Consider the following 81,787-nt stretch of genomic DNA (forward strand, 5'->3'; position numbering starts at 1 on the left):
ATGACAAAATTAATTCAATATCGTACAGTATACGTTATACAAAATAAGCCGCTGGTCTTTCCTTCCTCTACAATGCTAGTATGTAAATAGCGATTTTATTTCAATTAAGGGAGAATCATTTGAATGAATGACAATGCGAAAGCCTGGGATTTCTTTTCCGAAAAATATGAGATTGAAATAGACGATGGAGAAAAACAACTAGGTAGTGAAGTTTTAAATATTTTCAGAACTCTCAAATTAGGCAACCATGCAAAAAGTATTGAACTGGGTTGCGGGAGCGGTCATCTTTCTGCTTACCTAGCTCAACATAACTTTGAAACGTCGCTTTTCGATTTTAGTTCTGTAGCTCTTGAGAAAGCTAAGGCTTGCTATGCTAATCTGAATTTAAACGGAACTTTTATAGAAGGCGATCTATTCAGCTTAAAACCTGATTCGCAAGAATACGATATTGTTTGGAATAGCAACGTGATGGAGCATTTTAACGACGAAGAACTTCTCAGCATTCTCCAAGATCTGTTAATGTTCAATTCAAGATACTATGTATTCATTGTGCCTAACGCGTACTCTCTTCCCTACCTGTTATTCCGCTACAATAGAATGAGCAAAAAAGAATGGATCTGGGGTAACGAATACTTGAGAGATGATTATGATAAGTTCTTTAAAGCATGCGGGTATGCGATTCATTCCACGCACTATTTAGGAATGAATGTGAGCAGTTTCCAAGTTTCAGACGTGCTAAAGGATATGGCTTTCGAGTTTCCGTTTGACCATCTCTCAACTTTCGAAATGATTTCTGTCAAAGACAGCTACTTAATCGCGTATGTGCTTACAAAAGAAAACAGTTCGGTTGTTCCTGCGTTAAATCAAGCCGCCCCTGATGATACATTCTCGCATCGTTCTGTCGAATATAAAACAAGAATCTTTGATCTTTACGCAGAAAGAGAACATTTGCACTTAGCCATTCAGGATCTTGCGATGAAGCTGGATCATTTGCAACATGAGCATGCCGCGTCATTAGAGGCTTCGCAAAAATCTTATCATGCCTTACAGGAAGCGTTCGAAAAAGAAAAAAAACAACTCCATGAAGCTTTAGACGAATCAAAGCAAGCTAGCGTTAGTTTAACATCGAAATTAAATCAAAAACCGGATTTTAATAGCGAACAGGTGAATTCTCTGCAAAAACAGTTAGATGAACTACATATCAAATTCGCTAAAGCGGAAGAAGAGAAAAACAGGGCATATCAGGAAGTTTCCAATATCAAAAACTCCAATCTATGGAAATTTGCGCTTCGTTATTATAGAGTTCGCGATAAAGTCGTGCCAAAACGCTTTTTGATTAAAAAGTCCGTTTCCGCTCAAACTGCTGCGCCCGCTGCAAATCATCCGATTCAGGCAGCGACAAACGCGGTTACGAAAGCTGCTCCGCTCGTAGAGAAAAAACCTAAAGTGGATTTGAAAATCAATTCTTTTGACTATAGAAAACAAGATATTATTTTCTTATCAGTTATTGATTGGGATTTCAGATTTCAAAGACCTCAACATCTTTCTCAAAACTTAGCCAAGCTAGGGCATCGCGTATTTTACTTCAATGCAAATTTTCACTCTTCCAATGTGCATGTCAAACATCGTCAGGCCAATTTGGAAGAAGTTACACTATCCAATCATTTTGGTACGCGCATTTATGATATTGACTACAATACAAACATCAAAAAAATGGCTGAAGACTTAAATGCTATTTTAAATCCTTACCATATCCGAGATTGTACGGTAATCGTAGAATATCCAAATTGGGTTCCCGCTGCCTATTATTTAAAAGAACATTTCGGATTCAAAGTCGTCTTTGATTATATCGACGATTATAACGATTTCAAAGATACAGCCAGCGCTAGTCTTATTAGTTATACGAAAGAATTATTCGCGCTCAGCGATCTGGTTATTGCCACTTCTCAAGACCTGTATGAAAAAGCCAAACCTTTTGCCAACAAAATCGAAATCATTCGAAACGGAACTGAATTCGCCTTTTTCAACCAAGCTTCAAAACCCTCCAACAAAAAAGAGAAAAAGATCGGATATTACGGCGCTATCGCAGAATGGTTTGATACAGAAAAAATTTCGATTTTGGCAGAGAAATTACCGGATGTAGCCATTGAATTGATCGGTCACGTTAGTCATGAAGAATGTATGGAATTAAACAGGTATAAAAACGTGAAATTTTTAGGCGAAAAGAAATACACCGACTTGCCGAAGTATTTAGAAGACTATGATGTTTGTTTGATCCCGTTCAAATCAGACATTGAATTGATCAAAGCAACTAACCCTGTCAAATTTTATGAATACCTCAGTGCCGGCAAAAAAATCGTGGCAACTGAAATCCCTGAACTTGAAATATATCGAGATGAATACGTGTACTTAGCCAACTCTAATGAACAATTTTATGAGTACGTGGCAGCATGCCTAGATCAAACGGATATTCTGAAAGATTCCGACGAACTGATGCAATTGGCCGAAAAGAACGATTGGAATCAACGTTGTATCGAACTGGATCAGCATTTGCAAAATATAGCACTAAAAGTAAGCGTTGTGCTGATTACCTATAACAATTTGGATTACACCAAAAAGTGCATAGATAGCATTTTCCAAAAAACGGCCTATCCTAATTATGAACTCGTCATTGTGGATAATGATTCACAAGACGACACGCCCGCTTACCTGTTGGATCTTCAGAAAAATATGCCTAATGTCAAAGTAATCTTGAATGACCAGAATCTCGGTTTTGCTGCAGGTAACAACGTAGGGATTCGTGCTTCGGAAGGCGATTACATCATCTTACTCAATAACGACACGATTGTTACTCGCGGATGGATTAGCGGTTTGATCAAACATTTGAACAAAGATCATGTAGGCATGGTCGGCCCTGTAACGAATTCGATCGGGAATGAAGCCCAAATCTATGTAGACTACACTTCGATCGACCACATGGATCGTTTTGCGATTGATTACACAACCCAATATCAGAACCAAACCTATAGCCAAATCCCGGTACTTGCTATGTTCTGTGTAGCCTTTAAAGCAGAAATTATCAAAGAAGTCGGATATTTAGACGAAGACTACGAAGTCGGCATGTTTGAAGACGATGATTACTCGATGGCACTCAAAAAAGCGGGATATACCGTTGCATGTGCGGAAGACGTCTTTATCCATCATTTTGGCAGTGTTTCTTTTAAGAAACTGCAAGATAAAAAATACAGAGAAATTTTCGAAAGAAATAAAATGTACTTTGAAAAGAAATGGGATACGGTATGGATGCCTCACAACTATCGTAAAGATTTGGTAAAGTAACGTACAGATCACTCAATCCTTTATGTTTTTATAAAAATAAGGTTCAAGTCTTACTCAAATGAGCGAGACTTAAACCTTATTTTTGTCGAGCATAAAATAAAACGATTACGAGAAAGTCTTACTTATTTGTTTTTGCATAACGAGCGCTCTTTCTGCCCAAGTGTTTTCCGACACGAACGAAATCCGTTTTTCGGTTAGTCGCGAACAGTCCTCTTCCAAAGCTTTGATAAGCTGTGCGGAAAATTCCGCAAAGTTGCTCGCTGTATAAATATAGTCAGAGAATCGCTCCAGTCCTTCGTAATACACACTTACAACAGGCTTACCTCCGGCCAAATACTCATAAATTTTGACTGGATCTACAGCTTCGATTAAATCATTTTTTTTGAAAGGCATAATACATACGTCGAATTCTTTTAAATATATAGGTAACACTTTAAAACTAACTTCCCCTAAAAATTTCACGTTTGGAAAACGGCTGAATCGCTTAACTATGCCGGCCACTTCTATCGGACCAATCATTTGAAATTCCAAATCAGGAAACTGCTCAGCAAGTTTTTCTAAGAGATCAAAATCGAACCAATATGAAATAGCACCAAAATAACCTACAGTAGTTCTAGAGCCTGACTTTTGCGATCTAGCTTGCATAAAATGTGCACTATCTGCAGCGTTTGGAACGAAGTATACATTTTCTTTTGCTGAATATGATAGGATTCGTTGATATAACAACGGGCTGCTTGTAAAAACAACGTCAGCTGCTTGCGTCAAACGTTTTTCTTGGGATTCAATCTCTGATCTTTTTTTTGGTTCTTCGTAAAATCCTGCATGATAGTCCATACAGTCATACACAATCTTTCCTTTGTATGCTGCAGGAATTGTGTCTATATATTTAGGATGTGTGGCCCATATCATTTCGTATTCTTTTCGAGCAAGCAAGTCAGTAACAAGACTTTTAACAATACGAATATTAAGGTGGTCAATCTTTTTAAAACGGCCAAATGGTTGTACCAACACCCTTTTTAAATGTAAGTGATCATGCTTATGATTTTCAGCTTTATTTTTATTTTTTTGTTCAAGCAACCATTTCAATACACTTTTCTCATAGATATAATCTACTTCATAGCTTTTACTCAGCTCATTTGCGATATGTTGAGGACGCTGCATGATATAGTTCCAATCAATTAAGGAAAGATACAATATAGATTTCATTATGACTCCTCGTTTTCTCTAGCAACCTTCGCTTTTGAGAATACTCAATCAAACCATATAACGGTCACATATCTCATGAACATCACCATATCCTAACATACGGCCTTTTTCAATATATACCGCTTTATTACAAATTTCTTTAATTTGCTCTATGCTATGTGAGACAAATAGAACGGTAGTGCCCGCTTGCATCATCTCATGTATTCGAATCTCACATTTTTCTTGAAATTTATAATCGCCTACCGATAAGATCTCATCAATAATCAAGATATCCGGCTGTGTGACTGTAGCAATAGAAAAGCCAAGTCGAGCCAACATTCCAGATGAAAAATTTTTTATAGGCACATCAACAAAATCATGAAGTTCCGAGAAATCAATAATGCTATCAAAATGACTCTCCATATCCGCTCTGGAATATCCTAACACGGCTCCATTCAGAAAGATGTTTTCACGTGCTGTCAAATCAACATCAAATCCAGCTCCAAGTTCGATCATGGGAGCAATCGCTCCTACTGTTTTGATAGAACCGGTAGTTGGTTTCAGAACCCCGGCAATCAGTTTGAGCAACGTGCTTTTCCCGGACCCGTTCATGCCCAATAATGCCAGAGAATCGCCTTTTTCGACTTTGAACGAAACATCTTTCAATGCGACAAAAGGTTCGACAACCATCTGTTTTTTGAACATTTTAATCATGTACTCTTTGATACTGTCTACTCTCTCTTTATAGAGATTAAACTGCATGGACACATGATCAACTTCCACAATCACTTCGACCACAATGACGTTCCTTTCTATATGTGTAATATGAATTTATCTTGATTTTTGTAAAAGACGTAAGCTCCAACTGCCAGCATAACCAAGCTATAAGCTAAGCAAACTAGATTGAGACTTAATGTAGGAACCTGATTGTACATAACTACTTCTCTAAATAAATTGATAAAAGAAGTTAGCGGATTGAATTCAACGATATTTCTTATTCCTGCAGGAAGTATATCCAGAGGATAGAATACAGGAGTGAAATACATCCAAGCAGTAAGAAGAACCCCGTACAAGTGCATAATATCACGGAAGAAAACACTCAATGCCGACAGGAGTAACGAGACACCCAGTGTAAATAAAAAAATATATAATAGAGGTAATGGAACAAACAAAATTGTCCAAGTGATTTGACTTTGTGTAAAAATCATTACCAAGAGTAAAGCAACGAAAGATGCAAGTAAATTCACAAGACTAGAAAACACTTTGGATAGCGGAAACAGATATTTGGGTACATACACTTTTTTGATTAAACTTCCGTTACTCAAAATTGAGGGTAATGCCATATTAGAAGCCTCGCTGAAAAAATTGAAAATTAATTGTCCACAGAGTAAATAAACAGGAAAGTTATCAATAGAAAATCTAAAGATGTTCGAAAATACCAAGGTTAGTACAATCATCATGAGTAATGGATTAAGCAATGTCCATAAAAGACCTAATACCGAACGACGGTATTTAATTTTAATATCCCGCATCACTAATTCATTAAGCAAAAACTTGTATTTTAATACTAATTTGAACTGATCCAATTATGAGTCTCCTTTAAAAAAATCTTCTTTGTTTGATGATTCTTGCTGTAAACTTTCAAACTTACTTTTGTAGTAGTATACTGTTTCGTCTCTTTTCGAAATTTCTTCTTTACTTTTGTTGACCCAATCTAATAAAGTAGAGTTTTCCGCTTTATAGTTTTGTATTTGTGATTTTAAAGCGATTACCGACTCGTCTCTTTTCGAAATTTCTTCTTTACTTTTGTTGACCCAATCTAATAAAGTAGAGTTTTCCGCTTTATAGTTTTGTATTTGCGATTTTAAAGCGATTACCGACTCGTCTCTTTTAGATACTTCTTGTTTGGATGCTTCAAGCCAAGCAAGGTACGTTTCTTTTTCTTTAGAAAACGCCCCAATTATTTCATCTCTATGTTTGATTTCATCTTTCAATTTCCGAATCAAATGTGTTGCAGATTCAGAAGAATCAATGCCACTGCTGTCTATTTGCTTTAGATTAACTTCTTTTAACAGCTTAGATTTTGAGTTTCCATACACTATTAAAATTTGTTTTCCTGGCCAATAGGTTGGATCAGACTCAATTATTTTGAAATAAACTACTACAAAACCATTATTCTCAACAGGGAAACTTTCATAGTCAAAAGTGAAAAAATGTTCTTCTATTCTATCTTGTTCCATAAAAGGAACCATAATAATTAAAAAGTCTTTTGTATGTTCGATGATTTGATCAATCCATTTGTAAGGATTCTCAAAGTGCTCCAAGGTATTAGAGGTAAATATGATATTGTATTTTAAATTATAATCAAGCAAAGAACCTTTATAAAAGTCATATTGCGGATAATTGGATTTAGCTTTCTCGATAGCGGTTGCGGAATAATCCAATCCTTTTAAAGTTACTTCTGGTAAAAGATGGGACAAAATGTTTACTCCGTCTCCCTCAGCGCAACCCCAATCAAGTACAGAAAAATCTTTCTGCTTTCTAAGAAAATCCAGAAACTCATGAGGTAAATTTTCCAAAGCTAAGTTTGTAAAATAACTCGTTTGATTTCTCCCCCCCTTACTATCCCAATCTTTTTCAAATCGCTCATTCCAATAGTCCAGACTATTAATTCGCATCTAGTAACCTCCGTATTTACATTTTCGAATCTGAAAAGGGGCTTATAATATTCCAACGTTTCTTGTACTCTGCTAAATATCTATTTTTTCAAATTCTATGATAAAATACTTTCGTACCCTCAAGTAAAGGAGCTAAGACTTTGACTAACCAAGTATACGGCAATATGTACAACGAGTCGAGCAAAAAGGAACGAATATCCATTGAGCAAATGAATAGCGGGAGCGCCTTGATCTGGACGCTGGTATCAGCCCTCATTATATTCTTAATCTGGGCGCCTTTCCAGCAGGGATTGTTTAACGGGCAAAGCATTGATTTTGAAAAGCCGATCTATTGGGCGGGCGTTTGGGCGGCGGCGCTGTTGCTGCTTGCGGTAGTCGCGTTTTTCAAACATATGCGGATCGCGAACAAACGCGAAATCACGGCTGTAGGAGTATGGCTGCTACCTCTTACGTATATACTCTCTTCGTTCGTGGCAGTTTCGCATTATCTGGCTATGGATATGATTTTGGTGATGGGCATCAGCGCTATCTTTTTCACCATCGGCGTATTCCTGCTGCAACATCGTAGCGCCAACCGCGTCATGCGGGCGGCACTGCTCTGGACGACGTACCTGATCGTGATTTACGGCTTTATCAACTGGTTCGGCCAGCGTATGTTTGCGGGCAGTCTTGTCGGCTGGTTCTCGCATGTGGTCAGTAACGGCGTCTATACGGATGCCGTGATGACCGACTCCAACGGTTTGCGTCTGACTTCGGTCTTCCAGTACGCGAATACATACGCAGCTTTCTTGATGGCGATGCTGTTCGCGGTACTGTTCACGGCCAGCCGTTCGCTGAAACTTTACGATCGGCTGATCCACGGTTTCATGCTGGTTCCGATCATACTCTCGATCGCATTGACGTTGTCTCGCGGCGGTCTCGTGATGCTGCCGATCGTCTTCATCGTCTTGCTGCTTCTGCTCAAACCGACGCAACAATTGGTCTGGATCGTCAATTTGGCGGTTTCCGCCGCGATCTCGTTTATCGTGCTTCAGCCGATTACCGATATGGGGCTTAGCCTCAACCAGGTGTACAACGGGGCCGAAGCGTTCAAAGGTTGGGCACTGTTAATCGGAGCCTCGGCTGTCAATGCGGCGCTTATCTGGCTCAGCGGCCGATACTTACAGCCTTTGTTCGAACGCAAATTCGAAAAGTGGTCCGCGCGTCGCACGGCAAGCCTCTGGCTGCCGTTGGGCGGTCTCGTCGTCATAGCCGTATTGGCTTTCCTGTTGATTGGAACGGGACTGAAAAACGTATTGCCGGACAACGTTCGCACACGCGTCGAGAATATCAACTTCCAACAACATAGCGTGCTCGAACGGATCACTTTTTACAAAGACTCCATGAAGATGGTAGCCGATTATCCGATCTTGGGCGGCGGCGGAGGCGCTTGGGCCGTCATGTACGAAAAGTATCAAAACAACCCGTATATCAGTAACCAAACGCACAATTATTTCTTGCAGTATTTGGACGAAACCGGAATCGTAGGCATCTTGGTGCTGCTCGCTTTTCTGGTCTACGTATTTTATCAGTATCTTCGCAGTTATTACAGAGAGCAGGACGAAGAAAAAAAGCACGGTTATTTCTTCTATTTCCTGATCGCGTTCTCGATTCTGGCGCATAGTTTGCTGGATTTCAACATGAGTTACGTATACGTGAGCATCCTTGTTTTCTTCTCGCTCGGAGGAATGGCCGCCGCGATCGAAGCCGTGCCGTTGTCTCGCGTCAAAAAAACGCCTGAATCTGCAAATACCGATACGGATCTCGCGAAGCGTACCGGCATACCGACGCTGTACGCGACATGCGCGGGCGTCGTCGCCGTCGTTCTTTTGATCTTTTCCGGAAGATACGTTGCGGCGGCGGGCGATGCCCAAGAGGCTTACGCTTTGCTGCAAGGCACGGAGCAACGAAGTTACGAAGAAGTCAGGGAGCCTCTGGATCGCGCACTCAAGATACGCCCGACCGACCCGACTACGGTGTCGCAACTGGCAGCGGTGCTCCAAAGCGTCTACAGCAGTACGCAGGACGCGAATTACTTGAACGAAGCGGAAGCGTTGCTTTTGAAAGCTTACGAGCGCGAATCGCATAGCAAAGCGATACTTAATCAACTCGGCGCTATCTACGTATCGAAAAACGAACCCGAAAAAAGCTTCCGGTTGCTTGCCGATAATCTGGACAAGTTCAATTGGGATATGAGTTGGTACGAACAGGTAATCGGACAAGCCGTGACGGCAAGTTATCTTTCGCTGAATGCGGGCGATACGGAAGCTCAAAAAGCCGCCGCTCAAATAGGCATCCATACGTACAACCGCATGCTTGCCGGCGTCGAACACTTAAAGACTTTGCCCGAAGGACAACTTCAAGGCCGGGACTTCACGGTGACTTCCATGACTACGCTGAATGCCGGTAAAGCTATGTTCTTGAACGGTCAAACCGAAGAAGCGGCTGCTACGCTAAAAAACATACTGACCGACGACTTTGCGAATACCGAAAATGCGGACACCGCTCTTTGGTATTTGATCGCGCTCAAAAAGCTGGGTCAAGAAGACCCGGCCGTTTATAACAAACTTATGGACGTCAACTCTTCCGTCAAAAAGCAGATCGACGAGTTGGGTTCCAGTACCTTCTAAAAACAAGTCCAAAAAAGGCGCTTCGCATTTTCTGCGAAGCGCCTTTCCCATATCCAAACGTCTTACTTCACCAACTGCCCTCGAGTAACGCCCAACTGATTCGTCGCTTTCAGCTTGCGCCAAACTTCCGAACCGCTGATTTTGCCGCTCAAAGCGCGCGTATACAGATCAATAACTTCAAGCACCTGCTCCGGCGACTCTTCCAGGAACTCGACGCGGTAGCTCGGTACGCCCGAGTCCAGAAACTCGTTCAGGTATTCCGCGCCGGATTGCTCGATGGCGTTATACACCGTATTCCGGCAGCCTTCGTCGACGCGGACCGGGTGGGACATGCCGATGCGGTCGCGCAGCGACGCACGCTGCTCTTCGCACGGACGGCCGCAGTTCGTGAAGTCTGTACCTTCGCTCATGAATGTGCAGTACACGCAGTGCTCCGTATGGAACATTGGCAGATGCTGATGGATGACGATCTCCATCTTATCCGTCTGCGAACGTCCGAGCAGATCGACCATCTGTTGGATGTTCAGATCGTACGACGGCGTGACACGGTCGAGGCCGGCTTCCAGGAACAGGTCGACGGCTTTGTGGTTCGCCACGTTGAGCGAGAAGTCGCCGATCAGCTCGGGATGCTTCTTGTCCGGATTCTCCATCCGATGGCGCAAATAGTAGTACAGGGCGCCTGTATTGCGCACCAGCACCGCATCCGGCTCCAAACGTAGAATGTTCGCATGGTAGCCGTTTTCGTTCGGCATATGGATACGCGGCGTCGCCAATGCGATCTTTTTACCCGCAGCCCGTACAGCGGCGACAGCCGCCGGGAATTGCTTGATAAACTCAAAGTCCGCGTAGATCATCTCGACGCCGGCCTGAAGCGCGGCTTCAACCTGCGGCAGGCTACGGCACAGCGCCGTAATGCGGGCTTCCGAACGTTCGATCGGTTTTGCTGTATGCGACGAGTCGCCATACACTTCGATATCGCGATGCACGTACACCGGAGGCTTCGGACGCTCGCCGGCCAACTCGTCCACTGCGCGGCGACGCATAGCGTTCAGCTCGCGCATCGGTACGATGACGTCTCCATGCAATTGCACGTCCAGTTCTTCCAGCTGATACACGGTGCCGCCCAGACGGCCAAACTGTTCTTCCAGAATCTCATAGCCGAGCGGACGCTTTTTGGCGATTTCCAACTCCATCTCCGACTCGACGCGAACCGTAGTGCCTTTATCCATGTCCGTCCAGATCGACACCAGCGGTTGACTCGGATTCCCCATTACTTTGACGCCGAGCGGGAACACGCGGTACGGCTTCTCCGTCTCGAACGTCTGGCGCAGTCTGCGGTCCAGTGCCGGATCGTTCGTTTTCCAAATGCGATCTCCGACGTGCAGACGGCGCAGATCGACGTCGTTACGTCCCGGCACGATATCGATGACCCAGCCTTGACCGGCTTCGCCTTCGAGCTTTACGCCTTTACGGCGCACGTCGTAGACGCGACCGCCTTCTTCTTTTTTCGTCGGATCTCCCGCGTCGAACACGATGCCGTCGCCGCGCTTGAGCGGAGCTTCGATCCGGCACACGACGCCGTCGCGCAGAATCTGCTCGACCCGTCCCAGATACACGCCGCGGCTTTTCGGGAATGTGCCTTCGACCAGCTGTTTGTTATTCGTGCCGTCCAGGAAGCCGTGCGTCAGGCCGCGCGAAAAGCTTTGTTGCAGCTCGCGGATTTCTTCTTCCGAAGGCTTCGAATCATCGCCGTCGAAATAACGGTTGATCGCCGCGTTATACTTGCTGACCACGTTCGCGACGTACTCCGGCGTTTTCAGACGACCTTCGATTTTAAAAGAAGTCACGCCCGCTTGGATCAGCTCCGGCATGATGTCGATCGCGGCCAAGTCTTTCGGGGACAAGAGGTAGGCGATATCGCCCATCGGCTTATGCTCGCCATCCACCATCAGGTCGTACGGAAGACGGCACGCCTGCGCGCATTCGCCTCGGTTGGCCGAACGTCCGCCCCACATTTCCGACGTCAGGCATTGGCCCGAGTACGATACGCACAGCGCGCCATGCACGAAGACTTCCATCGGCAGCTTGGCTTGCTCGCCGATCTTTTGAATTTGCTTAAGGTTGTTTTCCCGCCCCAGTACGACCCGTTCCATGTTAAAAGGCTTCGTAAACTCGACCGCTTCCGGCGACGTGATCGTCATCTGCGTCGAACCGTGAATCGGGAAATCTGGCGAGATTTCGCGGATCATTTTGACCAGACCCAAATCTTGCACGATGACCGCATCCACGCCCGCCACGACGCAAGCATCGATCAGTTCATGCGCGTCTTCCAATTCGTTTTCGAATACGAGAATGTTGAACGTCAGAAATCCTTTTACCCCATAACTATGCAAAAAGCCCATGATCTCCGGCAGCTCGTCCATCCGGAAATTGTTCGCACGCGCACGCGCATTGAACTTTTCAACGCCAAAAAAGACCGCGTCCGCACCGTTGGCTACGGCGGCGCGCATGCAATCCCAGTCCCCGGCCGGTGCCAGAAGCTCGACGTCTCGTCTTGTGATTTGTTGTGTACTCATTTATCGTTATCCTCCCGCGCACCGCTTCGAGAAAATCTTTCTCCAGCGGGCCGCATGTACTGAATCTTATTTATTATCGTCACGACCTACACTACATTTTAATTTTTAACTTATCTATTGTAGCAGAGTCGCGGGGGTATTGACAGGGTTTAAGGGGAACGAGTGAACAAAAAAAGAGACGCAAACGGGTGTAACCGCGCGTCCTTGCGTGAAAGCGTTTATTCGCCGAGCATGATTCATGCCGGATTCAAAACGCCAATTCCCGATCATACCGGAAATCGTAACCCCAGCCGCTTCCGTCTTTTAACGACAGGCTGAACATGTACGAATTACCGTCGTTTCCTCTACCCGCGAACATCATGCGATCGTCGGAAGGAGTATAGCTTTCGATGTCCTTCAGATGTGTATCGGCTGTCCAAAGCACTGTGGCACCTTCAAGGTCTACGGCACTAATCAGAAGGTTAGCGTCGACTGCGAGACTGGAATAGTGAGCGACCAGGAACACTTCGTGTCCGCCTGACGTCTCCGTGTAATGAAAAGGCGGCACCGGCGTCCCTCCGTTTTGAATCAACAGGGAGCGGGCGACATTGTCGTACACCGTTTCCTTTTCCCGATAGCTCTCGCGGGCGGCGTCATAGGCGTCACGCTTGGCATAATACTCGTCGATCCGTCGATTTTCTTCCGCCTTGTAGCTCTCGTACTGCTCGATCGTCATCCGCGAAGGCCAATCGATGCTCTCCGGCGAGTCGGGCATGGCAGGTTCTTTTTTTATCGATGAATAGTCCGGAAAGCCGGTCAGCGTATACGGATCGTTCGAGTCTGCGGCGTCTCGTCGCAAATCGCTGAGGAACGCCCCTCGCAGAAAGACTTGATCGATAAGCGGCTCCAAATCCTTCACCGCGACTTCTCCTCCTGCCAGCAGCGAGCCGGTGTAGATGCGTCTGCGCATATCCTGAGTGTCGGACGACGCATTGGGCGATTCTTCTTGCGCGAACGTCCCTTCGTCAAGCTGTTGCGCCGTTTCTTCATTCGCGAAAAATCGATACTTGCCGTCTTTTTGTCCCGACGGAACGATCGATAAACGATCCGAGGCGTATACGTTGTCCGACTCGTCGCTTTTAAAATAATCGGAAAGCTTGGCACTGGAGGCACCGCCCTCAAGCGTATCGGGACGGATGAAGTACAACCCGCCGTCCAGTCCCCGGAATACGACCATTTGATGCTTTTCGTCCCATGCGTAGCTGTTCGACTCTTCCGGGAACTGCCCTTGCAGCTCCGCGTTGGACGACTCCATCTTACCGATGTCGGCCGCTTCGCTTCCGTCCGACTTGTTCAATATAAGCGGACCCGAGCCGTCGAACACCACGATACGTTCTTCCGTTTGTCCCATAAGATAAGGGGCGTAAGCGCGACCGATACCTTTTTTCCAGATCGGTTCGCCCGTTTCCTCGTTCAGGGCATAGACATACGATTTGCTGGAACCTGTCGTGATCCCCCTCTCGGACGAATTGGCGATAAACTTGTCGATCAGCACTACCGAGGTCTGCATGCCTTCGTATTCATAAGACAGCGTACTAGAGGAGATGGTCGCGCTGTCCGAACTGCCGAGCGCCAACGTCAAGACCAGGAACAGAATGACCGGAAAAGCAAGACCCGCCAAGCTTCCCAAAAACCATCCGGACAACTTTTTCGAAAACTTGGGACGTGGCGCTTCATCCCGAATATCCCGCGGCTGCGCAATCGTACGCATAATCCCTCGAATCAGGGCAAGAAGCGAAAGGGCAATGAGTATATAGATAATCGTAAGAAACACATTATGCCAGATCGAATCGTTGTACCGGAACGCCAGAAAAATCTTTTCCCAAAATGAAGGGGCCATGCCGAAAAATCTCCTTTCCGTATTGCGGGTTTTCGTTACCTTGTTTATTACGACAAGTAAATACGAACCGTTTCGCCGCTATGTTAACCGTTAACGGCATGAGGCTGCATCCGAACCGGACGCGTTCACTGTTCCCATCGCGTGGAGACCAAGGATACGAAAGTCGAATTTCACATACAAAAAAACGACTGACCGCGGAAATTCCGGGCCAGTCGTTCAACTTATACGGATTCTCTCCTATCCCGAAACCTTTGATAGATCCGGCATACGTCATCGGGATTCGATGGAGAGCACGTACTTGCCCGTCAGCGGGCCGGCTTGCTTGCAAATAAACGCCGACACGTGCCGAAGCTTGCCTATTTCATTGTTTATTTGACAGGGAGGAACTTGAACGATTGAAGCGTACGCTCGATGCCGTTCAATTGCTCCGGCGTTGCGGTTCCCCGATCCAACTGATGATGAATCCAATAGGTCTTGTCTTGATGGCGGAAGTAGATATCCTCGGCCTGATACGGATTGCCGTTCGTTCCTGTGCCTGTGTACGTGATACGAATAGCCGGAACACCTGCGATTGTCGTGCGTTTCGGCGCTTCGTAGGTCAGCGTCGGATCATCCAGCTTCAGCTCGGCATAATTGCGTACGGCTTGAGCCGCCGAAGCCTCCAATCCCGTCTCGACATTGCTCACGCGCAGAGACCCGCCCGGAATGAAGTAACGCATGTCCAGCTGCGCGCTGTCGGAAGCCTGCGTGCTCCAATACGCGGGAACGGTAAACAGGAAATCCGGCGTGCTTTGCGTGACGTCCAGCTTTTTGTTTTTGAGATACGAGATTTGTCCGAGCTTTCCGAAGCCCGAAGGGACAACGTCGAAATCAATCTCCAGCGATTGGACGATCTTAAGGAACGTCTGCTTGTTATAAGCGCCTTCCGGAGCCGAATAGCGCAGCACGTAGAAGTAGCCTTCGTTTTCAAGCACAAGCCAGTTCCAGTAGTAATTCCCGCCGCCCAGATCGTAAACCAAACTCTCGATCAGAGCATCCTGTCCCGAGGCTTTCACCGGTTCGGTCGTCATCGGCTTTGCCGCTTCCGGCAAAAAGACTTCGTTCGTTTGCTTTTGCATGAAGTCATGCCAGTTCGCCAGGCTGTCCGCTCCCGATCCTTCTACACTAACGGCATGCAAGGATAAAAACGAACCGTCTTTGGCCGAATACTCCAATTGTCCGCTGCCCGTAGGCGTCCATGTTGCGGGCACCTTAAGGTTCACGCCGTAATCGTACGAAGCCGCGTCAGCAAATCCGTTTTTGGCTTTCGACAAATCTTCTGTTTTGATCCCCTGCGTGTCGAACGACGGACGGAACGAATTCAGTAAATCTGTCCATTGGTCAAACTCGCGATAGTCTTCGATCAAGGAATCGCCCATATACAACGAAAAGACTTTCCCTTTGTCGTAATAACGGCGGGACTCCCAATAGATGCCGTCCGCGTCGCGTGCGATCACTTGTGCATAAGGCATCACCGCATTCGGGAAGGTTTGCCGGTCGATAAGCGTTTCTCCCGAGCTGAGCGATTCCTGTTCCAATTGCTCCAGCATGTCGGTTACGGACACGTTCTGATCTTCTTCCCACACATAAATTTGCAGCACATAGGAACCATCCAGATCGCCGATCATGGCGGAAAACTCGTCGTCTCCCGGCTGTGCGACCGTGTCTGCCGGATAGTCGATCGACCAGTTCGCATAGCTGCTGCCGACCCGAGCCGTTGCCGGCGCTTCAGCTTCGTTTTCCGAAGAGTTCTGTCCAGGAACGCCGGTATCCGATATCAGCGTTACGGTCAGGGTTCCCGAAGAAAACTTCACGGTGGCTTTCAGCATATCGGTGACCGGACGCATAGGTACCATCAACGTTCCGTTCTTCATTACAGGCGCAGCCGCAAGGGTTGTCTTCTTGCCGTTCACCCAGGCCGTTTTGCTTCCGATTTTAAAAGTAACCGTGTGCGCGCCTTGCGATAAACGAACGGTGTCGTCCCCTTCCAGGCGGCTTGTTGTACCAAATGCCCGTTGGAATACGCCAAGCGGCACCATAGTCATTCCATTTTGCACATAAGGCTTTTCGATCGTCTGCTTCTCGCCGTTGATAAGTGCCGACGTGCTTCCGATCCGTACTTGCAGCGCCAGCGTCGTTTGTTCGGCTGCGAGTGCAGGTACAGCCATTCCGATCGCAAGCAGCAGCGCGAACAGAAGCACCATGCCTTTTTTCGCCAATTTCAATCGTTCTCCTCCTTTTTCGCTCTGCCTTGCCGGCTTGCTTCGCTTGAGTCTATTCGCTGGTCAAAACGACTTTGCGCTCTACGATGTCTCCCCCGGATTGCATGAGCACACGTACCGTCTGCCCTGGAGAGTATGTTTTCATCAGCTCGTTCAGATCCACAAGCGCCGTAATGCGATGCCCGGCCACGCTGTACAAAACGTCGCCTTCCTTGACTCCGGCCGCAGCCGCTTCGTCGGATAACACTTCAGTTACGGTTAACGGATCGTCCGAAGGCAGGCCAACCGTGGCGGAGAAGCTTTCTTCGAGCCCAAGCCCCAGACTTGCACGAATCACTTCTCCTTGTTTGAACAGTTGGTCGACGATGTATTGTACCGTGCCAGCAGGAATGGTGAAGCCTGTATTATCAATATCTACGGCTGCGAATTTCATGGAGTTGATGCCGACGATTTCGCCGCGCATATTGACCAGAGGACCGCCGCTATTGCCTGGATTGATGGTCGCATCGGTCTGAATCAGTCGATACTCCGCACCAGCCGCGCGATTGAGACCGCTGATGATGCCCAGCGTGGCCGAATTTCGCAGCGACAACGATACAGGCGTTCCGATCGCGATCACCTGCTCGCCCACCAATGTTTTTTCGTTGGAGGAAACGAATTTTACGGGTTTGAAGCCTGTTACATTGATACGGATCAAAGCAATATCGCTCACCGGATCGCTGTAAACTTCACGTACCTTATACGATTTCCCTTCCGATGTAACGACCTGAATATTCTCCATCTCGTCCACCACATGGGCATTCGTCACGATCCAGCCGTTCGAGCGGATGATAACGCCCGAACCGTGCGCCAATTCGTATCCGTCTTCGCTGCCCCCGTAATCACTCCATTCGTCCACGTACTCCGAAGAGACTTCGCCGATGATCCCGACGACCGAAGGAGATACCTGTGCAATAATTTGAGGTACAGTCTTCGAGGAGGTCGTTCCCGACGATTTTGCCGCCGCGCTCGCTTCTGCTTGCGGCAAAAAGCCAACACCGCCGATTCCGATTGCTCCTGACAGCAGCAGACAAGCCACTTTCGTTCTCCTTTTTCTCATCCCGTCGACAACCCTCTTTCTTCGCATGTCCGGAAATCCGGCACAATCCATCCAACCTTAACACATTTAGTCAGCTAGCCGCCAGGGAACAACGGCTTGCAGTCGCTTGGCCTATATGCAATCCATTTTATTCCATTCCAATCAAAAAAAGAAGGCCTTCTTAATCCTTCATGTAAGAGGCGCTTCTAATCCCGCTGGAGCATATATTCAAATCTCGACGAAAGTGGATTTGGGGGTACGTTCATTTTTTAAAAATTTCCTTATTAACCTTTTACACCGTTCACTAAGCCCGATAAACGTTCTATGTATAACTTCCGAAAAAATGTCGAACCTATCGTCTTATATGTAGAAAGCGGCCGCCAGTACTCTGTACTAGGCCAAGCAGCCGCTTTTTTGTTTGAATGACTTCGTATTGCTATTAATCGCCCGAAGGCAGAGGGTTGGATTGCAGCTCCCGGCGGGTGCGTTCCGTATCCCGTTCCAGAACCGGAGCCAGATAATGACCGGTATACGATCCTTTTACCTTGGCTACTTCTTCCGGCGTACCTGTTGCCACGACGTCGCCGCCGCCGCTTCCGCCTTCCGGTCCCATATCGATCAAATAATCGGCCGTCTTGATCACGTCCAGATTATGCTCGATTACGAGTACCGTATCGCCGGACTCGACCAGACGATGCAGCACGCTTAGCAGGCGGTCGATATCGTCGACGTGCAGGCCGGTTGTCGGTTCGTCGAGAATGTAGATCGTTTTGCCCGTGCTGCGACGGTGCAGCTCGGAAGCCAGCTTCACGCGCTGCGCTTCGCCGCCCGAAAGCGTCGTAGCCGGTTGCCCCATTTTCACATAGCCGAGACCCACGTCCAGCAGCGTTTGCAGCTTGCGGCTGATCTTCGGTACGTTTTGGAAAAATTCGACCGCGTCTTCGATCGTCATTTCCAGCACGTCCGCGATGTTTTTGTTTTTATATTTCACTTCCAGCGTTTCGCGGTTGTACCGTTTGCCTTTGCAGACTTCGCACGGGACGTAGATGTCCGGCAGGAAGTGCATCTCGATTTTGATAATGCCGTCGCCTTTGCACGCTTCGCAGCGGCCGCCTTTCGTATTGAAGCTGAAGCGGCCCTTCTGGTATCCGCGTACTTTCGCTTCGTTCGTCGTAGCGAACAGATCGCGAATATTATCGAATACGCCGGTATACGTCGCCGGATTCGAACGCGGAGTCCGGCCGATCGGCGATTGGTCGACGTCGACGACTTTATCGATATGCTCCAGGCCGCGGATTTCTTTGTGCTTGCCCGGTTTCACGCGAGCACGATTGAGATCGCGCGCCAGCGCTTTGTGCAGGACGCCGTTGACGAGCGACGATTTGCCGGAACCGGAAACGCCCGTGACCGCGGAGAACAATCCGATCGGAATTTTGACATTGACATTGTTCAGGTTGTTTTCTTTCGCGCCGCGAATCTCCAACCAACGCTCGCCCGGCTGGCGGCGCTCAAGCGGAACCTCGATAAATCGGCGCCCGCTCAAGTATTGTCCGGTCAACGAGTCCGGATTGTCCATGACTTCCTGCGGCGTACCTTCGGCGATAACCTGACCGCCGTGTACGCCAGCGCCCGGACCGATATCGATGATATAGTCGCAAGCCATCATTGTATCTTCGTCATGCTCGACCACGATCAGCGTGTTGCCCAGATCGCGCATATGCAGCAGCGTCTTGATCAATCGGTCGTTGTCGCGCTGGTGCAGACCGATACTCGGCTCGTCCAGGATATACAAGACCCCCATCAGGCTGGAGCCGATTTGCGTCGCCAGACGAATGCGCTGCGCTTCGCCGCCCGAGAGCGTTCCGGCCGCACGGCTAAGCGTCAGATACGTCAGGCCGACGTTTTCTAGGAATCCGAGGCGGCTGCATACTTCTTTCAGAATCAGGTTCGCGATCGAACGTTCTTTTTCCGTCAGTTCCAGCGCGTTGAAGAATTCGGTTGCTTTCGAGATCGACAGATCCGTAACGTGCGAGATATTGACTCCACCTACGGTAACGGCCAGAATCTCGCGCTTCAGACGCTGACCTTTGCAAGTACCGCAAGGCTTGGTGCCCATAAAGCCTTCGATATATTCGCGCATACTGTCCGAAGAAGTGTCGCGGTAGCGGCGCTCCAGGTTCGGAATGATGCCCTCGAACGCAACCGTAACTTCCTTGCTGCGACCGAAATCGCCTTCGTAACGGAATTTGATCTTCTGACCGTCGGTTCCGTACAGGATTTTGTTTTTCTGATCATTCGTCAGCTCCGATACCGGAACGTTCGTCGGAATTCCGTAATGCTCGCACATCGAGGCCAAGAACTGCGGATAGTAATTGGACAAACCGCCGCTCCATGCCGTAAATGCGCCTTCTTCGATCGACTTGCGTTCGTCCGGCACCAGCAGTTCGGGATCGACGACCATTTTGACGCCGAGGCCGTCGCAGTCCGGGCAAGCGCCGAACGGGCTGTTGAACGAGAACATGCGCGGCGCAAGCTCTTCCATGCTGAATCCGCAGATTGGGCAAGCGAAGTTGGAACTGAAGCGAAGTTCTTCCTGACCGATAATATCGACCAGAAGCTGGCCGCCCGACAGCTTCAATGCCGTTTCGATCGAGTCCGCCAACCGGGTCTGCACGTCGTCCTTGATCACGATCCGGTCGACGACGACCTCGATCGTATGCTTTTTGTTTTTTTCCAGCTCGATGCTTTCCGCCAGATCGCGCAACTCGCCGTCGACGCGGACGCGGACGAAGCCCTGCTTGGATACTTCGGTAAACAAGCTTTTATGCTCGCCTTTTTTGCCGGAAATGACCGGAGCCAGAATTTGCAGCCGCGTCTTCTCCGGGAACTGCATAATCCGGTCCACCATCTGCTCGACCGTTTGCGACGTGATCTCTACGCCATGATCCGGGCAATGCGGCTTGCCGATCCGGGCAAACAGCAAACGCAGATAGTCGTAAATCTCCGTAACCGTACCTACCGTCGAACGCGGGTTGCGGCTTGTTGTTTTCTGGTCAATCGAGATTGCCGGCGATAACCCGTCGATCGAATCGACATCCGGCTTTTCCATCTGACCCAGGAACTGACGCGCGTACGCCGATAAAGACTCGACATAACGGCGCTGCCCCTCGGCGTAGATGGTATCAAACGCAAGCGAGGACTTACCCGAGCCGCTAAGGCCCGTCAGGACGACGAAACGATCTCGCGGGATCGTGACGTCGATGTTTTTCAAGTTGTGTGCTCTGGCACCTTTGATTACGATATTTTCGCTTGCCACCGGCCTCAACCTCCACATCTATTAACTTGTCAACTCTTAATCATCTGTTTTATTGGCATGACTTTCTATTAGGAAAAGACTTCTGCGACGGGGATCGGTGGGGTTCGTGCGTTGGAGACGCTACGGGTCCGGTGGGTTCCTTACGATCGCGTGTCGAATTCGGATTTTTTCATTTGACTTTATAAGGTGAAAATCCGAATTCAAAGGCGAGCGCTTCGCTTCTTCAGGAACCCACCTCCCCCTCCGCTCCTACCCGCCGTACGCCCAAGGTCGCCGCAGGTCTTTTTTTGTAGGAAGTCGTTTTGGGTCTTTCTTTTTGTAGGGATTTCGTTTTTTATTTAAAAGCACTTGATAGAGTAGTTTGACCAACCTTAATCATAGGTTTACGTTCGGCTGAAACGCACACGCTTTAGGTGCGTTTCAGGTGGGCGTAACCTTATATTTAACTTGGTCAAGCTACTAGCGTCAGCGTTGGTCCAGCTGTTTCAGAAGATCCTTTTCGTCGCGGAGCGGCGGGCGGAGGGAGGGATTGAGTGAAAGACGCCTTTGAACTCGGAAAGCTTCCTCTAAAGTTCCAATCAGGCTTTCCGGGTGAGACAGCGGCTTGAACCAATTCCTCCCGCAGCCTGCCCCTTCCAAAAACTTCGCCCTCAACCGGCGCTCCGGACCGCTACTCTGCGCGAAGCTCGAGTAGCGCGTCGCGTAGTTCGGCCGCCCGCTCGAAGTTGAGATTTTTGGCCGCTTCTTTCATTTCTTTCTCGATCCGCATCGCCATCTTCTCGCGTTCTTTCTTCGTCATCTTGCCTTCCGCGCCTGTCAGGAAGTCGGAACTTGCGTCGGCGGCCTTCGTGGCTTCGATCACGTCGCGGACCTTTTTCTTGATCGTTTGCGGCGTGATGCCGTGCTGCTCGTTGTACGCGATCTGAATCTCGCGGCGGCGCTCGGTTTCTTTCATCGCCTTGTCCATCGAATCGGTGATCTTGTCAGCATATAGGATGACGCGACCGTCAGAGTTCCGCGCGGCGCGGCCGATGGTCTGGATCAGCGAGCGCTCGGAGCGCAGGAAGCCTTCTTTGTCCGCATCCAGAATGGTCACGAGCGACACTTCCGGCAAGTCGAGACCTTCCCGCAGCAAGTTGATGCCGACGAGAACATGGAAGACGCCAAGACGCAGGTCACGCAAAATGGCGATACGTTCCAGCGTTTTGATATCCGAGTGCAGATAGCGAACCTTGATGCCGACTTCCTTGAGATAATCGGTCAGGTCTTCGGACATCTTCTTGGTCAGCGTGGTCACCAGTACGCGCTCGTCCTTCTCGATCCGGTCTCGGATCTCGCCGATCAGGTCGTCGATCTGTCCTTCCGTCTTGCGGACATCGATGATCGGATCAAGCAGACCTGTCGGCCGGATGATCTGTTCGACCATCGTGTTGCAATGCTCCATCTCGTAAGGCCCCGGCGTTGCGGAGACATAGATGAGCTGGTTCGCTTTGTCTTCGAACTCCTCGAACTTCAGCGGACGGTTGTCCAAAGCCGAAGGGAGACGGAAGCCGTAATCGACGAGCACGTTTTTACGCGCCTGGTCGCCGTTGTACATCGCCCGGATTTGCGGAAGCGTCACGTGCGACTCGTCGATCACGATCAGCAGATCGTCCGGGAAGTAATCCATGAGCGTGTACGGCGTGGCTCCGCGCTCGCGGAAGGTCAACGGTCCCGAATAGTTCTCGATACCGGAGCAGAAGCCGACTTCCTTCATCATCTCGATATCGTAGCGCGTACGCTGCTCCAAGCGCTGCGCTTCCAGCAACTTGCCTTGTTCCTTGAACACTGCGAGACGTTCTTCCAACTCCCGCTCGATGTTCGTAATGGCCACGCGCATTTTTTCCTCGCGGGTGACAAAGTGAGAAGCCGGGAAGATCGCGATATGGTCGCGCTCGCCCGTAATCTCGCCGGTCAGCACATTGATCTCGCTGATCCGCTCGATCTCGTCGCCGAACAACTCAATGCGTACCGCATGCTCTTCGCGCGAAGCCGGGAAAATCTCGACCACATCGCCGCGCACGCGGAACGTACCCCGAACGAAGTTGATATCGTTGCGTTGGTATTGAATATCGACCAGACGCGATAAAATATCCTGACGCGACTTTTCCATCCCTACGCGCAACGAAAGCAGCAGGTTGCCGTATTCTTCCGGGGAACCGAGACCGTAAATGCAGGATACGCTCGCCACGATCACCACGTCGCGACGTTCAAATAACGAACTCGTCGCGGAGTGGCGCAGCCGGTCGATTTCTTCGTTGATACTGGAATCCTTTTCGATGTACGTGTCCGAAGAAGGGACGTACGCTTCCGGTTGGAAATAATCATAGTAGCTGACAAAGTAGTCGACAGAGTTGTTCGGCAGGAATTCTTTGAACTCGCTCGCAAGCTGCGCTGCCAGTGTTTTGTTATGGGCAATGACGAGCGTCGGACGATTGAGCTTGGAAATGGTTTGCGCAATCGTAAACGTCTTGCCGGTACCGGTCGCGCCAAGCAGCGTCTGATGCTTTTTGCCTGCTTGTACGCCTTCAACCAACTGCTCGATCGCTTTTGGCTGGTCACCCTGAGGCGAAAATTCCGAGACAATCTCGAACGCCTTATTACTGATTACAATATCGCTCATTGGCCCTATTTCACCCTCATCATTTGAAGTGATAGTATTTGTAGCAGAGAATACGAAAAAAACCGACGTATCGCTTTCGTTTGACACGCCGTCGGGATGCTTTATATTGTACATAACCACTTTTTCGCGCGGAGAACGAAGCATCAAAGCCTTCACCGTACTCCAAAGTCGCGAAAATGCCTATTCCACGGGCTTTTTGCACCCTTTTTCGGGATTCGCAAAAAAAACGGCAATGCTTTTACGAGGTGGATCGCACCCGGGAAGAAAGCCTGCCGACACGCAAAACCGAGGCGGGTTATCGTTGACAAAGTACTCTGAACTTTAAGGAAAAAGACGCCTTAAATCGACGAAAAGGATTCGCTCTTCGCCCGTTCAAACCTTCCGCAATAAGAATGCGTGTTCCCGTTAAGTATACTCTTTTTCTCTAACCGATGCAATTATTTATGAAAATGAACTAGACCCTTGCAACACTTATTTCAAGCTTTTGCCGCAGAGAGGAACGAACGCATGGATATCACTACGATTATCGGAATCATTGTCGGTTTTGCCGCGCTGATCGGAGGTTTTTTATTGGAAGGCGGACAAGCCGGCGGCCTGCTGCAAGGCGCTGCCGCATTGATCGTGTTCGGCGGAACGGCAGCGGCTGTCGCGATCAGCTTTCCGTGGAAAAGACTCCGCACCTTGCCCGAAGCGCTGAAGTTGGCCTTTTTCCCGCAATCCATGAACGCCGAGCAATTGATCGACGATCTGGCGGATATGGCCTATACCGCGCGCCGTACGGGCATGCTTGCGTTGGAGAAAACGGCGGAAAGCCATGAGAATCCGTTTATGCGCGAAGGTCTCGGTCTGATCGTGGACGGAGGCGATCAACCGCTTATCCGGCGCATTCTCGAACTGGAGATCGACAAAAGGCAGGAACGGTTCGACGGGTACGCCAAAATTTTCGAATCCGCAGGCGGTTACGCTCCTACGATGGGGATCATCGGAACCGTAATGGGTCTGATCCGCGTACTCGGCAGCCTGGCGGAACCCGCTAATCTCGGTTCTTCCATCGCGGTCGCTTTTATCGCAACCCTGTATGGAGTAGCCAGCGCCAACCTGATTTTCCTGCCGATCGCATCCAAGATCCGCGCACGCGGAGAAGAGGAGGTCCAAGTGATGGAGATGATGCTGGAAGGCCTGCTTGCTGTTCAGAACGCCGAAAATCCGAATTTGGTCCGCAAAAAGTTGGCGACGTATCTGGACGATTATAAGGATGAAAAACCGGTCGGGGCGGATCAGCGATGAGCAGACGCCGCCGCGCGAAAAAGGAAGGACCTTCCCACCAGCAGGAACGTTGGCTGATTACGTACGCCGACTTGCTGACGCTGCTGCTGATCTTTTTTGTCATCATGTATGGGGTGAGTTCCGTGGATGCGGAGAAATACGCCGCCGTCTCTTCCTCTTTGCAAACGACATTCCAAGCCGGAACCAACATTCTGGATGGAGGTCCGAAGATTACAGGCGAGAGCGGTCAACAGCTTCCCGGTAGCGAGGGAGACGATGAAGGGCAAGCCGGAGACGATCAAGGAGCGGAGATTGTACCGGATGAACCTGATGAGGAACAACCCACCGAGCGCGAGCTGCAATTCCGGGAACAGGAACGGCAACTCGCAGGCTTTCTTCAGACGATCAACTCGTATATTGCGGAAAACGGCCTGGAGGATCAGATTTTCGTCGCCGACAAACCTCAGGGGATCTCGATCACGCTCAGTGACCGCTTCTTGTTCGACGTAGGCCGGGCCAATCTGAAAAGCGGCGCATCGGGCGTCTTGGATCGGTTGTCCAGTCTGTTCGGCACGGTCGACGCGACGATCAGCATCGAAGGCCATACGGACAATCAACCGATCACGGGCGGACGGTATGTCGATAACTGGGAACTGTCCGGCGACCGGGCTTTGTCCGTGCTTCGTTACTTCATTGACGCGCGAGGCTTGAAGCCGTCGCAATTCCAGTACGCCGGATACGCGGATACGCGGCCCGTAGGCAACAACGCCACCGCTCAAGGCCGCCAGCAAAATCGCCGCGTTGAAATCACCGTGCTGCGACAATTGCAGTCGGATGAAGCGGCCACGCCTTAAGATGAACGGAACATTCGTCGCCGAACGCCAAACGCACTCAACCTGCATCAAAAAGGACTGTTTTCAAGCCGATTCCCGGCGAGAAAACAGTCCTTTTCGATATGCGACCCGGCAACGAAAGTTGTATAGGCGATCGAATCGTTCAAACCGCTTTTGCGATCCGTTAGATCGATCCGCTCCTCCCACTCACATCTAAGCGACTGGATTCAGGTCTTTTCCGTCAAGTTCAGGCTTCTGTTCCGCATGCTCGACCTGGGCGGAAGCTTCCGTATTTTCCGAAACGACGGAATCGTCACCGGCATCGGAAATCGCTTGATCACGATTCTCCAACGTGAAACGCGACAATGTTTGTTGAAGTTCTTCCGCCAACTGCGACAAAAATTGCGCGGAACTTTGCACTTCTTCCATCGTCGACAACTGCTCTTCGCCTGCCGCGCTGACTTCCTCGATCCCCGCCGCCCCTTGCTGGGCGATGGAACTGACTTCGCGCATCGCGTCGGCGATTCTCGCCGTTTGGCTTGTCAGCACGGCGATCAGTTCGCCTGCTTCCCCCGTCTCCTGACGCACTCCGGCGACCGACCTGCGAATCCGGCCGAACACTTCCGAGATTTCCCGGCCGCTTTCCACGCCGAGTTTCGCGCGGTCCGCGCCTTCGTTCAGCGAGACGACGGCCGCTTCCGACTCTTCCCGGATCGCTGCGATAATATCGCTGATCGTGCGCGTGGAATTCGCCGAGCTTTCGGCCAGATTGCGGATTTCCTGCGCCACGACCGCGAACCCGCGTCCGGCTTCTCCGGCACGCGCCGCTTCGATCGAAGCGTTAAGCGACAGCAGGTTCGTTTGACGCGCAACCTGATCGATCAACACCGCCGCGGCTCCGATCTCTTCGGAGCGCTGGCGCAAACCGGTCACGACGTCGAGCGCATGCGCGACACTGGTGTCGATCTCGTTTATGCGGCTGAGCGTTTTTTGCACTTCTTCGCTACCCAACTCGGCGGCCGTATTGGCGGCCTGCACCGAGCCTGCGATCTCTTCCCCGCTCCGGCCCAGACGCTGCATATTGATCTCCATCTCGTCCACGAATCCGCTGACGCTGCTTACCGTTTTGGCCTGTGTCTCGAATCCGGCGGACAATTCCGAAGAGGACGTCGCGATATGTCCCGCCGCGCCTGTCGTTTGTTCCGCGCTTGCCGCAAGCTGCTGCGAAGAAGCCGACAACGTCACGGCACTCTCGTCCACGCGACGAATCATGTCGCGCAGCCCGTCGATCATACGGTTGAAGGATTGAGTCACCTGCCCGATCTCGTCGCGCGACAGATACGTTCCTTGCACGCTGAGATCGCCGCTTTCCGCGCGCTGCATCATACGCTGCATATCGCTCAACGGCTTGGATACGAGGCGCGAAATAAGCAGCCCGAACCCGGCAATCAGAAGAATGCCTATTCCGATGCAGATGATGATCAGGATCGTGGAGCTTTGCGCCAAGTCGAGAGAGGAAGCGTTATTGCTTTGCGCTTCGCGCAGCAACTGCGAATTGAGTTTGTTCACGACCAGATTGACCTGCTCGCGAATCGGTTGAAGCTCGGATTGGAACATCGCGTACGCTTCCTGGCTTTGGCTTCTCGTCGCCAGATCCACAATACGCGAACGCACGTTGAAATAGTCCGGCATTAATGTATTGTATTCCTCGTACAACGCTCTCGAAGCGCTGCTGAGCGAAATTTTTTCCAGTTCGGAATAAGCCATCGCGTTGCGTGCCGTTCGGTCGCTGATACTCAACGACAGATTTTGGTTCGCCGTGTAATCGGAGTTCAGCATCATCTCCATCACATAAGCTTCGATCGCACTGTTGTTCGAACTGACCTGCCCGATCGCATTGAGCGACCTCAAGTTGTTCTGGTACATATTTTCCGACGCTTCGGCCATCTGCTTCATCGTTGAAAATCCGGCGTAACCGATCACCAGCAGCATCACTCCCGACAGCAGAGTCAGCAATAAAATCTTGGTTTTGACTTTGAGATTCCTCATGTGGTCCATCGCCTCCTCGGCTAGTCTGAAAGTCCTTATCCCGCTAGGGTTTCTTTATTTTATCAGCTTCCCGTAAAATCTGTGCAAGAATTTTATGAAGAAAGCACCTATTTTTCAAACATTTTTGACGTAAGCGCCTTCATAACGGGAAGTCGAACATAGGCCGAAAGGATGATGTCAGATTCCTCTTTTTTCAGCGTATCAAAAAGGGTTGTCGCAGTGCCGAACTCTCGGCAAAACGACAACCCTTTCCTTTTCCCAGGCTACCTTGCGATAAAACAGATCTACTCGGTTTTGGCTATATCGGATGCTTGGGCATGGCCGACTGTTTCTTGCGATTCAACGGCTTTCGATACCTCGATCAACGGCGGCTCGGACTCGGGTTCGGGCAAAAAACGTCCTGGTTCAATCCGAGTATTCCATAAGCCGGGCAAAGACAACGGATGGGCAGGCTTTTCCGATACCGAAACATCATCCGGCGCAAAAATGAATCCAAGCTGATGATGGTCGCCATCATAGATCGGGCGTTGTAAAAATTTGCTTTCCCCGCTGCGATTCTGTACTTCCAGCTTACAGAATGCCGAGTTCACTCTTAGCGACTCGTGCATCTGTTGAGCGGTGGCAACCAGACTGCCATTTACTTTCAGTAACGTCTCACCTGGCAAAATCCCCATATCCTCGGCAGGACTTCCCGGTTGAACAGCCAGAATGCGAAGTCCGCGGCCGGAATGGGCATACATCGCGGATTGTCCGTCCTCTTCACGCAGGCTGTCGCGAATCAAGGCTTCACGCAAAGCGATACCCGCAATCCCCACCAGCACGGTCATCGGCGACCAGAATACGGCCCCCAGCGCCAATACCAACAGTGCCGCTCCGAACATCAGCCCACGGCGTGCAGCACGCGCAGCCTTACGCTCCGGCAGCAACGTCCATGTCACTTCCGGCATTCCGATCATGACCGGCAGCGCCAACAGCATATATCCCGTGGCTTCCGGTAGTCCCAGACCTGCAAGTAAAGGAGGCGCCCATGGCAGGGAGATCGGACCGTTTTCGGCGGGCACAAGCAGTAAGGTCGGAACCAACCAGAGCATACGCAAAACGTAGGCTCCGACCGGACGTCCCCTTTTCCCCGGTATGTACGTTGGCAAAGCAAAGTCTTTCCCCTGCCAGGCGATCAGACCGCTTTCCGCCAAATGCAGCAATGCCGCGAGAACCAATAACGCCGCGATATTCAAATCCGCAATCGCTCCGAATATCGTACCGGCAACGCCTTCATCGGGCAGCCCGGGAATGAAGCTCAGCACAAATTGCAAGACGCCAAGTACGCCTACCGCATAAATGAAGTTGGCAAAGCGAATACGGAAGATCAGTAGAACCAGCGCAGTCACCCATACTACGGCGGCTCCAACAGGAGTCAGCGTAAAGCCGATGCCTGCCATCACTAACGAAACGGCTACACCTGCACATAATCCACCAAGCAGCGCCCGCATGGCAGGAACACCGTACCCATGCAGCCGGATATGAAAAAGCTTCCGCTCCAAAATGCCCTGACGACGATAATACAACAGCAGGATCAACAGTCCCGCCCAATAAAAAGGCTGAATGACAAGTTCCAGCAGTGCCGACAGGATGATTTCCACATATTCGTTCATCGGTGTCTCCTTTTCGTCCCGCTAAATAAAAAGAGAAGGCTTGCGCCTTCTCCCGTTCAAAACGCTATGTCAGGAGTTCGACGCCGGAGCGAGCGTTTCCTGCTTGAGTTCCTGAATCGCTTTATTCAACTGAGTATCGTTGGCCGGATCGGCAATTTTTTCAAGAATGGCCGTTTCCAGCGCAAGAGCGGTCTTTTCATCTACAAATCCGCTCACCGTCAGCTTTTTCGCTGTTTGGAAAGCTTGAACCTGTTTCTTGGTCTCCGCATCGAAGTAACCGTCTTTGCGCTTCGTGTCATAGCCCAGTCCGCTCAACATGATCTGCGCGCTTTTCACGCTGTCATTATTCATGTTGTACTTCAAGGTCTGGTCTTTGTCGATCGGCGCTACCGTGAAGTAATCCGGCTGGCTAACTTTTTCGTCTGGCTTGATGCCTTTTTCGTGAATCCATTCGGCATCCGGCGTTAGCCATTTGGCGATCGTGATCTTGAGCAGCGTACCGTCGCCAAGACGATCCGGAATACTCGTTTGCACGGTGCCTTTACCGAAGGAATTTTCGCCAAGAAGCTTCGCTCCTGCCGATTCTTTCAGTGCCCCCGCCATGATCTCGGAAGCGCTGGCGCTGCCGCCGTTGATTAACACCGTTACGGGATAAGCTTTCTCCGAAGCCACGCCTGACGAACGGACGGTCTGACGGGCCCCGCCGCGCTGTTCTTCCTGCACGATGATACTGCCTTTCGGCACAAACTCTTCCGCCATATCCACGACGACGTTAAGCAGGCCGCCCGGATTGCTGCGCAGGTCGATAACCAGACCCTTCATCTTCTGTTTCTCCAGTTTGGTCAATTCTTCCTTGAAACGGTCACCTGTATTCGCCGAGAATTGAGTCACTTCGATGACACCGATTCCGCCTTCTTCCATATGGGCGTTGACGGTCTCCAGCTTGATGTCGTCACGTGTCAGCTCGAATTTGATCGGATCGGTCGTGCCTTCGCGTTTGACCATGATGGTGACTTTGCTGCCTTTCGGCCCGCGAATCTTGGATACGGCTGTTTGCAGGTCAAGACCCGCCAGCGATTCGTCGTCTACGGAAAGCAGAACGTCTTTCGCTTGAATGCCTGCTTTCTCCGCTGGCGAACCCTTGATCGGAGAAACGACGGTTACCTGTTCGTTCTTTAGCTCGACTTCCGCGCCGATTCCCGTAAACGAGCCTTCGATCGATTCATTGAACTCGCTCGCCTGCTCAGCTGCCATATACGAGGAGTAAGGGTCATCCAACGAACCTACGATGCCGTTGATGGCGCCCGTCACCAACGTCTCGTGATCGACTTCCTTATAATAACCGTCTTCGATCAGCTTGACCGCCGTATTCAGCTTATTCATATCATCCTGGCTCAGCCCTGTACTGGCACTGGCCCCGCTGCTCGCGAAGATCGGATAATTCGTCAAGGCCAGCACCGCTCCCCCTCCGATGATCATGGCCAAGATGACCAACAGAATCGCTGTCCGTTTTTTTACCATGGTGCAAGCCTCCTTGGAAGTCTCCTCAAACTATCTTCAAATGGTAATATCGTTTTCCCTATTGTGGCCGAAGCTTCCGTCAAACGCAAGACCCGCCCGTAAACGTACCGGGCGGGAAGCAAATGAGGTCGATCCTGGCCTTGTATGACCGGGTTTACCAGCCCAGATAAGGAACCGGGTTGACTGGCTCGCCATTGATGCGCACTTCGAAGTGCAAGTGAGGTCCGGTCGAGTTCCCTGTTGAGCCGACTTCGGCGATTTTTTGTCCGCGCGATACCGTTTGTCCGGACGACACCGCAATGCCTCCGTCGCGGATATGACCGTACAGCGTCCACACTCCGTTGCCGTGGTCGATGACTACCGTGTTTCCGTAACCGTTCCACCATTGGGCAACCGTTACAACGCCGCCTTCCGCGGCATGAATGTCCGTGCCTTGCGGCGCTGCCATATCGACGCCGGTATGCTTTTTGACTTTACCGGTGATAGGATGCACGCGAGTGCCGAAGCCCGACGACATACGGAAACTATCCACCGGCGTCAGCATCGAACCGCTGTTGGAAGACGTTGAACCGGAGTCGGAAGACGAATCCGGCGAAGACGAATCGCCGCTGCTGTACGAGTAGTCGCTGGTCGCGGGAGCTTGAATCGCCGCTGCGGCACGGGCCGCTTCTTCTTCCGCGATCCGTTGTTCCTCGGCTTTTTTCGCGGCGGCCGCTTGACGGGCTTTCTCTTGCGCGACGCGCAAAGCTTCTTCGGCCGCTGCCCGGCGCTGAGCTTCTTCGATTTCGCGCTTCTCGCGCTCCAGATCGGAACGTTTCGTCGCGAATTCGATCAGCATGGCATCTTGTTCTTCGCTAATCTCGCCCGCTTCTTCGATATCCACTTCGTATTGGGCGATCAGCTCGCGCTTTTCCTGCTCTTTGGCGTCGAGATCTTTTTTGTGGGCTTCGACTTGGGCTAGCAGCGTCTTCTGCTTGGCATGCTGCGTTTCCAGATCGGCCTGCTTTTCGATGACGATCTCCTGATCGCGCTTTTGCTCTTCCAGCACGTTGTTGTCCTGCCCGATAATACGCTTGATCGAATCTGCGCGGCTCAGGAAGTCGCTAAAATCGGCCGAAGCCATCAATACATCCAGATAAGAAACCGCACCGTCGGTATACATCAGGCGAACCCGCGTATCGAGAAACCCTTCGCGTTCGGCGATGCGCTTTTTGGCTTGTTCGAGTTCTTGCTCCGTTTTCTCCAGCGCAGCTTCCGTATCTGCCAGCTCTACGGTCACCTGGGTCAGCTTGTTGCCGACGGCTTCGATATTCGCGAGAACCTGCTCCAGATATTCTGTCGTTTTGTTTTTGCCGTGCTCGGCTTTTTGCTTATCGGCATCCGCCGCGTCCTTCTGGGCCTGCGCGTCCTGCTCTTTTTGCTGCAACTCTTCAAGCTGGCGATCGATTTTTTCAGTTGCGCCCGAAGCGTAGAGATTGGCAGGCTGGACGATCAATGCGGCCAACAAAACACCGGCCAATACCGAAGCTGTTTTTTTCAAAGCGGATTCCCCATCCTTTATTTCGGATTGTTGTTGAGCCTCTATTCCGACGTCAGACCTTCAAGAATTTACGGATCGAAATGGTACTTCCCCAAGCTCCGATCAGGAACCCGAGTCCAAGAATCAAAATGCTAAACCAGAGCGAAACCTCGCTTAGCGGAATCAGTGTAAACAGCGCCGAAGTCCAACCGGATGCGGCCAGTTCAATTCTAAAGTAACCGTAGAGCAGAATGCCCAGCGTGATCGCAGAGCCCGTCATGCCGATCAGTACCCCTTCAATGAAGAAAGGCCAGCGGATAAAGCGGTTCGTTGCACCCACCAGCTTCATGATCGCAATCTCTCTGCGGCGGGCGATAATCGTAATCTTGATCGTATTGGCAATCAGGAACATGGCCATGACACCCAAAGCCAGTACCAGCACCACGCCCACTACGCGAATGGTCTGCGTCCACTGGAACAGCCGTTCAGCCGTGCCTTTTCCGTAATCGACTTCATAAATGGGACCATTGGGATCAGCGCCGTTCAGCGCCGATATCTTGTCCGCTACGAACGGCACGGTTGTCGCTTCGATCACCTGCACTTTGAACATATCGGGCAGAGGATTCGTACCGGTCTCCTCGTATCCTTTGACCATGGCATCGCCCAGTGTCTCGCGCATCGTTTCAAGACCTTCTTCTTTTGAAACGAAGCTGACCTCCTCGACTTCCGGCATGCTGCGAATTTCTTGCTCAACCGTGTCGCGACCTGCCTGGTCGATCTCCAGATTCAGGTATACGCTGATCTCGATTTGCTTGTCGACCTCGTCCGCCGCGCGATCCAGGTTCAGCACCAGCAGCAAAGCGACTCCGAGCAGCGAGAGCGACACGACAATGGACATGATCGAAGCGATCGACATCCAGCCGTTGCGGAATACGTTTTTCGTGCCTTCGCGAAAGTGCCGCAGAAGGGTGTTAAAATTCATAACCGTATTCTCCCCTCAGCTGGTCGCGAACGACTTGTCCGTCTTCGATCGCGAGCACGCGCTTGCGCATCGTGTTCACGATCTCTTTGTTGTGCGTAGCCATGACGATGGTCGTTCCCCGGAAGTTAATCTCGTCCAGCAACTGCATGATGCCCCAGGACGTCTCCGGATCAAGATTCCCGGTCGGCTCGTCCGCCACGATTACCGATGGATTGTTCACGATCGCCCGCGCGATCGCGACCCGCTGCTGCTCGCCGCCCGACAGATGCTGCGGCTCGCGGTTCGCTTTATTCTTCAACCCGACCAGGTCGAGCACTTCCATGACGCGCTTCTTCATCAGCTTTCTCGGCGCTTCGATAACTTCCATGGCGAAAGCCACGTTCTCGTAAGCGGTGAGTTTCGGCAACAGCCGGTAATCCTGGAAAATGACCCCGATATTGCGGCGAAGCAGCGGAATGTTGCGCTGCTTGAGCTTGCCAAGGTTAAATCCGTTAACGGAAATCTGCCCCTTCGTCGGAACCTCTTCTCTATACATCAGCTTCATAAACGTCGACTTGCCCGCACCCGACGGGCCAACGACGTATACGAACTCGCTACGGTCGATCTGGACCGTAACCCCTTTGAGTGCATGGGTTCCGTTCGGATATGTCTTCCACACATCCTGCATATCGATCACAGTATCACTTCCCGGTTTTTGATTTTGCAGCCAGGTGTTTTTGCGTCCCCCGCACACCTGTCGTTCTCCAGTACCGCCTGCATGTCGCGGTTATCTATATTCACGTCCGGCCTTCGTTGGTCAATCGGCCTAATACCTTGTCAATTCTTAATCAGAGGATTATGTTCGCCTGAAACGTACACGCTTTAGGTACGTTTCAGGTGGGCATAACCTTACCTTTAGCGTTGACAAGGTACCGGACGCCTAAGCTCTTCTCTATGTATTCATTGTAACAAATTTGTTACTCCGTGAGTAGAGACCCGGATTTCTCATCATGCGTAGGGCCAAGGGGGAGGTTTTTCTCATTCCGCCCTCTTGCAAAAAAGCTCCGGGCACGCTAGCAAGCGGCTCCGAAGCTTACGGGGTGCTACCCCGGCCTATACTCTATTCGGTTCATAACCGTTAGAAACATGAATATCCGATACGAATAATACGTCTTCCCAGTATAACCGATGTCCGGCAAGTGCGTCCAGCGGACCTTGCCGCCGAATGCGCGTGAACGATTCCCGCTTGTTTAAGGCGTCGTATCGCTTGCCGGATCGGTCGCTTCGCTTGTCGCCCCGTTGTCCGAAGGCGTTGCGGCATCGCCGCCTGCCGTCGTGTCCGCGGTCACGGCATCCGAAGCGTCACGAGGTAGATAGCTTGCCGTGAACGTCACGGTCGCGTCGAGCAGCGAACTTCCGAACACGTACGGTTTGTTCAACGTGAACTGCTCGATCGAAGTAAAGCGCGGCAAATTTTGCATCGCCGTCATCCAATTTTTGATACTGGCATAATCGCCTTGAATATTCGCCGTCACATAGACCGAATTAACCTGTCCGGTCGTCGTCTCGGTCGTTTGCGCGGTAGCCGAACCGGAGGTCGGATTTTCGCTGGCGAATGTGGCATCGGAAAGGATAACGTTGGTCGCCAGACCCACTTTGTACAAATCCGTCACGATTTGCTCCTGATTCGGAGTGGCCGGAAGCTTTTGCGCGATTTCTTCGTCGCTCAGTTCTCCTACTCCTTCGCCTTTAAGCTCGTCGATTTTGCGCTGAAAAATTTCGTTTTCCTGCTGCAAACGCGCCACTTCGCTTTTTTGGGTCTCGATGTCTTCCGTTTGCGGACGAATCATCAGCATGTACGGAACCAGCAGCAACAAAAACAGCACGGCCACGCCCAGAATGAGCGCCTGACGATTATTATGGATTCGTTCCATCATTGACGCTCTCCTCCTGTGTCGAAAGATCCGAAGACGCCGCGCCCGGCGCGATCGCTTCGCCTACGGACTGTACCGATTGAGCCGCCGCGTCCGTCGATGCCGCCCCCGTTCCTTGCATCGAAACGCTGTAAACGACGGCGTATAATCCCGTTGCTCCTTGAGAACCGTTGCCTGTATCCGTTTCTTCGGCCAGGCTCGCAATCGAAGCGTCCGTCACGAACGACATGCGTTTGAGACGGGCCAAATAAGAAGCCGCGTCGTCGATTTTCGCCACATCCACGGTCAGGTCGATCGTGCTGTTGCGCGAATACGAAATATCGCGGATCACCGCGCGCTGCGTCAGCCCTTTGTCCAACTCTTCGACGATCGCCGTAGCGTCCGTACGGCCGGCTTCCAATTGGGCGATCAGCACGGCCGGCGAACCTCCGCTTCCTTGCAACCCGGCGAGTTCGAGCTGTTTGACGTCGCTGTCAGCCTGAAGGCTTTGCGTTTGCTGCGTCAAGCTGTCGAGTTCGCTTTTTTGCGCGATGTACAACGTGGTCACGCCCGCAGCAGCCAGAACCCAGACTACAATCAGCGAGACAAGCACATAGGGCAGCACTTTCGCTTCACGATCCGTACGCGGCAGAAGGTCGATCAGGCTGTTTTTGTCATCGCGAAGCGCCGCTCCGATCGCTACGCGATACAGATTGACAGAAGAATCTTCGGTTTTGCCCGGAACGGACTCCAACTGCAATTCCTCGATCTCGATCTCCGCCAGCGCTTGCCGCAATTCGCCGACCAACTGACGACGGCTGCTTTCCGGGCCGGTTACGACAAGTTCCGTAATGCGCGCGACTCCGTCATGCAGACTGTATTGATAAAAGTTGAGCATCCGCGAAATTTCAGCCGTGATCTCCAGCATTTGCTCCGACGACAGGCTGTCTTCGCCCAACGACGCTTTTTGCGCCAAGTACGATTCCGATTGGAACAAAGGCGTTTCCTCGGCCAAATCCAGCAGGTTGATCGTGCGCATGAATACCGGATGTCCTTCGCGGAACATATACACGTCAAGCTGCGAATGTTCCAGATGAACAAGCATCGTATCGGCAAACGGCTTGCCTTGCGCGATTTCCGCGATACGTCCGAGCGCGGTCGCGGAAACTTCCACGCTATCCGTTTTTACGCCCGCTTCGTCCAGGATTTCGATATACTCGTTGATCAGTTTACGCGGCGCGGCAAAAACCAGCACCTTCGTCACTTCTTCTTCGAGACCGTCTTCCTGGTACACGGTATCGCGGCCGATCGGAATAAAGTCGTATACCGGTTCTTCGAACGGCAAATGAAGCCCGGTCTCGACTTCGAGCGCGACCAACTGCTGCACCTGCTTCGGCTGGATCGTCGAAATGTTCATTTTGCGGATAATAACCTGCGAAGGCGGAACCGACAGCGCGACGCGACTGCCTTTCAATCCTTCCTGCTCGACCCATTGACGCACCTGCGTACGCAATTTTTCTTCGTTGGCGATCTGGTTTTCGATAATCGTTCCGGGTTCAAGCGGCAAAAAGGCCTGCTTTTCGATCTCCCAGGTTTTGTTGTTTTTGAGTTGGATGAAGCGGACGCCGGTCTGTTCGATCGTCAATCCCGCTTTTTTGCTTCCGAGTCCCAGCATGCCTGGTCGTGCCTCCTAACCGATCAGCGAGAGATATCCACTGATAATTTGTGTGCCGTATAGATAAGCGATACAAGTACCGAGCGCAAGCCACGGACCGAACGGAATCGGCTGTTTGCGCTGGACCACTTTCAAAGCGATAAGTACGATGCCGAAAACCGTGCCGAACGCGCAAGCCAACATGAAGGCAAGTACCGCAGGCCCGATCCCGAGCACCAGTCCGCACAAAGCGAACAGCTTGACGTCCCCCATGCCCATGCCGCCTTTGGTGAGCAGCACGATAAGCAGGATCACCCCGCCCCCGAACACGCCGCCCAGCACATAATGCCACCACGGCGCTTCCATAAAAACGAATCGAAGCACGAGCAAAATGGGTGTAAAAAAGAGCAGCACTTTGTTGGGAATGACCATATATTTCAAATCCGCGACCGTGACGATAATGCACAAGCTGGACAGTACGATGCCGATCGCAGCTCCTCCCGTCAGGCCGAAGCGGAGATACATCCATAAGAAGAGTAGCCCGGTTGCCGCTTCGAACAACGGATAGACCGGTGAAAATTTGACACCGCAATGCTGGCATTTGCCTTTTGAAAAGAGATAGCTGAGTACGGGAACCATATCTTTCGCGCCCAGTCTCGTGTTACAGCTTCCGCAGCGCGACGGCGGGTGCACGACCGATTCGCCTACAGGGACCCGGAGTCCGACGACGTTGAAAAAGGAACCGAAAAGAAGGCCGATCATGGTGATGTAAATGGCGATAAAAATAGTCATAGAATGTGGAGGATCGGAATAGACCGCTTCATACTGAAAGGTCGTTCCAATCGCTGTTACCCTCCAATTTCTTGATTAGATTAGGCTAAAGGGGAAGTTGGATAGTAAAGGCGACCGCTTCGCTTTTCCACAATTCTTTTAGCCTTCTGCTGAGATTACGATCTGAGGTTTGGGAAAAGAAAAAGATAAAATGTGAAGATTAAGGGATAAAGAGAAACCGGAAAAACGTGGGTTTTTCCGGTTTCTCTATTGTAAAATAAAATTATTTCTGGCTTAAGACTTTTTCAGCAGTAAACGTATTAGCCGTACCTGTAGTCGCAGGAGTACTACCACTAGCAGCAGTTCCGCCAGTATTCAGTACCACTTGCGAAAGTGAACCTGTATTGGTGTAGGTTACAGTTCCCGATGTGATAGTAGCTTTTGTGCTAGGTAGTACGAGAGGAGAATCCAAGTATCCTTTATTTTGCATGTCTGAAATGCTTACTGATGCGCCTACAGCAGAAGTACCACTGCCGGTAGTAAATTGTCCGTTTTGTTCACCAGTAATATACAATCTGGAAGCATCATATACCTGTCTTGCTGTAGCCAAGTCGGCATTAGTACGGGAGTTACTGATGATATTACCAATCAACGGAATCGCGATAACCGCGATGATCGCGATGATAACCAGTACCGCCAAAAGCTCGATCAGGGTAAAGCCTTTTTCGTCTTTGCCCATTTTGGACCATACGCGCTGCATGAACGTCGATTTGCGGGATTCTTTCACTTCTACTTCGTTGATTACTTCTGCTGCTTGATTCATGTGGGTTTCACTCCCGTGAGTTATTTTCCGGATTGCTCCGGTACTGCTATCGGCCTCCGAACAGAGACCGGATCGCGGCGTCATACATATTCTGTTGTATTCACAGACCCTTCATATGACGCCGCGTGCTTTTTAAGACAAACTGCTGTAAAGCGAGAACATTGGAAGCATAATCGCGGCCATAATGACCCCGACTACCGCGGCAAGGAACGTAATCAGAATCGGTTCGAGCAACGATTTCAAACGATCAACGGTGTTATCCACGTCCATTTCATAGAAATCGGCGACTTTTCCGAGCATATCGCCCAGCGCGCCCGTTTCTTCACCAATCGCGACCATCTGCGTGACCAGCGGCGGGAATACCCAAGACTTTGCTAAAGGCTCCGACAACGAACGTCCTTGACGAAGCGAATCACCCGCATTGCGGATAACCTGACCGATAACTTTGTTGCCTGCTACGTCTTCGACAATGGTCAAAGACTGGAGAACGGGCACCGCACTTGCATATAATGAAGAAAAAGTACGGGTGAACTGCGCGATTGAACTTTTCTGGTTCAGCTTGCCAAAAACCGGAATTTTCAGCTTGGCGTAGTCGATCCAATAAGCGCCCTTCTCGGTTCTTTGAGCGACGAAAAATCCGACAACCAGAATCAAAAGGCCCAATCCCCAGAAATACCAACCGTGCTGAATGCTGTTACTCAGCGCCAGTACCACTTTCGTAATGGCCGGCAATTCCGCATCGAACGAATCGAACATCGTAATAAACTGCGGCACGATCGCCCAGAGCAGGTACACCGTCGACACGATCGCCAGCACCGCCACCGTCGCCGGATAAGTCAGCGCCGATTTCACTTTCTCGCGCGTCGAATGTTGCTTTTCGAAAAAGACGGCCAGACGGTCCAGCGTGCCTTCCAAATCGCCCGTTTCTTCCCCCGCCCGCACCATGCTCACGAACAACGAAGGGAAGATGCGTTTATGCTCCTGTACGGCTTGCGAAAAGGGAATCCCTTTCAACAGGTTGGAAGCGACCTGGAGCAGTGCGCTTTTGAGCGCTTTGCTTTCGGTCTGTCCCGCCAGGATCGTCGTCGCGTCCACGATGGTGATGCCCGCGCGGATCAACGTGGCGAACTGTCGGCAGTAAATAATGAAATGTATCGATTTAACGGGATTGCCGATATAGATTTCTTTCGACAACGCCGTGTTGTTTTTCTCGACCAACGAGAAGACTTTCAAACCGCGTTTGCGGAGTTCTTCCATCGCGGCGGCTTTGTCGCTCGCGTTCAGCTTGCCTTTGAGCTGCTTGCCGCTGCCGGTTCGCACCTGATATTCGAATTGCGCCATCAGGCGGTCACCTCCGTCATGTATTCTTTGGCCGACGCCGGGTCAACCTGTCCGCGCTGTAACTGCTCGCGGATATTCATTTCCAGCGTGTGCATGCCATGTGCTTTGCCGGTCTGCATCACGCTGCGGATCTGGTGAATCTTTTCCGAGCGGATCAGGTTGGCGACGGCCGGCGTGTTAATCAGCACTTCGGTCACGCAAGTTCGGCCTTGTCCGCCACGATTAGGAAGCAGTCTCTGCGAGATCACGGCGGTCAATACCGACGCGAGCTGCGTACGGACCTGAGGTTGCTGATGCCCCGGAAAAGCGTCGATGATCCGGTCGATCGTTTTCGGCGCGTCCGTCGTATGCAGTGTGGCGAGAACTAAGTGACCCGTCTCCGCCGCGGTAATCGCCGCCGAGATCGTTTCCAGGTCACGCATTTCCCCGACCAGGATCACGTCCGGGTCTTGCCGGAGCGCGGCTCTCAGACCGTCCGCGAAGCTTGCCGTATCCAATCCGACTTCGCGTTGATGCACCAGCGATTTGCGATGCTCGTGCATAAACTCGATGGGGTCTTCCAACGTTACGATATGCTTGCTGACTTTGCTGTTGATATCTTGAATCATGGCCGCCAGCGTCGAAGACTTGCCGCTGCCGGTCGGCCCCGTGACCAAAATCAGTCCCTGCGGCCGATGCGCCAGCGCGGCCAGCGAACCGGGCAAGCCTAACTGCTCCATTGTCGGAATCCGTTCGGGGATCGAACGGGCCGAGATCGCGGCGTAGCCTTTTTGCCTGTACACATTGATCCGGAACCGATCCGCGCCCGGCAGCGAATAAGCGAAATCCAACTCGCCTTCGGTGCGGAACCGGGCGGCTCGTTCTTCGCCGAGCAACTCGTCCGCCATTGCTTCCGCTTCGGCCGGACCGACCGGTTCGCCGCCCAGCGCCATCAGCGAACCGTGAATCCGCACGCTGGGCGGAGCGCCGACCGCGATGTGCAGGTCCGACGCGCCTTTGGCGTGCATTTCGCGCAGCAGCTCTTCGATTGTCCGCGTTTGTTCGTTCATCTTAAGCAGCTCCTCGCCATTGTTCGAGGCCCTTCCGTTAATGGGCGACGGTTTCTTTCATGACTTCCTGCAACGTGGTGATTCCCATTGCGACTTTGCGGAAGCCGTCTTCCAGCAGCGACTTCATGCCTTCGTTTCTCGCGACGCGACGCATGTCTTCGATACTGCCCGATTCGTTGACCAGACGGCGCATGTCGTCCGTCATCGGCAGCACTTCGTGAATAGCGACCCGACCGCGATAGCCGGTACTGCTGCAATTGCCGCATCCTCTGCCCTTGTACAATTTATCGGCGAAGGCTCCATTGTTTTGCATAAGAATTTTTTCCTGTTCCGACGGCGTGTACTCGGTTCTGCATTCTGGGCATATCTTCCTGACCAGACGCTGGGCAACTACGCCAATCAGCGAGGACGCGATCAGATACGGTTCAATGCCCATATCGCGCAGACGCGTCACGCTGCTGACCGCATCGTTCGTATGCAGCGTCGAGAGAACCAAGTGACCCGTAAGCGACGCGCGGATCGCGATCTCGGCCGTCTCCGTATCCCGGATTTCCCCTACCATGACGATATTCGGGTCTTGCCGGAGAATGGAGCGCAGACCGGCCGCGAACGTCAGACCGACTGCCGGATTCACGTGAACCTGATTGATGCCTTCGATCTGGTACTCGACCGGATCTTCGACCGTGATGATATTGGCTTCTTCGGTATTCAAGTGGTTGAGCGCCGAGTACAATGTCGTCGTTTTGCCGCTACCCGTCGGCCCGGTCAGCAGCATAATGCCGTAAGGGCGTTCGATCATTTCCTTAAAAACGGTCGTATTCCGATCATCGAATCCAAGCTTGTCCATCGTCTGTACGCCAGTCGTCAAGTCGAGCAGCCGGAGTACGATTTTCTCCCCGTGCACGGTCGGCAACGACGATACGCGGATATCGATCATGCGGTAATCCACCTGTATCTTGATCCGGCCATCCTGCGGCAAACGCCGTTCGGCGATATTCAATTTAGCCATGATTTTCAAACGCGCCGTGATAAAGCCTTGCATCTGCTTGGGAATCATCCGTTCGGTGCGGAGCGAGCCGTCGATCCGGTAACGGATCGCCAGATTGTTCTCGCCCGGATCGACGTGAATATCCGAAGCTCTAAGCTGGGCGGCCTGCTGGATCATCTGATTGACCAGCTTTACGATCGGCGAGTCCTCGTCAGTGATCTCGGTTTCTTCGATCTCTTCCGCGCTCGGCAACTCGCCCATCATCAGGTTCATCGAATCGCGCATGCCGTAGTGACGGGCAATGGCGCGTTGCAGCTCATCCCGCGTACAGATAGCCGGTTCGATGCGGAAGCCCGTGCTCATACGCAAATCCTCGATCGCGAAGTAGTCGAGCGGATCGGCCATCGCAACCATGAGCTTCCCGCCTTCTTTCATAAAAGGAAGCACCTGATAACGTTTGGCCATGCTTTCCGGAATGATCTGCGTGATCGCCGGATCGATCTGGTATTTGAAAAGGCTGACGTGCGGAATTCCCAATTGGAACTCCAACACTTCGATCAATTGCTGCTCGGTAATCGTACCTTGCGCGATCAGGTGGTCTCCGAGCTTCCGCTTGGTCTCCCGCTGTTCGACGAGCGCCTGCTGCAATTGTTCTTCGGAAATAATGCCGTTCTCGACGAGCAGGTCGCCGAGTCTTTTTTTCACGATTGCCATTCCCGCTTCATCTCCGCCATTTTTTATTGAAATTAAGATTCAAACTTCGCTTCATTTAGCCGACAAAAGAATAAGGTTGAAACATTCATGAGCCGGACGGTCTAGCCAAAGTATGACTTCCGACCGAAACGTCTTTTTATATATCGAATAATCGGGAGGGCTTTTTTATAGGTTTTGCGAAAAAAACAATAAAAATGTGCATGATTATAATTTTACGCAATCTGTTTAATGAAACTGTGTAATTAGTATTGAGAACCTAAGGCTTATGACCTAAAATGATTATATACCATAAGGCTTTATTTTTGACAATGAATTCGGAAAAACCTTTCTTTTTTTGGTTCTTTATTAGATAAATGGAATTCTCTTCAACACTTGCGCAGCGCTCAGTTTTTACGTACAACAACCGACGAATCAAGGAGGAGTCTTAGTGAGAAAGAAATACATCGGCATTTGGAGCATCATTCTGGCACTTGTATTGGTGAGCGTACCGTTCGGTGTCTGGAAAGCGATGGCCGATACCGAACCCGCGTACCAGATTAAGATCCTGGAAGTCGTGGACAACGGAACTTTTGCCCTGCAAACGGCGCTTAAAAACACGACCAACGTCACGGTGGACACGATGCGGATGAAAACGTTCGTAGCGATGCGGGAAGAGCTGAACGGGAAGTACGACGCCATCTACTTCGGAAACGGCACGTATAGCAGCAAGCAGCCGTCCACATTCTCTTCCGGTCCTTCGAATGAGCAACGCAAAGCGCACGATACGACCGACATCATGAACGACATTACCAAGCTCAAATCGAGCGAAGTGGAAAATTACTACATCTTAAAAGGACTACCGGTTATTTTCAATACATCGATCGCCAACCAAAGTCCCAAAAGCAATCTCTACACGCTGTACAACAAATACGCTTCCGCGGCTACGCGTGCCAGCAACACGATATTCGTGAGCGACAGCCAATTGAGCACCGTTGTCGATACTATCAAAAACGCAGACGCGTTGTACAAACAACGCCCGCGCGTCGAAATCACGGCCAAGCCGCAGGATTTCCTGACCACTTCCAAAATCTATACGACCGGCGATACGCTGACGTTCACGTTCAATGCGAACAACGTCAAAGACTTCAGCACGCCGGTCAACGCCAAATTGTATGCCAGCGTCGATAAAGTGCTTGCGCTGTCGGACGAAAACGTGGTTGCCAGCTCGACGCTGTCTTCTCGCGCCGGAACGTTGACTTACAAATTGCCGCAGACCTTTTCCGGGCCGGTCTATTGGAAACTGGAGCTAACCGCCAACGGGCAAAGCGATTATGCCGAAGGTGCGTTCCGCGTGCGAGACAAACAGACCGTGATCCGCGTGCTTCAAGTCATGCCGAGCAACGATGCGAGCAGCCTGCTCAACGCGGCCAACATGACGCAATCCTATCTGAAAACGAGCGACTACGATATTCAGATCACGCCGATCCTGTTCAGCGCGTTCAACACGGCAAGCAACGTCAATTCGTACGCGAACCTGAACGGCAAGTACGACATGATCATTTTCGGTTTCGTCGACAACTACAATTCCCAGACGTCCGGCAGCCTTACGGACGCTGCTGCGGCGGGCGTGAATGCTTTTATCAAAACCGGGCAAGCCGTCATGTTCACGCATGACACGATGATCGGCGATAAAACGAACCCGTGGATCAAAAACTTCCAGACCACGACCGGGCAAACGGGCTTGTACACCAATATGGGCTATGGCGCGCCAAATCCTTCGACCCGTACCAAAGTCGTGAATACCGGCATGCTGACGCAATTCCCGTTCGATCTGTCTGTCAAACCGGGAAATACGAACGGGTACGTGGGCCAGATCGCGTTGACGCACGACCAATACTATATGCTCGATCTCGAAGACCCTACGATCGTTCCTTGGTACAACATCATCAGCGAGACCACTGACAATACATCTTATAAACGGGACAGCGACGACAGTTACGATCATTACTACACCTATTCCAAAGGCAACGTGACGTACTCCGGTACCGGTCACACCAATACCAAATTCCCGGAATGGGAGCAAAAACTTTTCGTCAATACGATGTTCCGCGCGTTTATCGGCTCTAACCACGCGCCGAGCGTGACCGTGATTTCTCCGACTTCCACCGAAACGACAAAACCTTCTTACTTGAAGGATCTCGTATTCAGCTACCAGGTGGACGATCTCGATCTCAACGATCTGAACGTCTATTCGTCGGTTAAATTCAAAGTCAACGGAGAATATGTAAGCAGCATGGCAATCGCGGAGAAGAACGTACCGAAAGGCACGGTCATCACCGAAAAATTCACCAACCCTCTTCTGCTCAAAGAAGGCACGATTCAGATCGAAATCACGGCGCGCGACAAACAGGGGGCGACGGCAGTGAAAACGATCGATCTGACGATGCAAAAAGTATCGGCCAACTTGCTGACGGAGCGTACGCTGGATACCATTCCGGCCAACTACGAATTCCTGACGGGCAGCACCGTAGGCATGACGTACAAAGTCACGCCGCAATCGATCCCGGCCGCGGATATTCGCTCGGGCGAAAACGGCCTGAAAACGTTGGAAATCTCGAATGTGGTCTATACGGAAAAACTACCGGCCGGCCTGGAAATTTCCGGAGTGCTTCCGACCGGCATGACCAAAACGGGCACGCTCAGCGCAGGCTACACGCTCAGCAAAACATTCGATAAAATCACGTACACGCTCAGCGGTTCGTCTTACGTGCCGAACACGGGCAGCGCCTTCTCGTTCCATCTGGACACGGTGCCGACGTCGAAAGGTACGTACAACCTGAATCAGGCGCGTCTGGCCTATGAGGACGTGCATGCCACGGCCGACAGTTCGACCGCTGGTTCAAGCGCGATCACGCTGATGAACGGCTACAGCCTGATTACGCTCGGATCGGACGCCACGACGATTACCGGCGGTTCGATCAACGGACGCGCGCTGTTCAACGGTCCCGTATCGCTGAGCAACTTCAGTATCGGCGGCGGCTTGTCCGCTTACGACGCGTCTTTCCCTACGGTGTCGACGAACGGCGATCTCACGATCAGCGGCGGTTCGATCAACAAAGGGCCGATCTTGTCGGGCGACGCATTCACGTCGAGCAACTTCGGCATCTCGGATACGACCATCATGGCCACAGGCAATATCAAGCTGAACGGCAACAACGGCTTGAGCAACTCTTCCGTCTGGGCCGGCGGAAACCTGACGATGGACAATTATTACGTCAATAGCGGCCTGAACTTCTATACCGTAGGCAATTTCGCGTTGACGGGTAACAGCGGAATGAACGGCGGCAGCGTCACATACGGCGGCACGTCCAGTTATACCAGCCAGTACGTGAAATCGGCGACGCCGGCCAGCATCAAGTCTCAATACGATACGCAAAAAAGCACGACCAATGCCAAAGGCGTCTCCGACTTCGCGGCTGCCAAGCAGCAACTGGTGAGCCTGTCCAACTCTTACGCGGCTTTGACCGCAAACGGCGCGCGGGATACCGCCGATACTAGCGGCATCGTATTCAAAGGAACCGACGCCAAAATGAACGTGTTCAAAGTGGACGGCACGCAACTGTCCAATCTGACGAATCTCAAGATCCAGGCTCCTGCCGGATCGACGGCTGTGCTGAACGTGGTCGGCGGAAACGTCACGTTCTCCGGCGGGTTCGATCTGACAGGCGTAACGGCCGACAAAGTGATCGTCAACTATATCGGCACGGGTTCGGTCACGCTCACTTCGATAGGATTGAAAGGAACGCTGCTCGCGCCGCAAGCCACCGTGAACTTTAACGGCGGCGATATCTACGGCACGATCGTGGCGGGCATGTACAAAACGACGGGCTGGACTTCGATCGGCAACGGCGCGTTCGGCGGTTCTTCCCCGAGCAGCGCAACGGTCACGCCAGGCGAAACACGCACCATTCAATTCCCGGACGTATACTTCAACGCGATTGTCAAAACCAAAAGCATCGCTCTGGCCGATCAAGCGCTGTGGGTCGGCGATTCCACGGTAATCGTGCCGAACGTCCTGATGACGGACGGCACGACCGACCTGACCCCGCTGCTCACCTGGACCAGCAGCGATCCTTCGGTCGCGAGCATCGCTTATCCGCTGGGAACGACCAACGGAAAATCGGCCAGCGTCAGCGTGAGCGGCTTAAAAGCCGGCACGGCCGTCATTACCGCCGTCGCTTCGGACGGCAGCGGGGTCAAAGGCACCGCGACCGTCACTGTCGAAGCTCCGGCACTGTCGATCGACGGCAGCTCGTCCGTCAATGTCGGACAAACGATCAAAGACATCAAAGCGGTGGTCAACGCGTCCAACCTGCGGATCGACAACGTGGTCTGGACGATCGTCAGCACAAGCACGGACAACGTGAAGCTGAACCCGCAAACCGATCCGACCTCTTTGTTCGTGACCGGCTCCAAAAGCGGAACCGTGACGGTCAAAGCGACCGCCACGATCACCAATACGCGAACCAACACGGTTCGCACGTTGACCGCGACCAAAGACATCAAAATCGTCGACAGCTTGAGCAGTGTCGTCGTGAACGGTCCGGATACCGTCAAAAAAGGCGGTAGCATCAATCTAAGTACCGTCATTTTACCGGAAGCGGCCAATATCGGCAGTATCTCTTGGACGGTCACCGACGGGCAAGGTAACGCCGTCGTTACGCCGGGCAGCCCGGCTCCGGCGAAAACGGCTACCCTACAAGGTGTCGCGCCTGGACCGGTCACGGTCAGCGTAACGGTCAGAACGGCCGGCGACAATCCGATCGAGCGCACCGTCACCAAAACGATCTGGGTACTCGACTTCAATATGACGGGACCGGACACGCTGTACGTCGGCGATTCGATCAACTTCACTTCTTCGTTACTGCCAGCCAATTATTCCGGCACCAAAGGCGCGGTAAATTGGACCGTATCTAACGTGAGCGGCACGGGAACGGGCACAGCGAATTACGCGACGCTCGGAACGCCGAGCGTTAACGGCAATACGGGCAGCGTGTCCTTGACCGGTTCAACTCCGGGACAAGTCAAAGTGACCGCAACGATCACGACCCCGGCCGGCGACTTCACGGTCGATCGGATCGTCACGATCAAGCCTGTCGTTACGGCGCTTCTGCTGCCGCCGACGGTCAAAGTTCAAAACGGCGTACCATTCGACTTGATCGCGGGCGCGCCGCTGAGAGTCAATCCGATCTCGATTCCGGTATCGGATATCCAAAGCCAACTGGTCTGGACCAGCGCCGATCCTAGCGGCGTCAGCGTCAATCCGAACGGTGTCGTTACCGGATTGAAAGAAGGCAGCGAAGTCGTCGTTACCGTCACGTATCAACGGACGCCGACTTCTCCGGCGATCACGGCCACGACGAAAATCATCGTCGCCAAAGCGGCCGATCCGAATGCTCCGACCGACGGCGACCGGTATTGATTCGAAAGAAAACAAAAATATCTGCTTCAAAAAGCCACTGCCCTTTTCCGGGACAGTGGCTTTTTTTGAGTCGTGCACGCAGCGGAGCATTCGTTCATGCCTCTGACCGATCGACGAAGACTTCAATATCCATGTGGAGAGAAACGAGCATCTAGCGGAAGAAACCCGCTGACGATCGCGTTGGGCTTCAAGCTTCCACCAAGCCCGCGATTCTGGACGCTGCGTCTATCCTTCGTCGTCAACTCCAAATGCCGTGAAAAATTCGCATAAAAAAGCTTCCGACCGCTCTGACGGCGATCGGAAGCTTAATCCTGCATCAACTTTTCGGGATTTCGGATTCTTGAATCAATTCGATCTTTTCCGCTTTGACGCTGATTTGATCGACTCGCGGCAGTGCCAAGCCTTGATTGTTGAACACCTGATCGTTGTAATCGACTTTGAAGCGACTTGTTTTGGACGTCGTCTGATCGTCGAACACGATCTGGGTCCGGCTGGCGTCTTCCGTAGAGTTGCCGACAACCGCATTGACGGTCAGATTGCCTTTGGCGAAAAAACCACCTTGCAAATCGAAGTTGGAACCGACGCCGTATAATTCAGCGGTTGAATCGGTATAGAAAAATCCGCGTAGCGTCTGAGCGACGCTAGCTTGGCTGAACGCGTCGACCCGGTTCAACAAGATCGGGCCTTTGGAGATCAACACGATTTCTTTGACGACGCCGGACTTCACGGCTCCGGTGATGGTAGCGTCTTGAATTTTGGTATTGCCGAGCGTCAACAACGTCGAATCGACGTTGATTTTGCCGGCCAGATTGACGGCTCCGGTGACAAGAACGCTACTGTCTATATTGAGCGGCGTGTTATCGAGCGTATTGTTCACGGTCAGATTACCGTTGATGATGAGCCAAGAAGAAGCGCTTTTGGTTGTTTGAATCAATCCTTTGAGCCAATCGCCGTCCACGTTCAGATCGCCATTAAACACGACGGTTCCTTCCATATTCGTAAGTGCTTTAGTCAGATCGTTTAACGCTGTTTGATAGTTCGGTAGATCGATTGTGATATATTTCGTATAGGCTTTTTCATAAGCATCCAGTTCCAGCTTATATTGATCCTGGATCACTTTATCCGCGGACGCCGGATCGATCGGTTTGGTCGGTTCGATCGGCTTTTCCGGCATTTTAAGCGCCTTCGTATATTTGCTTAATGTTTCACTATAGTTATAAGAGCCAATACTGCCAGAAGTATTCAAATCGCTCAAGCTCAGTATTGGTTGATTGACTGAATCGCGTGCCTCAAGAATTTTATCGAGGAACGACTGGTCGACGTTCACTTTCACGAACTGTTCATTTTTGCGGATTCTTACTTGACTCAGATCAATACCAAGTGCTTTTTTTACATTTGCGATCGTCAGTTCTCCGCTTAATGCTTCGTTGTTAGTTCCCTGATTGACGGGGTGCGATTCATATACATTTTCTGAGATTTCAAAATCATTCAACGATTGCACGAAAGCTAACGGCTGTGAACCGTCACCGCGTTTAAGCATGGTAGGGAATAGCGTTTTTTGAGCCGTTTTTTCTTCCCTATTATACTTTTTACCCTTATAAGTATATTCAGCCATATTACTGACTTGAAGCTTACCTCCCGCATAAATATTGCCTTTGATCGTCGGGGAACCATTCAGGATCAGATCGTTTTCGGAACCGAACGCGTAATTCAGGAAGTCCGGGTATAGGCTGACTTTCACATCCTGCTTCAGCGTGCGCTTCACGCCGTTGATTTCGCTTTGCGCGATCAACGTCACGGTGTACGAAGCGTTCTTTTTCAAGATGCTCGCGCTGTCCGCGAAATCGGCGGTGGATTTTGCCGAGATCAGACGTGTCGACGCCAAATCCAGTTCCGTTTTCACCGCCTGGTTCGTGGTCGAACCGGCGACTTGCAAAGCAGGGATAGCGCTCAACACGCCTTGCAATGTCGAATCCAGCGCATCGGCTTTCAGCGTTTTTCCATCCAACTTGTTTGCAATGTACGCGACCGATTCGTCCAGCGTTTTTTGCGTGAGCTGCAAGCTTTGAACATCGTTTTCTCTGGTCAGCGTACGTCTTGCTCCGCCTACGGCGGCGCTCAACACGGCCACGCCGAGCAGCGTCAGAATCAGCATCATGAACATGACCATGACGAGGGCGGAGCCTTTTTCTTCGCGGAAACGTCTCATTCGAGCCTGTTCCCCTTTCCGTTGGTTTTTCGGTTAAAAGCCAAAGCGGCTTTCCAACTGAAGCTGCGATTGCCCGGTACCCGAGCCAAGCGTCAGCACCAGATTGATATTGATCAGCCCGGTCGTGTAATAATCGAATCCTCCGGCTTTCTCGCCTTCAAGGGTGATCGAAGACAAAGCGGGCACAATGCTGCCGTTGGTAATGCGTGTCGCCTGGTAAGGATCGGCCGGCGGGGTAGTCGAATTCAGGATTTCGGCTTTTTGAATTTCCAATTGTCCGGCGGAATTAATCACGACTCTCACGCTATCGGCGGTGGATTGATTGCCTAACTCGTCCACATGGAACATCTCGAACCCTTTGCCGTCCGCCGACGCATAGACCCGATCCGGCGCGAACGCGTACAGCTCCGTGATAATCGAGGACATCAGCACGTCGCTTTCTTCGCGCAGGCGGTTCTCGATCGAGACCTGATTATAACTGCGGAAGCCGAAAAAGATCGTGGTCGAAATGACGCCGAGAATGATGCCCATCAGCGACAGCACGGCGAGCAGCTCGATCAGCGTCACGCCTTCTTCGCGTTTCAGTGCTTTAACGAATCGAATTCGCATTGACATATCCCTCCACGGTTACGGCGTCGGCTCCCGGTCCCGCGTTTCCTGCTGATGCGGGAGTCACGGTAGCGCTGATCGGCAGCAAAAGCGTCCCGCCGTCCGCGACCGAACGGTTAAGGTCTTTTTGATATTCGATCACGACCCTATACTGGATGCCGTTCACGGTGGGTTGAAGCACCGCCATCGTTGGCTGCAAATTTCCGTTCACGAAAATATCTCGGAACGCGCAGGCTCCCGTAGTCGCGTTGGTGCAGCTTCCGAACGTCTCCGGCGTAATGCCAACGCGCTGCGCGCTAAGTGCGTTTCCAGTTTTGACGACCGTGGCGCTGCCCGAATCAAAGTAAGCTTCAAGCCGCTTGAAATCTTGCTTCTGCATATACACCAACGCATTGCGGGCCAGATTGGACATGATCGTCTTGTTCTGGTTCGTTTTGGCGAATGTGAGCGCGTTGCCGAAATAAGCCGTAAAAGCCAAAGCGACAATGGAAACGATCAACATCGCCGCCAATACTTCAATCAAAGTAAATCCTTCTTCTTTTTTCAGCCGGTTCAGCAAAAAGATCTCCTCCTTCCGGCGCGCCTGGGAAACTGGACGAACTCGTATTCCAAAAGGCGGCATTCGCTTATATATCGGTCTTTTTTCCTCCTTTCATTATAGATTTCGCAAGAGGGAGAGGCAACGATTATTTAGGTCTTTCGGCCCTGATTTTAATGACTCGCGGGAATCGCATGAATCGAAATAAAGATGGTATGATAGACAAGTACATTAAAGCGTTTACTTTAAATCGCGACTTTGGCGCAATGTTTTTGCCGCGCCGCCCGAGCCGCATACTTAACCGAAGGAGGCAATTCATCATGGCTTTACTGTCCTGCAACTTTTATTCCGAATCGCTGGGTCTCAGCACGTCGATGAACGTCATTTTGCCGCAACAGACCCGTTCGCAGATCGGCCTGGAAAACGTCAAACGTCCGGGGCCGCACAAAACGCTGTACCTGCTGCACGGTTTGTCGGACGACGACACGATCTGGGTGCGCCGCACGTCGATCGAACGTTACGCCGCCGCTTACGGAATCGCGATCGTTATGCCGCAGGTGCACCGGAGCTTTTACACGGATATGGCTTACGGGGAAAAATATTGGGAGTTTATTAGCGAAGAGTTGCCGGAGTTGGCACGTTCCTTTTTCCCATTGTCCGCCAAACGCGAAGATAACTTCGCCGCAGGACTGTCGATGGGCGGATACGGAGCGTTCAAGTTGGCTTTGCGCAGACCGGATCTGTTCGCGGCAGGCGCCAGCCTATCTGGAGCACTGGACATCGCTTCGATGACCGAAAATCCCGATAACCCTCGCTCGGGTCTCCTGCAAACCGTTTTCGGCGACGGGCAGGTACGCGGCAGCGAAAACGATCTGTTGTTCCTGCTTGACCGCGTATCCCAATCCGGCAGCCCAAAACCGAAGCTCTACCAATGCTGCGGCACTGAAGACTTTCTGTACGAAGACAACCAAACCTTCAAAAAAGCCGCCGAAGCCAGCACCCTCGATTTTACCTACGAAGAAGGCCCTGGCGAACACGAATGGGGCTATTGGGACCAAATGATCCAAAACGTGCTACAATGGCTCCCTCTCGACGACACCAAAAAGTAAAAAAGAAAAACGTCATCCTTAAATTGTACTTCTGATCGAACGACGGTATTAAAGTTATACGATCTTCCCCCACCTACACCGCCAGGCGAGAGGATTTCGATAGAAGCGACTTTTGGCGTTCCGTAGGAAAACAACCCGAAGCGCCTATTGAAATCCTGTCTCCCAACGCCAAAAGCCACGCCTCTATCAAACGAGACCTGGCTTCTTTAACCTGTATCCATATATGCTCACTACCTGGAATTCGATGAATTCGTTCGGCTGGCTGGCAGAGACGTCTCATCCGAGCGACCCAGTACTTTGACCGCATCAAATCTAAGGTTTACATTCATCGGAAACACGCACGGTTCAAGCGGATTTTCGAGGAGCGTAACCTAACCTCTTAAGCGGTCATGGTACCAGTACTCTGTATCCTCTCAAATAGTAGGTTTACGTTTATCGGGTACAGAGTACAGTTCGTTTTCGGCCTGACAAATCTGATTGCGTCCATTTTCCTTCGCGCGGTATAAAGCATCGTCGACGCGTCGGAAAAGCGTTTTGGGCGAACCTGCATGCGACAGGCCATAGCCTAACGAGACCGTCAATTTCAAACGAGTGTCATCTTCCAGTAAAAAAGCATGTTTTTCCACAGACGACCGAATACGCTCCGCAATACTTACGACCTCTTGCTCCTCGCACGGTTCGATCACGATCGCAAACTCTTCGCCGCCATTGCGAGCCGCATATCCGTCGACAGGAGCACAAGCAGCCAAAATATTGCCCAGTTGCCTGAGCACAAGATCTCCGGCAGGATGCCCATAGGTGTCGTTGACCCGTTTGAAATGATCAATATCGAGCAGGATCAGCCCGAATTCCTCTCCATGTTGCTGAGCACGTTTCACGTGTCGATCATAAGCGAGATAAAAAGCTCTCGGATTATGCAGACCTGTCAAAAAATCGCGATGCGCGGCATCTTCCATAAACGCAAACAACTCATTTGAATTTTTGAGGTGGCGCAGCATTAGAAAAGTAAATACGCCTGTTCCGGCTATAATCACGGAATAGACAGGTACGATATTCACGAAGTCCGGTCCGATCATGATAAACAAACTGACAAGCAACACCGAAAACTGGACAGCAAAAGCGGCGGCCCATTGGGGAGGCTGCAACTGTCCTTTTTTCAGCACCAAAATAACGAGCAAAAACGTAACGATCGCGTTCGCGGCACCAACGTACGAAGATAACCCGAAGTGTCCGAAGAAAAAAAAGCGGAATGCCGCGATCATCAGACTTGCCCCCAGACCGCCCGGAATTCCTGCCACATAAACCCCGATAATGATCGCCGTTTGACGAAGGTCGATCACTGAATTGTCTCCGATCGGGAACGAAAACTCCATCATCACGATGCCTACGACACCCAAAGCAATCCCTGTAACCCAGGGAAGCCATCTTTTTGAATTTACAGCCAGCGAGGATTTGCGAAAGCGGTTAAAAAAAACGTTACCGAAAAACAACAAGGTCGCCAAGATCGTAAAGTTGATAAATAATTCTTTGAACATGATTAAAATTACGCCTCGCAGTCTGCAACAATGCGAATTAAGCAGCCACAAATCAGTTAGCCGCTTTTTCTACATTTTACCCGATTCCAGAGTTTCTGCAAAGAAGCTTTATTAGTTTCAAAATAAAGGAAAAAGAAAAACCGTCTTCATCGCTACGTTTGCTGTGTTCGAAATTCCTTTTCCGGTAGCCAAGGAATTTTTCGATCAACGTAGCGAAAAGACGGTTTTTCGGTAAACCATTTAATGCTTACAGTCGGGTACTCAACCACTCCGTCGTGCGCTCAAGTGTTGTGGCCGCACGTTCGATCGCCGCTTCGACCTGAGGCTTGGCGGTACCGCCGTAGACGTTGCGGGCGTTAACCACGTTCTCCGGCTGGAGCACGTCGTAGATCTTGTCGTCGAACAGATCGGAGAAGGTCTTGAATTCTTCGAGCGTCAGATCCAGCAAATACTTGCCGTTCTCGATACAATACAGCACCGTTTTGCCGATGACTTCGTGCGCGTCGCGGAACGGAAGGCCTTTGCCGACCAGGAAGTCCGCAATATCGGTCGCGTTCGAAAAGTCTTTGTTGACCGCTTCGCGCATACGGCCCGTACGCACCTGCATCGTCGCGATCATGGGAGCGAACAAACGCAGCGCGCCGTCGAGCGTCGCTACCGTATCGAACATGCCTTCTTTGTCTTCCTGCATGTCTTTGTTGTACGCGAGCGGCAGTGATTTCAGCACGGTCAGCAAGCCCATGAGGTTGCCGTAGACGCGTCCGGTTTTGCCGCGCACCAGCTCGGCAACGTCCGGATTCTTTTTCTGCGGCATGATGCTGCTGCCCGTGCAGAAAGCGTCATCCAGCTCGACGAAGCCGAACTCCGTACTGCTCCACAGCACCAATTCTTCGCAAAGGCGGGACATGTGCATCATCAGGATCGACGCGCCGGACAGGAACTCCAGAATGAAGTCGCGGTCGCTGACCGCGTCCAGGCTGTTCTCGTACACGCCGTCGAAGCCAAGCTGCTCGGCCACGAAATGGCGGTCGATCGGGAACGTCGTGCCCGCGAGCGCGCCCGCGCCCAGCGGCAGCACGTTGATGCGTTTATAGCTGTCCATCAGGCGCTCCGCGTCGCGTTGGAACATGGAGACGTAAGCGAGCAGATGGTGGGCGAACAGGATCGGCTGCGCCCGTTGCAAATGCGTGTAGCCTGGGATGATCGTGTCGGTGTGCTGCTTGGCTTGGTCGATTAAAGCTTGCTGCACCGCTTGCACCAGACCCGTCAGCTCGACAACGCGGCTGCGCAGGTACAAGTGCATGTCGGTCGCGACCTGGTCGTTCCGGCTGCGTCCGGTATGCAGCTTGCCGCCGACCGGGCCGACTTCCTGGATCAGATGCTTTTCGATATTCATATGAATGTCTTCGTCGGAAACGGAGAATTCCACTTCGCCGGCTTCGATCTTGTGCAGGACCTTGATCAGGCCTTCCGCGATCGTGTCGGCGTCTTTTTGCGGGATGATGCCGCATTTGCCCAGCATGGCGACATGCGCCAAGCTGCCTTGAATGTCTTCCTCGGCCAGTGTTTTATCGAAGTTAATGGAAGCCGTGTACTCCTCGACCAGACGATCCGTCGGCTTGGTGAAGCGGCCTCCCCACAGTTTATTCATCAAAGTTCCTTCCCCCTCCCAAACCCTCCCCGAGGGAGGGCCCCAAAGGGCGACTGCCCTCTGGACACCTGTAAAGGGCAGAGATTGCGGTCGGCTTTGGGCGGGAGGTTTGGCTTTATTTTAGTGGCGGTGCTGGCGGTACGTGCCGCCGCGCTTGCCCTGCCTTCGGCGGGCCGCGGCTGACTGCGGCGCGGGAGCGTGTTGCGGGCAGCGGTTTGCTGCCTTGTGCGACGCATGGGTGAGACTTAGACCAGGGCCGGAAGCGGAGCGCTGCGCGGCTCCTGTCCGGCCAAGGGCAGGGTCGAAGGCGGGCCGCTTCGCGTGGCCCTGTTCGACCGGAAGACCCGGGGCTGGATGCAGGCGGCTACGCCAGCCTTGTCCAGCCAAGACCCGGAGCCGGAGGCGGAACACTTCGTTGTTCCTGTCCGGCTAAGACCCGGGGCTGGAGGCGGAGCGCTGCGCGGCTCCTGTCCAGCCAGGTTCCCGTTCGGGGAACCTTTTCTTCTGGCTGCGCAAGGTCAAGATCAAGAGCTTGTCCGGCTTCTGCTACAAGCCGGACGCCTTTAACTTCCCCTATAAAAAAAGGCGAATAGCGTGGGTGGAGGGGGAGTTTCAGTGAAGAAGCGTCAGCGTTCGCCTTTGCAATTGGGAAGCCTCCTTCTAGTCTAATCCAGCTTCCCAATTGCAACACGCGATCGGAACGAAACTCCCCCGGAACCCACTCTTTTTCCACCGAAAAAACTACTTACTTTGCTCTACGCCTTTTCCCACCTTCAATCTCAAAGCGTTGAGGCTGATAAACCCTGTCGCATCGTTCTGGTCGTAAGCCTGGCTCGGGTCGGCTTCCATCGTGGCGATGTCCGGGTTGTACAGGCTGACCGGGCTTTTGACGCCGGCGCCGATGACGTTGCCTTTGTACAGTTTCACGCGCACCGTGCCGCTCACGTTTTTCTGGCTTTCCGTCACCAGCGCTTGCAGCGCCAGACGCTCCGGCGCGAACCAGAAACCGTTGTAGACGAGCGTGCTGTAACGGGTCAGCAGCGAATCGCGCAGGTTCATGACTTCGCGGTCCATGGTCAGGGATTCCATTTTGCGGTGAGCGGTGAACAGGATCGTGCCGCCCGGAGTCTCGTACACGCCGCGGCTTTTCATGCCGACAAAACGGTTCTCGACCATGTCCACGCGGCCGATGCCGTGTTTGCCGCCGAGTTCGTTCAGTTTATCCATGACTTGCAGCGGGCTCAGCTTTTCGCCGTTCAGCGCGACCACGTTGCCTTTTTCGAATTGTATTTCCAGCATTTCCGGCTCGTTCGGCGCGTCTTCCGGATCTACGCTGAGCAGGAACATTTCTTTGTTTTCAGGCGCGCTTGCATCGAACCACGGATCTTCCAGCACGCCGCTTTCGTAGCTGATATGCAGCAGGTTGCGGTCGGTGGAGTAAGGCTTGGCAGCGGATGCGGTAACCGGAATGCCGTGTTTTTCAGCGTAAGCGATCATTTCGGCGCGGCCCGGGAAGGTGTCGCGGAACGTGTCGAGTCTCCAAGGAGCGACGACTTTGATATCGGGAGCGAGAGCCGCGACGCCGAGTTCGAAACGAACCTGGTCGTTGCCTTTGCCTGTCGCGCCGTGGGCGATCATCGTGGCGCCTTCGGCGCGGGCGATTTCGACCATGCGCTTCGCGATCAGCGGACGCGCGATGCTGGTACCGAGCAGGTATTGGCCTTCATAGAGCGCACCGGATTGGAACATCGGGTAAATGAAATCCGCAGCGAATTCGGCTTGCAGATCGTCGATGTATACTTTCGAAGCGCCGGTTGCCAGAGCTTTCTCTTCTAGGCCGTCCAATTCTTCTTTTTGTCCGATATCCGCGGTAAAAGCGATGATCTCCGCGTCATACGTTTCTTTCAGCCATTTCAAAATGATCGAGGTATCCAGTCCACCGGAATACGCGAGTACGATTTTTTCTTTTGCCATAATTCTTCATTCCTCCGCTCTGAACGTTGCCGTTCAATATCTTGTATGATAGTCTTTCCTTTTTCGTCGCAAGAGCGGCGTTCTCCTGCCTATGCAGAAGCGCCGCTCTTTTTTTGTCCGCTAAAAAAACTTACGCCATCAACGTCGCCATGACCGCTTTTTGCGCATGCAGGCGATTTTCCGCTTCGTCGAAGATTACGCTGTTTTTGCCGTCGATCACGCCCGCGCTCACTTCTTCGCCGCGGTGCGCCGGGAGACAATGCAGGAACAGATAATCGCTTTTCGCGTGCTGAACCAGTTCTTCGTTGACTTGATAGTCTTTGAAAGCCAGCTCGCGCACTTTCTGTTCTTCTTCAAAGCCCATGCTCGCCCACACGTCCGTATACACGGCATCGGCGTTCTCGACCGCTTCGCGCGCGTCGCGCACGATCGCGATTTTCGAACCGGTCTGATTCGCGATTTCCTGCGCTTGACGCACGATATCCGTATCCGACTCGTAGCCTTCCGGGCTTGCGATGCTCACGTCCATGCCCATCTTCGCGCCGCCGAGCAGCAGCGAGTGCGCCATGTTGTTACCGTCGCCGATATACGCCAGCTTTTTGCCTCGCAGTGCGCCTTTATGCTCCTGGATCGTTTGCAGATCGGCGAGCACCTGACACGGATGGCCGAGATCGCTCAGCGCGTTGATGACCGGAATATCCGCGTATTTCGCCAGCTCCGTCACGTTTTCGTGGCCGAACGTGCGGATCATGATGCCGTCGAGGTAACGCGACAACACGCCTGCCGTATCCGGGATCGCTTCGCCGCGTCCGAGCTGAATATCGTTTTTGCTGAGGAAAAGAGCATGGCCGCCGAGTTGGAACATGCCGACTTCGAACGATACGCGGGTGCGCGTGGACGATTTTTCGAAAATCATGCCGAGCGTTTTGCCTTCCAGCGGACGGAACGTTTCTCCCGACTTTTGTTTGCGTTTGAGTTCGATTGCCAAGTCCAGCAGGTATTGAATTTCTTCCGTCGTGTAATCGGTCAGTTCGACGAGGTCGCGTCCTTTAAGAGCGATTCCGTGTGCTTGTTGAGTCAGGTCCATGAGGTTACCTCCTTGGGTTCGGTTGTTTTCAAAAAAAGAGCGTTCGCGAGCCGGAAGTCACTGTCCGGTTTGCCGAACGCTCGATCGCCGCCTGAGAAGACTTTTGCTTCATGATAAAAGCTTGAATGTTCAGACGGACGCATTCCTTTTATTTTAGGTCAGGCGCTCGGCGTCGGTACCTTTTCTTCAATCACCGAAGCGACGATCTCGACGGCCTGCTTCACTTCTTCCTCGGTCACGTACAGGTTCGGCAGCAAACGGATCACGTTCGGGCCGGCCGAAACGAACAGCAGACCGCGTTTTTGCCCGGCTGCGACCAGATCGGCTACCGGTTCCGCGCACTCGATACCGATCAGCAAGCCGAGTCCGCGCACTTCCTTCACGAACGGATTACCGTTCAGACGCTCGCGCAGTTGGCCCATCAGCTTGTCGCCGATCTCGGCGGCTCTGGCCGGAAGATTGTCTTCCTGCATCGTCTCGATCGTCGCGATGATCGCGGACGAAGCCAGCGGCGTGCCGCCGAACGTCGTCGCGTGGCTGCCTGCGGTGAACGCTTCTTTCAGATACTCCCGTCCGATCATGGCGCCTGCCGGGAAGCCGGACGCGATGCCTTTGGCCACGGTGAAAATATCCGGTTTGATGCCGTAGCGATGATGCGCGAACCAGGCGCCCGTGCGGCCCATGCCGGTCTGCACTTCGTCGACGATCAGCAAGATCCCTTTGTCGCGGCAAAGCTGCTCGATCTGCTGCGCGTATTCCTGTTCCAACGGATACACGCCGCCTTCGGCCTGCACCATCTCGATCATGACGGCCGCAGTGTGCTCGTTGATCGCGTTTTCGATGGCTTTGATATCGTGCGGAGGCACAGTTACGAATCCGGCCGGAAGCGGCAGGAAACCTTCTTTGACTTTATCCTGTCCGGTCGCGGTGAGCGTCGCCAGCGTACGGCCATGGAACGATTTGCCGAGCGTGATGATCTCGTAGCGTTCTTCGCCTTTCACTTTCTGGAAGTAACGACGAGCCAGCTTGATCGCCGCTTCGTTCGACTCCGCGCCGCTGTTGCAGAAAAATACGGCGTCGGCTTGCGCGACTTCAGCGACTTTTTTGGCGGCTTCTTCCTGTTTCGGCACGACGAACAGATTGGACGTATGCCACAGGGTATCGATCTGTTCTTTGAGCTTCTCGGACACTTTTTTCGGCGCGTGGCCGAGGTTGGTGACGGCGAGACCGCTCATGAAATCGAGGTATTTGTTGCCCTGGTCGTCCCAGAGCCAGCTGCCTTCGCCTTTGACGAGGGCGAGGGGATTTCTGGCGTACGTTTGGAAAAGTGAACTCTCTTCTTGTGGCATGGGTGGGTATGCTCCTTCCTGGGGTGGCGGGGGCTGCGGGGAAAGTTCGTTACGGTCGCTTGTTGTCCTCGGAAAATGGATTAATTGTAATAAGGAAATTTTCCGAGGACAAAGGCGAACGCTAACGCTCCTTCACTGAACTTTCCCCTCCGCTTGGCACGCTTGGTCGTTCACGGGATTTTAGGGCAGGGACACAGAATCGATTTTGGATATCGATTCTCTTTTGGGTAAAGCTCGAAGTAAATTCATGGATGTCGGGATCAAGCGGGAGAAGCCTATTACGTCGAACGGTATTCGGGAGTGTACCGTCGTCGAGTCTGTATCCGGATTACAAAAAAGACGACGATCATAGACTCAGGAAAACGATAAGTCGGACTACGTTTTGTGGCAGAGACAAAAGGTCTTTAAACTTTTCCTTTCAAAACCCAGTCTCAACAGCCCGTTTCCCGAGACTCATCGTCGAATGACCGTTCCGATCGGTTCGCCGGATAAGAGGCGAGGGAGGACGCGGGGTTCGCTGCCGTCTACGATGACGACTTCCCGGACCTCGCCGTGGATACATTTCATGGCGGCGCGGACTTTCGGGATCATGCCGCCGTAGATTTCTCCGCTTGCGATCATGTCTTCGATCTCCGCGAAAGAAACGGTAGGCAAAGGCGTTTTGACGCCGTCGATGGTTTTGAGAATGCCGGGAACGTCGGTGACGACGATCATGCGGGAAGCACCGATAAAGGATGCCACGGCTCCGGCTGCGGTGTCGGCGTTGATATTGTAGCGTTGTCCGTTCTCGTCGACGCCGAGCGGCGCGATAACGGGCATGTAGCCCAGATCGAGAATGCCGTCGACGATACCCGCTTCAACGTAAGTGACGTCGCCGACAAGGCCGACTTCGGATGCGTTCGGCACAGGCTCGGCCTGGATCAGCGAACCGTCCGAACCGGATAGGCCGAGCGCTTTGCCGCCTGCGGATTGGATACGGCGAACGATCAGTTTGTTGATCGTGCCCGCCAGTACCATTTCCACGACGTCCAGCACATCTTCGGTGGTGCGGCGCAGTCCGTTAACGAACTCTGTCGGAATGCCGAGCTTCTCCAGGTTTTCGGAAATCGCCGGGCCGCCGCCGTGTACGATAACGGGCTTGATGCCGCTTTTTTGCAGCTCAGCCAGGTCAGTGAAAAAGGCTTCCGGCAGCGCAGCCAACGTGCTGCCGCCGCATTTCATCACGAACGATGCTTTGGCGTCGCCTGTTTGTGAAGCGGAAGATCCGCCGACTTCGTTTGCGTTTTGAGCCATATCGTTTCTTCCTCCTTCGTTATGTCCGGTATGCCGCGTTGATCCGCACATAGTCGTACGTCAGGTCGCAGCCCCAAGCGGTCGCTTTTTCCGAACCCATATTCAGCTCGACCGTAATAAGCACGTCATCGCCTTTCAAATATTCCAAAGCGATATCTTCGTCGAATTTGACCGGCTGGGAAGCCGTCAACACGACGATATCGCCAAGCTTGATATCGACGGTGTATGGATTGACAGGAACGCCTGCACGGCCGACCGCCGCGATAATCCGACCCCAGTTGGCGTCCGCGCCGTAAACGGCCGTTTTGACCAAACTCGAACCGATAACGGTCTTTGCGATGGCCCGAGCCGAATCTGTGCTTTCCGCACCCGTAACGGTGACTTCGACAAGCTTCGTTGCGCCTTCGCCGTCGCGGGAGATCGCTTTGGCCAGATGTTCGCATACCGCGGCAAAAGCCTCCGCAAACGCCGTCCAGTCCGCATGCTGCTCGTTCAGCTCTTTTTTCTGATCCGACAACCCGCTTGCCATCGCAACCAGCATATCGTTCGTGCTCGTGTCACCATCGACGGTAATCATATTGAATGTGTCGTCGGTTGTCCGTCGAAGCAGCTTATGTAACGCCTCGCTGCCGATCTGCGCATCTGTCGTCACAAAAGCCAGCATGGTCGCCATGTTCGGATGAATCATGCCCGATCCTTTGGCTGCGCCCGCAATCACGACCGGCTTGCCGTCGATCTGTACGGTGACGCACAGCTCCTTTTTCACCAAGTCTGTCGTGAGGATCGATTGGCTGAACTGCTCGCCGCCGTTAGCGTCGCTGCTCAAAGCTCCGGACAATCTGGCAATACCGTCGCGGACCCGATCCATTTTCAGGTTTTCGCCGATCACGCCTGTGGAAGCTACGGCTACGTCGTCCGCGCTGACACCGAAGCTCTCAGCCGCAAGCGCGCGCATTTCGTAAGCGTCGGCGTCGCCTTGCTTGCCTGTGCACGCGTTCGCGTTGCCGCTGTTGACGATTACCGCACGCAGCACGCCGTTGGCCAGGCTTTCGCGCGTCGTTTGCAGCGGAGCTGCTTGGAAAATATTCGTTGTGTATACCGCCGCTGCCGCCGCAGGCACCTCGCACACAATCGCGCCGATATCGTTTCTTTCCGTTTTTTTCAGTCCGCAATGCAGACCGGCCGCTTGGAATCCGCGCGGGGTAATGATCGAACCGCCTTCGACGACGGTGTAAGAAGGAACTGCCATGAGACGCTTCCGCCTTTCGCTATATAATCGCTGAGTGTATGTTCGGATCTTAAGGATACATCGGAATAAAGTTCAAACCGGTCGTCTCGTCCCAGCCCATCGCCAGATTGAGGTTTTGAATCGCTTGTCCGGCTGCGCCTTTGACCATATTATCGATCGCCGATACGATGGTCACGCGCCCGGTCCGCTCATCCACGGCAAAGCCGATATCGCAGTAGTTCGAACCGGAGACCTCTTTGGTTGCCGGCAGAACGCCGTTTTCCCGGATACGCACGAACGGTCTGTCTGTATAGAAGCTTCGATACAAATCGATAAAGTCCTGCGTCGTTTTCGATCCGTTTACCGATGCGTACATCGTGCTGAGAATGCCGCGCGTCATCGGAATCAAGTGGGTGGTAAACGTGACGACGACCTCGCGGTTTGCCGCATCGCTCAGCACTTGCTCGATTTCCGGAATATGCTGATGCGCGTTCACTTTATAAGCTTTCACGCTCTCGTTGATTTCGCTGTAATGCGTGCCAAGCCCGACTCCGCGTCCCGCGCCGGACACGCCCGTTTTCGCGTCGATAATCAGGGTGGACGGGTCGATCAAGCCTTTTTTGACCGCCGGAACCAAACCCAATAGTGTCGCCGTCGGAAAACAGCCCGGATTGGAGATAACCGATTGTCCGGCTACAGCCTCTCCGTATACCTCGCTCAGTCCGTAAACCGCCTTTTCCAAAATATCGGGCGACGCCGGAGTGCGCTTGTACCATTTCTCGTAAACGGCTCCGTCTTTCAGACGAAGATCGCCGGAAAGGTCAATGATTTTCAAGCCCTGCTCTACCAGCTTCGGCGTCAATTCGGAACTTACTCCGGCCGGGGTGGCGAGGAAGACGACATCGGCCTTCTCCTTGATCACCGCAGGTTCGATGGCTTCAAGTTCCAGTTCAATAATGTTCGTCAAATGAGGAAAACTTGCGCTCAATGGCGTACCGCTATTCGATGAAGATAATACGCAACTGACCTCCACCTGAGGATGCGCCTGCAACAAACGAATCAGTTCCGCTCCTCCATAGCCGGTCGCGCCGACGATTGCTGCTTTGATTGTACCGTTGTCCATGCTTCCTAACCTCCATCCGCACCGTTTTTCTGTATAATTCCGTGCATGTTTTCAAAATAATATGTATTATTATACGTTCGGCATCATATAAATACAACCTTTCTAGAAAAAGTTCACATTCTGTGTGATAGGTCCAATTGATCTTCAACCCCTCCGGGCAAGAAGATCAATTGAACCCGCGCTAAGCGAAAGCTTTTTGTTTTTAAGACGGGATCACACGTTCCCTTTTCGATTCATTGAAGTTATACTCTTTATATAAGAAAAGAAAATGCGCACACTCGCCCCAGGCGCGATCTTCTATCAAATCCCCAACCAGAGAAAGGAAGATCGGACATGCCACCGAACCGCAAAAACAAACTACGCCATCCGTATGATAAGGCGTATAAAACGCTACTCTCCAATCGCACCATGTTCGCTACGCTACTCCATCATTTTGTTCCAGGAAAATGGTCAAAAAACTAGGGCGTGTACGCAAACTCAACGACGTGCATCTTTTGCTGCCTTTTCGCCCTCCGCGGATATCGACTTGAAGCGTGTCGCCATCCACCAATGGCTGCGTCAATTTCCCTCGACGTGCCCCGGCACGCCTTCGGAAAATTTCCTTGCTGAGAACGAAAATTCAGCAAAATCTGCTTCCGGCGGAGTTTGCGTACACGCCCTAGATGCCGAAAGCCTGATCAGGGTCGACAAGTCGTATGTTTTGAGCGATTATAAGGAAAAAGAAGCTGACCTCGTACGTTGACCACGCTCAAAAGTATAGTTGTGTTCGAACCGAACCCTTCACGTTTTAAGAAGGGTTCGCCGGACTCACTCGTAGAATCAAGATGGTCAACGTACTCGTTTATAAAGCGCAATTAAGCGGACAAGAGTTTTATTTCTACGTGTTATTGGAATTTCAATCAAGAGTCGATTTCCAAATGCCACATCGGTTATTGACGTACATGACGGAGATTTGGCGGGACGTTCAAAGCAATACGCCGCAATCCGAGAAACGCCGGAAAACCCACAAACTACCCGCTGTTGTCCCGATCGTTCTCTACAACGGCAACGCAACTTGGACAGCTGTTCGCTCTTTTCGCGAAATGCTTGAGGGTGAACAGCACTTTGGTGCAGAACTGCTAAACTTCCGTTACGTCCTCTTGGACGTAAAACGACTGGACAAAAAACAGTTGGAGCAAATGGAAAACTTAATCGGACTGATCTTTCTTGTGGAACAAAATCCCGGAGCCGTGCCTTTCACCAATCGATTAAGGAAGTCCAGCCAGATTTTGAAGAAGCTCGATCCCGAACTGTTTCAGTTGTTCAAGTCCTGGTTCAAAATGACGAATCCCAAAGAAACCGAGAAGATCGGCCATGTACTGGATAAGTTCGAAGATCCGAAAGGAGTGGATACCATGATTTCCAATCTGACCAAAGCGCTGCGTGACGAGTATTACGAAATGCGAAGACAAGGACTGGCAGCAGGACAAGCAAAAGGAAAAGAAGAAGGCCGAGTCGAAGGAGAAACAGCCGCACGGATGGACATTGCGCGTAACCTTTTAAAGGAAGGCATGAGTATCGAGCAAACGGCGCGCTTGGCAGGTCTGAATATTAGCGAAGTCGAACAATTAACCGAGAAATGATCGTTATCCTTTGAATGCCTTTCACTTTAAATCATAAAAGAGCTGCTTCCAGGTCACGAGACTTGGGAAGCAGCTCTTTCTTTTCTCCTCACAAACAACGTACTCATTTACATCTGAATCTTAAACCCTTTACCCAAGACTTCCTGCGCGTTGCTGATTACGACGAACGCTTCGGGATCGACGGAACGTACGAGCGTTTTCAGTCGGCTGGTTTCGCTTTGCCCGATGACGACCATCAAGACGGGACGGGACTCGCCCGTATATCCGCCTTTTCCCGTCAACTCAGTCAGGCCACGGTCCAGATCCTTCAGAATGACCTGGGTAAGCTCTTCACGTCGATCCGTAATGATATAGGCCACTTTCGTGTAACCCAGACCCATTTCTACGGCATCGATTACTTTCCCCGTGACATACAGGCCGATCAGCGCATACAGGGCGTTCTCCAGCGACAAGGTAAAGCCCGCTAACATAATGACTGAGCCATCGACCAGCATGACGCATAACGACAAGCTCAGACCACTGAACTTTTGCAACAATTGCGCCACGATCGACAATCCGCCGGTCGATCCGCGGCCGCGGAACACCAGTCCCAGACCCAACCCGACTCCGATACCGCCGTACAGCGCTCCGAGTAGCGGATTGGTGGTCGAAATCGGCCAGTCGCGCGTCAGGTAGATAAACAAAGGCAAGCAGACAGTACCAATTAATGTACGCGCACCATACTTTTTGCCGAGAAAAACGACGCCTGCCACAAACAACGGAATATTGAATATCCATTGGGTAAACGCAGGCTCAAACCCGAACCATTCTTTAATAATGATCGACAAACCCGATACGCCGCCGGATGCGATCTGGTTAGGCAATAGGAACAGGTTAAACGCGATTGCCGTAATAAAAGCCCCTACGATAATAAGCACGGTATCCAGCACGTTGCGTTTGGTACCGTCAATCGGGACCAGCGGCTTTCTGCCGCCTTTACTTGTTTTCATGGTTCGCGTTTACTCCGTTTCGATCTTCAATTGGCTGCGCAGATAAGCATCGACGAATCCGTCCAAGTCGCCGTCCATAACCGCGCCGATATTACCCGTCTCGTGCGTTGTGCGGTGGTCTTTGACCATGCTGTACGGATGGAATACATAAGAACGGATCTGACTGCCCCAGCCGATCTCGGACTGCTCGCCGCGAATTTCGGCCAGTTCCTGCTTCTGCTCTTCGATCTTGCGCTCATACAACTTGGAACGCAGCATCGTCATCGCTTGTGCACGGTTTTTGATCTGCGAGCGTTCGTTCTGGCAAGTCACCACGATTCCGGTCGGAAGGTGGGTAATCCGGATCGCCGAGTCGGTCGTATTGATATGCTGGCCGCCGGCGCCGCTTGCACGGTACGTATCGATCTTCAGATCTTCGGTACGAATATCGATCTCGATCGTATCGTCGATTTCCGGTACGACGTCACAAGACACGAACGACGTATGGCGTCTGCCCGACGAGTCGAACGGCGAGATGCGAACGAGGCGGTGCACGCCTTTTTCCGCTTTCAAATAGCCATAAGCGTTATAGCCTTTGATCAGCAGCGTAACGCTTTTGATACCCGCTTCGTCGCCAGGAAGGTAATCCAGCGTCTCGACTTTGAATCCGCGTTTTTCGGCCCAGCGTTTGTACATACGCAGCAGCATTTCTCCCCAGTCCTGCGACTCGGTACCGCCCGCGCCTGGGTGCAATTCAAGGATCGCATTAAGCTTATCGTAGGGTTCGCTGAGAAGTAGTTGAAGTTCGAATTCGTTGATCCGGCTCACCAGGTCTTCAATGCTTCCGGTCACTTCGGCAGCCATCTCGTAGTCGTTTTCTTCATCGGCCAGCTCAGCCATCAAAGCGGCATCATCGTAATCCTGTTGCAGCTTCGCATACTGGTCGACCGAGCCTTTTACGGCGTTCATCTCTGCGATAACGGCTTGAGCTTTATCGTTATCGTCCCAAAAGTCGGGTGCAGACATTTTCTCTTCGAAGTTGGAGATCAGTTCTTGCTTCAGATCTAAGTCAAAGAGACCCCCTAAGGTTGGTTAATTTCTGTGCCATTTCGCGCAGATCCTGCTTGACTGACGGATCGATCATTTGTCGTCACCTCTTCTATAATTATGGGAACCTATTGTTCGTCTTCCTTTTATCACCTTAGACAGCCCTGCGGCCCGATCCCGGAAGTCGCCTCCTGGAACCGGGCCGTTGCTTGACGATCTTTGAAATCCGTTTACCGCAATCTTAACGTTGAGCGCGGCGCTCTTTGCGGGAAGCTTTTTTCTCCGGCGTCGGGCTGTTCGTGCTGATTTTCTTCTCATCGATAACGGCTTCGCGCTGCTGGTTCGATTCGACGCGTGCTTTCATGATATACGTCGCAACCTCTTCCTGAATGCTGGCGATCATCTGATTGAACATTTCATAGCCTTCGAATTGGTACTCGCGCAGAGGGTCTGTACCGCCGTAAGCACGCAAGTGGATGCCTTGACGCAGTTGATCCATCGCGTCGATGTGGTCCATCCATTTACGGTCAACCGCACGCAGCGCGATAACTTTTTCAAATTCACGAACCATCGCTTCGCCGAGGGAAGCTTCACGCTCGTCGTAACGCTGTTGCACTTTATCGTACAGATATTCCGTAATTTCGGAAGCTTCTTTGCCCCACAGCTCATCACGGGTGATTTCGCCTTCTTCAAGCAGCTTGGCATTGATATAGTCTGCCACTTCTTGAAGTTCCCAGTTTTCCGGAATGTCGTCGCCTGTATGGGCTTCAACGATCCGTTCAACGGTCGCGCGAATCATATCGAGAATGATTTGTTTGACATTGTCGGCTTCAAGCAGTTCCATACGTTGCTTATAGATGACACCGCGCTGTTGGTTCATGACATCATCGTATTGAAGAACGACTTTACGCGTATCGAAGTTGTTGCCTTCTACGCGCTTCTGCGCAGACTCTACCGCACGCGTGATCATCCGGCTTTCGATCGGCTGGTCTTCTTCGAAGCCCAAACGCTCCATCATGTTCAGCACGTTATCCGCACCGAAACGCTTCATCAATTCGTCCCCGAGCGACAGATAGAACTGCGTCGAACCCGGGTCGCCCTGACGTCCGGCACGGCCACGCAGCTGGTTATCGATCCGGCGCGACTCGTGACGTTCCGTACCGATGATATGCAGGCCGCCGACGTTGTGGACGCCTTCGCCCAATACGATATCGGTACCGCGTCCCGCCATATTGGTCGCGATCGTAACCGAACCTGCTTGTCCGGCGCTCGAAATGATCTCGGCTTCTTCGGCATGATACTTCGCGTTCAATACCTGGTGGCGGATGCCTTTTTTCTTCAGCATTTCCGACAGCAATTCGGAGTTTTCGATCGAAACCGTACCCACCAGAATCGGTTGGTTTTTGGCGTGGCGCTCTTCGATCTCGGCCACTACGGCACGGAATTTGCTGGCTACGCTTTTATACACGACGTCCGGTGCATCCGTACGTTGGTTCGGACGGTTGGTTGGGACTTGAAGAACTTCCAGTCCGTAAATCTTTTTGAACTCTTCTTCCTCTGTTTTGGCTGTACCGGTCATGCCGGCCAGTTTGCGGTACATACGGAAGTAGTTTTGGAACGTAATCGTGGCAAGCGTCATGCTTTCGTTTTGAACGGTGATGCCTTCTTTCGCTTCGATCGCTTGGTGGAGACCGTCGCTATAACGGCGTCCCGCCATCAGGCGGCCCGTGAATTCATCGACAATAACGACTTCGTCTTCAACCACAACGTAGTCCACGTCGCGGCGCATGATCACGTTGGCTTTGAGCGCTTGAACGATATGATGGTTAAGCAGGACATGCTTCTGGTCATACAAGTTGTCGATTCCGAAATCGCGTTCCGCTTTTGCGGCACCCTTATCGGAGATCGATACGGATTTGATCTTGATATCGACCGTGTAATCCTCTTCCGCTTGCAGACGCTTTACGAAGCGATCCGCGAGGAAATACAGCTCCGTCGATTTTTGGGCTTGGCCGGAGATAATCAGCGGCGTGCGCGCTTCGTCGACGAGAATGGAGTCCACTTCGTCAATGATACAGAAATAGAGCGGACGTTGAACCATCTGCTCTTTGTACAACACCATGTTGTCGCGCAGATAGTCGAACCCGTACTCGTTGTTCGTACCGTAAGTGATGTCGCAGCCGTAAGCTTCCTGCTTTTGTGCATGTTCCATACCGCTCAGGTTAAGACCTACGGTCATACCCAGGAAGTTATAGACTTGAGCCATCTCTTCACTGTCGCGTTGAGCCAAATAATCATTGACGGTAACGACGTGAACGCCTTGACCCATAAGTGCATTTAAATAAACCGGAAGAGTACCAACCAATGTTTTACCTTCCCCGGTTTTCATTTCCGCGATCCGACCGTTGTGCAGAGCGATACCGCCGACTAATTGAACGTCATAATGGCGTTTGCCAAGCGTACGCTTGGACGCTTCGCGCGTCGTGGCAAAAGCTTCCGGTAGCAGGCTGTCAATCGATTCCCCTTTGGCTAAACGCTCACGAAACTCAACAGTTTTGTTCTTAAGCTGCTCGTCTGTGAGTTTTTCAAAATCGGGTTCCATTTTATTGATGATGTCAACGGTGCGCATGAACTTTTTGACGTCACGTTCGTTCATATCCCCGAAGATTTTTTTGACAAGTCCTAACATGTTGTGCCCCTTTCGTGCAAAACGGATGGTTTGCCTAAATTGTACCAGCTTGAGCGGACACGGGCAACCGCGTAAGCGCCCACCCAGCCCGGATCCGTAAAACTTCTCAACATATTATATACGCAGAAAGAGCCTTATCCGGTGCGGATAAGACTCTTTTTCTTCAAAATTCGTGATTTTTTTGTGAAAGTGAGTCGTTATTCCTGCTCGATCAGGCCGTATTTGCCGTCGTTGCGGCGATATACAACGTTAACCGTCTCGGATTCGATGTTGGAAAATACGAAGAAGTTGTGGCCGATCATGTTCATTTGCAGGATCGCTTCTTCAACATCCATCGGTTTCAGCAGGAAACGCTTGTTGCGGACAACCTGGAGTTCATCCTCTTCTTCATCCGTAGATGGAGAAACGGATGCATTTGCACCTTCGTCTACGAAAAGTCCTTTGAGACTTTCGTCTTGACGGAATCTGCGGTTCATTTTGGTCTTGTGCTTACGAATCTGACGTTCCAGCTTCGACAGCACCGAATCGATCGACGTGTACATATCGTCGCTCCGGTCTTCTGCACGAAGGAACACGCCGCCGGGAAGAGGAATCGTCACCTCGACCTTGTGAATGCCTCTTGTTACGCTAAGCGTAACGGCACCCTCCGTAGCCGGGGGAATATCGAAGTACTTTTCAAGTCGGCTGAGTCTCTTATCGATATAATCTCTCAGAGCGTCAGTAACCTCAATTTGTTGTCCTCGAATCGCAAAATCCATAGGGCACTCCTCCTTATGTCACCATTATAACACAGCGTTAACGCCGAGTAAAAACAGTGTTAACGTTTTGTGTGAACAACGGTTTTTCCGGGCGCGGATCGCCTGGCCGAAAATCGTTGTTAGGTTCAATTAACCGAAAAAGCAGCACGGAAAACGTATCCGGTTAAATAACTTGCTTTCTTGGATAACTGCGGAATAAGAGTGGGGCAAGTTTCAGATTTCTGCGTTTTTATCGGAATCCGATAAAAATACAATCAATTCGCGGACTTCTTTTTCCGTAAGGCCAAGCAGCTCGGCAATTTCGGGGATTGCATAACTTTTATCCAGCATATGCTGTACGCTCGCTGCTAGAGCTGTTTTTCGGCCTTCTTCACGTCCTTCTTCACGGCCTTCTTCACGTCCCTCTTCACGCCCTTCCTTATGCCCTTCCTTACGCCCTTCCTTACGCCCTTCCTCCAAACCTTGCTCCAGACTCTCTCTGCGCATACTGTTCCATTCGTACTTAGCATACTCGCGAGCCTCATAAAGTCGCCGGACTTCCGGATTTCCGCTAAAATATTCAAGACGATCTTCCGCTTCGCGAATCGATTTATCCATGTTGATCAGCTCCTTTAATTCAGGTTCTTGGATATTGTCGTCCATAAAAGTAAGCCAACGATGAAGAGGGTCCGAAAAATTTCTTTGCATTCTACCGAATACGGGAAGTTCGATAAAATGAATTTCCAGATCGTCTGTCAATTTCAGGTTGCGGTCCTGATCTTCATACAAATGGAATGTCGTATGATAACGTCCGGCGTCCAATAGCTCGAAGTCTAAAATATTGATCATGATTGTTTTTTTCAACTTTTGATATTCTTCGCCAGCCTTTATCGTATCCGCATACAATTTACTGAAATAAAACAAGGTTCTTTGCGCCATATATTTTTGCTCCGCAACCTGCATTTCGATATTGATCAGAACACCTTTGCGCGTCTCGGCCCGAATATCCAGTCTACCCGTTTTTTGCGTGAGTTCTTCTTTGGATAATTGCTTATTCTCAATAACATTCAGGTCAACAAGTTCTTCTTCCTTATCCAGTTTCAAAATGGCGTTGAGCAACGAAATCAAACTGTTCTTGCTTTCTTTTTCCCCAAACAACTTTTGAAAAATAAAATCATTTGTAGGTTTTAATCGCTTGTTCATGCCTTCTCCCCCATCTGAAAATCTTCGATCGAACAAAGATGTGTATTCGTGATGCGGAGCCTTATATTCTGACTTCAGTATACCAGTTTTGATATTGGACAATAAAGAAAAAACCTTGTGTTCGATCCCGCTAAGGGATCGAACACAAGGTTGGCAACCATCAATATTTTAATGATTTTTCAATGTGGCTCTGCGTCTTAACCAGAATCCGAACGCGATCAATCCGGCTCCGGCAAGAACATAGGGCAGTTTGCTTTCTTCGCCTGTCTGGGGCAGGGTCGGAGGCTGCTCGCCTTCCGGCACGACAACCCCTGGAACCACAGTTCCCGGAACAACAGGCGGTGTACCTTGCGGCACGCTGTTATCAGGCACATCTACCTGCGGCGCATCCGGAGTGACCGGAGGAACGCCGGACGGAATCGGTTCTTCCGGCACAGGGACTCCCGGATCTTCCGTTGGAACATCCGGCGTGCCGACTGGCGTTCCTTCATCGGGCACATTCGTATCCGGCTCGGACGGAACGTCCGGCGTACCTTGCGGCGTATCGTCCTCCGGAACGTCCACTTCCGGGTTCTCAGGAGTCGAAGGCGTTCCGTTATCGACAGGAATGCCAGGCGTCGAAGGAATCTCCGGCGTGCCGACCGGCGTATTATCGTCCGGAACCGGGAATTCCGGCTGCGTCGTACCCGGAACAGTCGGTTGTTCCGGCGTATTGCCGTTATCCGGCGGCGTAGTCGGCTGTTCCGGATTGGTCGGCGTTACCGGAGTTTGAGGATCTGTAGGCGTTTCAGGAACGGCAGGCGTGCCCGGATCTACTGGCGGTTGCGTCGGACCGCCCGGATCGGTCGGATTTTCCGGTTCCGGCGGCGTAGTCGGCTGCTCGGGGGTAACCGGCAGCGCTTCGTTTTTCACTTGTACGGACTTCACTCCTGCGGTCTGCACCACAGAAGAGTCGATCATAACGGTTTGCGAAGCCTCTTCAGGCAATTTGTACCCTTCAGGCGCTTGAGTTTCGGTCAGCGTATAACTGCCGTAAAGCAACTGATTGAACATGATGCGTCCTGCATCGTCGGTCGTGCGCGTAATGGCAGGACGGCGTTTATTGACGTCCTGAAGAACGAAAGTCGCGCCCGGAAGAAGTTTGGTTTCATCCGCCGAGTCGACTTTGGTCACTTCCAAAGCCCCTCTTACGCCGCTCCCCGTGCCGGAACCCGAAGACGTGCGCACGATGATGGAGCGCGACGTATCGGTTTGTCCGGTCGTTACGCCTGTTCCTTCGAAGCTGACCTTATTGCTCACGTTTTCGCGGTCGGCCGCATAGATCGTGGAAGTATACTCCAAAATAAACGCTTCGCGGATCGGTTGAGCGAAAGCCAATTCAAAACGTTCTTCTTTGCCCGAAGTAATCGTCAAGCTGTAATCGCGGTCTTTGACCAGTAGCTCGCCTTTGCTTGGGGTTCCGTTTGCCGCAACAACTGCCCGGTACAAACGGAACGAAGATTCGTCCAGTTGTTGATTGGAGGTCGGCGTATCGATAATTTTCGCGTTTTCCACATATGATTGACCTTTATTCACGGTTACGCTCCAAGCGATCTTGCCGCCTTGCTGCGCAGCCGTTTTAGCCACGTATTCGCCGCCGCCCGGAATCGGCACGCTGGCTGTCCAGCTGCCCAACTCAGTATTCGCACTGGTCAGCGTCGCTTCGTTGGAAGCCGACTTGCCGACGATTTGTCCGTCGACGGTCGTTTTGAACGTCACCCAGAACGAATCGCTCGTTGTTCCTTTAAAAACGATTTGCAGTTGGTTTCCATTCGCATCGCTAGGATAAACGACGGTATAGCTGGACGGGTCCAACGTTTTTCCTTTGCTCACGCTATCTTTCCCGTTAACCAGCGTCATTTGATTCACGGTCAGCGAACCTTCGACGAAACGCTGTCCGGGTTGAATAACGTCGGAAAGAACCGCTTGATCCAGCGCCAATTTGTTGTAGTTCAGTTTAACGTCCCATGTCAACTGTTTCGTACGCGGATCGTAACTGCCGGATTTAGAGCCGTTTTGCAGCGTCAAGGTACCCGGAGCAAAGCTTGCGGATACTTCACGTTCACGCGGCGCTCCATTTTCCGACCAAGTTACTTTGGCTTTGTTGACGAAGTTGGTCTGTTGGCGGTCGATTTTCCAATTTTGATTAAAATTCGTCGTGTACGTGATGGTTCTTTCGCCGTTCAGCGTGCCTTTGAAACTAATCGTAAAGCCGGAACGGTTGCCTTCGGGCACGGTCAGCTCGTAATCGACCTTTTCTTTCAGTACGGTACCTTTGCTATCGGTCACTTTTACCGAACCCGGCACCAGCTCCAGACCGCCGTTCGGGAACGTATCGGTCATCACGGCGTTGTCCATCGTAAACGAGTCGCGGTTCACGATCGTTCTCCACGAAGACGTCTTCGCCGCGTAGTTGACACCCGTATTCGTTTTGGTCAGCAAATTGCGTTCCAGGTTTTTCGAAGCGCTTTTGCTCACCGTACCGGTTGTCACGGTATTGGTGATCTTATCGTTGTTATACACCGTTCCGGTAGCCGTCGTGCGGTACGTAATGGTGTAAGCCGTCGTGACGTCGTTGGCGAATTGAAGATCGAAACCGGCTTTGCCGTTCGCGATCGCAACATTTGTCACGGTGTAGTCGGTTCCTGCTACGAGGACTCGTCCGGTCGCATTTTCCGTCACTTTGAACGATTCATCCACCAAACGCTGTCCGCTGTTGAAACGGTCTTTAAGCAAAGCTTGGCTTTTCGGAATCGTCAGCGCGCCGGCATTGTAACCGATAATCCAGTCGATCGACTGCGTTGACTGATCGTATGCGCCGACCGACTTGCTGATCAGTTCTCCGCGCTTCACGGTCACCGTGGAAGAAGCGGATACGTCTTCGCGATCGGAAGCTTTCAATGTAGCGGTATTCGTGAATTTGGCTTGGCTCCCTGCTCCGATCGCGGTCGAATAGGTGATCCGATAAGCTTCATTGATCGATTCGGCAGCAAAAGCAAGCTTCAACTCGGATGCTTCTTGACCGCCTTCCAGCACATATTGGTCGGCCGCCACCGCTTCACCCTGCGTACGGTCGCCTGCTGACGAAACATTCAATTTGTACACGCGAACCGAAGCGGAATCAAGGGTTAATCCTTCCGGAATCGTATCGCTCAATGAAACGCTGCTCAGCTTTTGCAAAGAAGTGTTCACATCGACGGTCCAATCGATTTTACCGCCTGCGTCATCGGCTTTGCCCGTTTTATCAAGCAATACGCCGTTTTTTGGCATCAAATACAGCACGATGACTTGACCGGCGTCGCCGATCGGGAACGTGATCCGAACCTGGTTGGTTTCTTTCACGATTTCTTCTTTGAGTTCCGAACGCACGGTCAGGTTCCCCGAGATGTTGGAGTATTCTTCCACAAAGCGGTTAAACGTCACCACGACATGGCCGTCAGTCGAAACGCTGAACGCGCCGACCGATTCGCCGTTGTCTCCGCCTGTTGTCAGCGGAACGTCGCGAATATCGGTGTAAATACGAAACTCGGACGGCAGATCGAATTCGAACGTCGACCCGTCGGTATACGTGTGGTCGTTCGGCAGTTCCCAACGATAATTCAAGTTGAGCGCCTCACCCGGATCGATCCGATCCGACGAATCGTCTCCGCCGACCGGATTGCCTTCGTCGTCCGTCAGCGAAACCGACGTCAGAATGTTGGAAGGCTGCGGAGTGCCGTAAACGGCTTGCTGTACGGTAGCTTCCGCTTCTTGGTCGTTTTCGAGAGAAGGGGTGTCTTGCGTTGAATCTGTATCGCTTGAAGGACTATTTACCGTTGCTGCCGATGGAGTCTCGTTGTTGTCTGTAGCCTGGGCTGTTTGCGCAGGTTGCGCCTCTGCTGCTGTCTCGGCGTTTGCGGTTCCCGCTCCGAATCCAAGCAGGCTATGTAAGACTAGCAAAACAGCGATCAAAGCTGCGCCTATTCTTTTGTTCACTCTGATGATCCCTCCTGTTGACTGTAAGCGCAAGAACGAATCAGTTATCGCTTCGCATATGCACTGTTTTTACTTTTACTTTGGCTTATGGCGATGGACAGATAAATCGTTGGACCCATTTTTAGTCTAACCAAAGAACTAATTAGGCCCTTATGTTTGTTAAACACGTACCGAGCAGGATAAACTCATAAATTTTTGTTACAAGAACCTTATTTATCCATTTTTATAGAAAACGGCATAAAAAAAGACCCCACTATCGTGAGGTCTTCCGGCTGAGCCTTGTGTAATCTCCAACCATCATAAATCATTAACCCTAATTATCTATGTAGGTCAGGTATACGGCTGCGACGACTTACAGAGGAGTAACGTTGGATGCTTGCGGTCCGCGAGCGCCTTCAACGATATCGAACTCAACGGATTGTCCTTCTTCCAGCGTCTTAAATCCTTCGATTTGGATCGCCGAGAAGTGAACGAAAACGTCGCCGCCTTCTTCCGTTTCAATGAAACCGTAACCTTTTTCTGCATTAAACCATTTTACTTTACCTTGCATGCACGAACATTCCCTTCATTATCAGATAAAAATGTGTGGTCCACTACTCGAATATACCGCCGTTTTTCTTCCATGTCAATTGGAATTTAAAATGATTACATGCAATTATATTCCAATAAAAAAGAATAACATAGCAGAGAAGATAGAATAATAAACCTGAATTTTATTTACACTTGAATACAATATCTGAAACACTTTTTTCCGGATCAGATCGGGCTGCTCACCAAACTCCCAAACTCGAACGAAAAAATAGGCAAGCCTTGCATGAAGTCCGCCTGGATCTTGACATGGGCATGTTGAAGTTCATATTTGGATTTTGTATCGCCGACGATTGTTTTTCCTTCTTCAAAAGTCAACGCATAAGAGAAGAGTTCGATGAAGTCGGCATCAAGACCGTGCGCGGTGGACTTGTATTTGATCTTATCCACGTCTTTTGCGGTAACCGTAATAAAATTAGATTTCTCGATCTTATGTATAAACTGTTTTTTTGCTTCCACGTTTACGAGGTTGTCGTCGACTCCTATGAAGCAAACCACTTTGGCCTTATTCCGGAACGTGCGATACAGATCTGCCAGATTCGAAGGACGTTTGTTTTTCGTCGCCGTTTTTGCCAAGTAATCATAATGAATAACCAAAAGCGATTTGCCGATTTCTTTATATACCAATCGATAACGATCGATGTATACCGGTTCCAGCCAAGCCGAATTGTCAACGATGAACGAAAACGTATCCGGAGAGATCGCATTGCACAAATGAATTAAGTAAGCCCCATGCGAATGTCCGTAACCGATCACGCGATTAGAATCGTATTCAAACCCGTTATCGTCCAGAAGCAACTTAACCGTCTCAAACGCTGTTAAGATATCGATAGCTTGCATATACCCCATATCGTTAAAATTTTCGAGCGTCTCGTTCAAGTCTGCAAGAACAGGAAAATGAACACTTTTGGAAGCAATCAATTCAGCAAATGCCGAAGGATTTTTCTGAATGCTTGTCCATTCGGCTCCGCTCAGAATCGAACGAAGTTCTTCCAAGTTCGTGATATTTACTTGATGGTCGGATTGCATAAAAGAGCTTCCGAAGTATTCACACTGAATCGTCACGGTGTTGTACTTATCCGCAAAAGTATCTCGCATTTTGCGGTACACATTCGAATCGATATGCGCTCCAAAGCCCGGAACGAGAATAATAAACCCTGTATCCGCTAGAACTCCGGACGAAGGAATCGCAAATTCGATCCGGAGTTCCCTGCCCGCCGTCCCCGTGTAAATATTCGGATGAGCAAGCACGTTAAACGTATGATGTTCGGCCATTCTGTCAATCTCCTTGCGATGATTAAACATCGATTATTATTTCGATATATGCGTTAACCCTTAGATAATCCGATTCCCTCGGAGCTTTTCAATCAAGCGAACCCAAATTTCGAACCGCCTGAATCACGTATTCGCAATCTTCGTCGGTCATCCCCGGGAATAAAGGAAGCGTGATGCAAGTCTCGTAATACTGCTCTGCATTCGGACATGACCCTTTAAGGTAACCCAACCTTTGGTAATACGGTTGTAAATGAACAGGAATATAATGCACGTTGACGCCGATATTCAAACCGCGCAACTGTTCGAAAATTTCTTTGCGCGAATATTGGAAATGCTCCGGCAAAAAACGAACGACATAAAGATGCCAACTGGAATTTGCATCGACGTGCTGCTCCGGCAATATCAGACCTTCGATCTCCGCCAATCCCCGATTATAAATTCCCGCCAATTCGCGACGCCGCGCAACGAATCCGTCCAGCTTGTCCATCTGCGAAACGCCAAGCGCCGCCTGAATATCGGTCATTCGGTAATTGTAGCCCAGCTCTTGCATCTCGTAATACCAGGGACCGTCGTTTCGCGTCAATTCCTGCGGCTCGCGCGTCATGCCATGACTGCGGAAAAGCAGCAATTTGCGATAAAAGGCTTCGTCGTCGGTCACGATCATGCCGCCTTCGCCCGTCGTGATATGCTTGACCGGGTGGAAACTGAACATTGTCATATCCGCCCACGTCCCGACTTTGCGACCTTGATACTCCGCTCCGAGCGAATGTGCCGCATCTTCGATCACGATCAGGTTGTGCAGGCGAGCGATCTCCTGAATCCGATCCATCTCTGCCGGTTGCCCGCTGAAATCGACGGGAATAATCGCTTTGGTTCTCGGCGTCAACTTCTTTTCTACCTGCCGGGGATCGATATTGTAAGTCAAGGGATCGATATCCGCGAATACGGGCGTCCCCCCTTGATACAACACGCAATTGCTGCTTGCCAAGAAGGTCAAAGGCGTCGTGACGACTTCGTCTCCGTCTGTAATCCCGGCTGCAAAGCAGGCTCCGTGCAGCGCTGCCGTACCGTTCGAAAAAGCCACGCCGTAACGCGCTCCGACATGGTCGGCCACTTTCCGTTCAAATGCCTGAATAGCCGGTCCTTGCGTAATGAAGTCGCCTTTCAATACCTGCACGACCGCCTCAATATCCGCTTCGTCCAAGAGCTGTTTGCCGTACGGCAACAGCGTGTCTCTTTTTGCGTATTTGCTCATCCTGCGCTCCTCCTTCTGCGGCAAAAAGATCGGCTTAGGCCAATCCTCCTTGCGCAATCCATGCTTTCGTCCGCGAGATACCTTCTTCCAGCGATACATTCGGCTTCCAGCCCAGGAGCTCTCCTGCTTTGGCCGAGTTGCACAACAATTTTTGAATTTCGCTTTGCGGATGAATATGTTCCACATGCTTGATCTTCGAAGCATCGCCTGCGATCAACAAAGCCAGGTCGTTCACGGAAATGTCCCGGCCCAGTCCCGCGTTGACGATTTCTCCGTCGACTGTATTGCTGAATCCCGCTTCCACCACGAAACGCGCGCAATCTTCCACGTACAGCAGATCACGCGTTTGCGTACCTTCACCGTAGATATTCAGCATTTTGCCTTCCAACTCGTTTTTCAGGAAAATCGCTACAACGCCGCCTTCTCCGCCCGTTTTCTGGAATGGTCCGTACGTATTGAAAGGCCGGATAACGACCGTAGGCAGTCCGTAAGCATGATAATAAGACAGCACCATGTTCTCCGCGCCAATCTTGGCTCCCGCATAAGGAGAAGCCGGCTTGGTCGGATGCGCTTCGTCGATGCCGGTTTCTTCGGCACAGCGATCGTAAACCATGCAGGTGCTCATGAATACGACTTTCGTTTTGTGCTTTTTGCACTGTTCCAAAATGTAAAAGGTACCGATCGTATCATTGTTGAACGTCGTACGCGGATCGTCAATCGAATCTTGCACGTTGATCGAAGCACCGAGATGATAACAGATATCGAAGCGATGCTCGTCGAATAGCCGGTCTAGCAATTTTTCGTCAAGGATGCTTCCGCGCACAAAATCTTTCAAGCCTGAATGATCGCGGAATTCGGACAGATTTTGTTCACGCCCGTTGGACAAATCATCCAGAATCCAGAGATGATGACCTTCATCAAGCAATTTTTTGGCGACCCAGCGCCCGATAAAGCCGGCTCCGCCGGTGAGTAAGATATTTTTCGGCATATTAAATGACCTCCCAGGACAAAGGCGTTCCTTTAGATACATCTTTTTTCACAGCACGTCCAAGTAATTCATCTAAATATTTGGTTGGCAATCCCAAACCAGGTCTGACTGCTCTAACATTTTCTGTTGTCAAGATATCTCCTACTTTTAAATTCTCTGAAATATATAAAGAACGTCTAAGCTTCAAGGATTCTTTTTCTGATTCTGTAGCTCCATAAGTAACTCGACCAAGTGATTGCCACGCTCTTTTTGTTTCTACCACAAGAGAAGTCATTTCATTAGGTTCAAGCGAAAATGTCGAGTCCACTCCTCCATCAGCACGTTTCAGTGTAAAGTGTTTTTCAACAACAGTAGCTCCTAGAGCAACTGCGGCAACCGCTACACCAATCCCCATAGTGTGGTCGGAAATCCCTACTTCACACTCAAAAAGTTCTTTTAAATGAGGGATGGTATTTATATTCGTGTTTTGTGGAGTAGCAGGATATGTGCTTGTACATTTAAGCAAAACAAGATCTTTACATCCAAATTCTCTAGCAGCTCTAACAGATTCGTCCAGCTCAGCTATTGAAGCCATGCCTGTTGACACTATCAATGGTTTGCCTGTAGAAGCTACTTTTCGAATGAGCTGTATATCTGTGTTCTCAAAAGAAGCAATTTTGTAAGCAGGAACATTCAGCGTTTCCAAAAAATCTACAGAAGTCTCATCGAACGGCGTACTAAATGCAAGTAAGCCTAGGCTAGCTGCTCGATCAAAAATTGGTTTATGCCACTCCCAAGGTGTGTAAGCTTGTTGATAGAGATTATAAAGAGAATTGCCTTTCCAAATACTATTTGAGTCTTCAATGAAAAATTCTCTCTCATGAATATCTAATGTCATAGTATCTGCCGTGTAAGTTTGAATCTTAAGTGCATGTACACCCGCTTTTGCTGCTGCATCTACTATTTCAAGTGCACGCTCTAACGAATGATTATGATTACCTGACATTTCAGCAATAATAAAAGGTTTATGGTTCTTACCTATCCATCGTTGACCTATCTGAAATTCCACTAAAAGCCACTCCTTCTATAAAATTTTGTTTTACAATTCGATCTCATACCTCAAACAGGTTTCTCCCTTATAAATATCAAGCGATTTAAATTTAAAGCCTGCTTTTTCAAATGTTCGAATCGACGCATCATTTTCATTTTTTATAAGAGCAATAATAATTCTAAAATCTATATTAGAAAGTTCTTCGCGCAAAAATCTCAAAAAACTTGTAATCAAATTACTTCCTAAACCGTAACCTCGAAACTCTTTTGCTACAGAAATACCTATCATCCCGTTACGATTTACCTTAACAAAACCAATATAAGGAGAACATTCCTCTAAAGCTGCAAGAAAAATATATTCATCAGTCGAAATTAATATTTTTTCAAACCATTTTTGATGTTGTTGACGAGAAATTTCAGACGTTTCAAAAGACATGGCTCGAGTTTTAGCATCATTAGCAAATTCATAAATCAACCAAATATCGGAGCTTTCTACTTTCTTAAAATGC

Annotated in this window: 54 protein-coding genes; 8 read left to right on the forward strand and 46 right to left on the reverse strand. The window is 51.2% G+C overall.

Going from position 1 to position 81,787, the window contains the following annotated elements:
* Nucleotides 1-123: 123 nt before the first annotated feature.
* Entirely contained in the window at nucleotides 124-3,339 is a 3,216-nt protein-coding gene (locus tag WKI47_RS06665) for a glycosyltransferase (protein ID WP_340226396.1), read from the forward strand.
* Nucleotides 3,340-3,444: 105 nt separating this feature from the next.
* Here the strand turns inward: WKI47_RS06665 and WKI47_RS06670 are convergent, their stop codons facing one another.
* From WKI47_RS06670 to WKI47_RS06685, 4 genes are read right to left on the reverse strand one after another with little or no spacing between them, the layout of a single operon-like run.
* Entirely contained in the window at nucleotides 3,445-4,545 is a 1,101-nt protein-coding gene (locus WKI47_RS06670; RefSeq protein ID WP_340226397.1) for a glycosyltransferase, read from the reverse strand.
* Between the two features lie 48 nt (nucleotides 4,546-4,593).
* Nucleotides 4,594-5,322 carry an ABC transporter ATP-binding protein gene (locus WKI47_RS06675; RefSeq protein ID WP_340226398.1) on the reverse strand — a complete coding sequence of 243 codons (729 nt, stop codon included), beginning with the start codon at nucleotides 5,320-5,322 and terminating at the stop codon, nucleotides 4,594-4,596.
* Between the two features lie 14 nt (nucleotides 5,323-5,336).
* A complete protein-coding gene (locus tag WKI47_RS06680; protein WP_340226399.1) occupies nucleotides 5,337-6,110 on the reverse strand; it encodes an ABC transporter permease in 774 nt (257 codons plus the stop codon).
* A complete protein-coding gene (locus tag WKI47_RS06685) occupies nucleotides 6,111-7,202 on the reverse strand; it encodes a methyltransferase domain-containing protein (RefSeq protein ID WP_340226400.1) in 1,092 nt (363 codons plus the stop codon).
* Between the two features lie 140 nt (nucleotides 7,203-7,342).
* Here WKI47_RS06685 and WKI47_RS06690 point away from each other — a divergent pair, with 140 nt between their 5' ends.
* A complete protein-coding gene (locus WKI47_RS06690; RefSeq protein WP_340226401.1) occupies nucleotides 7,343-9,871 on the forward strand; it encodes an O-antigen ligase family protein in 2,529 nt (842 codons plus the stop codon).
* A gap of 62 nt (nucleotides 9,872-9,933) precedes the next feature.
* Here the strand turns inward: WKI47_RS06690 and WKI47_RS06695 are convergent, their stop codons facing one another.
* The 6 genes from WKI47_RS06695 to uvrB form a co-directional block, all read right to left on the reverse strand.
* Nucleotides 9,934-12,447, reverse strand: a complete 2,514-nt coding sequence (locus WKI47_RS06695; protein WP_340226402.1) for a U32 family peptidase — start codon at nucleotides 12,445-12,447, stop codon at nucleotides 9,934-9,936.
* Nucleotides 12,448-12,694: 247 nt separating this feature from the next.
* A complete protein-coding gene (locus WKI47_RS06700) occupies nucleotides 12,695-14,326 on the reverse strand; it encodes a PA2928 family protein (RefSeq protein ID WP_340226403.1) in 1,632 nt (543 codons plus the stop codon).
* Between the two features lie 368 nt (nucleotides 14,327-14,694).
* On the reverse strand, nucleotides 14,695-16,590 hold the full coding sequence (locus WKI47_RS06705; RefSeq protein ID WP_340226404.1) for a stalk domain-containing protein: 1,896 nt from the start codon (nucleotides 16,588-16,590) through the stop codon (nucleotides 14,695-14,697).
* Nucleotides 16,591-16,639: 49 nt separating this feature from the next.
* Nucleotides 16,640-17,686 carry a S1C family serine protease gene (locus tag WKI47_RS06710; RefSeq protein ID WP_340226405.1) on the reverse strand — a complete coding sequence of 349 codons (1,047 nt, stop codon included), beginning with the start codon at nucleotides 17,684-17,686 and terminating at the stop codon, nucleotides 16,640-16,642.
* Between the two features lie 418 nt (nucleotides 17,687-18,104).
* On the reverse strand, nucleotides 18,105-20,981 hold the full coding sequence (uvrA, locus tag WKI47_RS06715) for an excinuclease ABC subunit UvrA (RefSeq protein ID WP_340226406.1): 2,877 nt from the start codon (nucleotides 20,979-20,981) through the stop codon (nucleotides 18,105-18,107).
* A gap of 670 nt (nucleotides 20,982-21,651) precedes the next feature.
* Nucleotides 21,652-23,643, reverse strand: a complete 1,992-nt coding sequence (gene uvrB, locus WKI47_RS06720; protein WP_340226407.1) for an excinuclease ABC subunit UvrB — start codon at nucleotides 23,641-23,643, stop codon at nucleotides 21,652-21,654.
* Nucleotides 23,644-24,150: 507 nt separating this feature from the next.
* Between uvrB and WKI47_RS06725 the strand changes: the two genes are divergently transcribed.
* Nucleotides 24,151-24,930, forward strand: a complete 780-nt coding sequence (locus tag WKI47_RS06725; protein WP_340226408.1) for a flagellar motor protein — start codon at nucleotides 24,151-24,153, stop codon at nucleotides 24,928-24,930.
* Nucleotides 24,927-25,763: a flagellar motor protein MotB gene (locus tag WKI47_RS06730; RefSeq protein ID WP_340226409.1), complete on the forward strand. Its 837-nt coding sequence runs from the start codon at nucleotides 24,927-24,929 to the stop codon at nucleotides 25,761-25,763. Before WKI47_RS06725 ends, WKI47_RS06730 begins: the two co-directional genes overlap by 4 nt.
* Before the next feature lie 192 nt (nucleotides 25,764-25,955).
* On the opposite strand, the gene WKI47_RS06735 is transcribed toward WKI47_RS06730, so the two are convergent.
* From WKI47_RS06735 to gspE, 13 genes are all read right to left on the reverse strand, one after another.
* Nucleotides 25,956-27,791, reverse strand: coding sequence for a methyl-accepting chemotaxis protein (locus tag WKI47_RS06735; protein ID WP_340226410.1), 1,836 nt, complete (start codon nucleotides 27,789-27,791; stop codon nucleotides 25,956-25,958).
* A gap of 284 nt (nucleotides 27,792-28,075) precedes the next feature.
* The gene (locus WKI47_RS06740; protein WP_340226411.1) at nucleotides 28,076-29,443 is read right to left on the reverse strand and encodes a PDZ domain-containing protein; all 1,368 of its coding nucleotides are present in this window, start codon (nucleotides 29,441-29,443) and stop codon (nucleotides 28,076-28,078) included.
* Between the two features lie 69 nt (nucleotides 29,444-29,512).
* Nucleotides 29,513-30,964, reverse strand: a complete 1,452-nt coding sequence (locus WKI47_RS06745; protein WP_340226412.1) for a S41 family peptidase — start codon at nucleotides 30,962-30,964, stop codon at nucleotides 29,513-29,515.
* A 154-nt stretch (nucleotides 30,965-31,118) separates the two neighbouring features.
* Nucleotides 31,119-32,504, reverse strand: a complete 1,386-nt coding sequence (locus tag WKI47_RS06750; protein ID WP_340226413.1) for a peptidoglycan DD-metalloendopeptidase family protein — start codon at nucleotides 32,502-32,504, stop codon at nucleotides 31,119-31,121.
* A 52-nt stretch (nucleotides 32,505-32,556) separates the two neighbouring features.
* Complete coding sequence (ftsX, locus tag WKI47_RS06755; protein ID WP_340226414.1) at nucleotides 32,557-33,465, reverse strand: permease-like cell division protein FtsX; 909 nt, start codon at nucleotides 33,463-33,465, stop codon at nucleotides 32,557-32,559.
* Nucleotides 33,455-34,141: a cell division ATP-binding protein FtsE gene (gene ftsE / locus WKI47_RS06760; RefSeq protein WP_340226415.1), complete on the reverse strand. Its 687-nt coding sequence runs from the start codon at nucleotides 34,139-34,141 to the stop codon at nucleotides 33,455-33,457. Before ftsE ends, ftsX begins: the two co-directional genes overlap by 11 nt.
* 553 nt (nucleotides 34,142-34,694) lie before the next feature.
* Nucleotides 34,695-35,381 carry a type II secretion system protein GspM gene (gene gspM, locus WKI47_RS06765; RefSeq protein WP_340226416.1) on the reverse strand — a complete coding sequence of 229 codons (687 nt, stop codon included), beginning with the start codon at nucleotides 35,379-35,381 and terminating at the stop codon, nucleotides 34,695-34,697.
* On the reverse strand, nucleotides 35,362-37,032 hold the full coding sequence (gene pilM / locus WKI47_RS06770) for a pilus assembly protein PilM (protein WP_340226417.1): 1,671 nt from the start codon (nucleotides 37,030-37,032) through the stop codon (nucleotides 35,362-35,364). Before pilM ends, gspM begins: the two co-directional genes overlap by 20 nt.
* A gap of 15 nt (nucleotides 37,033-37,047) precedes the next feature.
* On the reverse strand, nucleotides 37,048-37,803 hold the full coding sequence (locus WKI47_RS06775; protein ID WP_340226418.1) for a prepilin peptidase: 756 nt from the start codon (nucleotides 37,801-37,803) through the stop codon (nucleotides 37,048-37,050).
* 262 nt (nucleotides 37,804-38,065) lie between these two features.
* On the reverse strand, nucleotides 38,066-38,605 hold the full coding sequence (locus WKI47_RS06780; RefSeq protein WP_340226419.1) for a prepilin-type N-terminal cleavage/methylation domain-containing protein: 540 nt from the start codon (nucleotides 38,603-38,605) through the stop codon (nucleotides 38,066-38,068).
* Between the two features lie 132 nt (nucleotides 38,606-38,737).
* Complete coding sequence (locus WKI47_RS06785; protein ID WP_340226420.1) at nucleotides 38,738-39,946, reverse strand: type II secretion system F family protein; 1,209 nt, start codon at nucleotides 39,944-39,946, stop codon at nucleotides 38,738-38,740.
* Nucleotides 39,946-40,995 carry a type IV pilus twitching motility protein PilT gene (locus tag WKI47_RS06790; protein ID WP_340226421.1) on the reverse strand — a complete coding sequence of 350 codons (1,050 nt, stop codon included), beginning with the start codon at nucleotides 40,993-40,995 and terminating at the stop codon, nucleotides 39,946-39,948. Before WKI47_RS06790 ends, WKI47_RS06785 begins: the two co-directional genes overlap by 1 nt.
* Before the next feature lie 37 nt (nucleotides 40,996-41,032).
* A complete protein-coding gene (gene gspE, locus WKI47_RS06795) occupies nucleotides 41,033-42,697 on the reverse strand; it encodes a type II secretion system ATPase GspE (RefSeq protein ID WP_340226422.1) in 1,665 nt (554 codons plus the stop codon).
* Nucleotides 42,698-43,124: 427 nt separating this feature from the next.
* On the opposite strand from gspE, the gene WKI47_RS06800 reads away from it, so the two are divergent.
* Entirely contained in the window at nucleotides 43,125-48,158 is a 5,034-nt protein-coding gene (locus WKI47_RS06800) for a DUF5057 domain-containing protein (protein ID WP_340226423.1), read from the forward strand.
* 316 nt (nucleotides 48,159-48,474) lie between these two features.
* Here the strand turns inward: WKI47_RS06800 and WKI47_RS06805 are convergent, their stop codons facing one another.
* From WKI47_RS06805 to WKI47_RS06815, 3 genes are read right to left on the reverse strand one after another with little or no spacing between them, the layout of a single operon-like run.
* Entirely contained in the window at nucleotides 48,475-50,367 is a 1,893-nt protein-coding gene (locus WKI47_RS06805) for a hypothetical protein (protein WP_340226424.1), read from the reverse strand.
* A gap of 33 nt (nucleotides 50,368-50,400) precedes the next feature.
* Nucleotides 50,401-50,976 carry a type II secretion system protein gene (locus WKI47_RS06810; protein ID WP_340226425.1) on the reverse strand — a complete coding sequence of 192 codons (576 nt, stop codon included), beginning with the start codon at nucleotides 50,974-50,976 and terminating at the stop codon, nucleotides 50,401-50,403.
* The gene (locus WKI47_RS06815; RefSeq protein WP_340226426.1) at nucleotides 50,957-51,535 is read right to left on the reverse strand and encodes a prepilin-type N-terminal cleavage/methylation domain-containing protein; all 579 of its coding nucleotides are present in this window, start codon (nucleotides 51,533-51,535) and stop codon (nucleotides 50,957-50,959) included. Before WKI47_RS06815 ends, WKI47_RS06810 begins: the two co-directional genes overlap by 20 nt.
* A 299-nt stretch (nucleotides 51,536-51,834) precedes the next feature.
* Between WKI47_RS06815 and WKI47_RS06820 the strand changes: the two genes are divergently transcribed.
* Nucleotides 51,835-52,623: an alpha/beta hydrolase family protein gene (locus tag WKI47_RS06820; protein ID WP_340226427.1), complete on the forward strand. Its 789-nt coding sequence runs from the start codon at nucleotides 51,835-51,837 to the stop codon at nucleotides 52,621-52,623.
* 413 nt (nucleotides 52,624-53,036) lie between these two features.
* Here WKI47_RS06820 and WKI47_RS06825 read toward each other — a convergent pair whose 3' ends face one another.
* Both WKI47_RS06825 and argH read right to left on the reverse strand, forming a co-directional pair.
* Entirely contained in the window at nucleotides 53,037-54,158 is a 1,122-nt protein-coding gene (locus WKI47_RS06825) for a GGDEF domain-containing protein (RefSeq protein ID WP_340226428.1), read from the reverse strand.
* A gap of 247 nt (nucleotides 54,159-54,405) precedes the next feature.
* Nucleotides 54,406-55,809: an argininosuccinate lyase gene (gene argH / locus WKI47_RS06830; RefSeq protein ID WP_340226429.1), complete on the reverse strand. Its 1,404-nt coding sequence runs from the start codon at nucleotides 55,807-55,809 to the stop codon at nucleotides 54,406-54,408.
* 321 nt (nucleotides 55,810-56,130) lie between these two features.
* Here argH and WKI47_RS06835 point away from each other — a divergent pair, with 321 nt between their 5' ends.
* The gene (locus WKI47_RS06835) at nucleotides 56,131-56,376 is read left to right on the forward strand and encodes a hypothetical protein (RefSeq protein WP_340226430.1); all 246 of its coding nucleotides are present in this window, start codon (nucleotides 56,131-56,133) and stop codon (nucleotides 56,374-56,376) included.
* A 174-nt stretch (nucleotides 56,377-56,550) separates the two neighbouring features.
* On the opposite strand, the gene WKI47_RS06840 is transcribed toward WKI47_RS06835, so the two are convergent.
* The 6 genes from WKI47_RS06840 to argC form a co-directional block, all read right to left on the reverse strand.
* Nucleotides 56,551-57,783 (reverse strand): argininosuccinate synthase, encoded by a 1,233-nt coding sequence (locus tag WKI47_RS06840; RefSeq protein ID WP_340226431.1) that lies wholly within the window; start codon nucleotides 57,781-57,783, stop codon nucleotides 56,551-56,553.
* 130 nt (nucleotides 57,784-57,913) lie between these two features.
* Nucleotides 57,914-58,870 carry an ornithine carbamoyltransferase gene (gene argF / locus WKI47_RS06845; protein WP_340226432.1) on the reverse strand — a complete coding sequence of 319 codons (957 nt, stop codon included), beginning with the start codon at nucleotides 58,868-58,870 and terminating at the stop codon, nucleotides 57,914-57,916.
* A gap of 158 nt (nucleotides 58,871-59,028) precedes the next feature.
* On the reverse strand, nucleotides 59,029-60,219 hold the full coding sequence (locus WKI47_RS06850) for an aspartate aminotransferase family protein (RefSeq protein ID WP_340226433.1): 1,191 nt from the start codon (nucleotides 60,217-60,219) through the stop codon (nucleotides 59,029-59,031).
* 453 nt (nucleotides 60,220-60,672) lie between these two features.
* The gene (gene argB, locus WKI47_RS06855) at nucleotides 60,673-61,512 is read right to left on the reverse strand and encodes an acetylglutamate kinase (RefSeq protein ID WP_425355442.1); all 840 of its coding nucleotides are present in this window, start codon (nucleotides 61,510-61,512) and stop codon (nucleotides 60,673-60,675) included.
* Nucleotides 61,513-61,531: 19 nt separating this feature from the next.
* Nucleotides 61,532-62,761: a bifunctional ornithine acetyltransferase/N-acetylglutamate synthase gene (gene argJ / locus WKI47_RS06860; protein WP_340226434.1), complete on the reverse strand. Its 1,230-nt coding sequence runs from the start codon at nucleotides 62,759-62,761 to the stop codon at nucleotides 61,532-61,534.
* Between the two features lie 49 nt (nucleotides 62,762-62,810).
* Nucleotides 62,811-63,863 carry an N-acetyl-gamma-glutamyl-phosphate reductase gene (argC, locus tag WKI47_RS06865; RefSeq protein WP_340226435.1) on the reverse strand — a complete coding sequence of 351 codons (1,053 nt, stop codon included), beginning with the start codon at nucleotides 63,861-63,863 and terminating at the stop codon, nucleotides 62,811-62,813.
* A gap of 824 nt (nucleotides 63,864-64,687) precedes the next feature.
* On the opposite strand from argC, the gene WKI47_RS06870 reads away from it, so the two are divergent.
* On the forward strand, nucleotides 64,688-65,485 hold the full coding sequence (locus tag WKI47_RS06870; RefSeq protein ID WP_340226436.1) for an Rpn family recombination-promoting nuclease/putative transposase: 798 nt from the start codon (nucleotides 64,688-64,690) through the stop codon (nucleotides 65,483-65,485).
* 107 nt (nucleotides 65,486-65,592) lie between these two features.
* On the opposite strand, the gene WKI47_RS06875 is transcribed toward WKI47_RS06870, so the two are convergent.
* The 12 genes from WKI47_RS06875 to WKI47_RS06930 form a co-directional block, all read right to left on the reverse strand.
* Nucleotides 65,593-66,474: a YitT family protein gene (locus WKI47_RS06875; RefSeq protein WP_340226437.1), complete on the reverse strand. Its 882-nt coding sequence runs from the start codon at nucleotides 66,472-66,474 to the stop codon at nucleotides 65,593-65,595.
* A 9-nt stretch (nucleotides 66,475-66,483) separates the two neighbouring features.
* Nucleotides 66,484-67,597 (reverse strand): peptide chain release factor 2 gene (prfB, locus tag WKI47_RS06880; protein WP_340226438.1). Its coding sequence is split into 2 segments (ribosomal slippage): nucleotides 66,484-67,524 and nucleotides 67,526-67,597, totalling 1,113 coding nucleotides; the frame shifts between segments, so codons are not numbered across the junction.
* 144 nt (nucleotides 67,598-67,741) lie between these two features.
* Nucleotides 67,742-70,189 carry a preprotein translocase subunit SecA gene (gene secA / locus WKI47_RS06885; RefSeq protein ID WP_340226439.1) on the reverse strand — a complete coding sequence of 816 codons (2,448 nt, stop codon included), beginning with the start codon at nucleotides 70,187-70,189 and terminating at the stop codon, nucleotides 67,742-67,744.
* A gap of 197 nt (nucleotides 70,190-70,386) precedes the next feature.
* Nucleotides 70,387-70,947: a ribosome hibernation-promoting factor, HPF/YfiA family gene (gene hpf, locus WKI47_RS06890; RefSeq protein ID WP_037287261.1), complete on the reverse strand. Its 561-nt coding sequence runs from the start codon at nucleotides 70,945-70,947 to the stop codon at nucleotides 70,387-70,389.
* A gap of 213 nt (nucleotides 70,948-71,160) precedes the next feature.
* Nucleotides 71,161-72,129 (reverse strand): Rpn family recombination-promoting nuclease/putative transposase, encoded by a 969-nt coding sequence (locus tag WKI47_RS06895; protein ID WP_340226440.1) that lies wholly within the window; start codon nucleotides 72,127-72,129, stop codon nucleotides 71,161-71,163.
* Between the two features lie 168 nt (nucleotides 72,130-72,297).
* Nucleotides 72,298-76,143 carry a collagen binding domain-containing protein gene (locus WKI47_RS06900; RefSeq protein WP_340226441.1) on the reverse strand — a complete coding sequence of 1,282 codons (3,846 nt, stop codon included), beginning with the start codon at nucleotides 76,141-76,143 and terminating at the stop codon, nucleotides 72,298-72,300.
* Between the two features lie 352 nt (nucleotides 76,144-76,495).
* Nucleotides 76,496-76,693, reverse strand: coding sequence for a cold-shock protein (locus WKI47_RS06905; RefSeq protein WP_037287260.1), 198 nt, complete (start codon nucleotides 76,691-76,693; stop codon nucleotides 76,496-76,498).
* 206 nt (nucleotides 76,694-76,899) lie between these two features.
* The gene (locus WKI47_RS06910) at nucleotides 76,900-78,006 is read right to left on the reverse strand and encodes a DUF2920 family protein (RefSeq protein WP_340226442.1); all 1,107 of its coding nucleotides are present in this window, start codon (nucleotides 78,004-78,006) and stop codon (nucleotides 76,900-76,902) included.
* An 88-nt stretch (nucleotides 78,007-78,094) separates the two neighbouring features.
* On the reverse strand, nucleotides 78,095-79,261 hold the full coding sequence (gene pseC / locus WKI47_RS06915) for a UDP-4-amino-4,6-dideoxy-N-acetyl-beta-L-altrosamine transaminase (protein WP_340226443.1): 1,167 nt from the start codon (nucleotides 79,259-79,261) through the stop codon (nucleotides 78,095-78,097).
* 34 nt (nucleotides 79,262-79,295) lie between these two features.
* A complete protein-coding gene (locus WKI47_RS06920) occupies nucleotides 79,296-80,249 on the reverse strand; it encodes a dTDP-glucose 4,6-dehydratase (protein ID WP_340226444.1) in 954 nt (317 codons plus the stop codon).
* 1 nt (nucleotide 80,250) lies between these two features.
* Nucleotides 80,251-81,297 carry a pseudaminic acid synthase gene (gene pseI, locus WKI47_RS06925; RefSeq protein ID WP_340226445.1) on the reverse strand — a complete coding sequence of 349 codons (1,047 nt, stop codon included), beginning with the start codon at nucleotides 81,295-81,297 and terminating at the stop codon, nucleotides 80,251-80,253.
* 30 nt (nucleotides 81,298-81,327) lie between these two features.
* Nucleotides 81,328-81,787, reverse strand: a 460-nt coding sequence (locus WKI47_RS06930; RefSeq protein ID WP_340226446.1) for a GNAT family N-acetyltransferase, incomplete at its 5' end; no start/stop codon positions are given.

Origin of the sequence: Saccharibacillus sacchari (assembly GCF_037722395.1) — a bacterium.
Taxonomy (GTDB): domain Bacteria; phylum Bacillota; class Bacilli; order Paenibacillales; family Paenibacillaceae; genus Saccharibacillus; species Saccharibacillus sacchari_A.

Bases quoted from the DNA above. Each gene is read 5' to 3' on its own strand.
- WKI47_RS06665 (WP_340226396.1), top strand. From the start codon at position 124: ATGAATGACAATGCGAAAGCCTGGGATTTCTTTTCCGAAAAATATGAG.
- WKI47_RS06670 (WP_340226397.1), bottom strand. From the start codon at position 4,545: ATGAAATCTATATTGTATCTTTCCTTAATTGATTGGAACTATATCATG.
- WKI47_RS06685 (WP_340226400.1), bottom strand. From the start codon at position 7,202: ATGCGAATTAATAGTCTGGACTATTGGAATGAGCGATTTGAAAAAGAT.
- WKI47_RS06695 (WP_340226402.1), bottom strand. From the start codon at position 12,447: ATGAGTACACAACAAATCACAAGACGAGACGTCGAGCTTCTGGCACCG.
- WKI47_RS06700 (WP_340226403.1), bottom strand. From the start codon at position 14,326: ATGGCCCCTTCATTTTGGGAAAAGATTTTTCTGGCGTTCCGGTACAAC.
- WKI47_RS06710 (WP_340226405.1), bottom strand. From the start codon at position 17,686: ATGAGAAAAAGGAGAACGAAAGTGGCTTGTCTGCTGCTGTCAGGAGCA.
- uvrB (WP_340226407.1), bottom strand. From the start codon at position 23,643: ATGAGCGATATTGTAATCAGTAATAAGGCGTTCGAGATTGTCTCGGAA.
- WKI47_RS06725 (WP_340226408.1), top strand. From the start codon at position 24,151: ATGGATATCACTACGATTATCGGAATCATTGTCGGTTTTGCCGCGCTG.
- WKI47_RS06730 (WP_340226409.1), top strand. From the start codon at position 24,927: ATGAGCAGACGCCGCCGCGCGAAAAAGGAAGGACCTTCCCACCAGCAG.
- WKI47_RS06735 (WP_340226410.1), bottom strand. From the start codon at position 27,791: ATGAGGAATCTCAAAGTCAAAACCAAGATTTTATTGCTGACTCTGCTG.
- WKI47_RS06740 (WP_340226411.1), bottom strand. From the start codon at position 29,443: ATGAACGAATATGTGGAAATCATCCTGTCGGCACTGCTGGAACTTGTC.
- WKI47_RS06745 (WP_340226412.1), bottom strand. From the start codon at position 30,964: ATGGTAAAAAAACGGACAGCGATTCTGTTGGTCATCTTGGCCATGATC.
- ftsX (WP_340226414.1), bottom strand. From the start codon at position 33,465: ATGAATTTTAACACCCTTCTGCGGCACTTTCGCGAAGGCACGAAAAAC.
- gspM (WP_340226416.1), bottom strand. From the start codon at position 35,381: ATGATGGAACGAATCCATAATAATCGTCAGGCGCTCATTCTGGGCGTG.
- pilM (WP_340226417.1), bottom strand. From the start codon at position 37,032: ATGCTGGGACTCGGAAGCAAAAAAGCGGGATTGACGATCGAACAGACC.
- WKI47_RS06775 (WP_340226418.1), bottom strand. From the start codon at position 37,803: ATGACTATTTTTATCGCCATTTACATCACCATGATCGGCCTTCTTTTC.
- WKI47_RS06780 (WP_340226419.1), bottom strand. From the start codon at position 38,605: ATGAATCAAGCAGCAGAAGTAATCAACGAAGTAGAAGTGAAAGAATCC.
- WKI47_RS06785 (WP_340226420.1), bottom strand. From the start codon at position 39,946: ATGGCGCAATTCGAATATCAGGTGCGAACCGGCAGCGGCAAGCAGCTC.
- WKI47_RS06790 (WP_340226421.1), bottom strand. From the start codon at position 40,995: ATGAACGAACAAACGCGGACAATCGAAGAGCTGCTGCGCGAAATGCAC.
- gspE (WP_340226422.1), bottom strand. From the start codon at position 42,697: ATGGCAATCGTGAAAAAAAGACTCGGCGACCTGCTCGTCGAGAACGGC.
- WKI47_RS06805 (WP_340226424.1), bottom strand. From the start codon at position 50,367: ATGAGACGTTTCCGCGAAGAAAAAGGCTCCGCCCTCGTCATGGTCATG.
- WKI47_RS06810 (WP_340226425.1), bottom strand. From the start codon at position 50,976: ATGCGAATTCGATTCGTTAAAGCACTGAAACGCGAAGAAGGCGTGACG.
- WKI47_RS06820 (WP_340226427.1), top strand. From the start codon at position 51,835: ATGGCTTTACTGTCCTGCAACTTTTATTCCGAATCGCTGGGTCTCAGC.
- WKI47_RS06825 (WP_340226428.1), bottom strand. From the start codon at position 54,158: ATGTTCAAAGAATTATTTATCAACTTTACGATCTTGGCGACCTTGTTG.
- argH (WP_340226429.1), bottom strand. From the start codon at position 55,809: ATGAATAAACTGTGGGGAGGCCGCTTCACCAAGCCGACGGATCGTCTG.
- WKI47_RS06840 (WP_340226431.1), bottom strand. From the start codon at position 57,783: ATGGCAAAAGAAAAAATCGTACTCGCGTATTCCGGTGGACTGGATACC.
- argF (WP_340226432.1), bottom strand. From the start codon at position 58,870: ATGGACCTGACTCAACAAGCACACGGAATCGCTCTTAAAGGACGCGAC.
- WKI47_RS06850 (WP_340226433.1), bottom strand. From the start codon at position 60,219: ATGCCACAAGAAGAGAGTTCACTTTTCCAAACGTACGCCAGAAATCCC.
- argB (WP_425355442.1), bottom strand. From the start codon at position 61,512: ATGGCTCAAAACGCAAACGAAGTCGGCGGATCTTCCGCTTCACAAACA.
- argJ (WP_340226434.1), bottom strand. From the start codon at position 62,761: ATGGCAGTTCCTTCTTACACCGTCGTCGAAGGCGGTTCGATCATTACC.
- argC (WP_340226435.1), bottom strand. From the start codon at position 63,863: ATGGACAACGGTACAATCAAAGCAGCAATCGTCGGCGCGACCGGCTAT.
- WKI47_RS06870 (WP_340226436.1), top strand. From the start codon at position 64,688: ATGGTCAACGTACTCGTTTATAAAGCGCAATTAAGCGGACAAGAGTTT.
- WKI47_RS06875 (WP_340226437.1), bottom strand. From the start codon at position 66,474: ATGAAAACAAGTAAAGGCGGCAGAAAGCCGCTGGTCCCGATTGACGGT.
- secA (WP_340226439.1), bottom strand. From the start codon at position 70,189: ATGTTAGGACTTGTCAAAAAAATCTTCGGGGATATGAACGAACGTGAC.
- hpf (WP_037287261.1), bottom strand. From the start codon at position 70,947: ATGGATTTTGCGATTCGAGGACAACAAATTGAGGTTACTGACGCTCTG.
- WKI47_RS06895 (WP_340226440.1), bottom strand. From the start codon at position 72,129: ATGAACAAGCGATTAAAACCTACAAATGATTTTATTTTTCAAAAGTTG.
- WKI47_RS06905 (WP_037287260.1), bottom strand. From the start codon at position 76,693: ATGCAAGGTAAAGTAAAATGGTTTAATGCAGAAAAAGGTTACGGTTTC.
- WKI47_RS06910 (WP_340226442.1), bottom strand. From the start codon at position 78,006: ATGGCCGAACATCATACGTTTAACGTGCTTGCTCATCCGAATATTTAC.
- pseC (WP_340226443.1), bottom strand. From the start codon at position 79,261: ATGAGCAAATACGCAAAAAGAGACACGCTGTTGCCGTACGGCAAACAG.
- WKI47_RS06920 (WP_340226444.1), bottom strand. From the start codon at position 80,249: ATGCCGAAAAATATCTTACTCACCGGCGGAGCCGGCTTTATCGGGCGC.